The sequence below is a fragment of the Bradyrhizobium sp. HKCCYLS20291 genome (assembly GCF_051167715.1).
Classification (GTDB): domain Bacteria; phylum Pseudomonadota; class Alphaproteobacteria; order Rhizobiales; family Xanthobacteraceae; genus Bradyrhizobium.
The window spans coordinates 1-115343 of record NZ_JBNPTO010000012.1; the positions used below are offsets into that span (position 1 = coordinate 1).

Below are 115343 nucleotides of genomic sequence, written 5' to 3' on the forward strand. Positions count from 1 at the left end.
ACCACGGCGCTGGCCTCGACCGCAAGCGGGGCCAACTTCGTCTCCGCCGCCGCCGGCGGGTCGACGCTTGCGACGGTCTCGACCGGCGCCAACGGCTACTACTACGTCGCGCTACCGGGGGGCACGCTCGGCAACAATCAGGGCGTCGTCACCTATACGCGGGCTGGCGGCGGCCCCGGTGCCATCGACGCCGTCAGCTTCACCACCACCGCCGCCTCGGGCACCGTCACCACGCTGCCCAATCTCGATCTCCATGGCGGCTGGCGGATCGACCGCGCCGGCGCGGGCACCAGCGCGCTGTCCACTCTCGAAACGGCCTTCGCGGCGGCGGCCGGCAGCGGCTCGCCGGTCACGGGTCTCATCCTCCCCAACCGGCAGATCAGCTTCGCCAGCCCGACCTTCGCGCTCGACCAGGCGCTGTCCGTCACCGGCACGCTCGTGCTCGATGGCAGCGGCAGCCTGACCCAGACCGCGGGCTTGACTGTCGGCACGCTGGTGCTGCGCCAGGGCAGCTTCGATCTCGGCGGGGCCAACCAGGCCGCCACCATCGCTGCCGACGCCGCGAACGTGAGCCTCAACGACACGGCCAGCCTCACCGTCGGCAACAGCGGCCAGTTGCCGGGTGGCAGTGCGATCGTCGGCGTGACCACGTCTGCTGCGGTGACGCTGACGACCTCGGGCGACCTCACCATCGCGAGCGGCGCCAGCATCACCGGCGCGAGCCCGGTGCTGTCGGCGGCGGGCGCCTTCATCAACGAGCAGGGCAGCGGCGCGGTCACCGCCAGCTCCGGCCGGTGGCTGATCTATTCCAGCGCGCCGGCGCAGGACACGTTCGGCGGCCTGAACAGCGCCAATGACGCGATCTTTGGCCAGACCATCCAGTCGCTCTCTCCCGGCAGCGTCGGCCAGAGCGGCAATCGCTACGTCTTCGCCAACCATCCCGTGCTGACCGTGACCTCGCTCGATTTCGCCGACAAGACCTATGGCGACGTGGTGACGCTGGCCAATCCGGTCCTGGGGACGAATTACAGCATTTCGGGCTTTCCGGCCGCCGTCGCCGGAGCATTCACGGTCGATACCAGCGCCGCTACGGTCACTGGCGCGCCGGTGCTGACATCGGCCGGATTCGCGGCCACGGCCAACGCCGCGAGCTCGCCCTACACCATCCAGGTCGACGTGACCGGCATGAGCTCGGCGGCCGGCTACGCCTTCACGGTGTCGAACAACGGCACCATCAAGGTGGTTCCCCGCGCGATCACGGTGTCGGCCGACGCGCAGAGCCGGACCTATGGCAATGCCAATCCGACACTGACCTACGCCGTTGGTGGCGGAGGCCTCGTCAATGGCGATGTGCTGACCGGAGCGCTGGCCACGGCAGCGAACGCGACGAGCAATGTGGGCGGCTATGCCATCACCCAGGGCAGCCTCGGGGCGTCCTCCAATTACGCGGTGACCTATGTCGGCGCGAATCTTCAGGTCACGCCGCGGTCGATCACGGTCGCCGCCGATCCGACGTCGCGGGCTTATGGCGATGCCAATCCCGCGCTGAGCTATACGGTCGGGGGCGCCGGCCTGGTCAATGGCGATACGCTGAGCGGCGCGCTGGCGACCGCAGCCAGCACGGCGAGCAACGTCGGCAGCTACGCCATCACGCAAGGCAGCCTCGCCGCGTCATCGAACTACGCGCTGACCTATGTCGGCGCCAACCTTCAGGTTACGCCGCGATCGATCACGGTCGCCGCGGATGCGACGTCGCGGGCCTATGGCGACGCCAATCCCGCGCTGAGCTATACGGTCGGGGGCGCCGGCCTGGTCAATGGCGACACCTTGAGCGGCGCGCTCACGGCCGCAGCCAATACCACGAGCAACGTTGGCAGTTACGCCATCACGCAGGGCAGCCTCGCCGCGTCCTCGAACTACGCGGTGAGCTTTTCCGGCGCCAGTCTGCAGGTGACGCCGCGCCTGCTCAACGGCACCGCCGTGATCTCGGGCATCGACAAGATCTACGACGCAAGTACGGCCGCCGGCGGCGGTTCTGCAGCGCTGACCGCCGCCAACAACCTCGTCAACGGCGACAGCGTCAGCTTCTCCTACACGTCCGGCAGCTATGACAGCGTCAATGCCGGCGCGCGGAGCGTGGCAACGCTCACCGGCATGACGCTGAGCAGCGCCAATTACGCGATCGGCTCGCTGTCGGTCGCCGTGTCCGGCACCATCAGCCCGCGACCGATCACGGTCACGGCAAATGATCTGGGCAAGCTGGCCGGAGCGGTCGATCCGCCGCTCACCTACACGATCAGCTCGGGTGGTCTGCTCGGCAACGACGCGCTGGGCGGTCAGCTCGCCCGGGCGCCGGGCGAGCAGCCGGGCGTCTACGCCATCGGCCAGGGGACGCTGTCGGCGTCCTCGAACTACACGCTCACCTACCGCGGCGGCACCTTTACTGTTGTGCTGCCGCGCGACTTTCCGACCACTTTCGGCTCGTACGCGCGGCCGATGCAGACGCGGCCAGCCTGGACCACCGCCGGCCTGACGCGAGGCTCGAACCAGGGGCGTTCCGGCCAGGCAAGGAGCACATGCATCTCCGGCCAGGGCCGCTGCCTCTGGCTGCCGCATGCGGACAACCGCGACCTCGGCCCCTACGTCAGGTTCGCGGCGCCATGATCATGCAAAGGACGTTCTGGAATGACAGCGGAAGCGAATGCGTGACGGTGACGACCTTGAATCTTGATAGCCGGCCGGGACGGAAAGCCGATCGTGGCCGATCGCAACTCCGCCGGATCGCTCTGATCATGGTGAGTTGCCTGCTCCCTCAGATGGCCGCGGCTCAGCCCCCGAGTGACAAGACCGAGGCTCCACCGCCTCCGCCCGCGACCTTGCCGAGTGGCGCCAATGCGCTTCAGGAGACGTTTCAGGACTGGCAGGTCGCCTGCGCGCCGCAGGGCGGCGTGTCGCGCTGCGCGCTCTCGCAGCAACAATCCGATCCGCAAAGCAAACAGCGCGTGCTGCTGCTCACGCTGAGCGCGTCCGCGACGGACAGGGCGGAGGGCATCCTGGTCCTGCCGTTCGGGCTCGCGCTCGACCCCGGCGTGACGCTGCAGGTCGATGACGGAGCGCTGCTGCCGACGCTCCGATTCCGCACCTGTCTGCCCGCAGGCTGCATCGTGCCGTTGAGCTTCGATGGCAAGGCGGTCGCCGCCTTGCGCAAGGGCACGACGCTCAAGCTCAAGGTGACCGCGGCCGAGACCAGCAAGGAGATGATCTTGCCGATCTCGTTGAAAGGTTTTCCCGGCGCATTCGACCGCACCCTGGCGTTGTCACGGTGAATCCAGAGGTGAGAAGCGCAGGCCTGCCGAGGGGCATCTGCTACCTGGCGGACGCAATCGTCGCGTTATTACAATTCATGCGCGCAGACTTTGTATCAGGAACGCCACACAGGCCACGAAAGCACGCGCCGCAAGGTTCGGTTAACCGGAAGCTTCTCGACCTGGCTCATCCTGCATCACTAACGTTGATTCGGATACTTGGCGCGAGGCAGATGATGGCCGCATGTGGAGCCGGCAGCTTATCGCGGACAGTGGAGTGCAGTCGTGCCCCGGCCATGATCACGATCGCGATCCTGCTGGCCGGGTCGATGACGTGCTCGGTCGCGCATGCGCAGACGGCCGTCCCCACGCTGCCGGTCGAACGCTATCTACCGCCCGAGCCGCCGCATCGCTCGCCGATCATCTGGATCGATCAGGATCTGCAGCGATCCGATGATGCGAGCCCCCTCGGGGTCGACCTCCGGGGCATCGCCGTGACCGGCTCAGGCGCGATCGCGAAGAAGCGCAGCGCGTCTGGAATAACCGTCGAGGCGATCGAAGGCATCGACGCGGCTTTGGTCGCCAGCAGGCTCGATCGCTACATAGGCCAGTCGCTGACGCGCAAGCTCATGTCCGAGATCCAGGCCGCCGTTGCAGCCGCCTATCGCGAGGCGGGTCGTCCATTCGTTTCGATCATCGTGCCGCCCCAGGAGGTGACGACCGGCGTTCTTCAGCTCCGCGTCATTGCGTTCAAGGTCGGCAAGGTGGCCGTGAGCGGCGCGCCGGCTGCGGATTTCCCGCCGCAGCGCATCCGCACGTCGCCGGGCGAGCTCGTCGATGCGCGCCGGCTCGAGACCGACCTCGATTGGGCCAATCGCAACCCGTTCAGGCAGATCGAAGCGGTGTTCGGCCCCGGCAAGGATCTGGCCCAGACCAATCTCACCTTGCAGCAGACAGCCAGGCTGCCGTGGCAGGTGTTCGGCGGCTATGCCAACAGCGGCACGCGATCGACCGATCGCGATCGCGTCTTCGTCGGTGCTGCTGCTGCGCCATTCACTATGCTCCCGGCCCCGTATCACGACATCTACGCATCGTTTCAACTGACGACTTCCAAGGATGTCTGGTTGGCCAATGGCCAGGCCTTCGGCGACATTGGGGAAGCGAAGTATCTCAGTCCGGCGGCCCGGCTGGTGATCCCTATAAGCTGGCGATCGAGCCTGGAGCTCACCGGTGACTTGGTGCAGACCAACGAGCGCCCGTCCGATCCTTTTCGCATCAGGACACTCACCACGGAAGGGGCCGCGGTCTACCACCAGGCCCTATCCGATATCGTGCCGTTGGCACGCGGCGATCTGCTCGGCGGCATCGAGCTGAAGCGGCAGAACCGGACGACGTTCTTCACCGGGATCGATGTCGCCGACGGCCGAGCCGAAGTGGCGCAATGGCTGATAGGGTGGAACGGGCGCTGGAGCGACGGTCTCGGCAGCAACAGCCTCGATATCAGGCTTAAGAGCAATCCCGGCGGCGTGCTGGGGCACAATACGGCGGCGGACTGGAGCTTGTTCACCAACGGCCGCATCAACGACGTGCGTACAACCTTCGTGACGATCGGCTTCAACCGAGTGACGCCGATCGCCGATTGGTCGCTGAAGACAGACGTCCTGGCGCTCGTCGCGACCAAGCCGCTCCCCGACACCGAGCGTATTGGCCTGGGCGGCAGTGACCTGGTGCGCGGCTACGTGACGGAGGACGGCACCGTCGATAAAGGGGTTGTGATGCGCAATTCGTTGTACCTGCCGTCGTTCAGCCCGTCACGACAGCCCAAATTCAGCGACACGATGTCTCCCTTCCTGCTCGCCGACTTCGGTTGCGGTCGCGATGTCTTTTTCAACCGCAGCACCACTTTGTCCTCGGTCGGCCTCGGCTTCGATTATCGGATAGGTTCGAACTTCTCATCGACAGTCTCGGTTGCCGCAGCGCTCAGGCCAGGACCCGACACGGCATCTGGCGCTTGGCGCCTCCAACTGCGCGCAGTGCTGAACTTTTGAGACACAGTCGGATTTGGCTGTCTATTTCACCAAGCCGTTGAGTCTTGCGTCCGGTGCTTCGGTATGATGTGCTAGGCCCTAATTTGCGTCAGGTCGAAATGGCTATTGCCCTCGACCGCTGTGCGCCCGACTTATGAGCATGAGGCTGAGTCGGAGAAGCTAGTCATGCCGATGGCCTGCACAAGGTCGCCTGCCGAGCGGGTCGAGACGCCAAGGTCGAGCTGCATATCCATGGTGCTACAGCCCGGCGATAATCGCATGCTTGAGCGCAACGGCAGAGACCTCGGCGTCTGGTAGCTCGGTTTCGTTGGCAATCGCGAGCTTCTCCCGGTCGCTGAAGAAGCGCAGCGCCGGTGCCGGATCGCTAATTTCTGCGATGGTCAAGTGGTGTTCGGCTGAGAGTTCCTAATTAGCACCAGTGCTAACGGGCGCGGGGATTAAGATGCGCGCGCCAGTCGATCAGTAAGCCCCCGGTGACGGCCGCCTTGCGTCGGCAGTGAGGCTTCGCGAAGCCATAGGACTAGTCCTGGAGCTAGTCCTATGGCCAAAGCGGAAGTGGAAGTGATCACGTCGGAGCGGCGACGGCGGCATTGGTCACGGGTGGACAAGGAGCGCGTCGTCGCTGCAGCGTTGCAGCCAGGGGCGACGATCCTGGGTGTGGCGCGTGCGTTCGGGGGGCATTCCAGCCAGGTGTTCCGCTGGCGCCAGCAGCTCTGCTGGAAAGAGACGCCATCGCCCGGCTTTGCCGCGGTCACGATCGCCGCCGATCCGCACGTGGCAACAGCCCGCACGCAAGGGCTGATCGAGGTCGAGATCGGGGCCGAGACGAAGATCCGGATCAGCGGCTCGGCGGATCCCGCGATAGTGACGGCGGTGATCGCGGCACTCCCGGCGGGCTCTTGATGACGATCCCGATGCCCTCCGGCACCCAGGTCTGGCTGGCGACCGGCCATACCGATATGCGCAAGGGCTTCGATGGTCTGGCGTTGGCCGAAGAGAGCGAGGGCACATGCCCATCGAACCTCGACAGGTCTGGCGAAGCTTACCGGAAGCGCTCCGGCAAGCGATCGCGGAAGATCTCGGCCAAGTCATGCGGGAGGTGAGCGATGGGCATGTGCCCTCGCTCTCTTCGGCCAACGCGATGAGATCCTGCAGCGCGTCCAGGTCCAGCTTGGTCGGCGCGGCGCGCGACAAGGTATTCCGCTCAAGATTTGTCACCCCGAGCGGCAAAAGAAGCGTGAGACCGAATCGATAATGTACACGCGCAAAAGGCTCCTTGCACGCTCCGCGCGTGGTCGATTCCTTGCCGACCGAGATCAGGCGATAGCGTCGTCCGTAGAGCGGATGGCGAGGGTCGACGACCTCGACCTCATCGCAAACGGCCACGTCATCGTGGCTCCTATGGGTATCTTTAATTGCCCTCAAGCAGCATCGCGAGCTGCGCAGGCGTGAGCGTGATCGCGCCATTATAGCCTGCCATCACCGGCCACACGAAGCCGCCCTGGTCGATGCGTTTGGTGAACAGACAAAGGCCGTTTCCGTCCAAGAAGAGTACCTTGAGGATCGATGCCTTCTTGCCGCGGAAGGCGAACAGATTACCGGAGAACGGATCCTTCTTGAGCGTGTCCTGGACCAGATTGCGAGCCCATCCATACCTTTGCGCATGTCGGTGTAGCCGAGCGCCGGGTGCACTTTCACGCCTGCAGGAACGAACATTATTGTGCGGTCTATTTGCTCTCGATCTGCGCTCGCACGGCGTCCGGATCGCTGCCGGCGGCAGCGAAGGCACGCCGTCCACCGACGAGGTCGACGGCCACCATGCCCTCCGGTGGACGCACGAGATCGCGCAGGGCGCGCGCGGCGGGCATGTCGTCGGGCAACACGACACGGGCGAGCTTGGAGCGCTTCTTTTGCGCGATGCCGAACTGCGCGCGCCAGCAGAACAGCAGCCCGGTGACGATGCCGTGCTTGCGTGCGACGGCAGAGACCTTGGCGCCTGGTAGCTCGGTTTCCTCGGCGATCGCGAGCTTTTCCTCGTCGCTGAAGAAGCGGCGAACCGGTGCCGGCGGCGCCGCCGGATCGCCGATTTCGGCGGCTGTCAAGCGCCGTTCGGGCTGTGAGTTCCTAGCACTAGTGCTAACGGCCGGACGGGCGGAGGGGTGAAGATGGGCGCGCCAGTCGATCGTGACCTCCCCGGTGGCCAGTCGGTCGCGCCATTTGCGCAGCGAATGCGGCGACAGCTGCATTGCGACAGCGTAGGCGCGGAGACCCATTCCGCTCCAGTTCAGCGCCTCGACATGCATTGCCCAGAACGCCTGAGACGCCCGATTGCGTACATCCGAGGTGATCGTGAACCTGTGCTGCTTCTGCTTTCGGAGCGCCTGTTGCCGCTCCTCCCGGGCGCGCTCGCCGCGCGATTCCGTCTGTTGTTTCTCGAGCTTGAGCGCAGCTTCTTCGCCGGCCAGCCGCTTAAGCCAAGGCCGGAATGTGTTCTCGGTCAGACGGTGTTGCTGGCAGTATTTGCGGATCCCGAGGCCGCTTCGGCGCCACGCTTCCGCGTGCAGCGACCACCATTCGCGGCGGGCCTTGTTCTCGAAATGTTTGGGTCCCACCGGAGATTCTCCACAGCAGCAGAGAACCCGAAATGGAGCGACAATGTACTACCGAAAAGACGAGCAAGGTCCGGACGCTTACCCGCAACGTCGGACTCACGCACGATCTCGAGCTTCTCCTCGCCCGTGAACCGGCGCCGGTTCGCGCGCCCATCACGTACCTCATCTGTCAAGCTCGTTTCGCAGTCGGGCGCGTTAGCAGCGCTGCTTACGACGCTGCTAACGATGGGCCGGGCGGAGGGATGAAGATGGGCGCGCCAGTCGGTCGTGACCTCGCCAGCGTCCAGCCGGTCACGCCATTTGCGCAGCGAGTGCGGCGACAACTGCATTGCGACAGCGTAGGCGCGGAGACCCATTCCGCTCCAGTTCAGCGCCTCGACATGCATCGCCCAGAACGCTTGGGACGCCCGATTATGCACATCCGAGATGACCGTGAATCTGCGTTGCTTCTGCTTCCGGAGCGCCTGTTGCCGCTCCTCCCGGGCGCGCTCGCGGCGCGATTCCGTCTGTTGTTTCTCGAGTTTGAGCGCGGCCTCTTCGCCGGCCAGCCGCTTGAGCCAACGCCGGAACGTGTTCTCGGTCAGACGGTGTCGTTGGCAGTATTTGCGGATCCCGAGGCCGCTTCGGCGCCACGCTTCAATGTGCAGCGACCACCATTCGCGGCGGGCCTTGTTCTCGAAATGTTTGGGTCCCACCGGAGATTCTCCACAGCAGCAGAGAACCCGAAATGGAGCGACAATGTACTACCGAAAAGACGTGCAAGGTCCGGACGCTTACCGGACGCTTACCGGGCGACGTTCTAGGGCAAGATAAAAAGGGCTCGCCGGTTGAACTGCAAGCCATTGACATGGCTTGCGTTCAACCGTGCCGGTCGGTCGGTGGGCGTGCCGCTATTGAGAGTTTTGCTAGCAAATTCAAAGATCATTTCAGCACTGATCGTACTGTAGCGAACTCCAGCGAAAGATTCGGATCATTCCGCGCTAAGCCCGGTATTCGCTTCTCAGTTTGCACGGGCAGAAGAAGTCCTGTCGCTGTCGTCGTGCCTCAGGGTCTGCGCTGACGCATTCCGCCGCGGGGCTGGGGGAAGGCTGTCTTTGACGATGACTCGGATCGCGCATCAGGCGGTGTCTTTGTTGCCGCCTTCGGCCTGCTGTGTGGTCGCATCGACCTCCGATCCCTGTCGCTCCAGCCAGAAGCCACGTGCCTGATACCAGACCCGTTCGGACTCGGCTGATGACGGAATGCCACGGTGGAGCGTTTGGACCGGGACATTCATGATCGGCGAGTTCTCAAGGGCGCTCCTCAGCCGGCGGCTGGCGTCCTCATCGCGGCCGTTTGTGCAGGGATAGATGCTGACCCCGCCGATCGAGGAGGCATCGAAAGAAGCACCGCGGCGGACCACGCGCAGCAGGAAGCCGGACCAATCTTCGCTAGTCAACGGGAGCAGCAGCCGACCGTTGTCGGCGAGGCCATCCAGCCATTGCGGAGCCGGATGCGTGCAGCCCGCGAACACGATCACGACGTCATGGTCGCTCGCGTCGGCATGGACATCTTGGCCGTCGCCCGAGATCACTTGGACCTGCGGCCTGCCCTTCAGGTTGGCGTGAGCTCGAGCGGCGAGAGCCGGGTCGACTTCGACCGCAGTTACCCGCCCGGAGGGCCCGACGATTTCGGCGAGCACGGCTGAATAGTAGCCGCTGCCCGCTCCGATCTGCAGCACCCGTTCACCTCGGGCGATATCGAGGTGCTCGAAATTGCGAGCCCAAAAGCTCGGCATCCCATTGTTGAGCTTCCGGCTTGGATCAATCGAGACCAGGACGTCGTGATAGAGCCAACGCGGATCGTCGTCCGGGGTGATCAACGGCTCCCGGTAGGGGTATGGGATGATCCACCAAGGACCGGCGCCGACGAACGCCTCTCGCGGGACGGCGCCGAAGGCCTCGACGATGTGTGGGTTGCGCAGGATTGGCGTCTTGCAGCGTAGGTCTTCGGCATACCAGCGGCGTGCATTTGCGATCTGATCCACGGTTCTCTCCTCTCAACATGGAGAGGATGCGGATCTCGGATCGGTACCGCGGACACGGCGCAAAATTTTTCCTGAGGCTGTCCGCAACGTATCTGCTCGGCCGCATAATAGGGGTGATGGAACGATCGATTGGCACTCCTGGAGTTGGCTCGAACGCCGGTCGCACCGTCGCCGATGCGGCGGCGGCGATCGAGGCCTTGTCCGAGACCGATCTGGTGCGGCTGAAGGCTCTGGCGCAATTGTGGAGCCGCGGGCTGCCCGGAGGGATCGGCTGGACCGACGTGCTGCATGAGGCCATCCTCCGCGTTCTCGACGGATCGCGGGTCTGGCCGCTGGGCGTGCCGATCCTGGCTTTCTTGTCCGGCGTCATGCGCAGCCTCTGCGACGACTATTGGCGGCGCGTTCGGAGCGAGCAACGGCTACTGGTCAGCCGCGATGATCCCGGCCAGCACGGCGTCCCGAGCGATCCCGTTGACGAATTGGCCGATCCCGAACGCGTCGCTGTGGCGGTCGCAGGGCTCGCCGAGGTGTTCCGGCTGTTTGCGGGAGATCCGGTCGTGTTGCAGATCATTGACGGGCTGGCCAACGGCCTGACGGCGAGGGACATCTGCCGGGCGTATGGCATCTCGGCTATCGCTTACGATACTGCGCGGCGGCGAATGCGGCGCGCGCTGCTCCGGCACCAACGGAATTGGAGCACGCCATGACACGCTGGCACCCCCGTCTTGAACTCGCGCGCCTGCTCCAGGCGCTCAGCGATAACGTCATTGCGGCGACTGACGAGGAACTCCGGGAGATTCAGGGACATGCCCTGGCTGGCACGGCACGGCAGGTCAGGCGTCTCGTCAAGGCGGCGCAAGCTGCCGAGGGCGGCGAGCCCCGCATTGTCAGCTCTAGCGATACAGAACGCGGGCTGGAGTCTGTCCTATCACATCACAATCGGCACTGATCGGGTGGGAGAAGGCCTGGAAGAGGAGGGGAGCCGGTCTCTCTGAGGGACGGTCGGATGAGAAGGGGCGGCCGGTTTGGGGGACAGCATGCGGCCCACGGCGAGCCTCGCACTGGCGACGCTCATTGCGGTTGACGCCTCTCGCATCTCTCAGAACCCCGCGACCTGTCGATCGCATAGCGGCGTAGCACAGCGAAGACTCGGCGATGTGCGAGCCCGGAGTTGCTGTGGCACAATCGACCTATGTCGCCGTGCGGCCGTTGCCAGAGTGAGTTGGGCACACCGACGAATGCGAGGTCCTGCAAGCTCCTGAACGAGGCGAATACTCAGGTGGACCTCGCACGCCGTTCCGTGGGAGCAGGGTGCCGTCGGCCGGCTGAAGTTCGCGCCAATTTGCGGGGGCTTACCTGGACGGTCACCCGCCGGTGACCATTGTCCGTCGCGAGCACAAGGCGCAGTTCACCATCGTCCCGAACGCGGTCTTCGCGGACTCCCGCCTTTCGGTCGAGGCCAAGGGCGTTCTCGGCTATCTCTTGTCACGCCCTCACAAGTGGCACGTCCGCCTCGATCATATCGGGCGAACCCTCCTCGTCGGCCGCAAGAAGCTGCAGCGCATCTTCCGAGTGTTGATCGCCGCCGGCTACGTCACCCGCGAAGCGCAACGAATTGTCGACGGACATCGGTTCGGCGAGATTGATTACGTCGTCCGTGACGTGCCGGCACCTGTGGACAAGTCGGCGCGTCCGCGGGGTCGAAAGGGACCTGCGGCTCCGCGGGTCCAAAAGGGACCTGCGTATAAAGACTCACCGCGGGGCCCTGAGGGACCTGCCTATAAAGAACTATATAAAAACAGATCTGATCAAGCGCGGGCCTGGTCTACCGAGTGGCGGGCCAACCCTGTGAAAACGGCGCAGGATCGGCTGCAGGATGACGACGCTCGTCTGGATCCGGGAATCGTGCAGCTATTCGACGACGTTGCTGAGGGGGGGAAATGCTTGCCGAGCTTCCGGACCAAGAACGAGCTGACTTGCGGGAACGCTATAGACGAGGTGAACTCGACCGATTGGCGATCATTGAGCTCGGCAAACGGTATCGGCGTTTGCTGGGGAGCCCTAATGGCAGGGGCAAGTGACCGCTGTTGTGGAGCACGAATGCCGTGAAAAAGGTCGCACTCGGAGCAGCCACGCGAGAAAGCTCGACGTCGCAGAGCGCATTAGGCCGTCTAGCGTGGAACCGAGAGTTCTGCCGCGACGAGGCCTCAGTTTCTTCCAATCCAGAAACTATAGGCGGCAGGCCCGAGCGCGGGCTCAGGAGATTGGCACAACTAGCATTGGCTCAGGCACCGGTTTCCTTTGAAGCGCATCAGGGCGCACGCAAAGGCCAGGTGGCGGCGGTCCGAGAGCGTTACCGAGCTGCAGCAGTCTGCCGGTACTCGCATCTCCGAAGACAGCCGGCCTTTGGGCGGCTTGCGGGAGGTGGGGGGAGACGACCACATCTGTGGCGGTTATCGTGGCTCAGCGCGGCAGTAACGCTGCCCTATGGGGCAGATAGAACAAGGCGTTGTGGCGAGGAAGTCTGCTTGAGGCCTGGTAATAGACCAGGCGATGCCCGCCTAGGGTCAGATTTATTGAGGCCTCAGGCTCAACCGCCAAGCTTGTCACCTGTAAACGGAGGTGCGGCGTGCCCTGGAAGTCAAATACGCTTAGTGAAGCCCGTAACGAATTCGTGCAGCTGGCGCGTGCCCCGGACGCCAACATTCAGAGCCTTTGCAGGCAGTTCAACATCAGTCGGCAGACAGGTTATGAAACCCTCAAGCGGTTTCGAGACGCTGGTGCAGAAGGTTTGAAAAGCCGGTCACACCGACCACATCACACCCCGAACCGTTGTTCGGATCTCATCGAAACGGCGGTGCTTACCGTGCGTGCTGCTCACCCGACGTGGGGTGCGCGAAAGATTGCCTCTCATCTTCGATCGACCGGGTGCGTCTCGGCGCCCGCGCCATCGACTATCACAGCAATCTTAGTCCGTCGTCAGCAGTTGCATGCCTCTCCCGATCAAGGCAGGTTCCTCCGACTGCTCGAACAGTTACACAAACCCATAAGTCAGGAGGACCTTCCGGCCTCCCTTCGATGCCATTCGGATATCAAGCTTCTAATCGACAAGCTTAAAATGGGATCGACTAGTGAGCGTCGTCGCGCTCTTGCAGTTGTCGCCGCGCACAGCAGCTTGCGGACTAGCTTGGCATGCCGCATTCTGAAGCAATGTCGATCAAGCTACTTAAGATCGGTTCGTCTGTTTGAGAGTGGGGGGATCGAAGCTCTCTTTGCCCATCGCGTCAATTCGTACCGCAAGTTCGACGATCAAAAAGTGAAAGAGGCTCTGTTCAATATCCTGCACCAGCCGCCCCGCAATTTCGACATCAACCGCACGACATGGAAGATGGTTGACTTGGTGCGCGTCATGTCCAAGACGGGACAGCCCGCTTGCGAAGACGTCATCCGGACGATCGTGAAACGAGCTGGCTATCGCTGGCGCAAAGCACGGACCGTGCTGACCTCGAATGATCCGGAATTTTCGCAAAAGCTGCAGCACATCCGTTCTATTCTTGCCGACCTCAAGACAGATGAAGCCTTTTTCTCGATCGACGAATTCGGGCCTTTTGCTGTCAAAGCTCAGCCCGGACGCATGCTGGTCGGCCCTGGAGAGCAAAAAATTGTGTCACAATGGCAGAGATCAAAGGGCTCGATCATCGTGACGGCGGCTATTGAATTGTCGTCTAACCAGATTACGCATTTCTACAGCCAAAAGAAGAACACCGACGAGATGATCAGAATGATGGAAGCTCTCGTCGCAAAGTATAAGCACTGCAAGAAGCTGTATCTTTCTTGGGACGCCGCATCCTGGCACGTCTCAAAGAAGCTGCTTGAGCGTATCGACATACACAACGTCGGTGCCGGCAATAAAGGCCCGCAGGTCGCAATCGCCTCGCTTCCCGCGCGGGCACAGTTCCTCAATGTGATCGAATCGGTGTTCAGCGGCATGGCTCGCGCCATCATTCACAACAGCGACTACGAATCGATTGAAGAAGCCAAGCGGGCTATCGATCGGTACTTCTGTGAGCGTAACGTGCACTTTGAGCGCAACCCTGGGCGCGCCGGTGGCAAGCTTTGGGGCAAGGAGAGAGTGTCGCCCGAATTCTCTTCTTCCAATAATTGTAAAGATCCGCGGTTTGGATGATTGCACGGCCTTACCCGCAGAGCGAAGTCCGTAAGACGCTCAGTGCATGTAGCCGCGGAGGGACGGGACCTTTCCCCTAATGGAATCTGTCGCCGGACCGGACCTCCTACAGGGGCGATGCTGTCGGCTGCCTTTGGAGCTGCACCTGCGCTCCGTTGCCCGTTCGCGTTCTGAAGCGGACCGTAACCTATTGGGATCTCTGGTGTAGCTTTCCGCTCATTTTTCAGAATATGCGTTGATTCGTTTAGCGGACCGCGCGGATTTTGATTCCGCCATTCGGAGGTTCGATCCCTCCCGCCCCAGCCAGGTTTCTGAAGCCCAGTCGGTATTTTACATTTTCACCATTTCGCCGGGCGCGCTGCCAATCGCCGGATCTCCAAAAGAAGCTTGGCTGCTGGCGCCGGCAAGATGCCAAGTCGGCGCTTGAAGGCGGTCAGCGTCCTCACGCTGGTTGCTCCGGGGATGTCCAAGACATTGACGAGCCGCGCGCGACGCTCGGCATCATAGACCGACTCCGGCATCCATCCGAGAAAGCCCGAGCGAGTCACGAGGCTCTTGAGGACGATGATCGACCGCGTCTCGACCACGATGTTTGGCAGTCCGAGGCCGCTGTCGCGAAACACCTGTTGGAGTTGCTGGTAAGGCGCGGTGCCGCGCGGCGTGATTGCCCAGCGCTCGTTCATCGTGTCTTCGAGCGTCAGCTTCCGCTTCCGGCGCAGCGGATGACCGGTCGCCGCGACGATATTGCTGCGGTCCTGCCAGCGGCAGTCGGGAATGGCCTCGATCTCATCGGGCGTTTCGGCGGTGGCGCTCAGGGCAAGGTCGATTTCATGCTTGACCAGTCCCTCGGCAAGCCGATCCCAGACACCTTCCATGACCGAGACGGTGAGCTGAGGCCAGGCCTTCAGAACACCTTCGATCGCCAGCGGCAGAATGAGGCTCGCGATCGCGCCCACTGCGCCGACGCGTATCGTCCCCTTCGCCAATCCGCGCATCGCGTTGATCTCTTCGGTCGCGTTCTCCGCCTCGCGCAACAGCAGCGTTGCATGCGGAAGCAGCGCGCTGCCGATCGCCGTCAGTTGCATGCCCTTCGAATGGCGTTCGAACAGCGGCGAGCCGATCTGCTGCTCGAGCCGCTGCACCGTGCGGCTGAGTGCCGGCTGCGTCACGTTCAGCGCCTCGGCAGCCCGGCCGAGACTGCCGACCGAGACGATGGTGACGAAGGCGTTGAGCTGCCGGAGATCGAAAGTCATGCAAAATGGTAATGACTTTTCCGCAAAAAGGCAATTTTCAAACAAGTCGTGGATTTTCATTGTGATCGCCGGCCGGACGAGGCCGCAAAGAACACACCGCGCCGAACACGGCCGGGATCACGGGAAACGTCCAGATGCAGGAAGCCGTACGCTCCGCAATACATGGAGCGCATTCGGGCGCGACGGAGGTGACGGTGCGTGATGCCGTCTGCGACCTCATGCGCCGTTTCGGAATGACGACGGTGTTCGGCAATCCGGGCTCGACCGAGTTGCCTTTGTTTCGCAATTTCCCGGACGACTTCCGCTACGTGCTCGGCCTCCAGGAAGCCGTGGTGGTCGGGATGGCGGATGGCTATGCGCAGGCAACCCGCAACGCTGCCTTCGTCAATCTGCATTCCGCCGCAGGCGTCGGCAACGCCATGGGCAACATCTTCACCGCATGCAAGAACCGCACGCCGCTGGTGATCACGGCCGGGCAGCAGGCGCGCTCGATCCTTCCGTTCGACCCCGTTTCTTGCCTCGCGCGAGGCAGCGGAGCTTCCGAAGCCCTATGTGAAATGGAGCGTCGAGCCAGCGCGCGGCGAGGACGTGCCGCACGCGATCGCGCGCGCCTACTACCTTGCGATGATGCCGCCGCGCGGCCCCGTGCTGGTCTCGGTCCCCGTCGACGATTGGGACCGGCCCGCGCAGTTTCTCCCTGTGCGCGTGGTCGGCCAGCGGGTTCGACCGGATCCGATCGTGCTCGACCACATCGCGCAGGCGCTCGATTCCGCGGCGCAGCCGGTCTTCGTTGTCGGCGGTGCCGTGGACCGGGACGAGGCTTTTGACGACGTCGTCCGCCTCGCCGAATTGCACAATGCCCGCGTGTTCGTCGCGCCGATGACCGGCCGCTGCAGCTTTCCGGAGGGCCATCGGCTGTTCGCGGGCTTCCTGCCGGCGATGCGCGAAAGGATCGTCAGCCTGCTTGCTGGCTCCGATCTCGTGTTCGCGATCGGCGCGCCGGCGTTCACCTACCATGTCGAGGGATTCGGGCCGCACGTGCCGCCCGGTGCGAAGCTCGTGCAGTTGACCGACGATCCCAACACGGCATCGTGGACGCCCGAAGGAAACGCCGCAGTCGGCAGCATCAAGCTTGGTCTCATCGATCTTCTCGCGCGCACGAAGCCGCCCGCCCGCGCGCTTCCAAAGGGACGCCTCGCCGCTCCACGGGTAGGGCCGACGGCGCCGCTGTCGACGGCCTATGTCATGCAATCGCTCGCGGAGATGAGACCGGCCGAGAGCATTGTCGTCGAGGAAGCGCCGAGCGCCCGGCCGGTGATGCAGGCCCGCCTGCCGATTCTCGGCAGCGAAGGGTTCTACACCATGGACAGCGGCGGCCTCGGATACGGCATGCCGGCGGCGGTGGGAGTGGCACTCGGCAAGCCGGGCAGGCGGGGGGATACGACGTGCGTACATGGGCGGCCCTTCTCGCTCCCAAGGGCACCCCGCCTGCGGTTGTCGCCGCACTCAACGCGGCGACGCTCGAGATCCTCAAGAACCCCGAGATCAAGCAGCGTCTGGAAACAGCCGTGGGAGGCGAAGTCCGCGGCAGCTCCCCGGAAGAGATGAAGAAGCTGATCCAGTCCGAAATCGCGAAGTGGTCGGGCGTGGTGGAGCGGGCGAAGATTCCGAAGATCTGATCCGGGTTTCAGTCGGGCGCCATCCAAGAACTGCTCAGCCGGAAGATCACCATGACTGAAGCCACATCGAAGGTCGAGTCCTCGCTGCAATCACGTCCGAACCTCAGTCACGTCGGCATCTATGTCTGGGATATCCAGAAGATCGAGGACTTCTACTGCAAGACCCTCGACCTTGTGGTGACGGATCGTGGCGTCGGCAGGCGCTTCCAGAACCAGCTCGTTTTCATGAGCTCGCAACCGAACATGCATCATCAGCTGGCGCTTGCCTCGGGCAGAGCGCAAAATGCTCCCAGCACCGTGATGCAGCTGTCGTTCAAGGTCGCGAAGTTGGATCAGCTTCGTTCCGCGCGCACCAAAGCCCTGGCCAACGGCGCAACCGAGCTGTTCGGTCTGAACCACGGCAACGCCTGGTCGATCTACTTCAATGACCCCGAGGGTAACCTGGTCGAGATCTATGTGGATACGCCGTTCTACGTGCCGCAACCGCACGGCGATCCGCTTGACCTCGAAAAGACCGATGAGCAGCTCTTGCGTGAAACCGAGGACGCCTGCCGAAAGGACCCTGGCTTCATGCTGGTTTCCGAGTGGGAGCGGCTCATGTCGCAGCGTTTGGAGAAGGAATGAGGTTCATTGATCCGACCATTGGAAGGCGGTCGATGGCTTCTGCCAAATGCGCGTCGAGATTCTTGGTTGTTCAAACCGATTTTGATTCCGCGATTTGGAGGTTCGGTCCCTCCTGCCCAAGCCAGCTCGCTCTCTCCCCGGAGATATCTCGCGGGGTTAGCCGGCAGGCTCGTGCTGTTTTCAACTCACGTCTGCGCCGGCTTGGTCGCCGCGGCTTCCCAGCCGGGCTCGACCGGAACCATGTACCAAGTCGTCAGTACGACTTTTGAGAACAGCCAACGGCCGTGTTCTCTGACATATTCATCATCGAAGCGGCCGCCGACCATGAGGCTCTTGCCGTTGAGAACGGGGCGACCGTCGAGATGGCTGTAGCCCCTGCCGCGGTCGCCATCGATCTCGACGACATGCGCGTGGATGAACTGGCGCGCCCATTTGATCGGGAAATTGAGAAAGAAGTCCCGGATCGCCTCGCGGCCGGTGACCGACGGCCGACCGCCGTAGGACACCGTGGCATTCTCCGCAAACAGATCGGCCAGATCGGCGACACGCTCCTGGTTGACATATTCATGGTACGTGCAGCGCAGTGTCCGGATCGCCTCGCGATCGTCATGTTCGGCAACGCGCTTCTCGAGCGCCTCGAGCCTGGCTCTGAGGTCGGCGGTCTCGTCTGAATTGCTCATGGTCCATCCGTCGGCACAACGAGGCCGTCTGGTGAGGGGGGGCTGGTGATCACTGATGATGTTGCGGAGTCGCTCCTCGACGCGGAGCCGGACCGCTGGGTGCGGAAGAATGTAGAATTGGTCGTCGTGGATGGCCTGCATCGTCATCCTGGCCACATCGGCGGCGCTGACCTCGGAGGCTTCCATTCCCATCCTGACGCGATGGTCATACGCAGCAGTGTCGGGGTTTGTTGCAGCCAGATGTGCGGGGCGATGCCGGCCGGAGTCGGCGATGGCCGTCTTGACGAGCGAGGGGCACAGCACGTTGACCTTGAGAGCAGAGCCGGCGAGCTGAAGGTCCTTCAGGAGGCATTCGGACAAGGCGACGACCGCGTGCTTGCTGGCGCAGTAGACGCCAGAGCCGGCGACGGCGGTCAACCCCGCGGCTGACGCCGTGTTGACGATGTGGCCTTGATCGCCCGCGGCCATCATGCGCGGGACGAAGCTGCGAATGCCGTGGGCGACGCCGAGGAGGTTGACTCCGAGCACCCAGGTCCAGTCCTCGGGCGTTGCCGACCAGACCGGGCCGAGCGCCGCGACGCCGGCATTGTTGAAGAGCAGGTGAACGTTGCCGAACGCGTCAAATGCGAGATCGGCAAGGCGCTGGACCGCCTCGCCGTTGGACACGTCGCACAGCGCCGCGTGCACGGTGATCCCGTTCGGCATCAGGTCTTTCGTGGCCGATAGTCCGTCGCCATCGACGTCGGCGAGAACGAGCTTCATTCCGTGCGCGGCGCAGGCCGCAGCCAGCGCGCGGCCAATGCCGCTCGCAGCCCCCGTGATCACCGCGACCTTGCCCTCGAGCTGCTTCATGCCGCGCTGATTCCGCCGTCGACGGTGAACACCGATCCGGTGATGTAGCTCGCGGCGGGCGAGGCCAGCAGCAGGCTGAGGCCGGCAATCTCGTCGGGCAGCCCAAGCCGGTTCATCGGCACCATGGCCTGGAGGGGCGCTGTCGCGGCCTCGTCGAGCAGGCGGCCACCGCCGAGCCCGGTCCGGAAGAAGCCGGGCGCGATGGCATTGACCTTGACGTCGAAGGTGGCGAGCTCGAGCGCGGCTTGCCTGACCAGGTTCACTACTGCTGCCTTGGCGGCCGCATAAGCATAGGCGGTCGCCGGCGAGCCTCGCAGTCCTCCGACCGAGGCCGTGACCACGATCCGGCCGCTGCGCTGCGCCTTCATGTGGCGCGCCGCAGCCTGCATGGTCGCGAATGCGCCGGTCTGGTTGATGGCGAGAACCTCGTTCCACGCCGCGAGATCGACGTTCTCGATGTGGCCCTGCGGCAAGCGAATTCCTGCGCCGCCGCTGATGCCGGCATTCGCGAACATCACGTCGAGCCTCCCCTTGCGCGCGACGACGTCATCGACCGTCCGCCGGATCGCGTCCGGGTCTGCGACATCGACTATCGCGACCTCGGCGCCCGGGATGATCTCCTCGCCGATCCGCCTCAGGTCGTTCTCGTTCCTGTCAACCAGGACGACGTCGGCACCGTTGGCGGCCATGGTCCGGGCAATGGCCAGGCCAAGCCCGCTCGCGGCGCCGGTCACGATGGTGACGAGGCCCTTGACCGCGAAGAGCTGCTCGGCCGTCAGCGACATGGGGTCTCCTCGTTTTGGCATGGCCGGCGCCGCGTCGTGACGCCGCCAGGAGACAAGCGCAGTTCATGGCCGAGACTGTCGCAATCGCGACAATCGATCCTCAAAATCACGCTAGCTTGAGCTCGGAGCCCGGAAGATGATGCTGCGCATCATGTTCGCATGGCGTCGTGGCTGCAGCGATGGCCTTCGTCCAGACGCCCGCCGAATTTTATACCGAGTGGATCTTGCGCGACTTCTTCGAAGCTCGCTTTCTCCACGGGGTGGTCTTCCATCTGAGGTATCAGTATTCCTCGGCGAAGGACGGCCAGGTGATGGCAACCTTCATGTCGGCAAGGCGATGAGGGAGCCGTTTGGGGAAAGCGAACATCGGCGTCTGACGAAGAACACAAAAGGAAAGGATGAAAGTCGATGATTATCGTCGTGGGATCCGTGGAGGGGATTGGCGAAAGCTTTGACCGTCTGTTGAAGGTCAGCCTGGAGCACGTGCATCGCTCACGTGCGGAAGACGGCTGCGTCGAGCACGTCGTGCAGGTTGATTGCGAAGATCCCCATCGCTTGCGGTTCTTCGAGCGCTGGCGCGATGCCGCGGCGCTGAAGGCGCATTTTGCCCGGCCGGAGTCGCGGACGTTCGTGAAGGAGGTCGGCAAACTGTGCGCGAAGCCGCCCGTCATGACCATCTATGAGGCCGAGGAGACATCGATCTAGCACCGGCCGGCCAACGAGGGGGACGCGCACCGGTGTACCGCGCCGGCCGCTCGCGTCGGGCTGGTGCGGGCACTGCCGTAGGGGCGGCCGCCTCGATTGATCTGCGCGACACTGATATGGGATCATAAGGTCGCGACAGCGGCAAATCCCGTCTTCATGTGGCGACGAATGAACAAAGCGGTCCTCAAGGCTGTCCTGCGCAAGAACAAGTGGTTTGCCGGCCTTACCCCCGCATTGGCCGACAGCATCCTGCGGCTGGGTCGCATCCGAACCGTGGACAACTCCCTGGTCTACTCGGCAAGCGACGCCCGCGACGGATTGATCGCCCTGGTGTCGGGCCAGGTGCGATTGACCAGCTTTTCGCTGTCCGGCAATCCGTCGTTCCTGCTGATCTCCTCGCCGGGGTCGTGGATCGGCGTCACCTCGGCCCTGGACGGGCGTCCCTATGGCTATGACGCGTTCACGATCGGGAAGGCCGTTCTGTTTCACCTCAGCCAGGAGCGGTTCGAAGCCCTCATCAACGAGAACCACGAATACTACTCTGCGTTCGTGAGAATGGTTTGCGATCACCTGCGCGTCTCGATGCAGAACCTGATCATCGTCCGCAACCGGCGTCCCCTTCATCGGCTTGCGCAGGAATTGCAGCGGCTCGCAGAGCGTCACGGGCGGCAAGCCAAGAACGGGCTGGTCATCGACCTGCGCTTGTCGCAGGAGGACCTTGCCGTGATGATCGGCGTTGGACGCCAGACGATCAATCGTCTGCTCAAGAGTCTTGAGCAGGATGGGATCGCGACTGCGAAGTACGCCTCGGTCACGATCCACGATCTCGATGCGATCGAACGTCTCAGCCTCGGCGATGACGCGGAAGGTTAGGCCCGAACCGGGCCGCACTCGAAGCGCTTTGTCATGACTACGTCTGCAGCGCCGCCCGCTTGGACAGCAGATAGGTCGCGTGGCTTGCCGCGAGCAGCGTCGTGAACGTTCCACCGGGATCGGGCAGTGACGGAAACAGCGCGGCGCTCATGTCCAGGGCTCGCACGATCGTTGTCGGCGCAATGTCGCGTGCGAAGCCGAACAACAGGGTCGCATAGCTGGAAATCAGAATGAACGTGATCACGACATTCTGTAGACGTGCCACGTCGACGCGATTCTTGTCGTTCTCGGTCTCTCCGGTGAACAGATCAACCAGTGAGGCCTGAGCGGCAAGCGGGCGTACCTCGAGATTGCCGTCGCCGCTTCGGTCCGCAAACCGGCCGATGCCGCTCGCGTCAGTGGACATCGATCCGTCCTGCACGTCGACACTCGGGCCGTTGGAGTAGGTCTTGATCAGCGAGGAGATCATCGGGGAAGCGACCGAGATACCGAGCGCGGCCAGTATCATGGCTGGAATGTCCGGAAACGCCTGGGGCAGAGTCTCGGCTCCGTTGCTGGCCTTGATGTAGAACTCACGAATCGAGTCGGCGAGCTCGCCGATATTGAGCAGGGCCAATGCTGCGTAGCCGCCGAGCACGGTGATCGTCCAGAGCGAGACCTGCATGCGTGCCAGCGAGATCCGGTTCTGCGCGTTGATCCAGATGCCGAAGATCGAGCCCTTCGTTCCCCAGCCGAGCGCCCCACCGAGAAGAGCAATCGACAGCCAGAAACCGATCAGCGGAAGCACGATCGAGATCGAAGCTGTCGCGCCGCTCGGTTTGGCCGCCCAGCCCGAAACCGTGAGCAGCAAGCCGCCGAATGGCCAGGGCAGCGTGGTCATTTCGGGCGAGTTGGCCCTCTCCGCCGCGGCCCGCCACGCGATGCGGCAGAACAGCGAGGTACTCAGCAGCGCCGGCGTGTTCTTTGGCGGAACGAGGCAGTTCCTCAGCGCTTGCGCTACGCCATCCTCGTTGCGCGACTGTGGGTCGGGCGCTCCGGGACCGGTGCAGGCCGGGACGAAGGTGAGTTGGGCCTCATTGGAGCCGGGCTGCTGCGGCTGCGACGAATCCGTGCAGGTCTTCAGGACGGATTTGACGACAGTGGCGGCATATTCCGGCGGGCTCCCGTTCATGAGATCGCGCGCCTGTGCGACTGTGCGTCCGGTCCATCCCAGAGTGATGATCATCCAAAAGAACAGGATCGTCGCCAACCCGCCGACGAGCCAAGGCCCGGAAACTCCGCTCGTCTTCTGATTCAGGCGCGGAATTCCTGACTGGGTGAAGCCAGAGACGAAGGAGATTGCGTCGACGCCCGCTTCGGCATCGCTTTCATACAATCGGAATACGCGTCCGGTGCTGTCACCATCGACCTTGAAGTCGAAGGTGCGCGCGACCGGACCGAGCTTGATCCATTCGGCCCATCTGGGAAGCCTTGCATCGGTCTCGCGCGGCTCGCCGGTTGCAGTGACTTCCCATAATACCGCTCGCTTCGGCAGATCGAGTCCATTGAATTTGCCGGTGGCGATGCCGCTGCTGACGGCCTGACGCATCGCTTCCGCGCGCTCGCCGCCGGGCGCAGGCGCAATTCCAGGCAATGCTGCAGGTCGTGCAAAATTTGCCGTCGATCCAAGCGATCGCGCCTGGTCTACCAGTCGGCCGACCACAGCCTGCAGGCGCTGGCGCGTGGTATCGGAGCCATCGAACGGGACTAAACGTGCGGTTTCGGCCCACACAATGCCCAGCGTCTGCTCATCGGCAGCCATGGCAAATCCCCCCTCGAACGCGCAATCACTAGGCGCCTAGTTCATCTTGCGGGTTGGTCCATTTTGCAGGAACTGCCTGGTCAGTGTGCTGAAACCAAGCTGCTCTGCGAGAGGCCCAACGTAATCACCGCACCCGTATGCACCGGCCAGATCGGCTCGACTGAAAATTGTTTGAATAGGAATAGTCGACTTCAGGACGATAGGCTAGGATCAATACGAACTTTGTGAAGCACGTCATACTCACGACCGGTGTCGACGACTTATTTGTCGATCCAGGATCATACGCTCTTGTTGTTGCTATGCGTGATGCGGCAAGTCCGGCGTTTCCTCAAACGCGTGCTGCAGCGTTTGAGACGTCGCAGCGATCGCATCCGGAGTTGCAAGGATCGGCCATCGCTGCCGTAATTATCAATTTTGACGCCGCAGCAGGCTGGCGTGAACTTCGCAGGTGGACTTTGCATCTGAGCCGACGTGGTGTTTTGGTACAGTTCGGATCATGTAGATGGACACTAGACATTGGCAATCACCTGACTCCAATGCCAGCGCGCTCCCGCGCGTGAACCTCCTCGGTCAGTCGCCGATATTCATCGAGACCATGCGTCTGATCAAGAAGATGGCGGCTTGTGACGCCACGGTGCTGGTTCAAGGCGAGACTGGCACCGGAAAGGAACTAGCAGCGAGGGCACTGCACTATCTGAGCGACCGCCGTGACTTTCCCTTCATCCCCGTGAACTGCGGCGCGCTTCCCGACAATCTGCTTGAAAGCGAGCTGTTCGGCCACGAACGCGGCGCGTTCACCGATGCGAAGCGGTCGTCGCCGGGACTCGTCGCTCAGGCGGAACGCGGCACGCTCTTCCTCGACGAAGTGGAGGCGATGACGGTGCGGGCGCAGGTGGTCCTGCTGCGCTTTCTCGAGGACCGGCAATATCGACCGGTCGGAGGGCACCGGATCAGCAGCGGCGACGTTCGCATCATCGCATCGAGCAACGTCGATCTTAACGATATGGTGCGTATGGGCCAGTTCCGCCGTGATCTCCTGTTTCGCTTCAGCATCTTGTCGCTCACGATGCCACCGTTGCGTCAGCGCGACAACGATGCGGTGCTTCTCGCGGAGCATTTCGTGCGACGCTTCGCTACGCAATACAAGAAGCCTATCAAGCGGTTGCACCCTGAAACGGTTGACTGGATGCGGCTCTATTCGTGGCCCGGCAATGTGCGTGAGCTCCAGAATTTGATGCTGCGCGAGTGCCTGCTGGTCGATCGCGATACGATCCAGCTTTCCGGCGGCGCCGACGTCGATGCCCAGCAGCCTGCATCGTCCGGCGATTACTCCGCGCAGACGTTCAAGTCGGCGAAGGCGCAGGCGATGATTCAGTTCGAGCGAACCTATCTGAGCCGGCTTCTCACCCAGACCGGCGGCAACATCACGCGTGCCGCGCGTATCGCTGGAACAGACCGCAGCGCATTGAACAAGCTCGTCAAGAAACATGGGCTGATCGGCGCCCAGTTTCGTGCGTCCGCGACCAGCGTGTGACGACGCCGTCGTCGTCCCTGGGTTAATCGTTACACCCCCGGCGCAAAATTAGCTCACCTCATCAAGCCGCTGAAACTGCCGTCTTTCGCCGTGCCGAACTCCGCTCTCGCGTGGATGCCGGCTGAGGCGAGATTGACCCATCTGTGCGTTGGGCTTGCGAACGGCCCGCGGAAATCACTCATGAAATTGTCTTGGCACATCGTGTGCAATCATCTGCTCGTGACTGATGCAGTGCTGGGATCCGCGCTGAGGCATCATCTGTGGCCACCGAGAGCGAAGAGACGATTGTGATCGCCCGCATGATTGAGAGTTACCTCGAACGTCATCCGCGAGCGGCGGACACCCCGGAGGGTATTCGTGATTGGTGGCTCGCCGTCGAGCAACGCGAGGCGTCGCTCCCCGCCGTCCTCGCAGCCGCGGAATATCTGGTCGCTCTGAAGCGGCTTGCACGCATCGTCCTGATCGATGGAACGGTGGTCTATGCCTGTGCCCAAAGTGGAGGAGGAGCGTCGTGATTGGCCGGCAGCGCGCCAATGACCGAGTGAGCAACGCGGCACAACTTGCGGCGGGTGGCAGCGCATGAGCATCGGCGACACCCATACGAGCCAACTCTCTCTTTTCGGGCGACTGGCCGACGAGCTGACGCGGCAGGTGATCGGGCCATCCAACTTCAGTGCATCGCTCGACTCCGATGGCCGACCGTCCCTCAAGAAGAGTGACGGTTTCTTCGCGTTCGTAGGTCTCGCGCCATCTCCGTCGGAGTACCGTGTCCGGATCGACGCTCCGACGTTCCAGCAACGGATCGTCGCGAAGGTGCGTCCGTCCGAGGCTCCGGTCGAGCTCAGCTTTCCTGGCGAAGACGAACTCTATCTCACGATCGTCGATGTGTCGGCGCCGCAGTCGCGGGTGACGTTCGATCCGATCGCATTCGTGCCGCCGATCGAGCCGGGTGCGGCCGTGATCGGGCAGGGCGGATTTGCGGCGACCCTCGTCGAGGGGCTCGAGGGGGCAAAGGTGAGCTTCGCGACGCTGAGCAGCGTGGCTGGGCTGGCGCCCAACCAGGTGCTTCGGATCGTTCGCAGCCGGAATTTGCTCGTTCGTCCGGGTTCAACCTATCCGTTCCCCGCCGCGACTACCGTGGTGGTGGTTAAGCTGGCCGCAGGCGACCAGGGTGGCCCGCCGGTCATCGATGGCCGCATCGAAATCCGCAAGATCAATGGAAACGCGCCGAGCACGGTCAACGTCGGCGAGTTGACGCTGAGCGTGTTCGATCTCGGCGGCGGTCCGCGCGGCGTGCTCTTGCTCGATGAGCAACATCGATCGGCACTGAGTAGCAAGCGCGGCGACGTCGTGTTCCATTTTGCGGGACGCCTCGCAATCACCAGCATCGACGTATCGATCGCGGCTCCCGGCTTCCAGGCGAAAACGCAGTTGATCGATCTGGTCGCGAAGTCGCGGACGACCGCGATCGTCGTGTTGTCAAAAGTCTAGTTTCGAGAGCACGGGAATGTAGCGCATGGCAGAGAACAGCGAACAGGCTCCGCAGGCAGGCAGATCTGCGAGTGTCACGGTGACAAACACCTATCGAAACCAGCCGCTACTATTTCATGTCGCGGGGGGGAGCGTACGGCTGGGTCCTTGCGAAACACAGCAGATGAGCCGCGACGTCCTTTCCTCGCCGGAGCTTGCGCATCTGGTGCTCACGGGCGTCGTTCAGGTCCGAGATCACGCACCGGCTGAGGCGCAAGGCGAAGCGGCGCCGCAACCATCCGAGTCACCAGACAAGGATCGGTGAGCAGTTCGCGCCGCGCTGGATCAGCGCAGTCGTTGCGCCCAGGTCCGACCGGCCGAGTGAAAACGTTTGCAGATGGGGAGAGCTGAACGTGGCAACCTACCGGGCACCAGGCGTTTATGTCGAAGAGATATCATCCGGCAGCCGTCCGATTCCATCGTCTGCGACGTCAACCGCCGCCTTCATCGGCGCGGCACGCAAGGGCCCGGTCAACCGCGCGACGCTGATCACGGGCTTCGCCGAATTTGAGCAGACCTTCGGCGGTCCCTACCGGATTCTCAAGGGGACTCAGGAACACTACCTCTACTATGCCGTCCGGCACTTCTTCGAGCAGGGCGGCAGCCGCTGCTATATCGTTCGCGTTGCGCACTATCTGGACCCCGGATCGGCGGCCACGTTGCAGGCATCGCCTGCCTCGGTGCAATTCGCCGGAGCCGCATCGGACGGTACGGCGATCTCGCCTGCGTTGACGGTGAGCGCGAACAGTCCGGGGGAATGGGGGCAGGATCTCGAAGCCCTTGTGGTGAACACCAGCGCTGCATCGCTGCGACTCGCCGGGGACATGACCGCCGGCAACCAGGATAGGCTTGCGCTGGTACTCAACGACTCCGTCGCGGTCGGGGCATTGCTCTGGATCGTCGAAGAGGTGAGTGGCCGGATCGCGCAGGTGAATGCCGCGACCAAGGCCGTCAGCTTCACCGCCGACAGTCCGCTGCTGGCTGGGAGTGCCAAATTTGCCGGTCCAATCCCGAGCAAGGTGCCGGTCTACGGTCCTCGCCTCAACTACTTTGGCGCGACGGTCCTGGCGCAACCCGTGCAAGTCGCTGCCGGTGTCGCCGACGGGATCATTCTGTCGTCGTTGACCAAGCCCGACGGCAGTCTGTTGCGGTCGGGCGATCAACTGACCTTCGCCATCACCCAGGCCTACGCAGTCGTGACTCGGGTGAGCGTCCAGCCTGGATCACCTGCCGTGACGTTGGCACAGTTCACGACGCAGGCCATGCCGGCGTTCGCTGCCGCGAGAAGCCGTGTCTATCTGCGCGGATTCTCGCTGATCATCAGGCGGAAAAGTGAGCCCAGAAAAGATAAGGCAGTGCTGGAGGTTCACGAAAATCTTTCGCTCGTCAACACCGATCGGACCAATCATGTGAATGTCCGGCTCGGCGCTGGAAGCGGAGGCTCCAGATACGTCGTTGCCAATGACGAGACCGGCACGAACGACCTCGCAACTCTCAACAACGCGGACGCGACGGCCCTGACGGGCGGCAGTGACGGATTGAACAACACCGTCACAAACACGAACAATCTCCCCGACAGTGACTTCATCGGGCAGGAGCCGTCGAAAACCGGCCTCTACGCACTGACCGCCGTGACGGACGCATCGATCCTCGCGATACCCAATGCCAGCGAGACCGTGACGAAGGAGGCCATCGCTTTTTGCGAACGGCGGGGCAATCTGTTTCTGGTCGCCGAGAAGCCCCGCAGCTTCCCGGACGGCATCGCCGCCTACCGTGCGAAGTTTGGGACGAGTTATGCGGCGCTCTATGAACCGTGGATCACCATCACGGATCAAGTGACGAACAGGCCGGCATTGGTGCCGCCGTCGGGCGCCGTCGCCGGCATCTACGCACTCACCGACAGCCGCCGCGGCGTTCACAAGGCGCCAGCCGGAATGGACACGGGACGCGTCGCTGTTGCCACAGGCCTCGAGCGGAACATCACGAGGGGTGAGTACGATACGCTCTATCCACACGGCGTGAATGCAATCCTCAAGTCGCGTGACGGCATTTTCGTGTGGGGGTCACGTACGCTCTCTAGCGATTCGCAGTGGCTGCAGATCAACGTGCGTCGGCTGTTCATCATGCTGGAGCAGTCGATCCTCGACGGCACCCAATGGGCCACGTTCGAGCCGAATGACCTGACGCTGTGGAAGAGCATCGAACGCAACGTCAGCGCCTTTCTCCGGATCCAATGGCTCGAAGGCAAGCTCGTCGGACAGACCGAGAAGCAGGCCTTCTTCGTCAACTGCAATGCTGCGACCAACCCGCCGGAAGTGGTGAACAGCGGTCAGGTCGTGACCGTCATCGGCGTCGCGCCGTCCAGGCCGGCAGAGTTCGTGATCTTCCGTATCAGGCAAAGCGTCGGGCAGAGCGCCCGATAACCGCTCGAGGACAGTCGACATGGCGGAGTATCTTTCACCTGCGGTCTACTTCGAGGAACTCTCTTCGGGGATCAAGCCCTTGGAGGGCGCCGGGACATCCACGGCGGGTTTCGTCGGGCTCGCTGCGCGCGGGCCGATCGGCACGGCGGTGCCGATCAACAACTTCACCGAGTTCCAGAAGAATTTCGGCGATTTTTCCAGTGATGCGCTGCTGCCATTCTCGGTCAACGCATTCTTCAACGAAGGCGGCGGCACCTGCTACGTGGTGCGCACCTGTCACTACGACAACGCCGACAGGCCGACGGCGATATCGGCCAATCGCGTCTACAAGGCAGTTGGGGACGCCGCCGCCGACGCGCTGAAGGTCGAGGCCAGTTCGGCTGGTGCTTGGGCGAACGGCCTCGCCATCATCGCTCGCAATCCTGACGCGGCGACTTTCGAGCTTGAAGTCTTCCAGAACGGTCGCTCGGTCGAGACCATCTCTGCGCTGTCGATGGATCGCTCCAGCCGAGACTATGCCGAAACTCGGATCAATGGCATATCGCCCTTCATCAAGGTCACCGACGTCATAGCTGCCGGTTCCGCGCTCAACATTGCTGGTCGCAGGCCGGCACCGACCGCTGGTGCCGTTCCGGACCCTTTGCAGAGCGGCGACGACGGCCTCAGTGGACTGTCCGCCGACGATTACATCGGCAAGCCCAGCATCGGTAACGGACTGAATGCGTTCAACGCGGTGGATGGCCTCAGCATCATCGCCGTGCCCGAGGCGGTGGACCGCAACGTGCACGTCCGCGCGACGGCCTATTGTGAATCGCGACAGGACTGCTTCTATATCGCAGATTGCCAGCCGATCATTACCGCTGCTGACGACGTTCTCAACTACAAGACGGCGGATGGCCTGTTCGCCGGGGGCAATGCCGCGAGCTCCAAGTTCTCAGCACTCTATGCCCCCTGGATCGAGGTCTTCGATCCGCGCACGAACGGCAGGATCGCCATTCCCCCCTCCGGTGCGATCGCTGGCCGCTATGCCGACGTTGATCGCAAGCGCGGGGTCCACAAGGCACCGGCGGGGATTGTCGACGGCAAGCTCAAATCCGCGCTGGGTCTGACATTCGGCTTCGTACAGGCCGATCAGGAGAAGCTGAATCCCGCCGGCATCAATCTGATCCGAAGCCTCCCTGGCGCCGGGCCCGTCATCTGGGGCGCGCGCACCACGAGCAGCGATCCGGAGCAGCGCTACGTCAATGTCCGGCGACTGCTCATCTTCCTGCGCGAGAGCATTCTCGACGGTACCAGCTGGGCGATCTTCGAGCCCAATGACCGCAGCTTGTGGAAGAGCCTGGAGCGAAACATCGCGGCGTTCCTGCGGCTGCAATGGCTGAACGGCGCACTTGTCGGCGCCACCGCCGACCAGGCCTTCTACGTCAAGTGCGACGACGAGACCAATCCGCCGGAGTCGGTTCTCCTGGGGCGCGTCATCACCGAGATCGGAGTGGCGCCCTCGAAGCCGGCCGAGTTCGTCATTTTCCGCATCGCCCAGAGCGTCGACGGCGGCGCCTGATCCGACCAACACCATGGAGGAGGATTTTACATGGTTCATCGCGAGTCCGATCCGTTCGCCAGCTGCCACTTCCTGATGGAGAGCAATGGCCTGATCCAAGCCGGATTTTCCGAATGCACCGGGCTGAACTCCGAGACCAACATCATCGAATATCGCGAGGGCAATGACGACAATTCGTCTCGCAAGCTGATCGGACTCAACAAATTCGGCAACATCACCCTGAAGCGCGGGGTTGGCCTCGGGCATCAGATCTTCGAGTGGCGCCGCATGGTCACGGAGCCGTCCGACGACCCGACCCGCGAGCCGCGCCGCAACATCTCGATCATCCTGCTCGACGAGAAACGCAGCGAGAAGGTCCGCTTCAATCTCAAGAACGCCTGGCCGTCGAAATGGGTCGGCCCGGATTTCAAGGCCGCCGCAAACGAGATCGCGATCGAGCAGCTCGAAATCTGTCATGAGGGAGTGAGCATCGCATGACCTTGCAAACGGAATTCGAGTTCAGGCTGCCCAAGGGATACATCGACAGCGAGGGTAGCCTCCATCGTGACGGCATCATGCGGCTTGCCAATGCGCGCGACGAAATTCTGCCGCTCGAGGATCCCCGGGTTCGACGCAATGAGGCCTATCTGCTGGTCATCCTGCTTGCGCGCGTCATCACGCGACTGGGCGATCTGCGCGACATCAATCCCGGCGTGATCGAGAAGCTGTTCGCGTCGGACCTCAACTACCTGCAGGGACTCTACAACAGGATCAATGGCAACGGCTCCAGCAAGCTTCCCGTCGTATGTCCGCATTGCGACGAGAAGTTCGAGCTGGAGCTCGAACCTGCGGGGGAATCGTAGGCTACCCTCTGGACCAGATCGTCCAGGAGGTAGCCTTCGTCGCCTATCATTTTCATTGGTCGCGCACGGAGATCTACGACATGGCTCATCCCGAACGTCGCCAGTGGGTCGAGCAGATCAGTCGTCTGAACCAGGCCGCCCAGGACGAGGCGTAGAATGAGCAAGTCGATCGGCGGCGCACCCGGTTTGTATCTGCAGGGCATTCCGTCAACCCGTGCCCCGCAGCTCAGCGCCATCGCCGGCTTCGTCGGCATTGCGGAGCGTGGTCCGCTGCACCGACCGCAGCCTGTCGGGAGCTGGGACGAGTTCGAGATGGTGTTCGGACGTCCTGTCGGCTACGGCTGGCTCGGCGATGAAGTGTTCGGGTTTTTCCGCAACGGAGGCGCGAAATGCTACGTCGTGAGGGTCGCCGATCTCGCCGATCATTCCGCGGACAATATCGATGGGCGGCGTCCCCGGGTCGATCCGCTACGGGCGGCACAATTTGAGCTCAATGACAGCAATGGCGATGCGACGCTGGCAATCGAAGCCATCAACGAAGGTCGCTGGGGCAATCGGATCGTCCTCACGCTGGGCGAAGGCACACGTCCCAACCTGTCATTGACCACGCTCACGGCGGACGCGACCGCGTCGGCAACCCGGATCTCGGTGGCTGAGGTCTGTGATCTCGCGCCCAACATGAGCGTTAGCCTTGCGGATCCACGCGATCCGTTCAAGGTGACGGGCGCGACGATCGTATCTATCGACAGTCTCAGCCATGTGGTGACCTTGTCGGCGCCGCTGCAGGCCGCTCTGCCGGCGGGATCGCGGCTGTCCGGGCGGGGGCTGAAGCTGGTCGTTCGCCTCGACGATCGATACGAGGTGTTCGATGATCTCTCGATGTCGGCGGCGAGCCCACGCTATGCGCCTGCGCTGATCAATGGCGCCGACGATACGCAGAGCTACATCGACCGGCAGGCGCTCGGCTACTCGATCCTGATCCGCGCGAGCCAGGTGCTGGATCAGGACGGCCGGGCACGGCTCCGTCCGGTCAGCGTGCCGGCGCAGCCGGTGGTCGCAGGCGGCGAAGGTCATCGCTTCAGTGAAGGTACGCTGCAGGCTGCCGATGGCAGCCGTTCGCTCACGCTGGTCTGTCGGTCGGACGGGCCGCACGCCGTCAACATCGGCAGCAGCGGCAATTCGCTGCGGGTGCGAGCGACGGCATTTGCCACGTCGGCTGCCGTGCCCGTCAATCCGGGCGACGACCGGATCGTGGTTCAGAATGCCGAGGGACTGATCGCAAAGGACGTCATCACCATTGCCGATCCCGCGAATGGGGCGGTGATGGAGGACTGCTCCATCGCGCTGGTCCAGCCGGACAACGTTCTGGTGCTCGATGCGGCGGTTCGCAACAAATATCCGCTCAATGCCGCCGTCTCGATCAAGGGCCGCTTCACGCTCACGATCTGGGCCGCCGACAATCCCGAACCAGTCGAAGTCCATCGCAATCTGAGTGGCGAGCCGGCGAGCCCGCGTTATGTGCCGAAGGTGTTGGCCGTAGATCCGGCGACACGCCTTGGCGTCGATGGTCCCACAGTGGCAGGCGCGTCCTTTGCGCTGCCGAGTGGCGAAATCAATCTGGCGGGTGGCCGTGATCCCGGCACGATCCTGTCGGGCTGGTACACCGGCTATCGCGGCGCCGATCTTTTTGCGCCGGCGGGGGGGCCGCCCGGTGCACGATATGGACTGGCGACACTTGAGGAGCTGGAGGAGGTCGACCTTGTCGCGGTGCCCGACCTCGCCGCGCAGCGGCTGCTGGCCACCTCGGACGGAGACGATCCTGAGACGACTTATCTGCAGGCCGCTCGCGAGGTGCTGACGCACGCGACGAGGTGCGGCGAACGCCTGGCCCTGCTCGACACGCCGTTCGGCACGACGCCGGCGCAGGCAACTCTGCTTCCTGGAAAACTGGCGGATGCGCAGGCGGCCAAGTTCGGCGCGCTGTATTACCCTTGGTTGATGACGTCGGTGAACGGCATCACGAGATTGGTGCCGCCGTCCGGCTTCGTGGCCGGCGTCATGGCGCGTTCGGACGCCGCAGCCGGGGTGGGGCAGGCGCCTGCCAATGAGCCCATCAAGGATGTCGTTGATCTCGAGGTCCAGCTCGAGGCCGTGGACCAGAGCGATCTCAACCTTGTCGGCGTGAACTGCGCGCGCAAGGTCGGCGCGTTGGCGATCGAGCTATGGGGCGCACGCACGCTCAGCACCGAGCCCGCATCCCGCTACGTCAATGTCCGCCGGCTGCTCATCGCGGTCAAGAAGCAGCTCGGTCGTGCGTTGCGATGGGTCGCGTTCGAGCCCCACGACGCTGCGCTGCGCCGGCGCGTCGAAGCCAGTCTGACGAGCCTGGTCCGCGGGCTGGTTGCGGGCGGCGCGACCGCTTCGAGCGCTGCCGATCAGGCCTTCTTTGTTGCCTGCAATGATGAGACCAACCCGCCTGAGGTCGTCGCGGCCGGGCAACTGGTTGCCGATATCGGCATCGCGCTGGCCGCACCGGCAGAGTTCATCGTGCTCAACGTCCGGCGTACGCCCGACAGCATCAGTGTCACGGAGGACGGCGGATGATGGGGAGGGTGAAAAGTCATGCGCAGGGCTAGCGATCCGGTCGCCAACTTCCGCTTCGTGCTGGAACTCGGGTTTCTGCAGGCGGCGAGCTTCAGCGAGTGCACGGGGCTGCAGCTCGAAACCAAGGTCTATGAATATCGCGAAGGCGGACGCAATTCGCACGCGCTGAAATTTCCCGACGCCGGCAGCGTCGGCTCGATCACGCTCAAACGCGGCGTGACGTCCGGCGCCAACTCCGATCTGCTCTATCGCTGGCAACAGGACGTCATGTCCGGCAGCTTCAACGCGGCGAGCAACCTCAACCGCAGGCCCAGTAATCCGGATCAGGACATCGACAACAAGGTGGCGGTCATCCTGCTGGACGAAATGGGACGGCCGTTGAAGCGTTGGCAGCTGTTTCGACCGTTTCCCGTGAAGTGGACCGGACCCGACCTGAAGGCGGGCGCCAGCGAGGTCGCCATCGAAGCGATCGAGCTCGCCTGCGAAGGAATCGAGCTGGCTTGAACCATCGACGACGAACCTGGATGTGGATTGAACATGGCGCTGGGCGACACCAACATCATCGGTGATGTGACGCAGACCCTGAAGGATCTGCTGACCGGTCTCGACGTGACGCTCGATTCACCGGCGACGCTGCCAACCGGCGGCGAAGCGGACTTCAAGAAGCTCAATCTGTTCCTCTATCAGGTTCTCGAGAACCCTCATGCGAAGAACCAGGCGTGGTCGTCTCCGTCGGCAACGACGCAGGAATATCCGCCGCTGGCGGTCAACCTGTACTATCTGCTGACGCCCTACGCCAAGGACACCATCAGCGCTCATCAGGTCCTCAGCCACGCCATGAGCCTGCTCCACGACAACTCCATCGTCGACGGCGAACGGCTCTCAGGTGCATTGCCGACCGCAGTCGAGCAGCTCGTGCTGCTGCTTTGCCCGACGACGCTCGAGGAGCTTACCCGGATCTGGAACGCGTTGCAGAGCCCGTATCGGCTGTCCGTCTGCTACGAAGTCAGGATCGCAATGCTGCGCTCGAGTATCAGCCAGCGCGTGAATCGTGTGAGTCAGAAGATCGATGTTTTTGCGCAGCTCTGAACAACGTGCCCTCGAACCGGCTGTTGTCGGCTTTGCCGACAACAGCGCGCATCTGCGCGCCGAGTTTTGGTGGCTGCGCCAGCTGATCCGGGCCGAGATTCGCGTCAGCGACCGCCGCTCGGCCCAGAGGTCCGCCGATGAATTCGCAGGCCTGTATATTTCTCGCGAGGAGGTTGACCGCTACGTCGAATGGCCGGCTGCGCCGGTCGAGCCGCGTTCCGACGAATGGCTGCATGAGCGCCGCGATATCGCCGACCAACGCCGCTCGCTCGACCGCCAGGCGGCGGTAGCGGCCGCGGAAGGCGTGGACCTCAGACTCGAGCGGCTGACGCGTATCTTCGCGCTCGATGAGGTTGCGCGAGGCGCGATCCTGTGCTGCGTCGCCGCCGAGCTCGACGGCCAGATCTCGCGGCTGTTTGCGTATCTTCAGGACGATGCCACCAAGCGACGGCCGACATTTGCGGTTTTGGCCCGGCTGCTGGCACCAGGCTCCGCCGATCCCGTCAGCGTCCGAAGCCTGTTTGGGCCCGCCTGTCCCCTCCACATTCATGGCCTGCTGGAGTGGACGGCCGGTACGGCGGACGGTCCGTTCTCCGCGGTCGAAGCCAGGCTGGCTCCTGGCGTGGTCGATTTCCTGATCGGGAGCGATCGACTGCCACCCTTGCTCGCCGACGCGGTGCGCTCGATCGTTCCCGGCAAAGCCATGGACGATCTGTCCTACTACGCCCAGCACGCGCGTTGTCTCGAACAGCTGCTGCGGATGCGGCGCGCCGAGGGGCGATTGCCGCTGTGCTACATCGGCGGTCCTCGCGGCGCCGGTGAGCAGCTGATCGCGGAAGGCCTCGCCAGAGCCCTTTCGAAGGGACTGCTGCTGGTGGACGCGGCCAAGTTGCCGCTGGTGGGCGGCCGGCTCGAAGAGTTCGGTCTGATGCTCGGGCGCGAGGCGCGGCTCCGCGATTGCGTCGTCCTGTTGCAGGATGTCGACGACATTCTGCGCGACGTCGATCGCGACGCGATCCGCGCGTTGCCGATCGAAGGGCTGCTGCGCGGCCTGACCGGCTGCGATGTCATCGTCAGTGGCGTCATGCCGACGATCGAGTTCCGCCAGAAGGTCCGAACCCGTCCGCTCGGCTTCGATCTGACGTTCCCGACGTTGACTGAGCGGGTCGAGATCTGGGAGCGCTGCCTGAAGCCGCGTGCCGTGGCCCGGCTCGGGTCCGAGATCCGGCTGCTCGCGTCAAAATTCCATTTCACGCCTGGTCAGATCGCGCGCGCGGTCGCGCTTGCGGAGATGACCGCCGGCCGGGATGTCGAAGGCGAGCCCAGCATCGAAGGCTCGGAGCTTCACGCGCGGTGTCGCGATGAAGCCGAGTCGGGACTTCATCAATTCTGCCAGAAGATCACGGCCCGCTACGGCTGGGACGACATCGTGCTGCCGGCCGACGCGCAGGCGCAGCTCAAGGAGATCTGCCGGTGGGTCAAGCACCGCGGGCAGGTCTACGACGGCTGGGGGTTTGGCGCGAAATTCTCTTACGGAAAGGGGCTCGCGATCCTGCTTTCCGGCGCATCGGGGACCGGCAAGACGATGAGTGTCGAGATCATCGCGCGCGACCTGCAACTCGATCTGTTCCGCGTCGACCTGTCCCGGATCGTCAGCAAATACATCGGCGAAACCGAACGCAATCTGAGCCGGATCTTCTCGCAGAGCGCCAGCGGCAATTGCGTGCTGTTCTTCGACGAGGCGGATGCGCTGTTCGGGAAACGGACGGAGGTCAAGGATGCCCATGACCGCTACGCCAATATCGAGGTCAACTACCTCCTGGCCGAGATGGACCGCTACGAAGGGATCATCATCATCGCCACGAACATGAAGGGCAACCTGGATCAGGCGTTCCTTCGCAGGTTCAGTCACGTCATCGAGTATCCGCTGCCCGACGAGCGCCTGCGCGAGATGATCTGGCGCAAGTCGTTTCCGAGCGAGGCGCCGATCCGCAGCGATGTCGATTTCGATTTCCTGGCGCAGAAGATTGGCGTTCCCGGCGGCAGCATCCGCAACATCGCCTTGAGCAGCGCATTCCTCGCCCTGGCGGATGGCACGGAGATCGCGATGGAGCATGTCATCCGCGCCACCAAGCGCGAGTATCAGAAGATCGGGCGGATCTGTTCCAAGTCGGATTTCGGCCAGTACTACGCCATGATCCGGGAAGGTGAGCGGGTATGAGAGATCTCACGAAACGGTTGGACGAGGACCTTGTTGTCCATAAGCCCACTGTCGCTGGTGCGGGTGGCGGAGCGTTGGACCTGGCCAACCTGCCGTTCGATGCCGATCGTCTCGCGGCTCGGCTGCGCGCGGCCGGCAATGCGGCCGAGCGCGCGCAATTGCTGGCTGCCATTCAGGGCCGCTTCGGCAACGCGTTCGCCGCGCGCGTCGTCGACGCTGCCCGCTCGCCCGGCGCTCCGGCGCCGGCTGCGCCTGGGGACGTGTAGCCATGAGCCGCATCATACGATCGATCGCACGACCCGCTGCACAAACGCGCGCCGCGCATGCCGGCGTCCTGCCGCGATCGGTGATCGATTTCGCCGCGATTGCGATGCAAATCCCCATCAGGCGGCGGTGGCGCCGCGAACGCCTGCTGGCAGGCCTCGTCCTCCAACCTCCCGCCAAGCGGCGTTCGCCGCGTGGCGGTGTTGTGCGAGATATCAGGCCGACATCGCTGGCGATGCATCTGCTGGTGACCGCCAGGTTTCAATTGAAGCGGACCGGCGATCCTTTGTCGCTTGTGCCGTCGTCGCGGCAGGATGGCGTTGGCGAGCGGCAACCGCGCGGCGCGGAGTCGCAGACGAGAGTTCCCGTTCCGGGGATCGCGCACCGGCTGCCAACGGGCCGGATCGGACGATCGAGCACGCCCGTCGTTCAAGGACCAAAGCAGTTCGGACAATCGGCCGCGGAGCAGTGGCGTCGCAATGTGATGCGGCCGGGCAGGGCCGAGGCTGTGCAGCGGCCGTCGTCGACGGAGAGTGTCCGCCGGGGGGCGGAGCTTGATCGTAGGCCGGCGTTCAAATCCGACAAGTCGAGGATGATCCAGCAGCAACGGCTCGCACCGCTCACTCCGTGGAGCCGAGCGGAAACGGCCACCCGAGCGACAGAGCCGCGGACACGGCAGAACATGGAACGTCCGTTGATCTTGCCTCGCGTTGTACGTGTCCAGCCAACGGTCGAGCGATCTGCGACGCCGGTCCGGCGCGCGCCGGCCGCATGGTCCGGTCGGCATGCTGATGATCGGCAGCTCGCTGGTCGCGCGACGAAGAGCGAGCTGCGCGTCGCAGCGCCGCCCGTCGTGACCCGGCGGGTTCGATCCGAGCAGGCGCCGCGACAGCCCACATTGACGATCAGACCCGCTGGCTCGGTGGCTGCTCAGAGCGGGCGGGATCAGTCGCATCCGATGGTCGCGCGCACGCCGGCCTCGCGCGCACAAGGCAGCCCTCGTCACGACGCAGTGCTGCTGAGCGCCGTCGAGCAATCCTTGACGGAAAAGCTGCAGCAGCGCGTCGAACAGCAGGTCGCGGTTACCATCACGCAAAAGCTCGCGCTGGAGGCTGAATATCCGCGCGCGCTCGCCCAGCAGATCCAGGACACGCTCTACGATCGTCTGCTGCTGGAAAAAGAGCGACTGGGATGAGGGGCAGTCATGGTTGAACGCATGGAACGGCTGCGGATCCACAATCTCGATACAGGCGAGCAGTTCTTCGTCCTGTTCAATCCGACCGAATACGTCCTGGAAGACGCGTCGCACTGGGCGGACCAGGACAAGATGGGGCAGAAGCCCGAGCTCCACTACACCGGTGGCGATCGCAAGAAGCTGACCATGGAGCTGTTCTTCGACAGCTACGAGGCGCGATCGGACGTGCGCGAACATACGCAGAAGATCGCCGGGCTGCTGGTGTTCAACAAGGAGAAGCACCGGCCGCCCAAGATCGAGCTGAGCTGGGGGCCGACCGCTCCCGGCGGGCCCTATGCCGAGTTTCCCTTTGTCTGCGTTCTGGAAACGCTGAAGCAGCAGTTCATCATGTTCCTGGGCGACGGAACGCCAGTGCGCGCCAAGCTGTCGGTCGCATTCCTCGAATTCACGCTGCCCGAGGAAGAGCTGCAGAAGAATGAGCCGCACTCGCCCGACCTCACGAAGCTCTACGTGGCCAAGGTCAAGGATACGCTGAGCGACATCGCCGCACAGTTCTACGAAGATCCGAGAAAGTGGCGGCCGATCGCGATCGCCAACAACATCGAGAACCCGCGCCGGCTGACGCCTGGTCAGGTCCTGCGTATTCCCAAGATCGTCTGACGACCTTCAAGGAAGCTCTGATGCCTGATGCAAATGCCTCTCCTGAGAGTCGGGTCCTGATCAACGATGTTGCGATCGCGCCGGAGCTGCGTGTCGACATTCTCGAGATCATGGTGGCGCAGCATGTCGAAGGTGGTGACCTGTTCGACATCAAGATCAATGCCGTCAACTCCGAAAACCAGCAGATCAAGTGGATCGACTCGGACGATCTGTCGCCCGGAAACAGGATCGAGATCCAGTGCGGCTATCGCGGCGAGCTGACGACGCTGCTGAAGGGAGAGATTACCGCGTTGAAGGTGGACTACGGCAGCGATCAGCCGACGGTCATGAGGCTTCAGGGATTCGACCGGCTGCATCGGCTGCGACGCGGCCGCAAGACCCGGGCGTTCAACGAGATCAAGGACAGCCAGCTCGCCGAGCGGATTGCACGCGAGATGAACCTGACGCCGGAGGTGCAGGACAGCGGCATCGTTCATCCCTATCTGCTGCAGAACAATCTTAGCGATATCGATTTCCTGCTGATGCGGGCGCGGCGCATCCGCTACGAGGTGCTCGTGACCGGCAGCAAACTGATTTTCCGCGAAGCCAAGAACAATCTCGGCGAAAGCGTCTCGCTTGAGTATCCCAAGGACCTGAAATGGTTCCGCCCGCGCATGAGCACTGCCAATGTCGTCAGCGAGCTGACGGTGCGCGGCTGGAATCCGGCGACCAAGGCCGCCATCCTCGGTGTGGCGCGCGGCGGCGATCAGACCAGCCTGATGGGCGGACACAAGGCCGCACCGGCGTTGACCGAGACCGCGTTCGGCAAGACGGCCGACGTGATCGTCGAGATGCCGGTCGCCACCCAGGCGGAGGCCGACCAGATCGCAAAGGCGCTGTACAACGAGATGGCGCTCGGCCTGATCTCCGGGGATGGCGAAGCCGTCGGCAATGCCAGCCTGATGCCGGGAACGACGGCGCGGTTGAATGGGCTCGGGACGCGCTTCAGCGGGGTCTACTACATTCGTCGCGCCGAGCATCGGATCGCGCCGAAGACCGGTTATGTGACCGCCTTTCAGGTCGTGAGGAATGCGTCATGAGCCTGCTCGAACTCCTGTCGGAAAAATCGGACAGCGACCTCACGACGGGCTGTGTGTTCGGGGCCGTGATCGGCATCGTCTCGAACGTTGCAGACCCGGACGGCCTCGGTCGCGTCAAGGTTCGTTATCCCTGGCTGAAGGATGACAGCGAAAGCCCTTGGGCCCGCGTGGTCTCGTTCATGGCCGGCGCCGGCCGCGGCGCGGTGTTCCGGCCCGACGTGGACGACGAGGTCCTGGTCGTTTTCGACCATGGCGACATGCGCTTCCCCTACGTGCTCGGGGCGGTCTGGAACGGCAAGGACGCGATGCCGAAGGAGCGTGGATCCGACAAGGATAATGCGGTCCGGATGATCAAGTCGCGCAGCGGTCATCAGATCCTGTTTGACGACACCGCCGGCGCCGAGAAGGTCACCGTCATCGACAAGTCCGGCAACTCGATCGAGATGTCGAGCACCGGCGTCGTGGTGAAGGCGAGCAGCATCAAGATCGGCAGCAGCGCCGCCTCCGAAGCGATGGTACTCGGCAACGCACTGATGCAGCTGTTCAACAGCCACACCCATCCGACCGGCGTCGGACCCTCCGGTCCGCCCGTCCAGCCGATGATGGCCGGCAACCATGTCAGCACCAAGCACAAGACGGAATAGCGCGATGCCGCTCGCCAAATCCACTCTCGCCCAGTCGCTGGAGCAGCTGTTCAACAGCAAGCCGGCAACCGCGGCCGATGCTGCGGCGGCTTGGGCGAACGCCTATCTCGGCTACGCCGGTTCGGCGTTGTCGTCGGCCGCGTCGTTGCCGACCAATGCCTCTGCAAATTTTCCGATCCTTCTCGGTGGATTTCAGGGCGGACTGTCGGCTTTGGCCCCCGCCGCTGCTGGAGCTCTGGTGGCGCAGGGCGTGAGCGGGTTCTGGCAGGCCATCGCCTGGGTCGGGCCGACGGCGGCGGGCACCACGGCGTTTCCCGGCAATGCGGCGCTCGCGGCCGCGCTGTCGGGAATCTTTGCTGATCTCGGAAAATCATCTCCGGCGGAGAAGGCCAACAGGCTTGCCGATGCATTCGATGCCGGGGCGCGAACGGTGATCGTCGCGGATATTCCTTTCGTGCAACCGGCGCCGCCCATCGTGGGGCCGATCCAATGATGGAGGGCGAGTGATGGCCATTGCACATCTCGGAAGCGGCTGGAGTTTCCCGGTCGAGCCCGACCGGAACGGCGCGCTGAGCTATCAGCATGACGAGGCCAAGATCCAGCAGTCGATCCTCATCATCCTGGGGACGGCGCAGGGCGAACGAATGATGCGTCCGGAGTTCGGCAGCCGGCTGCGTGATCTGGTGTTCGCGCCGCTCAGCAGTTCGACCAAGAGCCTGGTCGCGAAAGCCATCACCGACGCGCTGATCAAGTGGGAGCCGCGCGTCGACCTTCTCAGCGTCCGGTCCGACGACAAACTGTCGGATCCGGCGACGCTGGTGGTCAATATCGAGTATCGCGTCCGCGCCACCAACAGCGTCTTCAATCTCGTCTATCCGTTCTATCTGCGGGAAGGCAACAATGCAGCCGCCCAAACTCTATGATCGTGCGATCCGTGATCCGGTCGCCGAGGCGGTGGCCCTCGCCAGGCAATATTGCGTGGCCGAGGCACCTGACGGTTATGCCTGGACCACGTTCGAGGACAGCAGCGATCCAGGGCACGGATTGATCGAGCTGAACGCGCGGCTGATCGAGCTGGTGGCTGAGCGCCTCAACCGCGTTCCGGAAAAGAACCTGCTGGCGTTTCTGGATCTGGTCGGGGTCGAGCGTGCACCGGGCATGGCGGCCGAAGCGCCCGTCACATTCCTGTTGTCGCCGCGTCTGGACACGGGGCAGCTCGTGCCGGCTGGAACGCGGGTCGCCACCACGCAGTCCGAAGCGGCGGACGCTCAAGTGTTCGAGACACAGACTGCGTTCTTTGCGACACCGGCCAAGCTCGTTCGTACCGTCAGCGTGTTTCCTGCCGCCGGTCGCTTCGCCGTGCAGGTTCCAATCGACCTGCCGCCGTCACCCGAAAAGCTTGCGGCTGCAGCGGCGATCCCGGTGCTGGACGAACGCGGCGATGGCCACGCCGCCATCGAGCACACGCTCTTTCTGGCCAGCGCTGCGTTGTTCTCGCGCGGCGAGCCGGCCGATATCACGCTCCGATTCACCTTCGAGGTCGGAAGTGCCACCTTCAGTGACAGATATCTCAGCTGGCAGAGGTTCGACGGTGGCAGCAAGTCTTGGGTCGGGATCGACGATGTCGCGTATCGCGCGGCAGCATCCGAACAGGTCGACGTCATCTTCCCGTCATTTCCTGGCACCGCCAAGGCTGAGGTTGCCGGTGACATCGACAGCTGGGTTGCATGCCGTCTGACCGTCCCGCCGGAGACAGTGAAGGTGTTGCCGCGCCTGGTATCGGTCTCAGGAAGGGCAGAGACGGCAGCGCCGCCGAACGTCCAGGCTGACGTGGCGCTGTTCAACGATGCCAGGCTGGATCTGACCAAGCCGGCTCGGCCCTTCGGCGAACGGCCGCGCTACGGCGACGCATTCTATCTTGGCAGCATGCAAGCCTTCGCGCCGGATGTCGGCGTCGTCAATCTCCGCTTCACGCTGCATCCTTACGACACCGCCGCGCTGAGCAGCATCTTTGGCAACCTCGGCGACGAGTCCACGACCGTCGTGACCAGGCTCGAATGGCAATATCTGGCGGCTGGCGGCCTCTGGACGACGATCACGAAAGTCGGTCACGTTCTCAAGGTCACGCGCGGCAACCCGATTGCGTTCGAGCAGCTGGCCGAAGACCAGCGCGGGTCCGCGACCGTCGACCAGAAGAACTGGACGCTGTTCGGAACGATCGGAGGCGACGCCACCATCAATATCAGGTTCTCCCCGGAAAAGGACGCCGTGCTCGGCAAGCTCGGCGGCGTTGAAGCGTACTGGATTCGGGCGGTTGTCAGGAGCGAGCATGCCTATGGCCGCGATGGCTTCGTCAGGATCACGACATCTGCGGCGGGCGTTCCGTCGATCCGGGCCGTCGATCCCAGCTTCATCGCGCCGGTGATCGAGAAGATCGAACTGGAGTACGACGTCGCGACCCCTCCGATCAGGCCGGATCGCCTGACAACCCTGAACAATTTCGAGTTCGTCCGACGGGACTCGTCGGCCTTGTCCAGCAGAGGGCTCGTGCCGTTCGTCGGGTTCGCTTCGCAGCGGACTGGAGGCATTGCGCTGGGCAGCGCCCCAGCCTGCTACCTGGGCTTCGACCGCGCTTTCGGCAATGCATTCATCAGTCTCTTCATCGCACTCCGTGAGGCCAAGGACGCCGCTCATCTGCTTCCGGATCTCGATAATCCGCGGCTGGTGTTCGAATATCTTGGACCGGATCTTCGGTGGAAGTCGCTCGACGTCGAAGATGGCACGGGAAATCTGACGTCCAGTGGTGTGGTCGGCTTTCTGGCCGCGGCGACGAGCCCCCGCTTGTTGTTTCCGGAGTTGACCGACGGCACGGCGCTGCACTGGTATCGCATCCGGCAAGCAGGAGGTTCCTACGCGACGCCGCCGTTGCTCGAGATGGTGCTGCCGAACAGCGTCATGGCGTTCAATCAGGAGACCTCGGCAACTGACACGCCGTTGGCGTCGGGTTCGGGCGAGCCCAATCAGAGCGTTACCATTCTGCAACGGCCCGTGCTGGCCGGCGACATCTGGGTTCGCGAGAACGAGGTGCCGAACGCGCTCGAACTCGCTGCGCTGCTCGACGAATCCGCTGATCAAGCGCCCGGCGGTGAGGTGTCGCTCGCGGATGTTCTTGACGTCCGGGAGCCTGGCGACGTCGGCGAGGACAGGCAGGTCTGGGTGCGTTGGAATCGGGTGCCCAACTTTCGGATCTCCGGTCCGCGCAGCCGCCACTATACGCTCGAAGCCCCGACCGGTCTGGTGACCTTCGGAGGTGCCGGCGGCGGTCTGATCCCGCCGATCGGCAAGGACAACATCATCGTACGCGGGCTCAGGTCCGGCGGCGGCAACGCGGCCAATCGCCTTGCGACGCCGCTCGCGATCAAGGAGATGAAGTCGTCGCTCCCGTTCATCGACAAGGTGTTCAACCTGCGCGGCGCCGTGGGTGGCTCGGATCCGTGGACCTTGCAGCAAACCTATGAGCTCGGGCCGCAGGCGCTCAAGAATCGCGGCCGGGCCGTCTCCAGCGAGGACTTCAGCTGGCTGACGATCTCGAACTTCAGCGAGGTTGCGCGGGCCAAATGTCTGGCGACGCGGGCGCCAGGCGCGGATGGAACGCTCCTGTTCAAGCCCGGCGCCGTCTCGATCATCATCGTGCCGAATGACACGAGCCCGATGCCGCAGCCGACCAAGGGGCTGTTGCGCCGGATCGAAGAGTTTCTTCGGCTCAACGCGCTTGGTGCGATCGGCGCCGACATTCACGCTTTGGCCGTGGTCTATCGGTCGGTGTCGATCGCGGCGCGGGTGCATCCCAGGCGGCCCGACGAGGCGAGCGCGGTGGCGCGGAGAGTCGTGTTGGCGTTGGACGACTTCTTTCACCCGTTGACCGGCGGGGAGCAGCACCGGGGCTGGCCGTTCGGCCGCCACGTCTATCTATCCGAGGTCTATGCGGTGATCGAGCGAACCGAGGGCGTCGATCACGTCGTCGAGGCAGGCTTTGTCGGCGAGGAGCCGGTCATTGCAGAAAACATGCTCGTCGCCTCAGGCGTCCACCAGATCACGATGGTCTGATCATGACACTTCCGAACATCACATTGGACGACCGCAACTTCGATCAGCTGTTCGCCTTCATGCGCAAGCAGATCGGCGCAGCTCATACCGATCACAACTATTCCGATCCGGGCATCGCGATGCTCGATTTGCTGTGTTGGATCTCCGAAGGCATCATCTTCCGGACCGACCGCGTACCCGATGCGCATATCGAGAAGTTTGCCGACCTGATATTGGATCCGCCGGAACCGGTCACCATTCCGCTGGTTCTGAGAGCCTCGCTCGATCCTGCACGCACGGCGCCATTGACGGTGAAAGCGGGAACGCGATTTGCGACCGTTTTTGCCAGGCTCGATGCCACAGGCCCCGCGCGGCGCTTCGTTTTCGAGACTCTGACGCCGGTGACGTTCCAGCCGCAGCCCGCGGCGCAATCCGTTGCCGTCACGGCGCGCGAGCATCTCATGGTCTCGCAGCAGACGCTCGGCATCAGCAACGGCCGTCCGAACCAGGTGTTCGCGCTGTCGCCTGTGCATGGCGATATCGGCCTGCCGATCGGCGTGCCCGCGCCCGTGCTGCTCGATCTTGCCCGCACCGGTGAGGGCTACAATCCCAATCCGCGCGTCAGCGTCGACGGACAGCCTTGGCAGCTGAAGCAGTCGCTCCTGACCGAAGCGTCCTGGGTCCGGAACAACCCGGAAGCCATCCACTTCGCCGTCGACGCCAACGCCGGCACGATCCGGTTCGGCGACGGCCAGTTCGGGCTGGTGCCGCGCGAGGGGGCGAGCATCGTCTGCAGCTATCAAGTCCTGCAGGGCCCCGCCGCGCTGCGCCCGCCGCCCGGAAATCTTCACCGGCTCGATGCCATCGCCGACCTCCAGCCTGGCGAGAAGATCGACGTGGAAAGGGGAGAGCCCGAGGGCGCGGCCTTCTTCTTTCCTCCCGATGCGCGCCTGCGCGAGGGTCTCAAGCGGTTTCGGCGGCCGTACCGGCTGATCACCGCCGATGATTTCGAGCATGTGATGCTCAACGACTTCAATGACTATCTGAATGGCTATCAGGACGGCACGGCGCCCGGCGGGACCGGAACGGCGGAGAAGGTGCTGCGTGCGACGGCGCTGATGAACTATCAGCCGCAGGCCCGGCAGCAGCAATCGTTCGGCTGCGTGACGTTGCTCGTCCTGGCCCAGAAGGGCAAGGACCTCGACAGCGCCCTGACCGATCCGGACCTGCCAGACCAGCAGAAGGCCGACCTGATCGCGCTGCGACCCGGGCTGGCAGACAAGGTCCAGCGGTTTCTCGACAAGCGCCGGCTGATCGGCACGCGCATCTTCGTGCAGGCGCCGGCGCTGACGCTGCTGACGATTCGCATCCAGGTCGCCGTGTTCGGCGATCGCAACACTGAGGACATGGAGCGGATCGTCGTCAAGACCATTCGGGCATTTCTCGGCGTCCTGACCGGCGGTGTCGATGGCAGGGGCTGGCCGATGAGCCCGACCGGAGGCGGCGTATACCGCTCGAAGCTGTACAGGCTGCTCGAAGATATCGAAGGCGTCGACCACGTCGCCGATCTGTCTCTGACGCCTGCGAACGAGAGCGGCGACGTACTGCTGCCGCCATTGTCGTTGCCGGCGCTTGCGAGGGACGGCCTCGCGGTCAACGTGGTGCGTGTGTGAGGAAATAGTATGGCAAACCAGAATCCGGGCAACACGCAAAGCGATTACCTGCAATATCTGCCGGAGTTGTTCCGGATGCCGTCGACGCCGGGGGCCGCGCCGTTCCTCGGCCGATTCCTGAAGATCTTCGAAGCGCTGCTGACTGGACGCGAGGATGCACAGCCTCTGCCGACAGGCCGGAAGATCACCGGGCTCGAAGGCATCCTCGAGCGCTACACCGATGAGCTGGATCCGGTGCTGGCGTCAGTCGAACCGTCCGCCGACGGACGCCGGATCAGCTCCGATTTCTTGACCTATCTCGCGAGCTGGCTCGCGCTCACGCTCGACCAGAACTGGCCGCTCGCCAAGCGCCGGCAATGGGTGCAGCGCATCGTGCCGCTCTATCAGCGGCGCGGCACGCGTGCGGCGCTCGACGAATATCTGGCGATGTTCGTCGGCGCACAAGCGAGGGTCGACGAGCCGCGTGGCTTCGTGCTCGGCAGGACCGACGATGTCAAGCGGGCCTCCACGCTCGGTGTGGATACCTTTCTCGGTGTGCCCGCCTATTATTTCCGCGTCTGCATCAACTACGGGTTTCCCGACAACCTCGCGCAGCGCGCGGGGATTGCCGCCGAGCCGTTCGACATCAATGTCTGGCGCATCATCCGCAGGAGCACGCGCGCGATCATCGATCTCGAGAAGCCGGCTCACACCTACTACCAGCTCGACGCGCGAACGCCCGGCATCATCCTCGGCTTTCGGCAAGTCAACGGGCAGCCGGTGAAGCAGCGGGCGACGCTCGGCGTCGATACGCTGATCTGGAAGAATTCGAAGCCAATCTAACGCGCGCGGGGAGCAGGGCCGATGGAGATGGAGATCAAGCGCGTCAACTTCTTTGATGGACAATATCTGCAGAAGGAGGAGTTCAACGACCTCTCGGACTACATCGTGCACATGCGCAGGCGGCTGCTGTTCGTCATGTTCAGGCGGAGCGGCGTGGTTCAGTCCAAGGACGAAGACCTCAGGATCGTGACGGATCCCGATCCGGCGCAGAAGCGGTTCCATGTCAACGCCGGCATGGCGATCGGCTGCGTGCCCGACGAGGCCGAAGCGAGGGAGATCGTGCTTCGCGAGCCAACGTCGATGATCGATCTCACCACGCAGCAGACCGCCTTCCAGCCCGGAGACAAGGTGATTGTCACCATCCGCTACCATGAGCAGAAGGTCACAGATCCGCCGTCGGCCGGCGATGTGTTCGAACCCACGCGGATTCTCGAACAGGCCCTGGTCGAGGTCCATCGCGCTGCGCCGCCGCAGCCGTCGGATGCCAACCCGTATGTCGTGCTCGGCGAGATCGACTTCAACACGATGAAGGCCACCGAGGCCCAACGGCAGACGGCCGCGATCCAGTCGGCCTTGTTCGCGGCCATTCCGTCCATCAGGTTGCAGCCGAACCAGATCACGGCGACCGGGCAGGCCGTCACGCTGACCGTGACCTCGGCCGGCGGCCTGAGCCTCGCAGGCATGACACCGGCGCAGCTTACGGTGACGCCGCAGGCGGGCCTCTCCAATCTCGTGGTGAGCAATCAACAGCCGACGAGCTTCAATCTCTCCTTCACGATCGACAGCGCGGCGGCCGCTGGTAACCGCACGCTGGCGGTGACCGTGAATGGTGTGACTGCGCAGGACACCTTCACGGTGCAAGCGGGCTTGACCATCTCCGGGTTCAGCAAGGTCGACGTTCCGAACGGCAACAACCTGTTCAAGATCACAGGGACGGGCTTCACCACCCCCACGATCGTGCAGTTCTCGAAGGCTGGCGGGAGCTTCGCCACTCCGGTGATCGTTCTCAATGTCAGTCCGACCGAACTCGGAATTCCGGTCGACCAGATTCCGTCGGACGCGACGAGAGGCCCGGTGCAGGTCCAGAGCAATGGCCAGGTGGTCAAGAGCACGGCGGCGATCACGCCGCCGGCGCGGATCACCGATTTCGCTCCGGCTCAGGTCAGGCCGAACGCCCTTCTGACCATCAACGGCGCGGGTTTTCTCGACCTCGCGGCGGTCGGCTTCAAGGGGGGAGAGCACCGGCAACCGTTCACGGGTCCGGGTGAATCGGTGACGGACGGCAAGATTACCGTGAGCGTTCCGGGAACGGCGACGTCGGGACAAATCACAGTCACGACGGCAGCTGGCACCGTGCAATCGTCGCAGACACTGATCGTGGTTCCCTGAAGGAGTGAAGCCAATGACGGTCAAGTTCTGGAAGGCCTCTCGCAACCTCGTGATGGGAGCTGTACTCGCCTGCGCGCTCATCAACGCCGCCTCGTCTCAGCAATCCGGCACCGTGCTGCGCGCGAGCTCGACGCTGTTGGGCGGCACGACGGCAACGATCGAAATCGATATCGCCGGACCGAAGACGGCGAATACCGAGACCAATTTGCTGCTCGAATTCGGCCCTGACGGCAACAGCCGGACCAACCCGGTCCCCGATCCGGCTCTGCCGGCCACGACGACGTTCACCGTCAGCTCCAGCAGCGGCGGCTCGCACGTCTTCCCGCTGTTCGGCGGCTTCGAATCGCAAGCCTTCCCCGGCAAGAATGTCGCCTTCAACCTGCTCGATCCGCCGACGTCGCCTGGTCTGTACTCGCTCTCGATCGTCCATCTGCAGGAGGTTCCCGCGGGCGTCACCGAGATTTGGAAGGTCCAGATCAATGGCTTGCCGCGCGCAGGCGTGCGGACCATCGCTTCGGTTCGGCAAGGCGCGTTCAGGAGTCTGGTGCCGACAGGGGTCTCGCAAGGCCCGCCCGCGATCACGATCGTGCCGCCGCCGGTCACGGTCGGATCCGCGCCCGCGCTCACCGTCAGGTCCTCCGGCGGGCTCGACCTCTCGAACGTCGCTCTGTCCCAGGTGGCGATCACCCCGGAGCTTGGCATTTCCGGCCTCGGCATCGGCAACGCGACGCCGAACAGCATCGTCGTGTCCTTCAATGTCGCCAATTGCACGCCGGGCGGCGAGCGGACGCTCACGATTAGGGACCAGAACGTCGCGGCGTCAGCGATCTTCGCACTGGCTGCCGTGCGTCAGACGCCTGCGATCAGCGTGTCGCCGACCCGCGTGGTGATCGCGAGCACCGCGACGCTCAACGTGATGTCGACCGGATGCTTTGATCTGTCGGGCGTCAGGCCTTCGCAGGTCAGCATCGTCCCCTCGACCGGCATCTCGGGAATTACGGTTGCAGCGACCTCGGCGACGAGCCTCAGCCTGTCATTCGCGGTCGCCGGCGATGCGCCGCTGGTCAGCCGCCGGCTCGTCATCGAGAACGGTGACAGCAATTCCTCGGCTGCGTTCGAGGTTGCCGCCCCGTTCCACCCGCCGCCACCGCCCATCCATCATTGTACGCCGTCGCAGCGCTGCTGCGAGGAAGACGAAAACGGCTCATGCACGCTGTGCATCAATCGCCCGCGCCAGTGCCCTTAAGAGCTCAGAGAGGTCCCGGGACCATGGCCGCAATACGTAGCAGATCTCGCGTCGTGGCGGCCGTCGTCCTGCTTTGCGTGTGCGGCAGTGGCGTCCGGTCGCAACAGTCGGGCACGCTTCTGCGAGAAAACCTGACCATGCTGGGCGGCCCGGCGGCGAGCATGCAGATCGATGTCGCCGGGCCGAAGACTGCAAATTCCGAAACCAGCCTGCTGCTCGAATTCGGACCGGACGGCAACGGCCGGTCGGATCCAGCACCTGATCCGGGGCTGTCGCCCGCGGCGACGTTCACCGTCAGCGCGAGCTTCGGCGGTTCGCGTGTATTCTCGCTCGGCGGTGGCAGCGAAGAGCGCGTCTTCGCCGGCAAGCTCGTGGCCTTCCAGCATCTCGATCCGCCGAACGCGCCCGGGCTCTACGCCCTGTCGATCGTCCATCTGCAGGACGTGCCGGTGGGCGCCGTCGAGACCTGGACGGTTCGGATCGAGGGATTGCCGGCCAGAGGAGGGCGCGTCATCGCCTCGATCAGGCAGGGCAATTTCAGAAGTCTGTCGCCGACCGGGCCGGTGCCGCGCCCGCCGAGCATCGGCCTGCTGCCGCCGCCGCTTGCCGCCGGAGCGGTGTCGTCGCTCGTCGTCAGGTCGTTCGACGGGCTCGACTTGTCGCATCTGTCGTCCGAGATGCTTGAGATCGTCCCACCCAATGATGTCTCGGTCCGTAGTGTCGGCAATGCCTCGCCGAACACGGCAATCGTTTCAGTCGACATTGGAAGATGTGCAGCAGGCGGCGAGCGCACGCTCGTGATTCACGGACAGGATACATCGGCTTCGACGATCTTCGCCGTGACCGCCGCTCAGGACGCTTCGATCAGCGTGGTGCCCAATGGAGTCATCAACTTCAGTTCGGCGATGCTCAACGTCGCAGCGTCCGGCTGCCTCAATCTCAGTGACCTGACGCCTGCTCAAGTCTTGATCGAGCCGTCGGATGGGATCTCGGACATCGCGGTGACGGTCCTGTCGGCAACCAGCGCGAACGTCGCCTTCGAGGTCGCTGAGAATGTGCAGATGGGCACCCACACGCTCTCGATCGTCAAGGGGGGCCTGCGTGCCACCGACAAGTTCCTGGTTGCGCGCCATCCGCCGCCGCATTCCGGCGCGTGTGGTGCCGGGCAGAAATGCTGCGGCCAGACAGATCACGGTTCATGCGCCGGCAGTTGCATCCCGCGGAGTCAACACTGTTAGTGAGCCCGCCGCGTCGTCATTATTTCATGGATCAGGGGTTTTCAGCATGGTCGCCGGTCTCGCTTATCGATTTCGAAGCATGGCGCTCGCGGTCGCACTCGCCGCGCTGCCAAGCGGCCCCGCTCTGTCTCAGCAATCCGGCACGGTGCTGCGGGAGAGTTTGACGCTGCTGGGCGGCACGGCCGCGACGATCAAGGTCGACATCGCCGGACCGAAGACCGCCACGTCGGAAACCAACATCCTGCTCGAATTCGGCCCCGACGGAAACAGCCGGACCGACCCGGCGCCCGATCCGGTTCTACCGGCAACCGTGACATTCTCCGTCGCAGCCAGCATCGGCGGCTCACGTCTGTTTTCGCCCGCCGGCGGCGTCGAGACGCAGGCGTTCAGCGACAAGATCGTTGCACTGCAGCCGTTGGATCGGACTTATGCGCCCGGTCTCTATGCGCTCTCCGTCCTTCATCAGCAGGCGATCCCGGCCGGCGTCACCGAGACCTGGACGCTTGACATCAACGGCCTGCCGCCAAGAGGGATACGTGCGATCGCATCTGTCAGGCAGGGCGTCTTCAAGAGCCTGACGCCGACCGGTGTCTCACAGGGACCGCCTGCCATCGCCATCGGGCCAGCGCCGATCGCGCGGGGCGCCGCAGCCGCGCTCGTCGTCAAATCCTCGGGCGGACTCGATCTCTCGGGCATCAATCTCTCGCGCGTCACCATCACGCCGGGCGCGGGAATTTCCAATGTCGCCGTCAGCAGTGCCGCGGCGAGTAGCGCGGTTCTGTCGTTCAACGTCGCGGACTGCGCGCCGGCGGGAGAACGAACATTGACGATCCAGGATCAGACGGCGTCCGCATCCACGGTGTTCGCAATCGCAGGCCCGCAACTGGTGCCCGCGATCAGCATCGCGCCGGCCCGGGTTCTGCGCTCCACGTCGCCGACGCTCAGTGTGACCTCGAGCGGCTGTTTCGACCTGTCTGCCGTGTCGGTCTCGCAAATCACGATCACGCCGAGCGACGGCATTTCCAACATTGCCTGGAACGTCACCTCGGCGTCGACGGCAACTCTGTCCTTCGCCGTCGCAGACGACGCGCCGGTGGGAAGCCGCAACCTCGTCCTCACCGGCAGCGGCGGCAGCGTCATGGCCGGATTCACGGTTGCGCAGAAAATCATCGTTGTTTTTCCGCCCTGCTCGCCGGGTCAGAAGTGCTGCGAATTCCGCAACGGGCGCTGCGCCCGCTGCGAGCCGATCACGTCCCTGTGCAGATTTCAGATCCCGGTGCTGCCTCGGTTTGAACCGCTCTGACGAAAGCGCGTGCCCATGTGTATCTGCATCATCCGACCATCATCTCCTTTGATCGGCATCCACCGCCGGCAGGCGCGTGGGATCGACGGCCTGCTCGGTCGATGGTGGGCAGCACTCCTCATCGCTCTGTTGGCCTTCATGTGGAGTTTGGCAGCCTTTGCACAGCCGTCGGGGACGTTGCTGCCCGAAACATTGACGTTTTCCGACACGCCCGCCGCCGTGGTCGAGTTCGATGTGCCCGGGCCCAAGACGGCCAACAGCCAGACTGTCGTGCTGCTCGAATTTGGTCCGGATGGCAACGCTGTGACGAGTCCGCCTCCCGCGTTGGAATTGCCCCCGGCCGCGCGATTGACGCTGAGCTTCAACGGCAACTCCAAGATCTACGTGCCGGGCAGCGAGGAGGCTGGTCAGCCGTTTCCGCTCAAGCAGGTTGAGCTGGCCCGGCTGCAGCCGGCAACCGCGCCGGGCCTCTACGCCCTTTCGATCGTTCACCTACAGGAGATTCCTGCTGAGACAGTCGAAACCTGGAAGTTGGAGCTGACCGGCTTGCCGGCGACCGGCGTGCGCGCTGTCGGCGGCATCACGCAAGGGTCCTTCAGGAGTCTTGCGCCCACTGGCAATGTCTACCAGTCGCCCCAGATCGACCTCGCGTCCGGTCTAGTGAGAACTGGAACGACGGCTAACCTGACGCTCACGGCGCGCGGCTTCGCGCTGTCGCAGCTCGCCGAAGTCAGCGTTTTGCCTGAGACCGATATCGAATCTGTTGGCCTGCGCGATGTCGCTGCAGTCGGAGCGACCTTGTCGCTGGTCATCGGCAACAGCGCGGCGCCTGGACCTCGATTGCTGACGGTGCGGCAGGGTGACATCAGCGTACACAAGACATTTTCGCTGACGCAGGGGCCGGCCATCAGGATCGCTAAGCCGAGATGGATCACCGGTCCTCCCGGCAAGGCGACGATCAATGTCACTGCGCTGGGCGGGGCGGACTTCTCGATGGTGAATACGACGGATATCTCGGTCTGGTCGCCGCAGTTCGCGTTGGATGTCCCGGCGCCGAAGATCGTTGCCATCAGCAACAGGGACGCAGCAAACATGACGATCAGTCTGGATGATCTTGGGCTCGGCTTGGACGTGTTCGGGCTGACGCTGAACATCCAGACCGCATCCGGTCTCCTTCATGGCCAGTTCTACGCCAGGGATCATCGCGGTCTGCAGACCTGCGAGGTGAGCTCGGAGCATTGTTGCGAGCGCCCGCCCGGCATCGTCGGCAGGCCGGACGCCATATGCATGGCCTGCATGCCGAATGACCAATTGTGCCAGTGAAAAGTGAGCTGCGACGGGCTCGCGCAACGGGCCTCACGCACGACAAGGAATCGTTCGATGGCGGAAACCGAGATCAAGCGCGTCAATTTTTTCGACGGACAGTTCCTGAAGCAGGAGGAGCTGAACGATCTCACCAACTATGCGGTCCGTATGCAGCGCAGGCTGTTGTTCGCGCTCTTTGACAAGAGCGGCGTGATCGAGACGGGGTCTGCCGATCTCGCGGTCGAGGTGCCGAACCCCGCCCAGAAGGCCATTCGCGTCAGGGCCGGGATGGCGATTGGCCGGCGTTCCGACGTCGCCGAAGCCCATGAGATCATCCTGCGGCAGGACGTGACGTCGATCAGTCTGACCGTGGCAAGCGCCAGCGTCCCCGTGCCGCTGCAGCCCGGCGACACTGGAATCGTCACGATCCACTATGACGAGCAGCCTAGCGGCGGCGATGCGGCTCATCCGACGCGGATCAAAGAGACTGCAGTGGTGACTGTTCACCGCAATGCACCGCCGGAGCCGAACCCGGCACGGCCATTGATCGTGCTCGGCAAGGTGGCGTTCGACAGCATGGTGGTGACACCGGGACAGCGGCAGCGAACCCAGATCAATGCCGGCCTCACGGGAGGCAAGCCCCTGCAGCAGAGCGCGGTGATCAGCAGCATCGATCCGCAACAGGCGCTGCAGGGCTCCAGCGTGCAGATCACCATCGCCGGGATGAAGCTCGGTGGGGCCACGGCGATCAACTTCGATAAGCCGGGCATCACCGTGCAGAACATTCAGTCCGACCTGGCCGGCGCGCGCATCACGGCGATGCTCACCGTGGCCGCCAACGCGGCTCTCGGAACGAACCACTTCACCGTGACGACATCAGGGGGCCCCGTCGACAGCCCGGCAAATGCGTTTTCCGTGTTGGCGGCCCCGCAAGTCACAGCCGTGACGCCGGCGACGAGCGGGCCCGGCGGAGAGATCAGCGTGCGCGGGGTCAACATTCGCGATCCCAGGCTCGGGGACGGCCAACCTGCGACCGGGACCGAGATCCTGTTCCTCCATGCGGACACGTCCGACGTTCTGGCCAAGAGCGCGAATGTCACCGTCGCGCCGAACATCGGAACGTCGCAGCAGGTCAAGGTCAAGCTGCCGCCCGTCGCGGAATGGCGCGTTCCGTTGCTGCTCGGCGTGCGCGTCCGGGTGCGGCTTATCTTCCAACGGGCCACGGCGGAGGCTCCGGGAGCGCCGCTACAGGTCTTCTTGCAATAGGACGATCGTATCGGCGCGATTGAGCTTGGAGAGCCCGCATGGCCGCGACAGCTGCCCGCTCCGAAGCAAAGACCGGACATCGCGACTCCGACGCCGCGCACGGAGCGAGCAAGGCGGCGCCGTCGCGCGTCGTGCGCAACGACGACCATGCGCTGTCGCCGGCCATGGATCCTCAATCCGCGGCCGCCTTGATCGCCGAACAGGCCGGGGGCGCGAGCTCCGTCGCCACACGCCGTGCGATGCTCGCCCGCATCCAGCAGACCTATGGCAACCGCTACGCAGCCAGCGTGGTTGCGGAGCTTCGCGCCCGCGACGCCGCCAAGACCGGCAAGACTCCATCCGATCCACTCGTCGCGGAGAGCGCCGGCCCGTCGCATGCTGCGGCGGCATCGCCGGCGGCCGGGGGCACGCAGGGCGCAGCGCCGGCGACCAGGCCGAGCGCGGAAGCTGCCGCCAAGCCTGCGGCGGCGGCCGCTCCGGATGGTCGTGCGCCGGCCGTCGCCCAGCAGGCGAATGCCGGCAAACCAGACGCGATGAAGCCCGGGCCGAAGGCGCCGGGGGCCGCCGCGCAATCGGCGGCGGCGACATCCGCGCCTGCCGCCTCGCCGACGGCCGGCGTAGCAGCAGCACCTGTCGCCACAGCAGCAGGCCCCGCAGCGTCCGCCGCGGCCGCGCCACCGGCGAAGGCGGACGGCAGTGCAGCCGCGTCTGCCGCAGGCCCGAAGGCTGCTGCGCCGTCACCACGTGAGGCCATCGCTTCGACCATCGCCGACATCCATCACCGCGCGGCCCGTTCGGGCGCGCATACGCCGGCGACGACGGCCGTTGCCTCCGCCCAGGCGGCCGCGATCACGCCGAAAACCGAGCAGCTGCGCTCCGCGGCGACGCAGACCGTCGGCAATCTCGGCGCCGCGACCGCCCAGACCAAGTCCGTGCCGCGTGATGAATTCAGGACAAAGCTCAAGAAAGCGATCGAAGACGCGACGCCCAAGCCAAAGACCGAAGCAGCCGCGGACAAGCTGATGAAGTCGGGCGCGGCGGACGCCAGGGCGACGATGGGAGGCCAGCTCGCCACGCAACGCGATACGGCAACCGGACCTCTGAAGTCGCAGTCGCAACCCGGCGCGGACGTGCCGCCATCGTCGCAGCCGGCACCGCCGCAGACCGCGCTGCAGCCCGAGCAGACCGGAGCCCCGCCTGCGCCGGTCTCGGCCGCGCCGGTGGCTCCGGCGCCGCTTCCCGCCGAGCGCCTCGACTATTCGAGCGACCGCGAGCCGACCGATCGCGCGATGGCCGACAACAAGGTCAGCAAGGAGCAGCTCGAGAAAGGCAACGAGCCGGCGTTCGGACAGACGCTTCAGGCGCGAGCCAACGTGGAGCAGCACGAGGCCGGTACGGAGGCGCGCTACCGGCAGTCCGAGGCCAAGGTCCAGGATCACGCCAAGCTGGCGGCGCAGGCCGAACTGGGCAAAGGGCTGGGCGGCATCCACGGGACGCGGCAGCAGCATGTCGGCCGGGTGGCCGGACACCAGGTCGGCACCGCGGCGAAGAACGCCGGCGAGCGACAGCGCATCACCGAGACCATCAACGGCATCAGGGACAAGACGCGCTCGCAGGTCGGCGAGATCCTGTCGACGATGGAGAAGGAGGCGTCGGACATTTTCGAGGCCGGCTTGTCGCGCGCCGAGCAGGCCTACAAGGACACGTTCGAGGACGCCAAGGGCGGCGTCGGCACCTGGCTCACGACCTGGGGCAGCGATTGGGAAAAGCTGATCGAGGACTCCCTGGGCAAGGCGCGCCTGCGATATCTGCAGGAAGTCGATATTGCCGTAGACCAGGTGGTGACTCTGGTCGACACCAAGCTGGCCGCGGCCAAGGCGTGTGTCGCAGACGGCCGCAAGCAGGTCGAGGACTTCCGCAACGGCCTCGACAGCTCGGTGCAGCATTTCGCCGACGACGCGATGGCCGCGGTCAGCACCGATTTCGACGCGATGGGCGAGGAGATCAATCAGCGCCGGGACGCCCTCGTCGACAAGCTCGCCCAGCAATACAAGAGCTCCTACGAACGCATGTCGGCGATGGAGCAGGAGCTGCGCGAGGCGAACAAATCGCTCTGGCAGCGGATCTACGACGCCACGGTCGGCCTGATCGAGAAGATCATCGCCTTCAAGAACATGCTGCTGGGCATCCTGGCAAAGGCGGCAGCCGTCCTCGACGACATCATCTCCGATCCCATCGGCTTCCTCGGCAACCTCGTGTCGGGGGTGATGCTGGGCCTGAAGAACTTCATGTCCAACATCGGCAAGCACCTGAAGAAGGGGCTGATGGAATGGATCTTCGGCGCCTTGGCGGGCGCGGGGTTGCAGCTTCCCGACAGCTTCGACCTCAAGGGGATCATCAGCATCGTGCTGCAGGTGCTCGGGCTCACCTACGCCAATTTCCGTTCCCGCGCGGTGGCGATCGTCGGCGAACCGATCGTGGCGGCGCTGGAACAGGCGGCGGAGGTCTTCAAGATCGTCGCCACCGAGGGCATTGCCGGCCTGTGGCGCTTCATCAAGGAGAAGGTCGAGGACCTCAAGTCGATGGTGCTCGACGCGATCTTCGATTTCATCAAGGAGCGCGTGCTGATCGCCGGCGTCACCTGGATCATCGGCCTGCTCAACCCGGCGTCGGCGTTCTTCAAGGCCTGCAAGGCGATCTACGACATCGTCATGTTCTTCGTCACCCGCGGCCAGCAGATCCTCGATCTCGTCAACGCGGTGATCGATTCGATTGCGGCGATCGCCAAGGGCTCGATCGGCGTCGCGGCCACCATGGTGGAGGACGCGCTCGCCAAGGCGATCCCGGTCGCGATCGGCTTCCTCGCCGGCCTGCTCGGGCTCGGTGACATCAGCGGCACTATCCGCAAGACCATCGAGAAGGCCCAGGCCCCGGTCAACAAGGCCATCGACTGGGTGATCGGCAAGGCGGTGACGCTGGTGAAGGCCGCCGGCGGCTTCATCAAGGGATTGTTCGGAGGAAAGGAGAAGAAGGGGAAAGACGACAAGGTCGAATCGGATGACCCGCAGCACGATGCCAGGGTCGAGGCCGGTCTCGCCGAAATCGATCGTCTCGATCAACAGCAGCTGGAAAGCGGCACAATTACCCGCGAGCATGCCGAGACCGTCGCTGCGACAGTGAAGCAGCGGCATCCAGTCTTCAAATCAGTCACCGTCGTCGAAGGCGCCGAAACCTGGGACTACACGTATGTCGCCAGTCCGCCGAAGAAGAAGACAGGGGAAAAGAAGAGCCAGGCTGACATCGTCTTGCAGATCGAGGGCAAGATCATGGAGCGGCCCAGTTTCAGACCGTCGACGAAAGAAGCTGTGCCTATCACGAAGGGCCAGGATCGGCGGCACATCGAGGCTTGGCAGGTCCTTCATGAGCGCGTGAAGCTGTCTCTGAATGGGAAGACTGTCAGGCAGGCGGCTGCTATTCTCACGCGGTTGAATCATGCTCCGGCTCGCCTCACCAGGCCCGCGGTGCTCGAAGCCGCCCAGGAATATCTTCGCGATCAATTCAATAATGAAGACAATCTATGGGCGGGCGACTCGCAAGAGAACCAGGAGAAGGGACGAACGTTTGCCAGAGCCAAGAAGAAAGCCGATGAGGCCTTGGAGCAGGGCAACGAGGCCGAGTTTGAAGCCAACCTGGCCATCCTTGAGGCGCTCTGGCGAGATCCCGATCAGTCGGGCGTGAAAGAGGGGTATATGAACGTGACCGTCATGACGGTCAGATTGATGCGGAAGAAGTTCCGCGAACGGCACAATCCGGGTGGCTGAGGAGGCGAGATGAGTGACGACCGCAACGACAGTCCGGACTACAGAAACCTTCTCAGCTATCTGGCAGGGCGCAACTGGCAGGCCGAAGAAATCGAGCCGGGATCGGCGCTGAGAGTCTTACAGGCAGCCGAGCTTTGTCCTCTGAAGTACTACTTTCAGATCAAGCACGAGCTGGACGAGTTTCTCTTCTACATCGTTCCCGAGATCACGCTGCTCGAGCAGATGCGGCCGCCGGTGGCCGAATATGTCTGCCGTGCCAATGCAGGACTCAGAATCGGCAATTTCGAGCTCGATTTCCGCGACGGTCAGGTCTGCTTCAAAAGCAGCGTCAACTTCAAGGGTATTGGCCTGTCGGAGCGGTTGATCGACAACGTCATCCGACCGGCCCTGGTGGCTTTCGACGAGTTCTTTCCAGGAATGGCGGAAGTGATCGCCGGCGTTGAAACCCCTGCGCGCGCGATCGCGAAGGCGGAATACGGTTGATAGCGCGCCATGGGGCGTCGAGTGGAGAGATCGGTCGCTGCGATCCGTCCCGAACGCAGGTCCGAGCCGTGTGAACCGCTGGCTGCCGCAGCCGCAACAGGTCAAGGACGAGACGACGCCCCGCCAGCGGGAGCAGTGGGGCGCCGACGTGCGCGCCGCGCCGCTACCGGGCACCGCGCCGGTGCTGCCGGAAGGCCTCATGCGCAAGCGGCGCGATCCGCTCAATCGCAAGACCGGCCGCCGCGACACGCAGTAGCGCCGCGACGGCCGTAGCAACTTACTTAGCCGCGATCACCATGATCTCGACGGTGTATTGCGACGCCGCGAGGCCGGCCTCGACGGTGGCGCGCGCCGGGGTGTTGCCGGCGGAGACCCAGCCGTCCCACACCGCATTCATCTCGCCGAAGGTCTTGATGTCGGTGAGATAGATCGTCGCAGACAGCAGCTTCGACTTGTCGGTGCCGGCCTTGGCGAGATGGCCGTCGATGATGGCGAGGATTTCCTCGGTCTGCTTGGTGACGCTCTCGCCGGCCGTCTTCTGCGCGACGACACCGGCCAGATAGACGGTGTTGCCATGCACGACGACCTGGCTCATGCGCGGGCCGACTTCGAAACGCTGGATGGACATCAGGACAACTCCTCAGAAGGTCAATTCGGGGCCTCTCCCTAGCGCGTGCAGCGCGGTCGCGCCAGTCGGTGCGGGCTGCTTTGTCGTCCCCGGCCGGAATGCGACCTTGCGTTGCCGATCCGGCGGCAGCACACGGCAGGCGGTATCGAGGCCGGCCGGCCGCGCGAGGACCCATCGCGCCGCGGCGAGCCGCTGCCCGGCGCTCAGGCAATCAGGGAGCGTTTTCCGCGCTTGCACGCATATTTGAGACATGAAACATTCCGCGCGAGGTTCCTTTTTGGACATAACGGAGGGGCGTGATGCGGAAGACATGGATGCTGGCGGCGCTGGCTGTGATCGCGGTGGCGACGAGCGCAGGACCGACGCTGGCGCAGCAGACGATCCGCGTCGGCTGGACCATTCCGGCGGAGGAATCGAAATACTGGATGATGAAGCGGCCGAGCGAGTTTCCGGATCTCGGCAAGACCTACAACATCGAGTGGACCCAGTTCCAGGGTACGGCACCGATGACCCAGGCGCTCGCGGCCGGCGCGCTGGATTGCGCCACCCAGGCGCCGCTGTCGCTGTCCAACGGCGTCGTCGGCGGCGGCCTCAAGGCCTACATCGTCGCCCAGCACGTCTATGAGAAGCCCGGCGGCTTCTCGGTGTATTGGGCCGTCAAGGACGATTCGCCGATCAAGACCATTGCCGACCTCAAGGGCAAGACGGTCGGCATTTCCGTGATCGGCGGCGGCACGCAGGGGCCGTTCAACATGCTGCTGAAGCAGGCCGGGCTCGATCCCGCCAAGGACATCAAGCTGGTCGAGGTCGGCTTTGCCGTGTCGGAGGATGCGCTGCGCCAGGGCCGCGTCGATGCCGTCAACATGAACCAGCCGTTCGCCGCGCGCGCCGAGGCCAAGGGCGGCACCCGCAAGCTGTTCCAGCTCTCCGAGGCGATGCCGAACATCGTCCACATCCTGGAGGCCTGCCGCGCCGATTTCGTCGACAAGAACCCGGAGCTGGTGAAGGCCTATGTCCGCGACATCACCGCCGGCATGAAGAAGGCGCTCGCCAATCGGGACGAGACGCTCAAGGTCGTGTCCGAGGTGATGAAGGCGCCGGTCGCCGTGATCGACACCTATCTGCTCAAGGACAATGATTTCGGCCGCGATCCCGTCGCTGCGCCGAACTTCCCGGCGATCCAGAAGATGCTCGACATCTATGCCGAGACCGGCATGCTGCCGAAGCTCGACGTCGCCCAGTTCAAGCATCCCACGATCGTCGCGCCGATCCAGTAACCGGCGCCACGCGGAGCACATCGTCGATGAGGAAGCTGCGCTCGCGCGTGACGGTGGAGGGGCTCGACCGCGCCCCGCACCGCGCCTTCATGCGCGCGATGGGGCTGGATGATGCCGACATCGCCAAGCCGATGATCGGCGTCGTCAGCCAGAAGGGCGAGCAGACGCCCTGCAACATGACGCACGATTTCCAGGTCGACGCGGCCAAGACGGGGGTCTCCGAGGCCGGCGGCACGCCGCGCGAGTTCGCCACCGTCTCGGTGTCCGACGGCATCAGCATGAACCATGAGGGAATGAAGTTCTCTCTGTTCTCACGCGAGCTGATCGCCGACTCGATCGAGGCCGTCGTCCACGGCCTCGCCTATGACGCCCTGATCGGCTTCGGTGGCTGCGACAAGACCCTGCCTGGCGTGATGATGGGCATGGTCCGCTGCAACGTGCCCTCGATCTTCATCTATGGCGGCAGCGCGCTGCCGGGCAAGTACCAGGGCAAGACGCTGACGGTGCTCGATTCCTATGAAGCCGTCGGCAGCTACATGACCGGCGAGATCGACGCCGCCACGCTCGAAGGCATCGAGCGGAGCTGCCTGCCGACGATCGGCGCCTGCGCCGGACAGTTCACCGCCAACACCATGGGGATGCTGTCGGAGGCGATGGGCCTGTCGATGCCCAACGTCTCGATGATCCCCGGCGTCTATGCCGAGCGCGCCCATGTCGCGCGCCAGGCCGGCCGTCTGATCATGCAGATGCTGTCGCGCGGCGGCCCGCTGCCGCGCGACATCGTCACGCGCAAATCCCTGGAGAACGGCGCCGCGATCGTCGCGGCCACCGGTGGCTCGACCAACGCGGCGCTGCATCTGCCGGCGATCGCCAACGAGGCCGGCATCCGCTTCACCCTCGACGATGTCGGCGAGGTGTTTTCGCGCACGCCGCTGATCGGCAATCTCAGGCCCGGCGGCAAGTACACGGCCAAGGACGTCTACGACATCGGCGGCGCGGCCGTCGTCATCCGCGCGCTGATCGAGAGCGGCCATATCGATGGCAGCTGCCTCACCGTCACGGGCCGCACGCTCGCCGAGGAATATGCCTCCGCGAATGCGCCCGATGGCGAGATCGTATTCAGCCCGGGAAAGCCCATCATGGCGGACGGCGGCGTCGCCGTGCTCAAGGGCAACCTCGCGCCCGACGGCGCCGTCATCAAGGTCGCCGGCCTCAAGAACTTGGCGTTCGAGGGCCGGGCGCGGGTGTTCGAGGACGAGGAAGCGTGCGTCGCCGCGGTACGCGCCCGCAACTATCAGGCCGGCGAGGTGCTGATCATCCGCAACGAGGGACCGGTCGGCGGGCCCGGCATGCGCGAGATGCTCGGCGTCACCGCGCTGATCTACGGCCAGGGCATGGGCGAGAAGGTCGCGCTGATCACCGACGGCCGCTTCTCCGGCGCCACCCGCGGCCTGTGCATCGGCTATGTCTCGCCGGAAGCGTTCGTCGGCGGTCCGCTGGCGCTGGTGCGCGACGGCGATCCGATCCGTATCGATGCCAAGGCGCGCACGCTCGACGTGCTGCTCGACGAGCGCGAGCTCGCCGCGCGTCGCGCCGATTGGACGCAACGTCCGGCGCGGCACAGGGCAGGGGCACTGGCGAAATACGCGAAACTCGTCGGCCAGGCGCCGCTTGGCGCCGTCACCCATGAAGGACCGGCGGAATGGCCCTGGTTCGATCGGGAGCAGGAATGAGCAGCGAGCAGCAACGATTGGCAAGGATCTTGCTGATTTGCAGCCGTTCGTTTGTCCGTGATCTACGGAGTGCTTGAGCGTGCTGCAGCGGAAAGAGAAGTCGACATGGGCGTGACCCCGATCCGACCTGGCCAGCTCGCGGGCGTTGCGCTCGGCCGCCGTGCGGGCACGCCGATCATCGAGATCGAACACGTCTCACAGGTGTTCACGACATCCTCGCGCCGTGATCACACCGCGCTGTCGGACATCTCGCTGACGGTGGGCGAGGGCGCCTTCGTCTCCATCCTCGGTCCGTCCGGCTGCGGCAAGTCGACCCTGCTCTACATCGTCGGCGGCTTCGTCAGCCCGACCAGCGGCATGGCGAAGATGAAGGGCAAGCCGATCACCGGACCCGGCACCGACCGCGGTCCGGTGTTCCAGGAGTTCGCGTTGTTTCCCTGGAAGAGCGTGCTCGGCAACGTCATGTACGGCCCGCTGCAGCAGGGCATGAAACCGGGCAAGGCCGAAGCCCGTGCCCGCGCGCTGCTCGCGATGGTCGGGCTCACCGGGTTCGAGAAATTCTATCCGAAGGAGCTCTCCGGCGGCATGAAGCAGCGCGTCGCGCTGGCGCGCACGCTCGCCTACGGGCCCGAGGTGCTGCTGATGGACGAGCCGTTCGGCGCGCTCGATGCGCATACGCGTACGCGGCTGCAGAACGACCTGCTCGAGATCTGGGAGCGCGACCGCAAGACCGTGCTGTTCGTGACCCACTCGGTCGAGGAGGCCGTGTTCCTGTCCGACAAGGTGGTGATGATGTCGCGTTCGCCCGGCCGCATCCGCGAGGTGATCGACATCGACCTGCCGCGGCCGCGGCGTCGCGAGGAGCTGCTGCTCGATCCGCGCTACCAGAAATACATCGTCGACATCGAGCGCATGTTCGACGACACCGGCGACAACGAGCTGCCGTCATGAACGGACTGATGAAGCCGCTGGCGCCGGTGCTGGCCTGCTGCGGGCTGCTGCTGGCATGGCAGCTCGCCTCGCTCGGACTGAAGAACGACAGCGTCCCGACGGCGCTCGAAGCGCTGCGTGCGATTCCGGCGATCCTCACCGACAAGGAATCGCTGATCAACATCCTGGCCTCGCTACGTCGGATGGCGATCGGCTTCGCGCTCGCGCTTGCCTTCTCGATCCCGCTCGGGCTGCTGATGGGCCGCAGCCGCGCCACCGCCGCGTTCTTCAATCCGCTGCTGATGCTGATCTACCCGGTGCCGAAGGCGGCGTTGATGCCGATCATCATGCTGTGGCTCGGCGTCGGCGACATCTCCAAGACGCTGGTGATCTTTCTCGGCGTCAGCCTGCCGGTGATCTATCACAGCTTCGAGGGCGCCAAGGCGGTGGAAGAGAAGATGCTGTGGTCGGGCGCGGCGATGGGCCTGTCGCCGGCCGCGCGTCTGCTCCGCATCGTGCTGCCCGCCGCGCTGCCGGAGATCCTGACCGGCTGCCGCACCGGGCTGGTGCTGGCGCTGATCACCATGGTGACGAGCGAGATGATCGCGCGGCAATCCGGCGCCGGCAACATCCTGTTCAACGCCCTCGACATGGGCCAGTACGACACGGTGTTCGCGATGATCATCATCATCGGCGCGATGGGCATCTGCCTCGATGCGGCGTTCGAGGTCGTCAGACGCTGGCTGGTGCGCTGGTCGGAGCCGCAGTTCGACATGCCCCTGAGCTTCTCATGACGCGGACCTCGAACGACATCCTGCTGGGCGCCGCGCCGATCGTGCTGGTCCTCTTGCTGTGGCAGGGGCTGGTCTCGTTTGGCTACGCGCCGCCGACCCTGCTGCCGCCGCCGGGGCAGGTGTTCCTGCGGATGAGCCAGCAGCTCAGGAGCGTCACCTTCCAGCAGGACATCGCGGCGACCTTGTTCCGGCTGTTCGCGGGCTTTGCGATCGCGGTCGTCATCGGCGTCTCGCTCGGCATTGCTGCGGCGGTGAACCCGCCGGTCAACGCCGCCATCAGGCCGATCGTGCGCGTGCTGGCGCCGCTGCCGAAGGTCGCGCTCTATCCCGCCTTCCTGCTGCTGCTCGGCTTCGGCCACGAATCCAAGATCATGCTGGTGACGGCCGACGCGTTGTTTCCGATCCTGCTGTCGACCTATTACGGCGCCACCACCGTCGAGCAGAAGCTGATCTGGTCGGCGCTCGCCGCCGGAACGCCGCCGCGCGACGTGCTGTGGAAGGTGGTGCTGCCGGCCGCCATGCCGTCGATCCTGACCGGCTGCCGCATCGGCCTCGTGATCTCCTGCATCGTGGTGTTCCTGGCCGAGATGATCACTTCCACCGATGGGCTCGGCCACGTGCTGGTCACCGCCGCGCGCACCTTCCAGGCCGTCGACATGTTCGTGCCGCTGATCACGATCTCGCTGCTGGGTCTCATTCTCAATGCCCTGCTGCAGGGCCTGCGCGCGTATCTGCTGCGCGGCTTCCCTTCGGTCTGATAAGAACATCAACGACAATCGGGAGAACGACCATGCTGGCGGATCGCATCGAGGCGAAATGGATCGACGCATTTTGTGAGATCTTCGAGCGCTGCGCCGTCAAGGCCGGTGACACCGCTGCCATTTTGTCGGAGACGCAGTCGCGTCCGCTCAACGTTCACCTTGCCGAGCTGGCGCTGCTGCGCATGGGCGCGCGTCCCTTTCATGTCGTGGTGCCGACGCCGCGCAACCCCCATCCCGTCCCGGTGCGCTCGACCGGCGCCTCTGAAGCCATCGGCAAGCTCGGGCCTGTCGTGACCGCGCTCCAGCAGGCGGGCTTCGTCGTCGACTGCACCATCGAAGGCCTGATGCATGCGGTGGAGACGCCGGAGATCCTCAAAGCCGGCGCGCGCATCCTCGTGATCTCCAACGAGCACCCGGAGGCGCTCGAGCGCATGCGGCCCGATGCGGCGCTGGAGAAGCGCGTGCGCGCTGCGGCCAAGATGCTCCGCGGCACGAAGCGGATGCGCGTGACCTCGAAGGCCGGGACCGATCTCGACGTCGTCATGGAGGGGGCCTCGACCGTCGGCGTCTGGGGCTGGACCGACCGTCCGGGCACGCTGGCGCATTGGCCGGGCGGCATCGTCGTCAGCTTCCCCAAGAGCAAATCGGTCAACGGCACCATCGTGATGGCCCCCGGCGACATCAACCTCACCTTCAAGCGCTATCTGAGCTCCCCGGTCACGATGACCATGCGCGACGACTACATCACCGACCTGGCAGGCGAGGGCGCCGACGCCGCGATGATGCGCGCGTATCTGGCCTCCTGGGGCGACCGCGAGGCCTATGCCGTCTCGCATGTCGGCTGGGGCATGAACCCCGGCGCGCGCTACGAGGCGCTGACCATGTACGACCAGCGCGACACCAACGGCACCGAGCTGCGCGCCGTCCCCGGCAACTTCCTGTTCTCCACCGGCGCCAACGAATTCGCCGGCCGCTACACGGCAGGGCATTTCGATCTGCCCATGATGGGCACGACGATCGAACTGGACGGCGTGGCCGTGATCAAGCACGGCGTGCTGCAGGACGTGTTCGGGTAGTCCTTCCTGATAGTCCACGAGCCACCGCCACGAAGTCGGTGCGCCCCCCTCCCCGCAAGGGGGAGGGGAGCGCACCGTCGCCGCGACAGGCAGGTTACCCCGGTCCACGAAGCGTCTGCCGTCGCGGTGGATCTTGGATGAATTCCGAAAAAAATAAATACCTTGCTATTTTTCGGAATTCGTGGTTCTCTCCCGCCATCCCGCCCCGAGCAGATGGGGCGTAGCGCGCGATCGTCACGACACGCGGGGCGGGGAGCGATGGCCGCGAGAGCTCGCAGCATGTCCTGATGGGATGTGCGGACGAACGGGCGCTTGCGGACGGTCAAGTCGCGTGGTCCTGGCCTCCCGACGCTGAGGTCCGCGCAATGCGCGCAAGCGCATTGTCGCGATACGGTGGCCAACAAGCCGGCGCACCGGGGAGATCGCGAAGCAGCCGTAAGCCCATCGCGCAGGGAATGCCGGCGTGTCCGGCTTTGCCTGTGGTACCTGCCGCCTGCATTTTTTTGAGCAGGCGGGCCATGGGTGGGGCCTTCACCCGGCATTCCCTGCGCCCTCTGCATGTTTGCGAGGGACAAACTGATCGCAGACCTCGGGCGCAACGCGCCGCGAGACCATGTCCCTATGTCCATCGCTGTTTGAGCCGTGAAATCCACGCCACCCACCGCCGTCGTCCCGGGCAAGCCGTGACGCGCATCGCGCGTCGCGGCGCCGACCCGGGACCCATACTCCGTGACCGATTTCGTTTGCGAGATGTCGACGAATGAGCCTGCCCCAAACTGCTCCTTGGGGTTATGGGTCCCGGCGTTCGCCGGGACGACAGTGGAGTTTGTTGATGTCGCCGCAGCTAACATCCGTGATAGGCCAAGATCGCCACAGCCGTAGGGTGGGCAAAGCGGCCGCCCGCAGGGCGGTCGTGTGCCCACCGTGCATCCGCAACAGCGGCGCCAATGGTGGGCACGGCGCGGGAGCGTTCGTTGTGATGCGGCGACGGCGTGGCGCGCCTTTGCCCACCCTACGGCTCGCCGCTCAATCCACCACCGGCGGCCGGGCGAGCTTGAAGTGGCGCAGCATCTCGACCAGGGCGCCAAGCCGCTGCTCGCGATAGGCGGCGACGTCCATGCCGGAGTAGTCGAGAAATCCGGCGCCGGTGCGCAGGCCGATGCGGCCCTCGGCCATGTTGCGCTCGATCACCTCGGGCGCGCGGTAGCGGTCGCTGCCCAGGGCGCCTTCGAGATAGCGGCTCGCGTAGTAGAGGATGTCGCCGCCGCCCCAGTCGATGAATTCGAGCAGGCCGAGCACCGCGTAGCGGAAGCCGAAGCCGTAGCGGATCGCCTTGTCGATCTCCTCGGCGCTGGCGACGCCTTCGCCGACCATGCGCGCCGCCTCGTTCATGGCGAGCGCCTGGATGCGCGGCACGATGAATCCCGGCGTCGCCGCGCACACCACCGGCACCTTGCCGATGCCTTCGAGCAGGCTCTTGATGCGTGCCGTGACATCCGGATCGGTGGCCTTGCCCGGCGAAATCTCCACCAGCGGGATCAGATAGGCCGGGTTGAGCCAATGCGCGTTGAGGAAGCGCTCGGGCTTTTCGATCGCACTGGAGAGATCATCGACCAGGATCGTCGAGGTCGTCGAGGCGATGATCACCTCGGGACCGACCGCGCGCGACGCTGCGCCGAGCACCTCGCGCTTGAGATCGACCACTTCCGGCACGCCCTCGAACACCAGCGTGGTCTGCGCCAGCACATCGTTGCTTGCGCCAGCCGGTATCACGGCGATCTTGCCCATCAGCCTGTCGGCATCGGCGGCCTCGAGCATCCCGAGCCGCGCCAGCGTCGCGAAGGTCGCGCTGATCTCGCCGAGCGCCTCGCGTTCGAGCTTTGCAAACTCCTCAGCCGTGCGTTGCTTGATGTCGATCATCGTCACCGGATGGCCGGCATAGGCGAAGGCCACGGCGATGCCACGGCCCATGCGGCCGGCGCCGAGACAGGCGATGTGACCGCGCGGGCTCATGCGGAAAATCCGTCGCGGAGCAGCGCCTGCAGCGCGGTGCGATCCAGGCCACCGAGGCCGAGGCTGGCCAGCGTGCGTCCCGTCGCCATGAAATCCTCGCCGCAGATCGCGCCGCCGATGGAAAGAAATGCGCGGGCGAGCGGCGTGGCGGTGCCGGTCAGGTCCGCGGCCGAAATCAGGAACGACAGGCCGAGCCTGAGATCCTCCCGCATGTAGCGATGCTGCGTCAGCACCAGCTGCTCGCGCCAATCGCCGGAATCGGTCAGCCGGTCATGCGAGCCGCGGCCATACATCCAGATCTCGCCGTCCTTGGCGTAGTGATGGGCCAACGGAAAATGCGGCGCGCCATAGCCGAGCGCCTCACGCACCGCAATTCTTTCAGCATCGAGCGCATCGGTGACGCGGCGGATCGACGCTTGCGTGCCTTCCTTGTGGATGTCCCAGCGCTCGAAATGCTCGATCGGCCCCGCATTCATCACGATCAGCGGCGGATGAATGATGCAGCCGGCATTCATCAGCGCGCCCGACAGTGCGTCACCGCACGGTTCGATCACGCCGGGGAAGGCGCGGCCGATGACGGCGAGCGCGTGCGCGGCAGTGTTCAGCGGAAACACGCCGACCGGCAGCCGCTTGGCGCGAATGGTGATCGCGACCTCGAACGGCCCGTGCTTGCGCGTCAGCCAGGGCAGGGTGCCGGTTTCGGCGTAGCTGACCTGAGCTTTGTTGCCCGCATCGCGCGCGGCCGCGGCGAAGATCATCGTGCCGAAGGTCGCCGGCGGCAGGAACACGACCTGGCCGTCGGCGAGATGCGGCGCCAGCTGCTTGGCGATGTCGCCTTGCGCGAACGCCGGCGCCGGGCAGAGGATCAGCTCGGCGCCACCAACGGCCTCGCCGATGTCGGTGGTGACCAGCGCCAGCCGGACCTCGTGCCGGCCGTTGACGTCCTTGACGATGATGGTCGATCCCGCGGCCCGGTGCTGCGCGACAGCGTCAGCATCACGCCGCCATAGCCGGACCTCGTGGCCGCCAAGCGCGAAGTCGCCAGCGGCTGCGAACGAACCGTTGCCGCCGCCGAGCACTGATATCTTCAAGAGCGCGCCTCCCTGTTGGTCATGTCGGGGTCTCGATCTGGCGCAGCAGATGGTGCTGCACCTTGCCGAGCGCGGTGCGCGGCAGGTCGTCGACGAAGATGATGTCGCGCGGCACCTTGAAGCGCGCGAGCTGCGCCTGCAGATGCGCACGCAACGTCTCGGCCTCGAGCGCGCTGTCCTTGCGCTTGACGACGAAGGCTACGGGGACCTCGTCCCAGCGCGGATCGGGCCGGCCGATCACGCCGCACTCGACGACGTCGGGATGCTCGCTCAGCACGCGCTCGATCTCGGCGGGGTAGACGTTCTCGCCGCCGGAGATGATCATGTTGTTCTTGCGCTCGAGCACGAAGAAGTAGCCGTCAGCATCACGTTGCGCGATGTCGCCGGTGCGGTACCAGCCGTCGTGGATCGCCTGCTGCGTGGCTTTGGCGTTGCCCCAATACTCGAAGAACACATTAGGCCCGCGCACCGCGATCTCGCCCGCCTTGCCGGACGGCAGCTCCTCGCCATCCCGGTCGATGATCTTGGCCTCGCAGCACAGGCCGGGCAGGCCAGTGGAGCCCTCACGCGAGAGGTCGCCGCCGAGCCGGGTATACACCGCGATCGGGCAGGTCTCGGTGGAGCCGTAGACCTGCAGCACCGGCACGGATCGCGCGGTGATGCGCGCGATCAGTGCCGGCGGCACGATGCTCGAGCCGGTCGAGACGGCCTTGAGCGAGGACAGGTCGGCATCGGCCCAGCCCGGATGCTCGGTGACGGCCTGGATGGTCGCGGGCACCAGCACCGTCAACGTCGGCCGCTCGTTGACGATAGCAGCCAGCGTCGTGTCCGGCGTGAAGCGCGCATGAAGCGTCACGGTCGCGCCGTGATGCAGCGCCGGCGTGGTCTGGATGTTGAGGCCGCCGACATGGAACAGCGGTAGCACCGTCAGCACGTGATCGTCCGCGGTCAGGCCATGCATGTGCTGACTCATCACCCCGTTCCACAGCAGCGCCTCCTGCCGCAGCACCGCGCCCTTCGGCCGGCCCGTGGTGCCCGAGGTGTAGACGATCAGCAGCGGGCAGGAGAGATCGATATGCGGGTTGCGATCGTCGCCGTGACCACGGGCCAGCAGATCCTCGATCGTCAAGCCGTTCGACGGCGCGAAGTCGATGCCGACGGGCACGGTCTCCGGATGGCTCTCCGCGAGCGCCGGCAGCACCGGCGCAAAGGCCTGCTCCAGCAACAGCACCTTGGCGGCGGCATCCGACAGGATGAAGACCTGTTCGGCGACCGCGAGCCGCCAGTTCAGCGGCACCAGGATCGCGCCGAGCCGGGCGCAGGCATAGAGCAGGACCAGATAGTCCGGCCGGTTCAGGCTGAGGATCGCGATGCGGTCGCCGCGTCCGACGCCGAACTCGGACTTCAGTGCCCGCGCCGTCAGCGCGATGCGCGCGCTGAATTCGGCATAGGTCAGCGTCGCGCCTTCGAAGTGGATCGCCGGCTTGTCGGGCGTGAACGCTGTGTTGCGCTCGATCAGGCTGCAGAGGTCCACGCTCAGTCGTCCGTCTCACCGGGCTCGTACAATGCTTCGCGGCCGATGCGGTCGAGGCAGAGCTCGGCCGTCCAGGGCAGCATCAGCGAGCCGCAGCGGCTGTCGCGATAGATCCGCTCCAGCGGCAGGGTCTTCAGCATCGACTGCCCGCCGCAGGTGCGGATGGCGAGCGCCGCGAGCTCGTTGGCGCCTTCCATCACCGAGTACTGCGCGGCATAGGCGCGCAGCACCTGCTCCTTGGTCGGATTGGTGCGCGCCTCGGTGACCGCCTGGAACCAGATGCCCTTGATCTGCTCCAGCTTGATCTGCATCTGCGCCACGGCGATCTGCTTGGTCGGATACATCCGCCGCTTGACCGGCGGCATGCCCGGCACCTCGCCGCGCAGATATTTCAGGGTGAAATCATAGGCGGCCTGTGCCAGGCCCATATAGGTCGGCGACAGCGTCATGAACATATGCGGCCAGCGCAGCGCTGCCTGGAAGTAGACGCCGCGCGGCATCAAGGCCGCGTCCTGCTCGACGAAGACGTCCTTGAACAGCAGCGTGCGCGACACCGTGCCGCGCATGCCCAGCGGATCCCAGTCGCCGACGACGGACACGCCTGCCGTGTTCGCCGGCACCGCGAGATAGAGCGTGTTGCGGCGGGACGCCTTCTCGCCTTCGCTGACCTCGGTGCACAGCACGCCGTAATAATCGGCATGGCCGGCGAGCGAAGCGAAGATCTTCTTGCCGTTGATCAGCCAGCCGCCTTCGACGGGCTTCGCCTCGGTGCCGAACGCGACGCCGCCCGCCGCGGCCGCGCCGCCCTCGGAGAAGGGCTGCGAATAGATCGCGCCGTCGTCGACGATGCGCTTGTAATGGATCGCGCGGCGCCGCTCATGCGCGGCCCGCATCTCCTCGTCCATGTCGAGGTCGTCGGCTAGCGGACCCGACCACAGCGTGGAGCAGACGTGCATGTTCCAGGTCAACGCGGTCGCGCCGCAATAGCGGCCGATCTCGGCGGCGGCGAGCGCATAGGTCTGGTAGCCGGCGCCGAGGCCGCCCAGCGCTTTCGGGACAGAGATCCCGAGCAGGCCGGCGCGATGCAGGTCCTTGTAGTTCTCGGTCGGAAAGCTCGCCTCGCGATCCCAGGTCGCCGCGCGCTCCGCCAGCACGCTTTGCCCGAGCTGTCGGGCGCGCGCGATGATATCGGCCTGCTCGGCCGTGAGCCGGTACGCGGCCGGATCGAACATCGGGGCATCGAGCGCCTCGCCCGACGTCGTTGCCGTCTTCTGGACCTGAATGGTCATCGTGCCTCCGCAGCGGTCAGTGACGCATGTGCGCTCAGGAACGGTTCGAGAGCGGCGTTGAATTCGGCGGGTCGTTCGAGATTGACGAGATGGCCCGCACCCTGCAGCTCGACATAGCCGGCTCCGGGGATGAAGCTCGCCATCTTCTCCATCATCGGCGCCGGCGCATTGCGGTCCCTGGAGCCCGACAGCACCAGCGTCGGCACCTTGATCTCCTTCAGGGCCTGGCGGCGATCGAAGCCGAGCAATGCCATCATGCTGGCGCGATAGCTGGCTTCGGGCACAGCGGCCATGCAGGAGGTCGCATCTGCGAGCCCCTGCGGATCCGGATCATCGCCGACGAGCTCCTTGACGAGATCCGGCGCCAGCGACGCCATCGTGGCGCCGCGATCGAGCGGCCCGAGGCGCGCTTCAATGAACGATTTCTGCCAGTCGCCGTCGGCCTTGCCGAACGCCGGACTGGTCTGCGCCAGCACGACGGCCGCGGCGTCCTGTGGGTGGGTGAGGAGCCATTCCTGCACGATCATCCCGCCGATGGAATGACCGACCAGGATGGGCCGGTGGGCGGCGATCTGCGTGAGAAAATCCTGCAGCGCGCCCGCAAGCGTGCTGATGCTGACCTCGTTGAGCCTCGACGATTGGCCATAGCCGGGCATGTCCCAGGCGACTGCGTGAAACCGTCCGCCGAAATGGTCGAGCTGTCCGCGCCAGGCCCGCGCCGCTCCGCCGATCCCGTGCAGGAAGACGACCGTCTGCGGCTGCGTTGCGCCGGCGGCCTCGTAGCCGAAGCGGCCGTCCTTCGTGGTCAGGATTTGCGAACCGGGCAAGCAGACCTCCGCATTGCGCCGCGCGCTAGCATCGCGCGCACGGGCTGGTGAACGCTAGCCGGGGAGACAAAGGTGTCAAGCCGCTTCGGCCGCGTTGTTGCAAAAATTTGAAGTTTAAAATAACTTCGCAAGCTGCGACCCTATTGCAAGAAAACACGAGGAGGCGCGCGCATGTCCGGATTGCCTGAAGCGGCGCACGCGATGGTCACGGGCGGCGGACGCGGAATCGGCCGCGAGATCGCGCGCGCCCTGAAGCTTGCCGGCGCAACCGTGACGATCGTCGGCCGCAGCCGCGCAACGCTCGATGAAGCCGTGGCCGCCGGATGTGCCGATCATGTGGCCGTTGCCGATGTCGCAGATCAGGCCGCGTTCAACGCTGCCTATGCCGACGCGGCAGCGCGTCGGCCGATCGACATCCTCGTCGCGAATGCCGGAAGCGCCGAGTCAGCGCCGTTTCACAAGTCGGACGCTGCGCTGTTCCGCCGCATGATGGATGTCAACTTCATGGGTGTCGTGCATGCCGTGCAGGCAGCGCTGCCAGCGATGAAGGCACGGCCCTATGGCCGCATCGTCGCGGTCGCGTCAACGGCGGGACTCAAGGGCTACCCGTATGTCAGCGCCTACACGGCGGCCAAACATGCCGTCGTCGGCCTGACGCGATCGCTGGCTCTGGAGCTGGCGCCGACGCGCATCACGGTGAATGCCGTGTGTCCCGGCTTCACCGATACCGACCTGGTTGCCGACAGCGTCGACAACATCATGAAGAAGACCGGCCGCAGCCGTGAGCAGGCCATAGCCGAGCTCGCCAAGCACAATCCGCAAGGGCGCCTCATCATGCCGCAGGAGGTCGCCGACACCGTGCTGTGGCTGTGCGGCACCGGTGCCGGCGCCATCACTGGTCAGGCGATCGCCGTCGCGGGCGGCGAGGTCTAGGCCGCAACTTTCGATCAGAACAGTCGACCAAAGGGAGCTCACATGTCCAGACCCGCCAACTCCGTCACCGTGCCGCTGGCGGACTACAAGCCGAGCCACTTCCTGCTCACGGTCAAGGATCGCGTCGCGACGGTGACGCTGAACCGGCCGGAACGCAAGAATCCGCTGACGTTCGAGAGCTACCGCGAGCTGACCGATTTTTTCCGCGCCTGCGCTTTCGACGATGACGTCAAGGTTGTGGTCGTGACCGGCGCGGGCGGCAACTTCTCGTCCGGCGGCGACGTGTTCGAGATCATCGGACCGCTGGTGAAGATGGATACAAAAGGCCTGACTGCCTTCACGCGGATGACGGGCGATCTCGTCAAGGCGATGCGGGCTTGTCCGCAGCCGATCGTGGCCGCCGTCGAGGGCATCTGCGCCGGCGCCGGTGCGATCGTCGCAATGGCTTCCGATATCCGGCTCGCCGCCACCGGTGCCAAGGTCGCGTTCCTGTTCAACAAGGTCGGCCTCGCCGGCTGCGACATGGGCGCCTGCGCGATCCTGCCACGCATCATCGGCCAGTCGCGCGCGTCCGAGCTGCTCTACACCGGCCGCTTCATGAGCGCCGACGAGGGCGAGCGCTGGGGCTTCTTCAGCCGGATCGTCGCGCCGGCCGAGGTGCTGTCCCAGGCGGTGTCGCTGGCAACCGAGATCGCGAACGGCCCGACCTTCGCCAACACCATGACCAAGCGCATGCTGGCGATGGAATGGGCGATGTCGGTCGAGGAGGCGATCGAGGCCGAGGCAGTTGCCCAGGCGTTGTGCATGACAACCGAGGACTTTAACCGCGCCTTCGAAGCGTTTGCAGCGAAGTCGAAGCCGGTGTTCCAAGGGAATTGAGCGGCCGCGGGAACCGAAGGGGCTTGCCAGGAGATATTTTAGGGTTAAAATAATTTTCGTTGGCTCGGCTCTCCAGTGGAGGCGCTCATGAAGATCGCGATCATCGGCGGCGGACCTGCCGGTCTCTATGCGGCGATATTGCTCAAGAAGCAGCGGCCCAAGGCCGACATCGCGGTCTACGAACGCAACCGCGCCGACGACACGTTCGGCTTCGGCGTGGTGTTCTCCGACGCCACGCTCGACAATTTCGAGAAGCACGACCTGCCGAGCTACCAGCGTATCACCCAGGAGTTCGCCTACTGGGACGACATCGCCGTGCATTTCCGCGGCACCGTGCACCGTGTCGGCGGCAACGGCTTCTGCGGCTGCTCGCGCCGCACGCTATTGCGGATCCTGCAGGAGCGGGCGCGCGAGCTCGGCGTGACCCTGCAGTTCGAGGTCGATCTCGAAGACGAGACGCAGTTTGCGGATGCCGATCTGCTGATCCTGTCCGACGGCATCAACAGCCGCTTCCGTCAGAAATATGTCGATCACTTCCAGCCCGAGGTCGATCTGCGCGCGAATAAATTTGCGTGGATGGGCTCGACCAAGCCGCTCGACGCCTTCACCTTCATCTTCCAGGAGACCGAGTGGGGCCCGTTCATCGCGCACGCCTATCAGTACGAGGCGGGACACTCGACCTGGATCTTCGAGACCGACCCCGAGACCTTCGAGCGCGCAGGCCTGACCGGGCTCGACGAGCGGCAATCCGCCGACCGCATGAAGGAGATCTTCGGCTGGTTCCTTGGCGACCATCCGCTGCTGATCAACCGCTCGATGTGGCGCAATTTCCCGATGATCCGCAACAAGCGCTGGGTCAAGGACAACATGGTGCTGCTCGGCGACGCCAAGTCGACCGCGCATTTCTCGATCGGCTCGGGCACCAAGCTCGCGATGGAGGATGCGATCGCGCTGGCCGAGGCCATGCAGCGCGCGCCGAACATTCCGGCGGCGCTCGATCTCTACGAGCACGGCCGGCGCGAGGAGGTCGAGAAGACCCAGCATGCGGCTGACGTGTCGCTGGTCTGGTTCGAGCATGTCGACCGCTTCTGGGATTTCGATCCCGTGCAGTTCGCCTTCGGCGTGATGACGCGCTCCAAGGCGATCACCTACGACAATCTCACCTTGCGCGCGCCGGACTTCGTCGCCGAAGTCGACAAGGCGTTCGCCCGCCAGGTGCGCGCCAAGGGCTTCGACGTCGATATCGAGAAACCCCTGGCTCCGATGTTCCAGCCGCTGAAGCTGCGCGAGATGACGCTCGCCAATCGCGCGGTGCTGTCACCGATGTGCATGTATTCGGCCGAGGAGGGCGTGCCCGGCGACTTCCATCTCGTGCATTACGGCTCGCGCGCCATCGGCGGCGCTGGCCTGCTGTTTACCGAGATGACCTGTGTCAGCCGCAACGCGCGCATCACGCCCGGCTGTGCGGGATTGTGGAATGATGCGCAGGAGGCTGCCTGGAAGCGCATCGTCGACTTCGTTCATGCGAACTCGGGAGCCAAGTTCGCGCTGCAACTGGGACATGCCGGGCGAAAGGGGGCGACCAAGCTGATGTGGGACGGCATGGACCGCCCGCTGGAGCAGGGCGGCTGGGATGTCGTGTCAGCGTCGCCGCTGCCCTATTTCCCCGACAGCCAGGTGCCGCGGCAGCTCGATCGTGCCGCGATGGATGCAATCAAGGCTGAATTCGTCGCGGCCGCCGAACGCGGCGATCGCTGCGGTTTCGACATGCTCGAGCTGCACTGCGCCCACGGCTATCTTTTGGCGAGCTTTATCTCGCCGCTGACCAACAAGCGCACCGACGACTACGGCGGCTCGCTCGAGAACCGGCTGCGCTTCCCGCTCGAAGTGTTCGCGGCGATGCGCGCGGCGTGGCCAGCGCACAAGCCAATGTCGGTGCGCATCTCCGCGACCGACTGGGCCGAGGGCGGCATCACCGGCGATGACGCGGTGCAGATCGCCCGCGCCTTCGGCGAGGCCGGCGTCGATCTCGTCGACGTCTCGACCGGGCAGACCGTGCGCGAGTCGCGGCCGATCTATGGCCGCATGTTCCAGACGCCGTTCTCCGATCAGGTCCGCAACGAGGCTCATGTTGCGACCATGTGCGTCGGCAACATCACCACGGCCGATCAGGTCAACACCATCCTCGCCGCCGGCCGCGCCGATCTCGTCGCGCTCGGCCGCCAGCATCTGGTCGACCCCGCCTTCACCATGAGGGCCGCGGCCTGGTATGGCGCCGACATGTTCTGCCCGCCGCAATATCTGCCGGGCAAGGAGCAGATCTTCCGTAACAGCGTCCGCGAGCGGCAGGATTTCGAGGAGCTGAAGATTAAGGCTAAGCCGAAAACGCGGGCGGAGCTGAAGGCCGAGGCGACGAAGCCGCTTGCGGCGGAGTAAGGCTCCATGCCACGCTGCCGCCCGGTACGTCCAATCTAGGTGGAGTAGGGGACGATGAAGGCGATCGTCGTTGGCGGTGGTATCGGCGGATTGACGACGGCCCTGATGCTGCGGGCGCGCGGCATCGATTGTGAGCTGTTCGAGCAGGCGGATGCGATCCGCGAGCTCGGTGTCGGCATCAACACCTTGCCGCATGCGATCCGCGAACTCGCCCAGCTCGGGCTGCTCGACCGGCTCGATGAGGTCGCGATCCGGACCTACGAGCTGTTCTATCTGACGCGGCGGGGCCAGGAGGTCTGGCACGAGACCCGCGGCGTCGACGGCGGCCATGACGTGCCGCAATTCTCGATCCATCGCGGCCGGCTGCAAAGCGTGATCCATCAGGCCGTGATCGAGCGGCTTGGGCCCGAGAAGGTCCATACCGGCTGCCGGCTAGGATCGTTCACTCAGGACGAGGGTGGGGTCACCGCCTATTTCTTCGACCGCACCGGGTCTCATGTTCACACGGTCCGCGGCGACGTGCTGATCGGCGCCGACGGCATCCATTCCAAGGTCCGGCAGACGCTGTTCCCGAACGAGGGACCGCCGTGCTGGAACGGCCTGATGCTGTGGCGCGGCGCCACCGACTGGCCGGTGTTCCTGACCGGGCGGTCGATGATCATCGCTGGCGGCCTCAACGCCAAGGCGGTGATCTATCCGATTGCGGAAGGCTCCAGCCCCGCGACCCGGCTCACCAACTGGGCCGTGCTGGTGCGCATCGGCGATGCCAATACCGCGCCACCGCGGCGAGAGGACTGGTCAAGGCTCGGTAAGGCGGACGAGCTGATGCCGCACGTCAACGGCTTCTCCATTCCCCAGGTCGACTTCGCCGCCATGGTGCGCGCGACGCCTGAGTTCTGGGAATATCCCTGCTGCGACCGCGATCCGCTACCGTACTGGTCGAGCGGCCGCGTCACCTTGCTCGGCGACGCCGCGCATCCGATGTATCCGGTCGGCTCGAACGGCGCCTCGCAGGCGATCCTCGATGCCCGCGCGCTGGCCGATGCCTTGGCTCGTTCCGAACATCCGCGCCAGGCGCTGATGGCCTATGAGCAGAAGCGGCTGCCGATGACGGCCGACATCGTCGCGTCGAACCGCCGCGGCGGCCCCGAGGGCGTCATCGATGCCGTCGAGCAGCTTGCGCCGCAGGGGTTCACGGACATCAACACGATCCTCAACTACGAGGCCCGCGAGGGCATCGTGCGCGGCTATGCGAGCCGGGCCGGCTTTGCCGCGCGGATGGTGACGCGGCAGGCGTCGTAACAGTAGTTCGTCAGGACCGTTTTCCGGGCTGCCCCTCACCCCAGCCCTCTCCCCGTGAAGAACGGAGTGAAGAACGGGGAGAGGGAGCGCGCCGCTTGCTGCGCGATGACTCTTACGCCAAGGCTCGGAGGGCTCACGCCCCCGGAGGCGGGGGCAGGAAGTGGATGTTGTGCTCGGCGGCGAGCTTCACCACGTCGTCGGGGTTCTGCTCGCGCATGTTGTGGATCGCCCAGAACAGATCGTAGAGCCTGCGCGTCGGCGACACCCAGAACAGCGTCTTTGCGGTCTGCTGCGACTTGTTGAAGATGCCGTGCGGCTTGCCCATCGGCAGCCGCACCGTGTCGCCGGCGGTGGCGTATTCCTCGGCGCCGTCGAGGAAGAAGTCGAGCCGGCCTTCGAGGATGTAGAGATACTCGTCCTGGTCGGGATGGATGTGCGGCGGCACGAAGGTGCCGACCGGGAACGTCGCATGCCAGGAAAAGCTGTGCTCGGTGCGGTTCTTCGGCACGTAGATCTGGCCGAGGATGTTCCAGGAGATGCCCTGGATGCCCTCATTGGCCCGGGTGATGCCGGCGATTTCCGGATAGCTCATGTGGTTTCGCTCCCTGTTATTACTTGGCCGCGCAATCCTTGGCGTAGCGGTCGGCGTAGTTTTCGAACACCTTCTGCACGATCTCGGTCTGGAACTTGCCGTCCGCGCGCTTGGCGACCTTGGTCAGGTAGAAGTCCTGGATCGGATAGCCGTTGGTGTTGAACTTGAAGTTGCCGCGCAGCGAGGCGAAGTCGGCCTTCTTCAGGGCGGCGGACACCTTGTCCTTGTCGGCGAGATCGCCGCCGACCGCCTTCACGGCGCTGTCGATCAGGAGCGCGGCGTCATAGGCCTGCATGGCATAGGTGCCGGGCACGGTGTTGTAGGCGGCCTCGTAGCCGGCGACGAACTTCTTGCTCTGCGCATTGTCGAAATTGGGTGCCCAGTTGGCGCCGCCGAACATGCCGACGGCCGCATCCTGCTGCGCCGGCAAAGTGGATTCGTCGACGGTGAAGGCCGACAGCACCGGGACGCTGTCGGCAAGGCCGGCCTGCTTGAACTGCTTGACGAGGTTCACGCCCATGCCGCCGGGCATGAAGGTGAATACGGCGTCCGGCTTCTGCGAGGAGATCTTGGACAGCTCGGGCTGGAAGTCGAGCGTGTTGAGCGGAACGTAGGATTCCTCGACGATCTCGCCCTTGTAGTCGAGCTTGAAGCCGGCGACGGAGTCGCGTCCGGCCTGATAGTTCGGTACCAGCAGGTACATCTTCTTGTAGCCGCGGTCCTGTGCGACCTTGCCGAGAACGGCGTGGACCTGGTCGTTCTGATAGGACGTCACATAGAAATAGGGGCTGCACTCCTTGCCGGCGTAGCTGGACGGGCCGGCATTCGGGCTGATCAGGAAGGTCTTGTTCTCGGTGATCGGGCGGTGGATCGCCTGCAGCATGTTGGAGAAGATCGGGCCGACGACGAAATCGACCTTGTCGCGCTCGAGCAGGCCCTTGGCCTTGGTGATCGCGGCGTCCGGCTTCAGCTCGTCGTCGGCGACGACCACCTCGACCTCCTTGCCGCCCATCTTGCCGCCGAGGTCCTTGATGGCGAGATTGAACCCGTCGCGGACCTGCCCGCCGAGCGCGGCGGCCGGTCCGGACAGGGTGACGATGACGCCGATCTTGATCTTGTCGGCGGCCAGCGCCGGCTGGGCGAACAGGCTCGCAATAAGGCCAACGGCCAGCTTCGAACTCACTTTCATGACAACTCCCCCGGGATGCGGAATTTCAGGCTTATGTTTTTTGCACCTGACCGAATGATGGGTCAGACCGCAGCTTGGCTTCAAGCCTAGTCTGATGACGCCCCCAGCCGCAAGCGAGCTGCTTGCGGAACGGGCAGTTTCGGCACGCATGCAAGCGCCGCGCCAATTGCTTGAAGGTTAAAGGAGTTTCGCCTCTGACCAACCGGCGCAAATGCCGGTACGTTTTTCCTTGCTCCCAGGAGGTCCGGAAGGTCACACTCACGGGCCTCGCCCAATGAGGCTGAACCTGCTCGAATGATTCCGTCCCAAGTGATTCCGTCATGACGCTTGATTCCGAGACCAAGGCCGTCGAGCTGCCCGAGGACCATGCCGAGGAGCTGCGGCTGTGGCTGCGGCTGCTGACCTGCACGACCCTGATCGAGGGCGAGATCCGCAGCCGCCTGCGCGAGCGCTTCGACGTGACCTTGCCGCGTTTCGACCTGATGGCGCAGCTCGACAAGGCGCCTGACGGGATGACGTTGTCCGACGTCTCCAAGCGCATGATGGTGTCGAACGGCAATGTCACCGGGCTGGTCGAACGCCTGGTCGAATCCGGCCATCTCGACCGCCGCACCTCGGACACCGACCGGCGCGTCCAGGTGATCCGGCTGACCAAGCTTGGCCGCGCCGAATTCCGCAAGATGGCGGCCGAGCACGAGACCTGGATCGCCGATATTTTCGGCGATCTCGCGGAGAAGGATGTGCGCGAGCTGATGCGGCTGCTCGCCAAGACCAAGGGATCCGCGCAGAAGGCCGTGCAGCGCCGGCAGGACTGATACGGCCTGACAAGACGCCGCAGGCTCGCCGCCGCGCACGGCAAACGCTCAAACAATTTGCGGGCAGTGCACAATCTTCGGCTCTTCTCCGCTCTTGCGTCCAGATGTTTTAAGTCTAAAATGTTTAGGACTGAAACGTGCCGGGCGTCCTTCCCTTTGAGACAGGAGCGTGTGATGGCCACTGCCGCCAAGGTTCAGCAGCCGGAGAGCGCCAGCGCGCATGCGCACAGCGCCCACGTCGACACTTTCGCTCAGGACAATCTGCCACCGCATGAGCTGTGGCCCGACTTCGTGTTCAGCCGGCCCGAGTTCCAGTATCCGCCGCGGCTGAACTGCGTGACGAATTTCCTCGACCGCTGGGTCGAGGAGGGGCGGGGAGACACGCCCTGCATCATCAGCACCGACGTGAGCTACACGTATCGTGAGCTGCAGGCGCTGGTGAACAAGATCGCCAATGTGCTGGTCGGCAAGCTCGGTCTCGTCCCCGGCGGCCGCGTGCTGCTGCGCTCGGCCAACAATCCGATGATGGTCGCGACCTATCTCGCGGCGATCAAAGCCGGCGGCATCGTGGTCGCCACCATGCCGCTGCTGCGTGCGAAAGAGCTGTCCTATCCGATCCAGAAGGCGCAGATCGCGCTGGCGCTGTGCGACGGCAAGCTCGCCGACGAGATGGAAAAGACCCGCGCGGTCGCGCCCGCACTGAAGCAGGTGGTGTATTGGGGCAACGGACAGCCCGACGCGCTCGAGGCGCTGATCGCCGATGCGAGCTCTGAGTTCACCGCGGTCGACACCGCCTCCGACGATCTCTGCCTGATCGCGTTCACGTCGGGCACGACCGGCGATCCCAAAGGCACCATGCATTTCCACCGCGACATGCTGGCGGTGTGCGACGGCTATGCCCGCAACGTGCTGCGTGCCAGCCAGAGTGACCGCTTCATCGGCACCGCGCCGCTCGCCTTCACCTTCGGCTTCGGCGGCGTGCTGTTTCCAATGCATATCGGCGCGTCCTACGTCGTGTTGGAGAAGACGTCGCCGGACGATCTGCTCGCCGCGATCGAGCGCGACAAGGCCACGATCTGCTTCACCGCGCCGACCGCGTACCGTGCCATGCTGAGCAAGCTCGCAGGCCGCGACATCTCCTCGTTGCGCAAATGCGTCTCCGCCGGCGAGACCCTGCCGAAGCCGACCTACGATGCTTGGCTCAAGGCCACCGGGTTGAAGCTGATGGACGGTATCGGCTCGACCGAGATGCTGCACATCTTCATCAGCGCCGTGGAGGAGGAGATCCGTCCCGGCGCGACCGGCAAGCCGGTGCCGGGCTACGAGGCCAAGATCGTCGACGACGAGGGCCGCGATGTGCCGCCGGGCACGATGGGCCGGCTCGCGGTGCGCGGGCCCACCGGCTGCCGCTATTTCGCCGACGAGCGTCAGCGCAGATACGTCCAGAACGGCTGGAACGTCACCGGCGACACCTATGTGATGGATGAGGACGGCTACTTCTGGTACCAGTCGCGTTCCGACGACATGATCGTGTCGTCGGGCTACAACATCGCCGGCACCGACGTCGAGGCGTCGCTGCTGACCCATCCAGCGGTCGCCGAATGCGGCGTGGTCGGCGCCCCGGACGAAGCCCGCGGCATGGTCGTGAAGGCCTATGTCGTGCTGGCGCCCGGCGCGGAGGGCACGCCGGCGCTGGTGACGGAGTTGCAGGAACATGTCAAACGCGAGATCGCGCCGTACAAATATCCGCGCGCGATCGAGTTCGTGACGCAGCTGCCCAAGACCGAGACCGGCAAGCTGAAGCGGTTTGCCTTGCGGCAGATCGCCCAGTCTGCTGCCGCGTCTGCGGCGGGCACGACCGCGTAGCAGAGACAGGGAGAGACGTTCGTGAGCACGACCAAAGCGCCCACGCTCGCCGTGGTGAAGCAGGATGAGAGCGCGAGCCCGCGCGTGCTGCAGCCGAGCGGCTGGCCGATGCCGAAGGGCTACGCCAACGGCATCAGCGCCGAGGGCCGCATCGTCGTCACCGGCGGAGTGATCGGCTGGGATGCGAGCGAAAAGCTCGCCGATGGCTTCATCGCACAGGTCCGGCAGGCGCTGCAGAACATCGCCGCGATCCTGGCCGAAGGCCAGGCGCGGCCGGAGCATCTGGTGCGGTTGACCTGGTACGTTGTCGACATGGACGAGTATCTCGGCAACCTCAAGGATCTCGGCCGGATCTATCGCGAGATCTTCGGCAGCCATTATCCGGCGATGGCGCTGGTGCAGGTGGTCCGGCTGGTCGAAAAGGCCGCGCGCGTCGAGATCGAAGCCACGGCGGTGGTGCCGCGCTGAAGGTGGCGTCGGCCGGGAGGCGCGCGATCATCTCCCGCTTTGTCGACGTTCACGACCGAGGTCGGGCACGGGCTGACCGGGCCCGGCGACGCATCCGTTTCTCTCTTTGAGCTCGCCATAGCGATCGCCCGTCCTCCGAACAAATGTGGTGGCCGAATGACGTGTCTGCCGGAGAGCGGACGCGGGCTCGCCATGTCGCAGACACGAACCTGTTCGAGCGTGGCGGCCCAGTGGCGGGTGAAAGCAGGGGGCCAAGTTGGACTGGAAACTCTTCGTGACGACGGCGCTGGCCGCCGGCATCGGCGCTGCGGCCGGTGCTTTGGCACTGGCGAGTGCTGGAGGCGGCGGCATCGAGCATCAGGCCGACGCCAAGATGCTGGAGATCGGCGTCGCCATCCTGCGCGAGCCGGCGCGGATGGACGATGATCCGATGCGGTCGTGGGCGGTGCGCGTGGTCGAGAAGAAGTCAGGCGTGAGCTTTACCGACCAGCAGCGCGCGGCGTTGCTGAAGCGGGCGCCGGGCGGAAGATAGCTCCGCGGACGTTGCGTAGGGTGGGCAAAGGCGCGCCCGCAATGCAATTGTTTGTTCGTGTTATATGTTCGCGCCGTGCCCACCGTCCTGCGCGGATGGACTATCGGTGGGCACGCCATCGTGCGGCTTGCGCCGCGCGATGGTTTTGCCCACCCTACGTATTCGAACTCTCGTCATTGCGAGGAGCGTAGCGACGAAGCAATCCAGAGGCGTGGGCGGGACCCTGGATTGCTTCGCTTCGCTCGCAATGACGGGGATAGAGCGGCGGCCTACTGATACGCCGAGACGATGTCGCTCACCGCGCGCTCCAATTGCTGCGCCGTCGCACACGGGCGCACGACGTTGCAGAAGGTCTGGTAGCGCGGCATTTCGGAGTCGCCCCAGCCCCAGGTCATGCGGCCCTCGGGATTGAGCCAGACGACGCGCTTGGCGCGCTCCGAGATGGCTTTCAGGATATCGGCGCGCGGGTCGAGCTTGTTGCTGCGGGCGTCGCCGAGCACGATCACGGTGGTCTGCGGGGTCACCGAGGCCATGAACTGCTTTTCGAAATCGACCAGCGACGAGCCGTAATCGGACGAACCGAAGCCGACCTTTTGCATGATCTCGGCCATCGCCTCCTCGGCGGATTTCTGCTCCAGGATCTCGCTGACCTCGATCAGATGGCCTGAGAAGGCGAACGAGCGGACATCGCTGACGACGTCGTGCAGGCTGTGGATCAGGAGCAGGAAGAAGTCCGAGACCCGGGCGACCGAGCCGGAGACGTCGCACAGCGCCACGATCTTCGGCCGGTCGCGATGTCGCCGCTTCCACGCGGTGAGGAAGGGCACGCTGCCCCACGCGGCGTTCCGCCTGATCGTGCGGCGGACGTCGAGATGGCCGCGGCGCTGCCGCTTGCGCGGTTTGCTGTAGCGCTCCCGCAGGCGGCGCGCGATCTGCCGGATCAGCGCGCGCAACTCGGCGACCTGGCGCGGCTCGATCCGCGACAGCTGGGCGTTGCGCAGGATCTCGTGACGCAGGTTCTCGGTCTCCTCGCGGCCGTACAGCGCCAGGGCCTGCGCGACCGCATCGCGCACGGTGTCGCGCAGGCCGTCGAGCCCGGCCTGCAGCCGCTCGGCCAGCGCCGGATTGGTCTCCGTGAGCGCATCCAGATCGTCGCGTAGCCGCTGGATGCCCATCGTCTCCAGCATGCGGCTGGAGAACAGGCCGCGCTGGGTGAAGTAGCGGATCTCGGACAGCCCGACGGCGCTGGAGGCGTTCGCGATCGCCGCCGAGATGTCGGCGGTGTTCTGCGCGAGCAGCATCTGGGCGAGGGGGCCAAGCTCGGCGTTCGCGTCGCCGCCGGCCGGCTGTCCGGATGGCGGCGTTCCCTGGGCCTCGTTTGATGCCATGTCCTGCGATGCGTCGTCCTTTGCCTCGGCCTGCGCCGGATCGACATGGGCGAAGAACAGGTCGAAGCAGGCGCCGAGCGCCTTCTTCTCGTCCTCGCTCTTGGCGAGCGTCAGCAGCAGGCTGTCGCGGAGCACCGTGCGATCGGCAAAGCCGACGCTGGCCACCGCGCGCATCGCATCGATGCTCTCGGCCGGCGAGACGTGCACGCCCGCGCCGCGCGCCGCTCGGAAGAACCGATGCAGGTTCTCCTGCATGACGCCTACCCGAAGATGTTCTGGCGCTGCGCCTTGGCGACGAAGGTCGTCACCTGCGGCAGCGCCACCTCGATGTCGGACTCGTATTTCAAGAGCACGTTGAGCGTGTCCTTGACCAGCTCTTGGCCGAGCTCGGCTGCCTGCAGCAGCACCAGCACGCGCGCCCAATCGATGGTCTCGCTCACCGATGGCTGCTTCTTCAGGTCCAGTGATCGGATGTCATGGATGAAGGCGACGAGCTGCCGCCGCAGGGTCTGCGAGATGCCGGGGACGCGGCTCGCCACGATGCGCTCCTCCAGCTTCTGCTCGGGGAAGCCGATGTGCAGATGCAGGCAGCGCCGCTTCAACGCATCGCCGAGATTGCGCTCGGAGTTGGAGGTCAGGATCACGGTCGGCGGCTTGGCGGCGGCGATGCTGCCGAGCTCGGGAATCGTGACCTGGAAATCGGAGAGGATTTCCAGCAGCAGCGATTCGAACTCGGCGTCGGACTTATCGATCTCGTCGATCAGCAGCACGCAGCCATTGGGCTCGAGCAGCGCCTGCAGCAGCGGCCGCGGTTCGACGAATTCCTTGGAGAAGAACACGTCGCCGAAATCATGCAGCTGGTCGAGCGCCGCGTGCAAAGTCTGAGCGCCGCCGAGCACCTCGCCGAGCTTGTCCTTCAGGATCTGGGTATAGAGCAGCTGCTTGGCGTATTTCCACTCGTACAGCGCCTTGGCCTCGTCGAGCCCCTCATAGCATTGCAGCCGGATCATCTTCAGGCCGCGCCAGGCGGCGATCGCCTTGGCGAGCTCGGTCTTGCCGACGCCGGCGGGACCCTCGACCAGGATCGGCTTGTCGATCGCCTGTGACAGATAGACGGCGGTCGCGATCTGGCGGCTGGCGATATAGCCCTGCGCGGCGAGGCCAGTTTCGACGGCCGCGATCGAGGCGATGGCTGAAGAGGGGGCCGGGGAATCAGCCACTGACGAAGCTCCGTTTCCTGGTATCAGGACCCGGCGCAGATGTGATCGGCGTTCCGGTCCCTGGACGTTGGCATCAGGGCGAAAACCCTGACTTTTCCTCGCATTGTGTTATGTCCTGGCTACGCGCACCCGGCAGCCCTGTCCAGTGCGCGCGTGGGTGTCTCGGCCGCATGGCTGCCGGTCGCCAGCGGCCGGACCCCTAGAAATCACGCCGAGCGGAATATGAACCGATCCATCCTGCATCTCATCGTCCTCCTGGTCCTCGTGGTCGGAGGCGGCTGGATCATCGGCGCCTCGAACATGCCCGGCGCCTGGTACGGCTCGCTCAACAAGCCCTGGTTCACCCCGCCAGGCTGGCTGTTTCCGATCGCCTGGACGGTGCTCTACATCATGGTCGCGGTGGCCGGCTGGCGGACCTATGAGCGCGTCGTGAGCGGCGCCGTCATGCAGGTGTGGTGGGGCCAACTGGCGCTGAACTTCGCCTGGTCGCCGGTGTTCTTCACCGCGCACCTGATGTGGGCGGCCTTCGCGATCATCGCCAGCATGTTCGTGCTGATCGTGACGTTCATCGTGATGCAGTGGCGCGAGGATCGCACCGCGGCGCTGCTGTTCGTGCCCTATGCGTGTTGGGTGGGGTTTGCGTCGGTGCTGAATTTTTCGGTGAATGTGCTGAACTGAGATGAGGCGGCTGGTGGGGCGGGGCTTGTTCGAGATGCAGCTTCAAACTCCGCCGTCGTCCCGGCGAACGCCGGGACCCATAACCACCGGCTTTCGTTGTCGAAGAAGAAAGACGACGCACAGCCTTTTCCGACAATCAGCCGTCCGCGGTATGGGTCCCGGCGTTCGCCGGGACGACATCGATGGGTGTGGTAAGCGGCTGGGCTTGTCCTCGACTGACATTCGCGGCCTCCTCCCATGAACCTCAAACAGCTCGAATATTTCGTGCAGGTCGCCGAGCTCGGCTCGTTCAGCAAGGCCGCCTCCGTGCTCGACGTCGCGCAGCCGGCGCTGTCACGGCAGGTGCGGGCGCTGGAGTCCGAATTGAAGCAGCAGCTGTTCGCGCGCAACGGCCGCGGCGTGGCGCTGACGGAGGCCGGCAAGCGGCTGCTCGATCACAGCGTCGGCGTGCTGCAGCTGGTGGCGCATGCGCGCGAGGATCTCGGCGCCAGCCGCGATGCGCCGGTCGGCCGCGTCACCATCGGACTGCCGCCGAGCATCGCGCGGCAACTCACGTTGCCGCTGATCGATCGCTTCCGCAAAGAGTACCCGGCGGCGCGGCTGGCCGTGGTCGAGGGCCTGTCGACGCATGTCGTCGAGTGGGTCACCACGGGACGCATCGATGTCGGAATGGTCTACAATCCGGAAGCACAGGCCGGCATCGAGATCACGCCAGTGCTGCAGGAGCCGCTGGCGCTGGTCAGCCATGCGCCGAAAGGCAAGCGCCGCGTCACCGCGCCGCTGCCAATGGCCGAGTTGTCACGTTACCAGCTGATCATGCCGGAGCGGGTGCACGCGATGCGGCGGCTGCTGGAGACGCAGGCCGCGCTCGCCGGCATCAAGCTCGACATCGCCTGGGAGGTGTCGAGCGTGCCCTCGATCATCGATCTGGTCTGCGCCGGCTACGGTCACGCCGTGCTGACGCCGAGCGGCGTCGCGGCCTCGGGACGCGCCGGCGAGCTGGCCATCCGGCCGCTGACAGAGCCTGCCCCGACCAGCGTGCTGTGCTTCGTGACGTCTGCCCACAAGCGACCGACGCCGCTGGCGCAGCAGACGATGAAGTTGGCGACGGCGCTGATCAAGAAACTGCCGCGGTAGCTTCGGCGTCGCTCAGAGAGCTTCTAGGCGCGTTTGTTTGGGGCGACACATTGGGGCGCGGACGGTGCGCTCCCTCTCCCCGTTCTTCACGGGGAGAGGGTTGGGGTGAGGGGCAGCCGCGCGGGGAGTGCGTGCCGTTAGACCTGTACCCCCTCACCCGGATGGCATCTGGCGATGCCATCCGATCTCTCCCCGCAAGCGGGGCGAGGTGCACGAACAAGCCGCACGAGGCTACGTTCCACTTCTTCCAGACCCATTCTAAATTCAGCATGGCTCATCTGATATCCTATTCCGTTTCGGAATAGCTGATAGAAGCCCCCCGGCGCTGGCGCGGGTCGGCGCGCTCGTTCACATACCCAGCCAAGCCGCCGAAGCAGCAGGAACCTATCGCGCGAGGAACGTGCGCCTGCCGACCTCGGTCACTGCGCCAGAACAGCACCCAAGGAAAGCAGAAGCGATGCCAACGACCGGCCGTGTCGACGTCCAGGCCTTTCTCGACGATCACCCGTTTTCCGCCCTGCAATGGCTGATTTTCGCGCTGGGCTTTGCAATCTTGCTGCTCGACGGCTTCGACACGGCCGCGATCGGCTTCATCGCGCCATCGCTGCTCAAGGAGTGGGGCATCGAGAAATCGGCGCTGGGGCCGGTGCTGAGTGCGGCGCTGTTCGGGCTTGCCGCCGGCGCGCTGCTCGCCGGTCCCGTGGCCGACCGTCTCGGCCGCAAGCTGGTGCTGGTCGGCTCTGTGCTGATCTTCGGCATCGCCTGCCTCGCCTCGGCCTTCGCGACCAACCTGACCGAGCTCACCGTGCTCCGCTGCGTGACCGGCATCGGCCTCGGCGCGGCCATGCCCAATGCGGTGACGCTGTTCAGCGAATATTGCCCGGGCCGGATGCGCGCCACGATGACCAATCTGATGTTCTGCGGCTTCCCGCTCGGCGCGGCCTGCGGCGGCTTCCTGGCCGCGTGGATGATCCCGCAATGGGGCTGGCGCAGCGTGCTGGTGCTCGGTGGCGCCGCGCCGCTGGTGCTGACCGTGCTGCTGATCGCGATCCTGCCGGAGTCCGTCCACTATCTGCTGTCGCGCGGCGCCAGCGTGGAGCGCGTCCGCAAGGTGATGCGCCGGATCTCGGCCGCGGCCTCCGAGGTCGGCCAGTTCGTGATGCTCGAGCCGGAGCACGCCGAGACCACCCGCCGCGTCAACGCCACCGGCATCGGCATGGTGCTGTCGCCGGTGCTGCGCATCGGCACGCTGATGCTGTGGGTCACCTATTTCATGGGGCTCGTGATCTTCTACTCGCTGATCAACTGGATGCCGGTCCTGTTCAAGGACGTCGGGCTCAACCCGCAGACCGCGACCTTGATCTCGGCGCTGTTCCCGCTCGGCGGCGTCGGCGCGGTGTTCTTCGGCGTGCTGATGGACCGGTTCAACGCCAACCGGATCGTCGCGGTCGGCTATGCGCTGACGGCGGTGACGATCTTCCTGATCGGGCAGGCGGCCGGCAACATGGGCTTCCTGGTGGTGATCGTGTTCGTGGCCGGCGTCGTCATGAACACGGCGCAATCGTCGCTGCCGGCGCTGGCCGCCGCCTTCTACCCGACCCAGGGCCGGGCCACCGGCGTTGCCTGGATGATGGGCATCGGCCGGTTCGGCGGTATTGCCGGCTCGTTCCTGGTCGCCGAGCTGACCGCGCGGCACCTGACCTTCAGCGCAATTTTCACCGTGATCGCAGTTCCCGGCTTGATCGCGGCGCTCGCCCTTGTGGTAAAGCAGATCGTGGGACCGGGCGGCCGCGCCAGCGGCAAGGATGTCGGCAGCCCCGTGGTCGCGCATTGAGCGGCGCCCCGGAAGACAGAGAATCTTGAGGGAGAGACTGACGTGATCATCGACGTGCACGGCCATTACACGACGGCTCCGAAGGCGCTCGAAGAGTGGCGCAACCGGCAGATCGCGGGCATCAAGGATCCCTCCGTCATGCCCAAGGCGTCGGAGCTTTCGATCAGCGACGACGAGCTGCGCGAGAGCATCGAGAGCAACCAGCTCAAGAAGATGAAGGAGCGCGGCAGCGACCTCACCGTGTTCTCGCCGCGCGCGAGCTTCATGGCTCACCACATCGGCGACTTCCAGGTGTCCTCGACCTGGGCCGGCATCTGCAACGAGCTGTGCTACCGCGTCAGCAAGCTGTTCCCGGACTATTTCATCGGCGTCGCAATGCTGCCGCAGTCGCCGGGCGTCGACCCCAAGACCTGCATTCCCGAGCTGGAGAAATGCATCAACGAGTACGGCTTCGTCGGCATCAATCTGAATCCGGATCCCTCTGGCGGTCACTGGACCTCGCCACCGCTGTCGGATCGGCACTGGTATCCGATCTACGAGAAGATGGTCGAGCTCGACATCCCCGCGATGATCCACGTCTCGACCAGCTGCAACGCCTGTTTCCACACCACGGGCGCGCATTACCTCAATGCCGACACCACGGCATTCATGCAGTGCCTGACGTCGGACCTGTTCAAGGACTTCCCGACCCTGAAGTTCCTGATCCCGCATGGCGGCGGCGCGGTGCCGTATCATTGGGGCCGGTTCCGCGGCCTCGCCCAGGAAATGAAGAAGCCGTTGTTGAAGGATCACCTGCTCAACAACATCTTCTTCGATACCTGCGTGTATCACCAGCCGGGCATCGACCTGCTGACCGGCGTGATCCCGATCGACAACATCCTGTTCGCGTCGGAAATGATCGGCGCCGTCCGCGGCATCGATCCGGAGACCGGCTTCTACTACGACGACACCAAGCGCTACATCGAGGCCGCCAAGCTGACCCCCGAGCAGCGCCACCAGATCTATGAGGGCAATGCCCGGCGCGTGTTCCCGCGGCTCGACGCCGCGTTGAAGGCCCAGGGCAAGTGAACTAGGACATCGCGATGAGCACCCCCATGAACAATCTCGGCATCGTCAAGAAGAGCATCACCCGCGCTGACAAGGCCGCGGTCGAGAAGCTGTCCAAGTTCGGCGTCGCCACCATCCACGAGGCGATGGGCCGGGTCGGCCTGATGCAGTGCTACATGCGGCCGATCTATCCGACCGCGAAGATGTGCGGCACGGCGGTGACCGTGCTGCTGCAGCCCGGTGACAACTGGATGCTGCACGTTGCAGCCGAGCAGATCCAGCCCGGCGACGTCGTCGTGGCGGCTTGCACGGTCGAGAACACCGACGGCTTCTTCGGCGATCTGCTGGCGACGAGCTTCCGCGCCCGCGGCGCCCAGGGCCTCGTCATCGATGGTGGCGTCCGTGACGTCACCGATCTCACCGAGATGCAGTTCCCGGTGTTCTCGCGCGCGATCTCGGCGCGCGGCACGGTCAAGGCGACGCTCGGCTCGGTCAACATTCCGGTGGTCTGCGCCGGCGTCGCGGTCAATCCGGGTGACGTGATCGTTGCCGATGTGGACGGCATTGTCGTGGTGCCGGCTGCGGTCGCACATCAGGCAGCGGACGCTGCCGCTGCGCGCGAGGCCAACGAAGCCGACAAGCGCGAGAAGCTCGCGTCCGGCGTGCTCGGCCTCGACATGTACAAGATGCGCGAGCCGCTGGCGAAGGCCGGGCTCAAATACATCGATTGAGCCGAGATGACGGCGGCGTCGAACTCAAATCCCTCGAACCGGTGGCATGTCGGGCTGATCGGCTACGGCGAGGTCGGCAAGATCCTCGCCGAGGATCTGCGCAAGGACGGCGTGCGCGTCTCCGCCTATGACTTGAAGCTGGCGGACAGCCGCGGCGACGCGATGCGCAGCCATGCCGACAGCATCGGCGTGACGCTCGCGGCCTCGCATGCCGAGCTGGCGGCGCAGGCCGACTTCATCGTCTCCGCCGTGACCGCCAGCCAGGACGTGTCGGTGGCGGAAGCCTGCGCGCCGACGATCAAGCCCGGCGCCTGGTTCCTCGACTTCAACTCGGCCTCGCCCGGCGCCAAGCAGCGCGCGGCCGCGTTGATCGACGGGGTAGGCGGCCGCTACGTCGAAGGCGCGGTCATGACCTCGGTGCCGCCGTATCGCATCAAGGTGCCGCTGCTGCTCGGCGGCGCCGGCGCGCGCGAGCTGGCGCCGCTGCTCAACGATCTCGGCTTTGCCGCCAAGCCCGCCAGCGACAAGCTCGGTGTGGCCTCGGCGACCAAGATGTGCCGCAGCATCATGATCAAGGGTCTCGAGGCGATGGTGATCGAGAGCTTCACCACCGCGCGCGCCTATGGCGTCGAGGATGCGGTTCTCGCCTCGCTGAAGGAGACGTTCCCCGGCATCGACTGGGAGAAGCAAGGCGCCTATTTCTTCCAGCGCGTGATCGAGCATGGCCGCCGCCGCGCCGAGGAGGTACGGGAGGTCGCCGAGACCGTGCGCGACATCGGCCTGACGCCGTGGTCGGCGGACGGCACGGCCGAGCGCCAGGCCTGGGTCGCCGATCTCGCCGATGACGGCCTGTTCGGCACGCGCGGCACCAAGGAATTCGCGCGCAGCGCGGACTGGCGCACCGAGGCCGATCGCATTCTCAATAAGATCAAATCCAAGGAGTAGGGAACCTCATGGAGTTCCAGAAGACCCCGGGATGGCTCGACTGGTACGACGGTCCGTCGAAGCCGCGCTTCAAGGTGCCGGCCGGCAGCGTCGACGCGCATTGCCACGTGTTCGGTCCCGGCGCCGAATTCCCCTATGCGCCCGAGCGCAAGTACACGCCGTGCGATGCCTCCAAGCACCAGCTCTATGCGCTGCGCGACCATCTCGGCTTCGCCCGCAACGTCGTCGTGCAGGCGACCTGCCACGGCGCCGACAACCGCGCGATGGTCGATGCGCTCGTGCATTCCAACGGCAAGGCCCGTGGCGTCGCCACTGTCAAGCGCAGCGTCACCGACGCCGAGCTGAAGGCGATGCACGATGCCGGCGTGCGCGGCGTCCGCTTCAACTTCGTCAAGCGCCTGGTCGACTTCACGCCGAAGGACGAGCTCGTCGAGATCGCCAACCGCATCAACAAGCTCGGCTGGCATGTGGTGATCTATTTCGAGGCCGTCGACCTGCCGGAGCTGTGGGACTTCTTCACGTCACTGCCGACAACAGTGGTCGTCGACCACATGGGCAGGCCCGACGTGACCAAGCCGGTCGATGGTCCCGAGTTCGAGCTGTTCGTGAAGTTCATGCGCGAGCATTCCAACGTCTGGTCCAAGGTGAGTTGCCCGGAGCGGTTGTCGGTCGCAGGACCGCGGGCGTTGAACGGCGAGCAGAACGCCTATCGCGACGTGGTGCCGTTCGCCAAGCGCATCGTCGAGACCTTTCCGGATCGCGTGCTGTGGGGCACCGACTGGCCGCACCCGAACCTGAAGGACCACATGCCGGACGACGGCCTGCTGGTCGATTTCATTCCCCACATCGCCGTCACCGCGGAGCTGCAGCGAAAACTCCTGGTCGACAATCCGATGCGGCTGTACTGGCCCGAAGAATCCTAAGAGGAGGGAAGCGATGTCGCTCGACAAACCCTATACCGACGTTCCCGGCACGACCATCTTCGACGCGGACATGTCGCGGATGGGCTATCACCTCAACCAGTTCTGCATGTCCTTGATGAAGGCCGAGAACCGCGCCCGCTTCAAGGCCAATGAGCGCGCCTATCTCGACGAATGGCCGATGAGCGAGGAGCAGAAGCAGGCGGTGCTCGACCGCGACCTCAACCGCTGCATCGCGCTCGGCGGCAACATCTACTTCCTGGCCAAGATCGGCGCGACCGACGGCAAGAGCTTCCAGCAGATGGCTGGCAGCATGACCGGCATGACCGAAGAGCAGTATCGCGACATGATGGTGAAGGGCGGCCGCTCGATCGAGGGCAACCGCTACACCGGGGAGAAGAAGTAAATGGCAAAAATCTCCGCAAGCGTTTTCACCTCGCACGTTCCGGCGATCGGCGCCGCACTCGACCTCGGCAAGACCGGCGAGGACTATTGGAAGCCGGTGTTCGCCGGGTATGATTTCGCCAAGCAGTGGGAGAAGGAGCAGAAGCCGGACGTCGTGTTCCTGGTCTTCAACGACCACGCGACCGCCTTCAGCCTGGACATGATTCCGACGTTCGCGATCGGCACTGCGGCCGAGTATCAGCCGGCCGACGAGGGCTGGGGCCCGCGCCCCGTGCCGAAGGTGATCGGGCATCCGAAGCTCGCCGCGCACATCGCGCAATCGGTGATCCAGGACGATTTCGATCTCACCATCGTCAACAAGATGGACGTCGATCACGGCCTGACTGTGCCGCTCAGCCTGGTGTTCGGCCAGGTCGATGCCTGGCCGTGCCCGGTGATCCCGTTCGCCGTCAACGTGGTGCAGTATCCGGTGCCGTCCGGCCGCCGCTGCTTCATGCTGGGCAAGGCGATCCGCAAAGCGATCGAGAGCTATGACGAGCCGCTCAACGTGCAGATCTGGGGCACCGGCGGCATGAGCCACCAGTTGCAGGGCCCGCGCGCCGGCCTGATCAACCGCGAATGGGACAACGCCTTCCTGGACAAGCTCATCAACGATCCCGAAGGCCTGTCCAAGGTGCCGCATATCGACTACGTGCGCGAGGCCGGCAGCGAGGGCATCGAGCTCGTGATGTGGCTGATCGCGCGCGGCGCCATGAGCGACGTCAACGAGGCCAAGAAGGGCAACGCGCCGACCGTGCGTCATCGCTTCTATCATGTGCCGGCCAGCAACACCGCCGTCGGCCATGTGATTCTGGAGAACAACTAAATGGCTAAGACGATCAAGGTCGCGCTCGCCGGCGCCGGCGCCTTCGGCATCAAGCATCTCGACGGCATCAAGAACATCGACGGCGTCGAGGTGGTGTCGCTGGTCGGCCGCCGCTTCGACCAGACCAAGGAAGTCGCCGACAAATACGGTATCAAGCACGTCTCGACCGAACTCGCCGACAGCCTCAAGCTGCCGGAGGTCGACGCGGTCATTCTCTGCACCCCGACGCAGATGCATGCGGCGCAGGCGATCGACTGCCTCAAGGCTGGCAAGCATGTCCAGGTCGAGATTCCGCTCGCCGACTCCCTGAAGGACGCGCAGCAGGTCGTCGAGCTGCAGAAGCAGTCCGGGCTGGTCGCGATGTGCGGCCACACAAGGCGCTTCAATCCCAGCCATCAGTACGTGCACAAGAAGATCAAGGCGGGCGAATTCCACGTCCAGCAGATGGATGTGCAGACCTACTTCTTCCGCCGCACCAACATGAACGCGCTGGGCCAGCCGCGCAGCTGGACAGATCACCTGCTGTGGCACCACGCCGCGCATACCGTCGACCTGTTCGCCTACCAGGCGGGCTCGCCGATCGTGAAGGCCAATGCGGTGCAGGGACCGATCCATCCCAATCTCGGCATCGCGATGGACATGTCGATCCAGCTCAAGGCCGCCAATGGCGCGATCTGCACCTTGTCGCTGTCGTTCAACAATGACGGCCCGCTCGGCACCTTCTTCCGCTACATCGGCGACACCGGCACCTACATTGCCCGCTACGACGATCTGGTGAACGGCAAGGAGGAGAAGATTGACGTCTCCAAGGTCGACGTCTCCATGAACGGCATCGAGCTGCAGGACCGCGAGTTCTTCGCCGCGATCCGCGAGGGCCGCGAGCCGAACGCCTCCGTCGCCCAGGTGCTGCCCTGCTACCAGGTGCTGCACGATCTCGACGAGCAGCTCGCCAAGGGCTGATACGTCCTCCTCCTCGCGCGTTCGGCGCGCGGGGAGGGTCTCTTCAGGCGGCAGCCGCCGCTGCGCCGATCTACGGCGCCTTGGACGGCTTCAGCTTCGGCAAGGTCGCGACGATCTTCTGCTTGCCGTCGACGATCTCGGCCAGGAAGCTCTCGCGATCGATGTCGCCGTTCTTGTCCCAGCTGGCTTCCATCAGCATCCCCGGTGCCTTGTCGGGCGTCAGCGTGAGGCCCTTCATGGTGGCGCCGAAAGCCTGGCGGTCGAACTTGCCGATCGTCTCGGTCACATACTTGATCAGATACACGGCCGTGTAGCCCTTGATGCCGTTGTGGTCGGGCCAATAGCGGTAACGATCGTTGAACTTCTTTGCGAAGGCCTGGATCGCCGGAACAGGCGCATCGGCGCTGAGGCCGACATGGCCGCGCACGCCGTTGGCGGCGGGGCCCGCCAGCTCGACGACCTTCTGGCTCAGCAGCGTGGTCTCGCCGAACAGCGGCACGGTCAATCCCTGGCGTTTGGCCTCGATGAGGAAGCGCGCGCTTTCCTCCTCGTTGGTGTAGACGAAGACGGCGTCGGTCTTGACGTTCTTCAGCTTGATCACGTCGGAGCCGAAATCGACCTGGCCCTGCTCGGTCGACAGGTCCGAGACGACCTCGATCCCGCGCGTCTTCATCTCCTTGACGAAACTGTCGCGGCCGCCCTTACCGAAATCGTTGTTGACCCAGACGACAGCGACCGACTTCACCTTCAACTGGTCGTGCAGATAGTTGGCGATCTTCGGCATGCTGAACTGCTGGCCGAAGGCGGTGCGGAAGATCCAGGGATTGCCCTGCGTGGTGATGTCGGCCGCCTCCGCGCCGACGATCTGCGGCACCTCGGCCTGCTGGGTCAGCGCCATGTTGACCTTGACCGAGCCGGAGTAGATCGGGCCCAACACGACGTAGGGCTCGCGGTCGAGCACCTTCTGCACCTGCGCGCGCGAGACACCCGGATTGCTCTGCGTGTCCAGATGCTCGGTGGTGATCTTGCGGCCAAGAATGCCGCCGGCGGCGTTGATCTCGTCGATGGCAAGGGCGACACCGTCGCGCCAGTTGGTGCCCGACACGGCGCCCGGACCCGAGAGCTCCACGACATCGGGAATGTACACGGTGTCTTCGGCGCGGGCGAAGCCCGTACAGAGCGACATGGCCAGCGCCACACCGCCGAGTAATTTGAGATCCATCATGACGTCCTCCCGATGTTCTTTTGTTTATGCTGATTCAGTCGAAGTCTCTGTCAAGCCCAGCAGCCGCAACGGCGTGCGCCAGAGCAGGCGGTGCTGATCGGCTGGATCTGGAAAGATCTCGCTCACTCCCGCGAGCAGTGGTCCGTAGTCGAGGCGTTCGGGTGCGCGCAGGAACGGCCAGTCGGAGCCCCAGACGCAACGGTCGAGGGTGAAGGCATCGACCAGCGCGCTGATGAACGGCCATGTGTCGGCGTAAGGGTAGGGCTGGCGCGCGAATTTGTAGTAGCCCGACAGCTTCACGACGGCATCGCGCTCCCGGCCGAGCGCAAGCAGCGCCTGGAATGACGGGCGCTTCAGGCCGTCCTCGACGACCGGCCGGCCGCAATGGTCGAACACGAGGCGGGCCTTCGACCGTTCGATCAGCGGCAGCAGGTCGAGCAGTTGATCGCCCTCGATCTGGACCTGCAGGAACAGGTCCAGATCGGTGAGCTTCTCCAGCAGCGGTGCCGCGTCGCGGTAGTAGTCGCTGCCGTGAAACGGCACGTTGAAGGCGATGCCGATGACGCCGGCCGCCTTGAGGCGTTCCAGCTCTTTGATGTCGACGTCCTTCTCGACCACAGCGACGCCCTTGAACCGTCCATTGCCATGCCTGAGCGTGTCGAGCAGGATACGGCTGTCGGAGCCATAGCCCGAATTCGTCGCGACGATCAGCGCGTGCCTGACGTCGAAGACGTCGAGCACGCGGATGAGATGTGCTGCGGGGGCGATCTCCTGGCCGGTCGGACGGTAGGGCGTGTCGGGCGCGTAGGGGAAGCGCGCGGGATCGATCGCGTGGATGTGGCAGTCGATCCTGGGACCCGTCGGCAGTGTCATCATCAAGCGCTTTGTCGCATGCTCAGAACGTCGCCCGAATGGCCTTGATCAGCTCCGGTGTCACGTCCGGCAGCACGCCGAACCAGGCCTGGAATGCGAGCCGGGCCTGGTTGAGCAGCAGGCCGAGCCCGTTGACCGTCGTGCAGCCGCGCGCCCGCGCCTCCGCCAGGAACGGTGTTTCCAGCGGCGTGTAGATCAGGTCGGCCACGAGCGTCTTCGCCGAGAGCCGCGCCAGATCGATCTCCAGCGCCGGCTTGCCGATCATGCCGCGATCGGTGCTGTTGATCAGCAGCGCGACGTCGGCAATGGCGGCGGAGCGATCGTCCCAGGCCACCGTGCTGATGGCCGATCCAAATTCGGCGGCGATGGCCTGCGCTTTCTCGGCGGTTCGGTTGCTGATGCGGATGTCGCGGGCGCCGTTCTCGAGCAGCGCGACCACCACCGCGCGTGCGGCGCCGCCGGCGCCGAGCAGCAGGATCGGGCCTTCGTCGGCGCGCCAGCCCGGCCGGACATCGCGCAGGCTCTGGACGAAGCCGTTGCCGTCATTGTTGAAGCCGCTCAGCGTGCCGTCCTGCTCGACGACGATGGTGTTGACGGCGCCAATCCGTCGCGCCGTGTCGTTGACCCGGGCGAGCAGCGGCATCGCCGTCTGCTTGTGCGGCATGGTGACGTTGCAGCCGCGGAAACCGAGGGCCACCAGGCCGGCAAGCGCCTCCTTGAGCCGCTCCGGCTGAACCGCCAGCGGCACATAGGCGCCGCGCAGGCCGTGCGCATTGAGCCAGAAATTGTGGATCGTCGGGGAGCGCGAGTGAGCGACGGGCATGCCGATGACACCAGCCAATCCGAATCCGTTCGCTTGCGACATGCTGCGCCATGACCTCCCGGTTCGATGTCGGCCTGTTCCGGCCGATGCTGAAACCGTCTTATGGGCAATGATCCAGCCAGGCAATTGAAACATTCCGTCACAGTGTCCTTCGCAATGCACGCATCGTTTCATGGTGTGGACTGGATGCAGCATCGCGATACCCTGCCTCTGGGCAAAGCGGCGGCTGGTTTCTATGATCGCGAACCACGGTCGCGCCGAGCCTCCAGGCCGCGTCCGACCGGCTACGAGGGATCTCGATTGACCATTCAGTCTCCGCTCTCCATCGCGACCGAAAGCTTCACCGACGCCGCTGCTGCAGTGGCGCGGCTCGAAGAGATCTACGAGCGCAACACCGCCTTCCTGCGCTCTCATTTCGAGGCCTATGCGAATGGCGTGGTGCCACCGACCCGCATCCGCGCGACCTATCCGTTCGTGCGCCTCACCACCGCGAGCCACGCCCGGCTGGACTCGCGCCTCGCCTACGGTTTCGTCGCGGGACCCGGCGTGCACGAGACCAGCGTGACGCGGCCCGACCTGTTCCGCTCCTATTTGACCGAGCAGATCCGGCTCCTGATCGAGAACCACGGCGTGCCCGTCGAGATCGGCGAATCCGCCGAGCCGATTCCGGTGCATTTCGCCTATCGCCGCGACATCAATATCGAGACGGCGTTGCCGCATCACGAGAGCCCGCTCATGACGCGCTCGCTGCGCGACGTGTTCGATGCGCCCGATCTCGCGACCATGGACGATGCCATCGCCGACGGCACGCTGGAGCTGCAGCCGGGCATGCCCGAGCCGCTGTCGCTGTTTCGCGCGGCGCGCGTCGACTACTCGCTGCGCCGGCTCTATCACTACACCGGGACCGATCCCGACCATTTCCAGAACTTCGTCATCTTCACCAACTATCAGTTCTACGTCGATGCCTTTGCCGATTGGGGCAGGCAGCAGCTGACGGCCGGGCCGGGCACTGCCGAAGCCTTCGTGGAGCCGGGCAACGTGGTCACGCGCAGCGCGCGGCTCGGCGGCGGCACCACAGGCTCTGCGCCGGCTCGCACGCCGCAGATGCCGGCGCTCCATCTGGTCGAGCCGGGCCATCAAGGCATCACGCTGATCAACATCGGCACCGGCCCCTCGAATGCGCGCAACGTCACCGACCACATCGCGGTGCTGCGCCCGCACGCCTGGCTGATGGTCGGGCACTGCGCGGGTCTGCGCAACACCCAGCGGCTCGGCGACTATGTGCTCGCGCACGGCTACGTCCGCGAGGACCATGTGCTCGACCAGGAGCTGCCGCCGTGGGTGCCGATCCCGGCGCTGGCCGAGGTGCAGGTCGCGCTCGAAGAGGCCGTGGAGGCGGTCACCGGCTATTCCGGCTTCGAGCTGAAGCGGGTGATGCGCACCGGCACGGTGGCCAGCGTCGACAACCGCAATTGGGAGATCTCCGGCCCCGCCGTGATCCGCCGGCTGTCGCAGTCGCGGGCCGTCGCGCTCGACATGGAGTCGGCTGCGATCGCCGCCAATGGTTATCGCTTCCGCGTGCCCTACGGCACCTTGCTCTGCGTCTCCGACAAGCCGCTGCATGGCGAGATCAAGCTCGCCGGCATGGCCAGCGACTTCTACCGCCAGCGCGTCGGCCAGCATCTGCAGATCGGCCTGAAGGCGCTGGAGCTGTTGAAGCATCAGGAGTCCGAGCGGCTGCATTCGCGCAAGTTGCGCAGCTTCGCGGAAGTGGCCTTCCAGTAGCGGCCGCGGTCGGCGTGAAGGCCGCCTCATTGACATCGGAGCCAGGACGTCTACTGGAGCGGTTCCGACCGTCATGGAGCCCACCGAATGTCCGATCTCGATACCAGCGTGCTGTTTCGTCCGTTTCGCCTGAAGACGCTGGAGCTGAAGAACCGCATCGTCATGGCGCCGATGACGCGCAACGCGGCACCGGACGGAATTCCGGGCGAGGCCAACGCCGCCTATTATCGCCGCCGCGCCGAGGGCGGCGTGGGCCTGATCCTGACCGAGGGCACGGTGATCAACCGTCCCGCCTCGCGCAATGAGCCTCACATTCCCTTCTTTCACGGTGACGCGGCGCTGGCCGGCTGGCAGAGCGTCGCCAGCGCCGTGCACGCCGCCGGCGGCCGCATCGCGCCGCAGATCTGGCACACCGGCTCGACCAAGGGCATGAGCCGCTGGGAGCCCGGCGCGCCGGTCGAGAGCCCGTCGGGCCTGGTCGCGCCGGACAAGCCGCGCGGCAACGCGATGACCGAGAACGACATCGCCGACACCGTCGCCGCGTTCGCGCAGGCTGCCGCCGACGCCAAGCGCACCGGCTTCGACACGGTCGAGGTCCACGGCGCGCATGGCTACCTGGTCGACGAGTTCTTTTGGTCCGGCACCAACAAGCGCGACGACCGTTATGGCGGCCCGACGATCAAGGAGCGCTCGCGCTTCGCCGGCGAGATCGTCGCCGCGATCCGCAAGGCGGTCGGTCCGGATTTCCCGATCATCCTGCGCGTCAGCCAGTGGAAGCAGCAGGACTACGCGGCGCGCCTCGCCGAGACGCCGGCGCTGATGGGCGATTGGCTGCAGCCGCTGGTCGATGCCGGCGTCGACATCCTGCACTGCTCGCAGCGCCGCTTCTGGGAGCCGGAATTCCCCGAGATCGACGGCGAGAAGGGGCTGAACTTCGCCGGCTGGGCGAAGAAGATCACGGGCGCCGCGACCATCAGCGTCGGCTCCGTTGGTCTCGCCGGCGACTTCTTCTCGGCGTTCGCCGGCAAGCCGTCGACGACGGCGGATCTCGATGCGTTGCTGGAACGCATGGCGAAGGACGAGTTCGACCTCATCGCCGTGGGACGTGCGCTGATCAGCGATCCCGACTGGGTCGCCAAGATCAAGTCCGGCGACAAGGCGGGCCTCAAGGGCTTCAACGCGGCAGACCTCGGCGCGCTGGTGTGAGTTGGAGCGCGGCTTACTCGCCGCGTTCAGTCGCGCGCTCCTCTCGTGGCGTGAGCCAACCGCGCTTTTAGTTGGGTGCGAGTCGAAGCCACGAACTCGGTGCACCCTCTCCCCTTGTGGGAGAGGGTGGTTCGCAAGAGCGGAGCGAATGCGAACCGGGTGAGGGGTCTCTCTCCACGAACTCCCGTGCGGAGAGAGACCCCTCACCCGCCTCCGATGCTTCGCATCTCCGGCACCCTCTCCCACAAGGGGAGAGGGTGCACCGTCGTTGGCGCTCGATCGTGGCTCCTCTCGTCGACCCGATGAGGAGAATGGACTTGTTCGACCCCGCCCTGTCATCTTCGTCCCGGCTTGTTCGGTCGAGCCTCCCGCTCCCGCAACTACTGCACCGTCAGCTCCAGATAGAGCGGGCTGCGGAACGTTGACGACGGCATCCACGGCAGTTGCTCCTGCGTTCGGCGATACTCGGGCACGACCTTGTGCAGCTCGTCGAACGCGATCTTGATGGCCATGCGGGCGATCGCTGATCCGAGACACGCATGCACGCCGCCGCCGAAGCCGAGATGGCCGCGCGGCTTGCGGGTGATGTCGTAGACATCGGGATTGGGGAACTGCCGCTCGTCACGATTGGCGGAGCCGTAGGCGAGGCAGACGAAATCGCCCTCGCGCATGGTCTGGCCGTGCAGGGTCAGGTCCTTCTGCAGGCAGCGGCGGAAGCGCTGGGCCGAGGTGTTGAAGCGCAGCGACTCCTCGACCGCATCCGCCATCAGGTCGGGGTTGGCGACCACTGCGCGGCGCGCGTCGGCGTGGTCGGCGAGGTTGTAGGCCAGCATGCTCATGAAGCCGCCGAGCGACTCGATGCCGGCCATGATCAGGGTCGTCGTGGTCAGCAGCACCTCGCGCTCGTCGAGCTTGTCGCCGTCGATCTCGGCCATGCTGAAATGCGAGATCAGGTCGTTCTGCGGCCGCGCGCGGCGCTCGGCGATCACGCCGGCCGCGTAGTCCTGCATCCAGTTGTAGGCGGCGATGTGCTGCGGGCCCTTGGCGCGGCTCACCGGATCGCTCTGCACCATCAGCACCGCCTTGTCGCGCACCGTCTGCTCGTCGCCGAGCGGCAGGCCGAGGGCGGCGAACAGCACGCGCACGGTGAACTTCGACGAGAACGCCTCGATGAAGTCGAAGCGGTCCTGGCCGCGCAGCGCCTCGGCGCTGTCGCGCGCGATGTCGCGGATCGGACCGGACAGGCTCTCGAGATTGCGCTTCATGAAGGCGTGCTGGACGAGGCCGCGCAGGCGGTCATGGCGCGGCGGATCGGTCGTGCCGAGCGTCGCACCGGCGCGGTTCGGCAGCTCGGTCATCAGGTTGCCCTTGGCCGACGAATAGGTCTGCCAGTTGGTGCCGGCCGCCGCGACGTCGGCGTAGCGCGACAGGATCCAGACCTGGGCCTGCGGGCTCCAGAAGCAGGGATGCTCGTCGCGCAGGGTCTTGTAGAACGGGAACGGGTCGGCATCGACCGCAGGCGAATACGGGTCGAACGTGAACATGTCGGGCCTCCTCTCCATTGAGTGTGGTCGTTGTTGTTCTTTTCACTGATGTAACCGAGCCTTTGCTGCGGCGTGAGACACGAACGCCGGTCAAGACTTGCACTTTTTCGACATTCCGGCTTAGCTCCTGCACATGCCGCGCTTTCGCACCAAGCCGTCGATCCCCGCATTTGCGCTGTATGGCGAAGCCTTGGCGGCGCAGCCCGACATGCTGCACGTCGAGCCGATCCAGGTGCGCAGCAAGCTTTATCGCTGGGAGATCGAGGCCCACACGCACCAGGGCCTGCACCAGATCCTCTGGGTCGCGTCCGGTCCGGCCGAGATCGCCTTGGACGAACGCCGCGGGCGTTGCGCCGGCCCGGTGGCGGTCATCATCCCGCCCGGAGTGGTTCATGCCTTCCGCTTCTCGCGCGACACCGACGGCTATGTGCTCACCTTCAATCCGCGCGCGGTGGTCGAGGGCGACGTGCCGGCGACCGGCGAGGCGTTGCGTGATCTGTTCGCGACCGCGCAGATCCTGCATCTCGAGCCGCAGGCGGTTGCGACCGGCCGCATCGCCGCGCTGTTCGTCGACCTCGCCGACGAGTTCGCCGCAGCGGATGCCGCGGCCTCGCCGGTGCCGCACTGGCTCGGTCGCTCGATCGTGTGGCGGCTGGCACAGCAGAGCGCGCGGCAGTCGCAGGGGGCGCGGCGCGGCAGCGGGCAGGCGGCACTGTTCACGCGCTTCATCGTGCTGGTCGAGGCGCGCCATCGCGATCACTGGTCGGTGGCGCGCTATGCCGACGAACTCGGCATGACCCCGGAACGGCTGAACCGGCTGACGCGGGCGGAGACCGGCCAATCCGCGCTCGACATCGTGCATGCGCGGCTCGCCCGCGAGGCCTGCCGCCGCCTCACTTATGTTGCAGCGCCGGTGTCGAAGCTGGCGTTCGAACTCGGCTTCAAGGATCCCGCCTATTTCTGCCGCTTCTTCAAGCGCCACACCGGCGCCAGCCCGCGTGACTATCGCCGCGCCATGGGCATCGCGGACGAGGCGACCGGCGCTCGCCGCTGATCCGGAGAGGGTCCTGATACCGTCATGCCATCTCGCGCAGCGGTGTCGGAAAAGTGCAAGAGAATGCAGCGTCCATGCAAGTCGACCGGGGCATTCCTTGGTAGAATTCGCGACTGACAAGCAAAGCCAACAAGGCTTTCGTCGTGAATCCGGGAGAACTTGCCCATGAAAGTCCAAGTCTGCATCATCGGCGGCGGCCCCTCGGGCCTGATGCTGTCGCAGCTGCTGCATCTGCAGGGCATCGATACGATCATCCTGGAAAAGTCGAGCCGCGACTACGTGCTGTCGCGCATCCGTGCGGGCGTGCTGGAGCACGGCTTTGCCGAGCTGATGCGCGAAGCGAAGTGCGGCGAGCGCATGGACCGCGAGGGTGAGATCCATCACGGCTTCTACATCGCCCATGACGGCAAGCTCGATCGCCTCGACCTGCACAAATATTCCGGCGGAAATTCGGTCATGGTCTACGGCCAGACCGAGCTGACGCGCGATCTCTACGAGGCGCGCGACAAGCTCGGCGGCAAGGTCGTGCACAACGCGGCCGACGTGACGCCGCACGACATCGCCTCCGACAAGCCCTACGTCACCTATCGCAGCGGCGAAGAGGTGATCCGCGTCGACTGCGACTACGTCATCGGCGCCGACGGCTTCCATGGCGTCAGCCGCAGGTCGATCCCGCAGGACAAGTTGACCGAGTTCGAGCGGGTCTATCCGTTCGGCTGGCTCGGCGTGCTCTCCCGCACCAAGCCGGTGTCGCCGGAGCTGATCTATGCCAAGCACGAGCGCGGCTTCGCGCTGTGCTCGCTGCGCTCGCAGGTGCTGAGCCGCTATTACGTCCAGGTGCCGCTCACCGACAAGGTCGAGGATTGGAGCGACGATGCGTTCTGGGAGGAGCTGAAGCGCCGCCTGCCGGCCGAGGTCGCCGCCAAACTCACGACGGGTCCCTCGATCGAGAAGAGCATTGCGCCGCTGCGCAGCTTCGTCGCCGAGCCGATGCGTTACGGCCGCTTGTTCCTGGCCGGCGACGCCGCCCACATCGTGCCGCCGACCGGCGCGCGCGGGCTGAACTCGGCGGCCTCTGACATCTACTATCTCTATCATGCGCTGCTCGATCACTACAAAAAGGGTGACGACCGCGGCATCGACGGCTACTCGCAGCGGGCGCTGGCGCGGATCTGGAAGGCGCAGCGCTTCTCCTGGTGGATGACGACCCTGTTGCATCGCTTCCCCGACCGGCTGTCTTACGACGACAGACTGCAGGATACCGAGCTTGCCTATCTGTTCTCGTCCGACGCGGCGCAGCGGTCGCTGGCGGAGAACTATGTCGGGCTGCCGTTCTAGCCGGCGGTCTGCTACAAGCGCGGATGCGAGATCCCGGATCAACGGGACCGACAAGGTGAGGAAATGACCATGACGAGCTGGCCTCGTGCGAGTGCGATCGCATTTTTGACGTCGCTGGCGGCGGTGTCTTCGGCGGCCGCCGTGCCGATCAGCGGCGATGCCGCCGCGACCTGCGGCGGACTGGCCGGCACATCCGATGGTGCCGTGCGGATCGACACGGTCGCGATGCAGGCGCCGGCGCCGTTGTCGGTGGCGGAAAAGGCCGGCTCCCCGGCCGCACGCGTCGTTCCGGCCACGCCGGCTTTCTGCAAGGTGCTCGGTCATATCGACCCGAAAGACCCGCAGGCGCCGCCGATCAAGTTCGAGGTCAATCTTCCCGCTGATTGGAACGGCCGCTCGCTGCAATATGGCGGCGGCGGCTTCAACGGCGTGCTCATCACCGGGCTCGGCCTGCCGCCGGCCTATCCGTTCGACAAGGCCTCGCCGCTGGCGCGCGGCTTCGTCACCTACGGCACCGATTCCGGCCACGAGTCCAAGCCGGGCGAGCCGCCGCAGACCTTTGCGCTCAATGACGAGGCGTTCGAGAATTTTTCGCACGTCGCCTACAAGAAGGTGCGTGACGCCGCCGTCGCCATCATCGCGCGCGCCTATGGCAGCAAGCCGGCCAAGATGTACTTCATGGGCTCGTCCGAGGGCGGCCGTGAGGCGCTGACCATGGCGCAGCGCTATCCCGACGATTTCGACGGCATTTTCGCCCGTGTCCCCGTCATCAACTGGGTCGGGCTGCAGCATGCCGGCACGCGCGGAGGGCTGGTGACGATGGGCGAGGGCTGGATCAGCCCGGCGCAGGTCAAGCTGGTCGGAGACGCCGTGCGCAAGAGCTGCGACAAGGCTGACGGCGTCGAGGACGGCTTGATCGCGAACGCCGTCGGCTGCAAGGCGAGCTTCAAACCGGAGGCCTTGCGCTGTCCCGACGGCAAGAGCGGCGAGGCCTGCCTGAGCGATGCGCAGGTCAAGGCGATCGCGACGCTGCACGCACCGTACAAGTTCTCGTTCCCGCTTGCCAACGGGCTCGACGACTATCCGGGCTGGGGCATCTCGGGCGAGGATACGGAGGGCTTTGCCTCCGCTGGCGGCTGGATCTCGTGGTGGCTCGGCAAGGCCGCACCGACGCAGCCGCCGACGCCGGCCAACGGCATCGCCTGGGTGTTCGGCGCTGGCGGCACGCAATATGTGTTCGCGCGCGATCCCAAGCTCGACGTCACCAAATATCGTCCTGATGATTACAAGGACCGGCTGCTGCAGGTGTCGCAGCTGATGGACTCCACCAACCCCGATCTCAGCCGCTTCCGCGCCCATGGCGGCCGGCTCGTCATGCTCGAGCACATGGCCGACTACGCGCAGAGTCCCTATGCCGGCATCCGCTATTTCGAGTCGGTCGAGCGCAAGCTCGGCAAGGCCGAGACGGCGGAGTTCGCGCGCCTCTACACCGCGCCCGGCGTCGACCATGTCGGCAACGGCGCGCCAGCCAACGTCGACATGCTGAGCGTCTTGGTCGACTGGGTCGAGACCGGCAAGGCGCCGGGTGATCTCGAAGTGGTCGAGCAGAAGATCGAGGCCCCGGCGTTTGCGGTCACCCGCAGCCTGCCGCTGTGCCGCTGGCCGGCCTGGCCGCGCTACAAGGCAGGACCGATGGAGCAGGCCGGAAGCTTTGTGTGTGCTGAGTAGGGCGCGTAGCTGACAGCAGGCGTTGGCGCCGCGCACACGCTGCGTAGGGTGGGCAAAGCAGCCGCCCGCAGGGCGGTCGCGTGCCCACCATGCATCCGCACGAGCGGAGACAATGGTGGGCACGGCGCGCGCGAGAGCGTTGCTCGTGGCGTGTAGCGTCGCATGCGCCTTTGCCCACCCTACGGCAGCTCGCAATGACGTTGCGAGTTGTCGTTCCCAGCCGCAACTACAAACTCCGCCGTCGTCCCGCCCTCGAGCCGGGACCTGCCCTCGGCGACGTAGGGTGGGCAAAGCAGCCGCCCGCAGGGCGGTTGCGTGCCCACCATGCATCCTCACGAGCGGAGATAATGGTGGGCACGGCGCGCGAGAGAACGTAGCTCGTCGCGTGTAGCGTCGCATGCGCCTTTGCCCACCCTACGGTAGCTCGCAATGACGTTGCGAGTTGTCGTTCCCGGCCGCAACTACAAACTCCGCCGTCGTCCCGGCGAACGCCGGGACCCATACCCCCAGGGAGCGGTTTGAGGCAGGCTGGTGATTGGCATTTTGCCCATCACGACGGCCGCGGCGTATGGGTCCCGGGTCGGCGCCACGTTGCGCTGCGCGCGTCGCGGCTTGCCCGGGACGACGCGTGGAAAGAGACTGCTTCACATCTCAAACAGCAACCGACATGGAGACGTATTCTCGCGGCGCATCGCGCCCGAGGCTGATGTTCGTTGTCGCCCTCCGAAATGAGAGGGCGCAGGGAATGCCGGGTGAGGGCCTCACCCATGGCCCGCCTGCGAAAAAAATGCAGGCGGCAGGTACCACAGGCAAAGCCGGTCATCCGGCATTCCCTGCGCGGTGTCTTCACGCTTATACGCAGTCGCCCTGGTGCGCCGGGCTTGTTGGCCACCATTCGCGGCAATGCTTGCGCACTGCGCGGGACACCAGCGTCGGGGTGTCAGGCCGCTGCGACTTCACGTCCGCAAGCGATCGTTCGTCCGCACCCTCGTTGGAAGAGAATGCTGCGATCTCCCGCGGCCACCGCATCCCCGCCTCGCGTGTCGTGACGATCGCGCGCTACGCCCCTCTCGTTGAGGCGGGATGGCCGGGAGATAAGCATAGTTTCCGATAAAGCGAAAGAAAAATCTTCTGGAAAGCGGAAATTATTCCAACGGCGCGGGCTGGCCGAGATGATTGGCGCACAAGATCGCCAAGTGATGGATTGGCGGAAGCCTTCGCGTGTAATGGCGGGGGACGACGCCAATGAGCGCACCGCCGTTTGACAAGCCCTCGCGAGGTCAGTTTACTTGATCGCGAAGGTTGAGTGGCTGTCGCTGTGCAGCTTCGCGACCCGATGCCGTCAACTGGCACGGGCTGCGAGCGGCGCGGCGCTGCTGAAGACGTCGTGCCGCATCCGCGAGCGGCCCTATCGGCGGCACCTCAAAAATGAGTTGCGCACCTCAAAAATCGCGCTAAGTTCCTCAGCTCGAAAGGGAGGAGCATGAACGCGCCGCTGACATTGCGGGATATCGCGCGGCAGGCAGGGGTCAGCCTCGCCACCGTCGACCGCGTGCTGCACAACCGCCCGGGCGTGCGCCCGGATACGGTGCGGCGCGTGAAGGACGCGATGGCGCGCAGCGCGTTCCAGCCGCATGCGGCAGCCTCCGAGCTGGCGCGGGCGCGATCCCGGCGGTTCGCGTTTGTGATGCCCGCGGGCGTCAACCTGTTCATGCAGCAGATCGAGACGCATCTCGGCGAATTGGCCAACTGGATGGCCGCGCGCCGGCTCACGGTCGACGTCGTCACCACCGACGTGTTCGATTCAGCCGTGCTGGCCGCGAAGCTGGATGATCTTGTCGGCAGGGTCGATGGCGTGGCGGTGGTCGCGCTCGACCATCCGAACGTGCGGGCCGCCATCAACGATCTCGTCGAGTCCGGGGCCAAGGTCGTGACCCTGGTGTCCGACGTGCCGTCCTCGCGCCGGCAGCATTACGTCGGCATCGACAACATCGCGGCCGGTCGTACCGCCGCCGGGCTGGTCGGACGTTTCGCCGGCGGCCGGGCCGGACGCGTGGCGATCGTCGCCGGCTCGCAGGGCCTGCGCGACCACGCCGAGCGCATCTTCGGCTTCACCCAGGTGATGACGTCGGAATATCGGCAACTTGAAGTCCTGCCGGTGGCCGAGGGGCATGACGCCGACGACCGCTCGGAGCAGCTGATGAGCAAGCTGCTCGCCGAGCATCGCGACATCGTTGGCCTGTACAATGTCGGCGCCGGCACCGCCGGCGTCGCCAAGGCGCTCGCCGAATCCGGGCGCGCCGAGGACATCGTGTTCGTCGGTCACGACGTCACGGCGGTGACGCGCAAGCTGCTGCTGAACGGCGTGATGGATGCCGTCATCTCGCAGAACCCGGGTCACGAAGCGCGTTCGGCGGTGCGCGTGCTGCTCGCGCTGGCGCGCGGCGAGCCGCTTCTGAGCGAACAGGAAGCCATCCGCATCGACATCGTGATGCGGGACAATTTGCCGTGAGCCGGACGGCCGCCGCAGCGGCCGGACTGATCATGGGGTACAGAATGAGTAGGCTGCTGGTGCGAGGCGACACAGATCGCCGCATCCCGGTGGCCGGCGTGGGAGGAATGAGGTCGTGTTTCTCGGACTGGATGTCGGCACATCCGGCGTGAAGGCCGTGCTGGAGGACGAGACGGGTGCGCTGGTCGCAAGCGCCTCGCGTCCGCTGTCGCTGTCGCACCCGCAGCCGCTGTGGTCCGAGCAGAATCCGGATCACTGGGTCGAGGCTGCGATCGGTGCCGTCGATGACCTCGCCCGCGATCACCAGCGCGAAACGGCCGCTGTCAGCGGCATCGGCCTGTCCGGCCAGATGCATGGCGCGACCTTGCTCGGCCGTGACGGCCGGCCGCTGCGGCCGGCGATCCTGTGGAACGACGGCCGCTCGCAGGACGAATGCGCCGAGCTCGAGCGGCGCTGTCCCGAGCTGCATGCGATCGCCGGCAATCTGGCGATGCCCGGCTTCACCGCGCCGAAGCTCGCCTGGGTCGCGAAGCACGAGCCGGACATCTTCGCCCAGGTGGCAAAGGTGCTGCTGCCGAAGGCCTATGTGCGCTATCGGCTGTCCGGCGAGATGGTCGAGGACATGTCGGACGCCGCCGGCACCTTGTGGCTCGACGTCGGCGCGCGGCGCTGGTCGGAGACGCTGCTGGAGGCGACCGGCCTTGGTCTTGGTCACATGCCGTGGCTGGTCGAAGGCAATGCGCCGAGCGCGGTGCTCTCTCCAGAGCTGGCGCGGCGCTGGGGCATGGGCGGCAAGGTGGTGATCGCCGGCGGCGCCGGCGACAATGCGGCGAGCGCGATCGGGCTCGGTGCGATCACGCCGGGCGATGCCTTTCTGTCGCTGGGCACGTCGGGCGTGCTGTTTCGCGTCACCGACCGGTTCGCGCCGGCGCCGGAATCCGCCGTGCACGCGTTCTGTCATGCGCTCGGCGGCCTCTGGCATCAGATGGGCGTGATGCTGTCGGCGGCGGCCTCGCTGTCGTGGCTGGCGCGCATTCTGCAGACGCCGGAAGCCGCGCTGCTCGCGCCGCTCGGAGCAAGTGTCGATCGTCCAAGCCCGGTGCAGTTCCTGCCCTATCTCGATGGTGAGCGCACGCCGCACAATGATGCGCATGCCGACGGCGCCTTCGTCGGGCTGCGCAGTGCCGCGTCGCGCGACGATCTCGTGCAGGCCGTGCTGGAAGGCGTCGCGTTCGCCGCGCGCGATATGCTCCGTGCGCTTGGCCGCAGTCCGCATGAGATCACCGAGCTCGATCTCGTCGGCGGCGGCTCGCGCTCGGCCTTGTGGGCGCAGATCATGGCCGACGTGCTCGGCGTGATCGTGCATCGCGTCGAAGAGGGGGAGGTCGGCGCCGCGATCGGCGCTGCACGGCTCGGCCGCCTCGCCGCGACCGGCGCATCACCCGAAGATGTCTGCCGCAAGCCGCAACGGCTCAAGAGTTTCGAACCGCGCACCGCGCAGCGCGCCGGCTATGACGCAGCCTATGCGCATTGGCGCAAGCTCTATCCTGCTCTCAAGGAGTGACCATCGTGAACGTCCAGGCTTCCTTCTTCCAGACCGGCGCAACCGTCAGCTATGGCGGCCCCGAGTCGCGCAGCCCGCTGTCGTTCCGCTGGTACGACAAGGACCGGGTCATCAGGGGCAAGCGCATGGAAGATCATCTGCGCTTCGCGGTCTGCTATTGGCATTCGTTCTGCTGGCCGGGCTCCGATCCGTTCGGCGGTGAGACCTTCCTGCGGCCCTGGCAGCATGGCGACGACGCGCTCGCGATGGCGCGCGCCAAGGCCGATGTGGCGTTCGAACTGTTCCGCCTGCTCGACGTGCCGTTCTTCACCTTCCATGACGTCGACGCCGCGCCGGAGGGCGCGACGCTGAAGGAGTCCGTCGCCAACCTCAACGCCATCGGCGACCTGTTCGAGCAGAAGATGGCCTCCGCCAAGGTGCGGCTGTTGTGGGGCACCGCCAACCTGTTCTCGCATCGCCGCTACATGGCTGGCGCCGCGACCAATCCCGATCCGGACGTCTTCACCTATGCCGCGGGGCAGGTGCGCGCCGCGCTCGAAGTGACGCATCGTCTGGGCGGCGCCAACTACGTGCTGTGGGGCGGCCGCGAGGGTTACGAGACCCTGCTCAATACCGACATGAAGCGCGAGCTCGACCAGCTCGGCCGCTTCGTCTCGCTGGTGGTCGAGCACAAGCACAAGATCGGCTTCAAGGGCCCGCTGCTGATCGAGCCGAAGCCGAAGGAGCCGACCAAGCACCAGTATGATTTCGACGTCGCGACCTGCTACGGCTTCCTGAAGCGCTACGACCTGCTGGACGACGTCAAGCTCAACATCGAGCAGAATCATGCGATCCTCGCCGGGCATTCGTTCCAGCACGAGATCATGCTGGCGCAGGCGCTCGGCGTGTTCGGCTCTCTCGACATCAATCGCGGCGACGATCTGCTCGGTTGGGACACGGATCAGTTCGCGATGAACGTGCCGGAGCTGGCGCTGGCGTTCCATGATATGCTGAGGGGCGGCGGCTTCACCACCGGCGGGCTGAACTTCGACGCCAAGATCCGGCGGCAGTCGATCGATCCGGACGATCTGCTGCACGCCCATGTCGGCTCGATGGATGCGTGCGCACGGGCGCTGATCGCCGCCGATGCCATGCTGGAGGAGGGCGCGCTGACCGCGCCGCTCGCACAACGTTACGCCGGCTGGGATGGCCAGGAAGGGCAGGCGATCCTCGCCGGCCGCCGCTCGCTCGCCGAGCTCGCCGACCGCGCCGTCAGCACCGGCCTCGATCCGCAGCCGCGCTCCGGCCGGCAGGAATATCTGGAAAGCGTGGTAAACCGTTATGTCTGACGACAGCAGCCTGCGCCTATCGACCAACGAGAGTGGGGGAGCAGCCATGAGCACGGCGGCGGCCGGTGAGCCGGTTCTCGAATTGAAAGGCCTCGGCAAGCAGTTCGGCGCGATCCGCGCGCTGCACGGCGTGGACCTGTCGATCGGTGCCGGCGAGGTCGTCGGCCTGATGGGCGACAACGGCGCCGGCAAGTCGACCTTGGTGAGGATTATCGCCGGCAACTTTCCGCCGAGCCAGGGATCGATCCATTTCTGCGGTCGTGAGGTGCATTTCCATCGCCCGATGGATTCGCGCAGCGTCGGCATCGAGGTCGTCTATCAGGACCTCGCGCTGGCCAACAATCTCACCGCCGCCGCCAACGTGTTTCTCGGTCGCGAGCTCAGGCGCAATTTCGGGCCGCTCAGGCTGCTCGACCACAAGGGCATGGAGGCGCGGGCGCTGGAACTGTTCCGCGAGCTGCGCTCGGAGACGCGGCCGCACGATCTCGTCAAGGACATGTCGGGCGGCCAGCGCCAGGCGGTCGCGATCGCGCGCACCCGTCTCTCCAACGCCAAGCTCGTGATGATGGACGAGCCGACGGCCGCCATCTCGGTCCGCCAGGTCGAGCAGGTCCTGAGCCTGATCCATCGCCTGAAGGAGCAGGGCATCGCCGTGATCTTGATCTCGCACCGCATGCCGGACATCTTTGCGGTGTGTGATCGCGTCGTGGTCATGCGGCGCGGCGAGAAGAAGGCGGACAAGCCGGTCAACGACACCAACCCGGACGAGGTCACCGCCCTGATCACCGGCGCCAAGGAGGCTGCGTAATGTCTGTTCCGTCGGAGACCCCCGTCCCGGGCAGCGAGGTGACCTTCACCAACGTCGGTGCCATCCGATGGTGGCATCGCGGCGTGTTCGCCTCGCAGACGGCCTATGTGACCCTGGCGCTGGTTGCGCTCATCATCCTGATGAGCTTCGCCAGCCCCTATTTCCTGACCGAAGGCAATCTGCAGAACGTCGCCAAGAACTTCTCCTTCATCGCCATCGCCACGCTCGGCATCACCTTCGTGATCATCACCGGCGGCATCGACCTCTCGGTCGGCTCGCTGATGTGCTTCGCGGCGATGATCACCTCGATGGTGATGGTGGCGCTGTCGACCCCCGGTACGCCGCTGTCGTCGCTGTTCGTGCATCTCGCGGCCGACGGCAAGACCGTGGTCGCCAACGTGCCCGGCCTGATCCTGCTCGTCTCGGTGCTGGCGGGGCTCGCCGTGTCCGTGCTCGTCGGGCTCGTCAACGGCATGTGCATCGCGCTGCTCGGCCTGTCGCCGTTCGTGACCACGCTCGGCATGCTGTCGATCGTGCGCGGCCTCGCTTACGTGATCTCCAACGGCCGGGGCAGCTTTCCCGGCGGTCCGGACGCCGACTACTTCTACGCGCTCACCTCGGGCGACGTTTATGGCGTGCCTGCGCCGTTCATCTATCTGATCGCGCTGGCGCTGGTGATGGCCTTGGTCCTGCATCACACCGCGTTCGGCCGCCATGTGTTCGCAATGGGCGGCAACGAGAAGGCCGCGGAAC

General features: G+C 64.9%; 103 protein-coding genes and 1 pseudogene (1 of these 104 running past the window's edge). 81 read left to right on the forward strand and 23 right to left on the reverse strand.

Features of this window, described 5'->3' with window-relative positions; all coding sequences use genetic code 11:
• The 3 genes from ACQR07_RS23995 to ACQR07_RS24005 form a co-directional block, all read left to right on the forward strand.
• On the forward strand, positions 1-2664 hold a 2664-nt coding region (locus ACQR07_RS23995), incomplete at its 5' end, for a beta strand repeat-containing protein (protein WP_434904596.1).
• A 128-nt stretch (positions 2665-2792) separates the two neighbouring features.
• On the forward strand, positions 2793-3326 hold the full coding sequence (locus tag ACQR07_RS24000; RefSeq protein ID WP_434904597.1) for an invasion associated locus B family protein: 534 nt from the start codon (positions 2793-2795) through the stop codon (positions 3324-3326).
• Positions 3327-3601: 275 nt separating this feature from the next.
• On the forward strand, positions 3602-5353 hold the full coding sequence (locus ACQR07_RS24005) for a ShlB/FhaC/HecB family hemolysin secretion/activation protein (RefSeq protein ID WP_434904598.1): 1752 nt from the start codon (positions 3602-3604) through the stop codon (positions 5351-5353).
• Positions 5354-5590: 237 nt separating this feature from the next.
• Here ACQR07_RS24005 and ACQR07_RS24010 read toward each other — a convergent pair whose 3' ends face one another.
• Positions 5591-5737, reverse strand: coding sequence for a hypothetical protein (locus ACQR07_RS24010; protein ID WP_434904599.1), 147 nt, complete (start codon positions 5735-5737; stop codon positions 5591-5593).
• Between the two features lie 156 nt (positions 5738-5893).
• Here ACQR07_RS24010 and tnpA (ACQR07_RS24015) point away from each other — a divergent pair, with 156 nt between their 5' ends.
• Entirely contained in the window at positions 5894-6256 is a 363-nt protein-coding gene (gene tnpA, locus ACQR07_RS24015) for an IS66-like element accessory protein TnpA (protein WP_434904600.1), read from the forward strand.
• A complete protein-coding gene (locus ACQR07_RS24020) occupies positions 6256-6456 on the forward strand; it encodes a hypothetical protein (RefSeq protein WP_434904601.1) in 201 nt (66 codons plus the stop codon). Before tnpA (ACQR07_RS24015) ends, ACQR07_RS24020 begins: the two co-directional genes overlap by 1 nt.
• 308 nt (positions 6457-6764) lie before the next feature.
• Here the strand turns inward: ACQR07_RS24020 and tnpB are convergent, their stop codons facing one another.
• The 4 genes from tnpB to ACQR07_RS24040 form a co-directional block, all read right to left on the reverse strand.
• Positions 6765-7151, reverse strand: coding sequence for an IS66 family insertion sequence element accessory protein TnpB (gene tnpB / locus ACQR07_RS24025; protein ID WP_434904602.1), 387 nt, complete (start codon positions 7149-7151; stop codon positions 6765-6767).
• A complete protein-coding gene (tnpA, locus tag ACQR07_RS24030; protein ID WP_434904603.1) occupies positions 7081-7965 on the reverse strand; it encodes an IS66 family insertion sequence element accessory protein TnpA in 885 nt (294 codons plus the stop codon). Before tnpA (ACQR07_RS24030) ends, tnpB begins: the two co-directional genes overlap by 71 nt.
• A complete protein-coding gene (gene tnpA / locus ACQR07_RS24035) occupies positions 7851-8660 on the reverse strand; it encodes an IS66 family insertion sequence element accessory protein TnpA (protein ID WP_434904604.1) in 810 nt (269 codons plus the stop codon). Before tnpA (ACQR07_RS24035) ends, tnpA (ACQR07_RS24030) begins: the two co-directional genes overlap by 115 nt.
• 422 nt (positions 8661-9082) lie before the next feature.
• The gene (locus tag ACQR07_RS24040) at positions 9083-9991 is read right to left on the reverse strand and encodes a protein-L-isoaspartate O-methyltransferase family protein (protein WP_434904605.1); all 909 of its coding nucleotides are present in this window, start codon (positions 9989-9991) and stop codon (positions 9083-9085) included.
• 116 nt (positions 9992-10107) lie between these two features.
• Here ACQR07_RS24040 and ACQR07_RS24045 point away from each other — a divergent pair, with 116 nt between their 5' ends.
• The 4 genes from ACQR07_RS24045 to ACQR07_RS24060 all read left to right on the forward strand — a co-directional run bounded on the left by ACQR07_RS24045 (position 10108) and on the right by ACQR07_RS24060 (position 14177).
• A complete protein-coding gene (locus ACQR07_RS24045; protein ID WP_434904606.1) occupies positions 10108-10698 on the forward strand; it encodes an RNA polymerase sigma factor in 591 nt (196 codons plus the stop codon).
• A complete protein-coding gene (locus tag ACQR07_RS24050) occupies positions 10695-10940 on the forward strand; it encodes a hypothetical protein (RefSeq protein WP_434904607.1) in 246 nt (81 codons plus the stop codon). Before ACQR07_RS24045 ends, ACQR07_RS24050 begins: the two co-directional genes overlap by 4 nt.
• A gap of 425 nt (positions 10941-11365) precedes the next feature.
• On the forward strand, positions 11366-12100 hold the full coding sequence (locus tag ACQR07_RS24055; protein ID WP_434904608.1) for a hypothetical protein: 735 nt from the start codon (positions 11366-11368) through the stop codon (positions 12098-12100).
• 520 nt (positions 12101-12620) lie between these two features.
• Positions 12621-14177: an IS630 family transposase gene (locus tag ACQR07_RS24060; RefSeq protein ID WP_434904609.1), complete on the forward strand. Its 1557-nt coding sequence runs from the start codon at positions 12621-12623 to the stop codon at positions 14175-14177.
• 338 nt (positions 14178-14515) lie between these two features.
• Here ACQR07_RS24060 and ACQR07_RS24065 read toward each other — a convergent pair whose 3' ends face one another.
• Positions 14516-15430, reverse strand: a complete 915-nt coding sequence (locus ACQR07_RS24065) for a LysR family transcriptional regulator (protein ID WP_434904610.1) — start codon at positions 15428-15430, stop codon at positions 14516-14518.
• A 233-nt stretch (positions 15431-15663) separates the two neighbouring features.
• On the opposite strand from ACQR07_RS24065, the gene ACQR07_RS24070 reads away from it, so the two are divergent.
• The 4 genes and pseudogenes from ACQR07_RS24070 (at position 15664) to ACQR07_RS24085 (ending at position 17733) form a co-directional block, all read left to right on the forward strand.
• Positions 15664-16257: a thiamine pyrophosphate-binding protein gene (locus tag ACQR07_RS24070; RefSeq protein WP_434904779.1), complete on the forward strand. Its 594-nt coding sequence runs from the start codon at positions 15664-15666 to the stop codon at positions 16255-16257.
• Positions 16235-16495: pseudogene (locus tag ACQR07_RS24075) on the forward strand (benzoylformate decarboxylase); the annotation flags it as partial. The gene ACQR07_RS24070 and the pseudogene ACQR07_RS24075, both read left to right, overlap by 23 nt.
• A 380-nt stretch (positions 16496-16875) precedes the next feature.
• Positions 16876-17109, forward strand: a complete 234-nt coding sequence (locus tag ACQR07_RS24080) for a tripartite tricarboxylate transporter substrate-binding protein (protein ID WP_434904611.1) — start codon at positions 16876-16878, stop codon at positions 17107-17109.
• A gap of 51 nt (positions 17110-17160) precedes the next feature.
• A complete protein-coding gene (locus ACQR07_RS24085; RefSeq protein ID WP_434904612.1) occupies positions 17161-17733 on the forward strand; it encodes a VOC family protein in 573 nt (190 codons plus the stop codon).
• Between the two features lie 185 nt (positions 17734-17918).
• Here ACQR07_RS24085 and ACQR07_RS24090 read toward each other — a convergent pair whose 3' ends face one another.
• Positions 17919-19265: an SDR family NAD(P)-dependent oxidoreductase gene (locus ACQR07_RS24090; protein ID WP_434904613.1), complete on the reverse strand. Its 1347-nt coding sequence runs from the start codon at positions 19263-19265 to the stop codon at positions 17919-17921.
• Positions 19262-20050: an SDR family NAD(P)-dependent oxidoreductase gene (locus ACQR07_RS24095; RefSeq protein ID WP_434904614.1), complete on the reverse strand. Its 789-nt coding sequence runs from the start codon at positions 20048-20050 to the stop codon at positions 19262-19264. The genes ACQR07_RS24090 and ACQR07_RS24095 overlap by 4 nt, the downstream gene beginning before the upstream one ends.
• Before the next feature lie 167 nt (positions 20051-20217).
• On the opposite strand from ACQR07_RS24095, the gene ACQR07_RS24100 reads away from it, so the two are divergent.
• The 3 genes from ACQR07_RS24100 (at position 20218) to ACQR07_RS24110 (ending at position 21628) form a co-directional block, all read left to right on the forward strand.
• A complete protein-coding gene (locus tag ACQR07_RS24100) occupies positions 20218-20391 on the forward strand; it encodes a hypothetical protein (protein ID WP_434904615.1) in 174 nt (57 codons plus the stop codon).
• Positions 20392-20458: 67 nt separating this feature from the next.
• Positions 20459-20755, forward strand: a complete 297-nt coding sequence (locus ACQR07_RS24105) for a putative quinol monooxygenase (protein ID WP_434904616.1) — start codon at positions 20459-20461, stop codon at positions 20753-20755.
• Between the two features lie 168 nt (positions 20756-20923).
• Positions 20924-21628 (forward strand): Crp/Fnr family transcriptional regulator, encoded by a 705-nt coding sequence (locus ACQR07_RS24110; RefSeq protein WP_434904617.1) that lies wholly within the window; start codon positions 20924-20926, stop codon positions 21626-21628.
• Between the two features lie 37 nt (positions 21629-21665).
• Here ACQR07_RS24110 and ACQR07_RS24115 read toward each other — a convergent pair whose 3' ends face one another.
• Complete coding sequence (locus ACQR07_RS24115) at positions 21666-23429, reverse strand: hypothetical protein (protein WP_434904618.1); 1764 nt, start codon at positions 23427-23429, stop codon at positions 21666-21668.
• Between the two features lie 502 nt (positions 23430-23931).
• On the opposite strand from ACQR07_RS24115, the gene ACQR07_RS24120 reads away from it, so the two are divergent.
• The 31 genes from ACQR07_RS24120 (at position 23932) to ACQR07_RS24270 (ending at position 59963) form a co-directional block, all read left to right on the forward strand.
• The gene (locus tag ACQR07_RS24120; protein WP_434904619.1) at positions 23932-24963 is read left to right on the forward strand and encodes a sigma-54 interaction domain-containing protein; all 1032 of its coding nucleotides are present in this window, start codon (positions 23932-23934) and stop codon (positions 24961-24963) included.
• Between the two features lie 260 nt (positions 24964-25223).
• The gene (locus tag ACQR07_RS24125; RefSeq protein WP_434904620.1) at positions 25224-25478 is read left to right on the forward strand and encodes a hypothetical protein; all 255 of its coding nucleotides are present in this window, start codon (positions 25224-25226) and stop codon (positions 25476-25478) included.
• Between the two features lie 64 nt (positions 25479-25542).
• Positions 25543-26454, forward strand: coding sequence for a hypothetical protein (locus ACQR07_RS24130; protein ID WP_434904621.1), 912 nt, complete (start codon positions 25543-25545; stop codon positions 26452-26454).
• A gap of 392 nt (positions 26455-26846) precedes the next feature.
• On the forward strand, positions 26847-28916 hold the full coding sequence (locus ACQR07_RS24135; protein WP_434904622.1) for a phage tail sheath family protein: 2070 nt from the start codon (positions 26847-26849) through the stop codon (positions 28914-28916).
• Positions 28917-28935: 19 nt separating this feature from the next.
• Positions 28936-30477, forward strand: coding sequence for a phage tail sheath family protein (locus tag ACQR07_RS24140; RefSeq protein ID WP_434904623.1), 1542 nt, complete (start codon positions 28936-28938; stop codon positions 30475-30477).
• 30 nt (positions 30478-30507) lie between these two features.
• Complete coding sequence (locus ACQR07_RS24145; RefSeq protein ID WP_434904624.1) at positions 30508-30954, forward strand: phage tail protein; 447 nt, start codon at positions 30508-30510, stop codon at positions 30952-30954.
• Entirely contained in the window at positions 30951-31319 is a 369-nt protein-coding gene (locus tag ACQR07_RS24150; RefSeq protein WP_434904625.1) for a hypothetical protein, read from the forward strand. The genes ACQR07_RS24145 and ACQR07_RS24150 overlap by 4 nt, the downstream gene beginning before the upstream one ends.
• Entirely contained in the window at positions 31262-31474 is a 213-nt protein-coding gene (locus ACQR07_RS24155; protein ID WP_434904626.1) for a DUF6760 family protein, read from the forward strand. The genes ACQR07_RS24150 and ACQR07_RS24155 overlap by 58 nt, the downstream gene beginning before the upstream one ends.
• Position 31475: 1 nt before the next feature.
• A complete protein-coding gene (locus ACQR07_RS24160) occupies positions 31476-33923 on the forward strand; it encodes a phage tail sheath subtilisin-like domain-containing protein (protein WP_434904627.1) in 2448 nt (815 codons plus the stop codon).
• An 18-nt stretch (positions 33924-33941) separates the two neighbouring features.
• Positions 33942-34427 (forward strand): phage tail protein, encoded by a 486-nt coding sequence (locus ACQR07_RS24165; RefSeq protein WP_434904628.1) that lies wholly within the window; start codon positions 33942-33944, stop codon positions 34425-34427.
• Positions 34428-34460: 33 nt separating this feature from the next.
• Positions 34461-35012 carry a DUF4255 domain-containing protein gene (locus ACQR07_RS24170; protein WP_434904629.1) on the forward strand — a complete coding sequence of 184 codons (552 nt, stop codon included), beginning with the start codon at positions 34461-34463 and terminating at the stop codon, positions 35010-35012.
• Complete coding sequence (locus tag ACQR07_RS24175) at positions 34999-37233, forward strand: AAA family ATPase (RefSeq protein WP_434904630.1); 2235 nt, start codon at positions 34999-35001, stop codon at positions 37231-37233. Before ACQR07_RS24170 ends, ACQR07_RS24175 begins: the two co-directional genes overlap by 14 nt.
• A 74-nt stretch (positions 37234-37307) precedes the next feature.
• Positions 37308-37499: a hypothetical protein gene (locus ACQR07_RS24180; protein WP_434904631.1), complete on the forward strand. Its 192-nt coding sequence runs from the start codon at positions 37308-37310 to the stop codon at positions 37497-37499.
• A 2-nt stretch (positions 37500-37501) separates the two neighbouring features.
• Positions 37502-38692: a hypothetical protein gene (locus ACQR07_RS24185; protein ID WP_434904632.1), complete on the forward strand. Its 1191-nt coding sequence runs from the start codon at positions 37502-37504 to the stop codon at positions 38690-38692.
• 9 nt (positions 38693-38701) lie between these two features.
• A complete protein-coding gene (locus tag ACQR07_RS24190) occupies positions 38702-39352 on the forward strand; it encodes a LysM peptidoglycan-binding domain-containing protein (RefSeq protein WP_434904633.1) in 651 nt (216 codons plus the stop codon).
• A 20-nt stretch (positions 39353-39372) separates the two neighbouring features.
• Positions 39373-40431 (forward strand): phage late control D family protein, encoded by a 1059-nt coding sequence (locus tag ACQR07_RS24195; RefSeq protein WP_434904634.1) that lies wholly within the window; start codon positions 39373-39375, stop codon positions 40429-40431.
• Positions 40428-41075, forward strand: coding sequence for a phage baseplate assembly protein V (locus tag ACQR07_RS24200; RefSeq protein ID WP_434904635.1), 648 nt, complete (start codon positions 40428-40430; stop codon positions 41073-41075). The genes ACQR07_RS24195 and ACQR07_RS24200 overlap by 4 nt, the downstream gene beginning before the upstream one ends.
• A 4-nt stretch (positions 41076-41079) precedes the next feature.
• On the forward strand, positions 41080-41568 hold the full coding sequence (locus ACQR07_RS24205; protein WP_434904636.1) for a hypothetical protein: 489 nt from the start codon (positions 41080-41082) through the stop codon (positions 41566-41568).
• A 13-nt stretch (positions 41569-41581) separates the two neighbouring features.
• Positions 41582-41998, forward strand: a complete 417-nt coding sequence (locus ACQR07_RS24210; protein ID WP_434904637.1) for a GPW/gp25 family protein — start codon at positions 41582-41584, stop codon at positions 41996-41998.
• Entirely contained in the window at positions 41976-45182 is a 3207-nt protein-coding gene (locus ACQR07_RS24215) for a putative baseplate assembly protein (protein WP_434904638.1), read from the forward strand. Before ACQR07_RS24210 ends, ACQR07_RS24215 begins: the two co-directional genes overlap by 23 nt.
• 2 nt (positions 45183-45184) lie before the next feature.
• Positions 45185-46834 carry a hypothetical protein gene (locus tag ACQR07_RS24220; protein ID WP_434904639.1) on the forward strand — a complete coding sequence of 550 codons (1650 nt, stop codon included), beginning with the start codon at positions 45185-45187 and terminating at the stop codon, positions 46832-46834.
• Between the two features lie 9 nt (positions 46835-46843).
• Positions 46844-47656, forward strand: a complete 813-nt coding sequence (locus ACQR07_RS24225; protein WP_434904640.1) for a phage tail protein — start codon at positions 46844-46846, stop codon at positions 47654-47656.
• Between the two features lie 21 nt (positions 47657-47677).
• Positions 47678-49045: a hypothetical protein gene (locus ACQR07_RS24230; protein ID WP_434904641.1), complete on the forward strand. Its 1368-nt coding sequence runs from the start codon at positions 47678-47680 to the stop codon at positions 49043-49045.
• Positions 49046-49058: 13 nt separating this feature from the next.
• Complete coding sequence (locus ACQR07_RS24235) at positions 49059-50291, forward strand: hypothetical protein (protein WP_434904642.1); 1233 nt, start codon at positions 49059-49061, stop codon at positions 50289-50291.
• A 137-nt stretch (positions 50292-50428) separates the two neighbouring features.
• Positions 50429-51529: a hypothetical protein gene (locus tag ACQR07_RS24240; protein ID WP_434904643.1), complete on the forward strand. Its 1101-nt coding sequence runs from the start codon at positions 50429-50431 to the stop codon at positions 51527-51529.
• The gene (locus ACQR07_RS24245) at positions 51414-52832 is read left to right on the forward strand and encodes a hypothetical protein (RefSeq protein WP_434904644.1); all 1419 of its coding nucleotides are present in this window, start codon (positions 51414-51416) and stop codon (positions 52830-52832) included. Before ACQR07_RS24240 ends, ACQR07_RS24245 begins: the two co-directional genes overlap by 116 nt.
• Before the next feature lie 48 nt (positions 52833-52880).
• The gene (locus tag ACQR07_RS24250; protein WP_434904645.1) at positions 52881-54155 is read left to right on the forward strand and encodes a hypothetical protein; all 1275 of its coding nucleotides are present in this window, start codon (positions 52881-52883) and stop codon (positions 54153-54155) included.
• Positions 54156-54212: 57 nt separating this feature from the next.
• Positions 54213-55403: a hypothetical protein gene (locus ACQR07_RS24255; protein WP_434904646.1), complete on the forward strand. Its 1191-nt coding sequence runs from the start codon at positions 54213-54215 to the stop codon at positions 55401-55403.
• A gap of 38 nt (positions 55404-55441) precedes the next feature.
• Positions 55442-59224, forward strand: coding sequence for a phage tail protein (locus ACQR07_RS24260; RefSeq protein ID WP_434904647.1), 3783 nt, complete (start codon positions 55442-55444; stop codon positions 59222-59224).
• Between the two features lie 9 nt (positions 59225-59233).
• Complete coding sequence (locus tag ACQR07_RS24265; RefSeq protein WP_434904648.1) at positions 59234-59707, forward strand: YbjN domain-containing protein; 474 nt, start codon at positions 59234-59236, stop codon at positions 59705-59707.
• 70 nt (positions 59708-59777) lie between these two features.
• Entirely contained in the window at positions 59778-59963 is a 186-nt protein-coding gene (locus tag ACQR07_RS24270) for a hypothetical protein (protein WP_434904649.1), read from the forward strand.
• Positions 59964-59984: 21 nt separating this feature from the next.
• On the opposite strand, the gene ACQR07_RS24275 is transcribed toward ACQR07_RS24270, so the two are convergent.
• Positions 59985-60335, reverse strand: coding sequence for a RidA family protein (locus ACQR07_RS24275; protein WP_434904650.1), 351 nt, complete (start codon positions 60333-60335; stop codon positions 59985-59987).
• A gap of 299 nt (positions 60336-60634) precedes the next feature.
• On the opposite strand from ACQR07_RS24275, the gene ACQR07_RS24280 reads away from it, so the two are divergent.
• The 6 genes from ACQR07_RS24280 to ACQR07_RS24305 all read left to right on the forward strand — a co-directional run bounded on the left by ACQR07_RS24280 (position 60635) and on the right by ACQR07_RS24305 (position 66906).
• Entirely contained in the window at positions 60635-61612 is a 978-nt protein-coding gene (locus tag ACQR07_RS24280) for an ABC transporter substrate-binding protein (RefSeq protein WP_434904651.1), read from the forward strand.
• 26 nt (positions 61613-61638) lie between these two features.
• A complete protein-coding gene (ilvD, locus tag ACQR07_RS24285; RefSeq protein WP_434904652.1) occupies positions 61639-63345 on the forward strand; it encodes a dihydroxy-acid dehydratase in 1707 nt (568 codons plus the stop codon).
• Between the two features lie 105 nt (positions 63346-63450).
• Complete coding sequence (locus tag ACQR07_RS24290; protein WP_434904653.1) at positions 63451-64296, forward strand: ABC transporter ATP-binding protein; 846 nt, start codon at positions 63451-63453, stop codon at positions 64294-64296.
• A complete protein-coding gene (locus ACQR07_RS24295; protein ID WP_434904654.1) occupies positions 64293-65069 on the forward strand; it encodes an ABC transporter permease in 777 nt (258 codons plus the stop codon). The genes ACQR07_RS24290 and ACQR07_RS24295 overlap by 4 nt, the downstream gene beginning before the upstream one ends.
• Entirely contained in the window at positions 65066-65827 is a 762-nt protein-coding gene (locus tag ACQR07_RS24300) for an ABC transporter permease (RefSeq protein ID WP_434904655.1), read from the forward strand. The genes ACQR07_RS24295 and ACQR07_RS24300 overlap by 4 nt, the downstream gene beginning before the upstream one ends.
• Positions 65828-65859: 32 nt before the next feature.
• The gene (locus ACQR07_RS24305) at positions 65860-66906 is read left to right on the forward strand and encodes a peptidase M29 (protein ID WP_434904656.1); all 1047 of its coding nucleotides are present in this window, start codon (positions 65860-65862) and stop codon (positions 66904-66906) included.
• Between the two features lie 1026 nt (positions 66907-67932).
• Here the strand turns inward: ACQR07_RS24305 and ACQR07_RS24310 are convergent.
• The 5 genes from ACQR07_RS24310 to ACQR07_RS24330 are packed head-to-tail and all read right to left on the reverse strand — an operon-like array spanning position 67933 to position 73660.
• Positions 67933-68919, reverse strand: coding sequence for a 3-hydroxybutyryl-CoA dehydrogenase (locus tag ACQR07_RS24310; RefSeq protein ID WP_434904657.1), 987 nt, complete (start codon positions 68917-68919; stop codon positions 67933-67935).
• Complete coding sequence (locus ACQR07_RS24315) at positions 68916-70010, reverse strand: NAD/NADP octopine/nopaline dehydrogenase family protein (protein ID WP_434904658.1); 1095 nt, start codon at positions 70008-70010, stop codon at positions 68916-68918. The genes ACQR07_RS24310 and ACQR07_RS24315 overlap by 4 nt, the downstream gene beginning before the upstream one ends.
• Positions 70011-70029: 19 nt before the next feature.
• Complete coding sequence (locus tag ACQR07_RS24320) at positions 70030-71544, reverse strand: class I adenylate-forming enzyme family protein (protein WP_434904659.1); 1515 nt, start codon at positions 71542-71544, stop codon at positions 70030-70032.
• Between the two features lie 2 nt (positions 71545-71546).
• Positions 71547-72833, reverse strand: coding sequence for an acyl-CoA dehydrogenase family protein (locus ACQR07_RS24325; RefSeq protein WP_434904660.1), 1287 nt, complete (start codon positions 72831-72833; stop codon positions 71547-71549).
• Positions 72830-73660 (reverse strand): alpha/beta fold hydrolase, encoded by an 831-nt coding sequence (locus ACQR07_RS24330; protein ID WP_434904661.1) that lies wholly within the window; start codon positions 73658-73660, stop codon positions 72830-72832. Before ACQR07_RS24330 ends, ACQR07_RS24325 begins: the two co-directional genes overlap by 4 nt.
• Before the next feature lie 171 nt (positions 73661-73831).
• On the opposite strand from ACQR07_RS24330, the gene ACQR07_RS24335 reads away from it, so the two are divergent.
• From ACQR07_RS24335 to ACQR07_RS24350, 4 genes are all read left to right on the forward strand, one after another.
• Entirely contained in the window at positions 73832-74593 is a 762-nt protein-coding gene (locus tag ACQR07_RS24335) for an SDR family NAD(P)-dependent oxidoreductase (protein ID WP_434904662.1), read from the forward strand.
• A 42-nt stretch (positions 74594-74635) separates the two neighbouring features.
• A complete protein-coding gene (locus tag ACQR07_RS24340; RefSeq protein ID WP_434904663.1) occupies positions 74636-75472 on the forward strand; it encodes an enoyl-CoA hydratase family protein in 837 nt (278 codons plus the stop codon).
• A gap of 87 nt (positions 75473-75559) precedes the next feature.
• The gene (locus ACQR07_RS24345; protein WP_434904664.1) at positions 75560-77908 is read left to right on the forward strand and encodes a bifunctional salicylyl-CoA 5-hydroxylase/oxidoreductase; all 2349 of its coding nucleotides are present in this window, start codon (positions 75560-75562) and stop codon (positions 77906-77908) included.
• A 54-nt stretch (positions 77909-77962) separates the two neighbouring features.
• Positions 77963-79210, forward strand: a complete 1248-nt coding sequence (locus ACQR07_RS24350; RefSeq protein WP_434904665.1) for a flavin-dependent oxidoreductase — start codon at positions 77963-77965, stop codon at positions 79208-79210.
• A gap of 133 nt (positions 79211-79343) precedes the next feature.
• On the opposite strand, the gene ACQR07_RS24355 is transcribed toward ACQR07_RS24350, so the two are convergent.
• Together ACQR07_RS24355 and ACQR07_RS24360 are read right to left on the reverse strand one after the other, a co-directional pair.
• A complete protein-coding gene (locus ACQR07_RS24355) occupies positions 79344-79802 on the reverse strand; it encodes a cupin domain-containing protein (protein ID WP_434904666.1) in 459 nt (152 codons plus the stop codon).
• Between the two features lie 19 nt (positions 79803-79821).
• Positions 79822-80991, reverse strand: coding sequence for an ABC transporter substrate-binding protein (locus ACQR07_RS24360; RefSeq protein WP_434904667.1), 1170 nt, complete (start codon positions 80989-80991; stop codon positions 79822-79824).
• 320 nt (positions 80992-81311) lie between these two features.
• On the opposite strand from ACQR07_RS24360, the gene ACQR07_RS24365 reads away from it, so the two are divergent.
• From ACQR07_RS24365 to ACQR07_RS24380, 4 genes are all read left to right on the forward strand, one after another.
• On the forward strand, positions 81312-81806 hold the full coding sequence (locus ACQR07_RS24365; RefSeq protein WP_434868083.1) for a MarR family winged helix-turn-helix transcriptional regulator: 495 nt from the start codon (positions 81312-81314) through the stop codon (positions 81804-81806).
• A gap of 174 nt (positions 81807-81980) precedes the next feature.
• Positions 81981-83672, forward strand: coding sequence for a benzoate-CoA ligase family protein (locus ACQR07_RS24370; RefSeq protein ID WP_434904668.1), 1692 nt, complete (start codon positions 81981-81983; stop codon positions 83670-83672).
• 21 nt (positions 83673-83693) lie between these two features.
• Positions 83694-84140, forward strand: coding sequence for a RidA family protein (locus tag ACQR07_RS24375; protein WP_434904669.1), 447 nt, complete (start codon positions 83694-83696; stop codon positions 84138-84140).
• Positions 84141-84396: 256 nt separating this feature from the next.
• The gene (locus ACQR07_RS24380) at positions 84397-84672 is read left to right on the forward strand and encodes a hypothetical protein (RefSeq protein ID WP_434868086.1); all 276 of its coding nucleotides are present in this window, start codon (positions 84397-84399) and stop codon (positions 84670-84672) included.
• Between the two features lie 269 nt (positions 84673-84941).
• Here ACQR07_RS24380 and ACQR07_RS24385 read toward each other — a convergent pair whose 3' ends face one another.
• Both ACQR07_RS24385 and ACQR07_RS24390 read right to left on the reverse strand, forming a co-directional pair.
• Entirely contained in the window at positions 84942-86315 is a 1374-nt protein-coding gene (locus ACQR07_RS24385) for a vWA domain-containing protein (protein WP_434904670.1), read from the reverse strand.
• Between the two features lie 5 nt (positions 86316-86320).
• Positions 86321-87280 carry an AAA family ATPase gene (locus ACQR07_RS24390; RefSeq protein WP_434904671.1) on the reverse strand — a complete coding sequence of 320 codons (960 nt, stop codon included), beginning with the start codon at positions 87278-87280 and terminating at the stop codon, positions 86321-86323.
• Between the two features lie 264 nt (positions 87281-87544).
• Between ACQR07_RS24390 and ACQR07_RS24395 the strand changes: the two genes are divergently transcribed.
• From ACQR07_RS24395 to ACQR07_RS24440, 10 genes are all read left to right on the forward strand, one after another.
• Complete coding sequence (locus ACQR07_RS24395; RefSeq protein ID WP_434904780.1) at positions 87545-87958, forward strand: TspO/MBR family protein; 414 nt, start codon at positions 87545-87547, stop codon at positions 87956-87958.
• 237 nt (positions 87959-88195) lie between these two features.
• Positions 88196-89095, forward strand: coding sequence for a LysR family transcriptional regulator (locus ACQR07_RS24400; RefSeq protein WP_434868091.1), 900 nt, complete (start codon positions 88196-88198; stop codon positions 89093-89095).
• Between the two features lie 457 nt (positions 89096-89552).
• Positions 89553-90929 (forward strand): MFS transporter, encoded by a 1377-nt coding sequence (locus ACQR07_RS24405; RefSeq protein WP_434904672.1) that lies wholly within the window; start codon positions 89553-89555, stop codon positions 90927-90929.
• A 42-nt stretch (positions 90930-90971) separates the two neighbouring features.
• Positions 90972-91997, forward strand: coding sequence for an amidohydrolase family protein (locus tag ACQR07_RS24410; protein WP_434904673.1), 1026 nt, complete (start codon positions 90972-90974; stop codon positions 91995-91997).
• Between the two features lie 14 nt (positions 91998-92011).
• Positions 92012-92707: a 4-carboxy-4-hydroxy-2-oxoadipate aldolase/oxaloacetate decarboxylase gene (gene ligK, locus ACQR07_RS24415; RefSeq protein WP_434904674.1), complete on the forward strand. Its 696-nt coding sequence runs from the start codon at positions 92012-92014 to the stop codon at positions 92705-92707.
• A 6-nt stretch (positions 92708-92713) separates the two neighbouring features.
• Positions 92714-93652, forward strand: coding sequence for a DUF1932 domain-containing protein (locus ACQR07_RS24420; protein WP_434904675.1), 939 nt, complete (start codon positions 92714-92716; stop codon positions 93650-93652).
• Between the two features lie 8 nt (positions 93653-93660).
• Positions 93661-94575: an amidohydrolase family protein gene (locus ACQR07_RS24425; RefSeq protein WP_434904676.1), complete on the forward strand. Its 915-nt coding sequence runs from the start codon at positions 93661-93663 to the stop codon at positions 94573-94575.
• Between the two features lie 13 nt (positions 94576-94588).
• Positions 94589-94978 carry a protocatechuate 4,5-dioxygenase subunit alpha gene (ligA, locus tag ACQR07_RS24430; RefSeq protein WP_434904677.1) on the forward strand — a complete coding sequence of 130 codons (390 nt, stop codon included), beginning with the start codon at positions 94589-94591 and terminating at the stop codon, positions 94976-94978.
• Complete coding sequence (locus ACQR07_RS24435; RefSeq protein WP_434904678.1) at positions 94979-95842, forward strand: class III extradiol dioxygenase subunit beta; 864 nt, start codon at positions 94979-94981, stop codon at positions 95840-95842. It abuts the gene before it with no gap.
• On the forward strand, positions 95843-96802 hold the full coding sequence (locus ACQR07_RS24440; protein WP_434904679.1) for a Gfo/Idh/MocA family oxidoreductase: 960 nt from the start codon (positions 95843-95845) through the stop codon (positions 96800-96802).
• Between the two features lie 70 nt (positions 96803-96872).
• Here the strand turns inward: ACQR07_RS24440 and ACQR07_RS24445 are convergent, their stop codons facing one another.
• The 3 genes from ACQR07_RS24445 to ACQR07_RS24455 are packed head-to-tail and all read right to left on the reverse strand — an operon-like array spanning position 96873 to position 99765.
• A complete protein-coding gene (locus ACQR07_RS24445; RefSeq protein WP_434904781.1) occupies positions 96873-98024 on the reverse strand; it encodes an ABC transporter substrate-binding protein in 1152 nt (383 codons plus the stop codon).
• 27 nt (positions 98025-98051) lie between these two features.
• Positions 98052-98900: an amidohydrolase family protein gene (locus tag ACQR07_RS24450; RefSeq protein ID WP_434904680.1), complete on the reverse strand. Its 849-nt coding sequence runs from the start codon at positions 98898-98900 to the stop codon at positions 98052-98054.
• A gap of 22 nt (positions 98901-98922) precedes the next feature.
• Entirely contained in the window at positions 98923-99765 is an 843-nt protein-coding gene (locus ACQR07_RS24455; RefSeq protein ID WP_434904681.1) for a shikimate dehydrogenase, read from the reverse strand.
• Between the two features lie 258 nt (positions 99766-100023).
• On the opposite strand from ACQR07_RS24455, the gene ACQR07_RS24460 reads away from it, so the two are divergent.
• Positions 100024-101508 (forward strand): AMP nucleosidase, encoded by a 1485-nt coding sequence (locus ACQR07_RS24460; protein WP_434904682.1) that lies wholly within the window; start codon positions 100024-100026, stop codon positions 101506-101508.
• Positions 101509-101595: 87 nt separating this feature from the next.
• Positions 101596-102714 (forward strand): NADH:flavin oxidoreductase, encoded by a 1119-nt coding sequence (locus ACQR07_RS24465; RefSeq protein WP_434904683.1) that lies wholly within the window; start codon positions 101596-101598, stop codon positions 102712-102714.
• 380 nt (positions 102715-103094) lie between these two features.
• Here the strand turns inward: ACQR07_RS24465 and ACQR07_RS24470 are convergent, their stop codons facing one another.
• Entirely contained in the window at positions 103095-104258 is a 1164-nt protein-coding gene (locus ACQR07_RS24470) for a cytochrome P450 (RefSeq protein WP_434904684.1), read from the reverse strand.
• Positions 104259-104391: 133 nt separating this feature from the next.
• On the opposite strand from ACQR07_RS24470, the gene ACQR07_RS24475 reads away from it, so the two are divergent.
• The 8 genes from ACQR07_RS24475 to ACQR07_RS24510 all read left to right on the forward strand — a co-directional run.
• Positions 104392-105312, forward strand: coding sequence for a helix-turn-helix domain-containing protein (locus tag ACQR07_RS24475; protein WP_434904685.1), 921 nt, complete (start codon positions 104392-104394; stop codon positions 105310-105312).
• A 165-nt stretch (positions 105313-105477) separates the two neighbouring features.
• The gene (gene pobA / locus ACQR07_RS24480; protein ID WP_434904686.1) at positions 105478-106650 is read left to right on the forward strand and encodes a 4-hydroxybenzoate 3-monooxygenase; all 1173 of its coding nucleotides are present in this window, start codon (positions 105478-105480) and stop codon (positions 106648-106650) included.
• 69 nt (positions 106651-106719) lie between these two features.
• Positions 106720-108378 carry a tannase/feruloyl esterase family alpha/beta hydrolase gene (locus ACQR07_RS24485; protein ID WP_434904687.1) on the forward strand — a complete coding sequence of 553 codons (1659 nt, stop codon included), beginning with the start codon at positions 106720-106722 and terminating at the stop codon, positions 108376-108378.
• 1483 nt (positions 108379-109861) lie between these two features.
• Positions 109862-110890, forward strand: coding sequence for a LacI family DNA-binding transcriptional regulator (locus ACQR07_RS24490; RefSeq protein ID WP_434868108.1), 1029 nt, complete (start codon positions 109862-109864; stop codon positions 110888-110890).
• A gap of 115 nt (positions 110891-111005) precedes the next feature.
• The gene (xylB, locus tag ACQR07_RS24495; RefSeq protein WP_434904688.1) at positions 111006-112454 is read left to right on the forward strand and encodes a xylulokinase; all 1449 of its coding nucleotides are present in this window, start codon (positions 111006-111008) and stop codon (positions 112452-112454) included.
• Between the two features lie 5 nt (positions 112455-112459).
• On the forward strand, positions 112460-113782 hold the full coding sequence (xylA, locus tag ACQR07_RS24500; RefSeq protein WP_434904689.1) for a xylose isomerase: 1323 nt from the start codon (positions 112460-112462) through the stop codon (positions 113780-113782).
• Positions 113783-113828: 46 nt separating this feature from the next.
• Positions 113829-114590, forward strand: coding sequence for an ATP-binding cassette domain-containing protein (locus tag ACQR07_RS24505; RefSeq protein ID WP_434904690.1), 762 nt, complete (start codon positions 113829-113831; stop codon positions 114588-114590).
• Positions 114590-115343 carry the 5' portion of an ABC transporter permease gene (locus ACQR07_RS24510; RefSeq protein ID WP_434868112.1) on the forward strand. It continues 344 nt past the right edge of the window, so 754 of the gene's 1098 nt are visible here — the first part of the coding sequence; the start codon lies at positions 114590-114592; its stop codon lies beyond the right edge, outside the window. Before ACQR07_RS24505 ends, ACQR07_RS24510 begins: the two co-directional genes overlap by 1 nt.

What these genes read in the sequence shown, in the direction of transcription:
- ACQR07_RS24090 (WP_434904613.1), bottom strand. Translation starts at nt 19,265, where the DNA reads ATGAAGCAGCTCGAGGGCAAGGTCGCGGTGATCACGGGGGCTGCGAGC.
- ACQR07_RS24235 (WP_434904642.1), top strand. Translation starts at nt 49,059, where the DNA reads ATGACGGTCAAGTTCTGGAAGGCCTCTCGCAACCTCGTGATGGGAGCT.
- ACQR07_RS24085 (WP_434904612.1), top strand. Translation starts at nt 17,161, where the DNA reads ATGACTGAAGCCACATCGAAGGTCGAGTCCTCGCTGCAATCACGTCCG.
- ACQR07_RS24450 (WP_434904680.1), bottom strand. Translation starts at nt 98,900, where the DNA reads ATGACACTGCCGACGGGTCCCAGGATCGACTGCCACATCCACGCGATC.
- ligA (WP_434904677.1), top strand. Translation starts at nt 94,589, where the DNA reads ATGTCGCTCGACAAACCCTATACCGACGTTCCCGGCACGACCATCTTC.
- ACQR07_RS24265 (WP_434904648.1), top strand. Translation starts at nt 59,234, where the DNA reads ATGAGTGACGACCGCAACGACAGTCCGGACTACAGAAACCTTCTCAGC.
- ACQR07_RS24445 (WP_434904781.1), bottom strand. Translation starts at nt 98,024, where the DNA reads ATGGATCTCAAATTACTCGGCGGTGTGGCGCTGGCCATGTCGCTCTGT.
- ACQR07_RS24000 (WP_434904597.1), top strand. Translation starts at nt 2,793, where the DNA reads ATGGTGAGTTGCCTGCTCCCTCAGATGGCCGCGGCTCAGCCCCCGAGT.
- ACQR07_RS24115 (WP_434904618.1), bottom strand. Translation starts at nt 23,429, where the DNA reads ATGGCTGCCGATGAGCAGACGCTGGGCATTGTGTGGGCCGAAACCGCA.
- ACQR07_RS24005 (WP_434904598.1), top strand. Translation starts at nt 3,602, where the DNA reads ATGATCACGATCGCGATCCTGCTGGCCGGGTCGATGACGTGCTCGGTC.
- pobA (WP_434904686.1), top strand. Translation starts at nt 105,478, where the DNA reads ATGAAAGTCCAAGTCTGCATCATCGGCGGCGGCCCCTCGGGCCTGATG.
- ACQR07_RS24220 (WP_434904639.1), top strand. Translation starts at nt 45,185, where the DNA reads ATGACACTTCCGAACATCACATTGGACGACCGCAACTTCGATCAGCTG.
- ACQR07_RS24150 (WP_434904625.1), top strand. Translation starts at nt 30,951, where the DNA reads ATGACCTTGCAAACGGAATTCGAGTTCAGGCTGCCCAAGGGATACATC.
- ACQR07_RS24145 (WP_434904624.1), top strand. Translation starts at nt 30,508, where the DNA reads ATGGTTCATCGCGAGTCCGATCCGTTCGCCAGCTGCCACTTCCTGATG.
- ACQR07_RS24485 (WP_434904687.1), top strand. Translation starts at nt 106,720, where the DNA reads ATGACGAGCTGGCCTCGTGCGAGTGCGATCGCATTTTTGACGTCGCTG.
- ACQR07_RS24195 (WP_434904634.1), top strand. Translation starts at nt 39,373, where the DNA reads ATGCCTGATGCAAATGCCTCTCCTGAGAGTCGGGTCCTGATCAACGAT.
- ACQR07_RS24475 (WP_434904685.1), top strand. Translation starts at nt 104,392, where the DNA reads ATGCCGCGCTTTCGCACCAAGCCGTCGATCCCCGCATTTGCGCTGTAT.
- ACQR07_RS24400 (WP_434868091.1), top strand. Translation starts at nt 88,196, where the DNA reads ATGAACCTCAAACAGCTCGAATATTTCGTGCAGGTCGCCGAGCTCGGC.
- ACQR07_RS24365 (WP_434868083.1), top strand. Translation starts at nt 81,312, where the DNA reads ATGACGCTTGATTCCGAGACCAAGGCCGTCGAGCTGCCCGAGGACCAT.
- ACQR07_RS24425 (WP_434904676.1), top strand. Translation starts at nt 93,661, where the DNA reads ATGGAGTTCCAGAAGACCCCGGGATGGCTCGACTGGTACGACGGTCCG.
- ACQR07_RS24120 (WP_434904619.1), top strand. Translation starts at nt 23,932, where the DNA reads ATGGACACTAGACATTGGCAATCACCTGACTCCAATGCCAGCGCGCTC.
- ACQR07_RS24240 (WP_434904643.1), top strand. Translation starts at nt 50,429, where the DNA reads ATGCTGGGCGGCCCGGCGGCGAGCATGCAGATCGATGTCGCCGGGCCG.
- ACQR07_RS24155 (WP_434904626.1), top strand. Translation starts at nt 31,262, where the DNA reads ATGTCCGCATTGCGACGAGAAGTTCGAGCTGGAGCTCGAACCTGCGGG.
- ACQR07_RS24295 (WP_434904654.1), top strand. Translation starts at nt 64,293, where the DNA reads ATGAACGGACTGATGAAGCCGCTGGCGCCGGTGCTGGCCTGCTGCGGG.
- ACQR07_RS24160 (WP_434904627.1), top strand. Translation starts at nt 31,476, where the DNA reads ATGAGCAAGTCGATCGGCGGCGCACCCGGTTTGTATCTGCAGGGCATT.
- ACQR07_RS24350 (WP_434904665.1), top strand. Translation starts at nt 77,963, where the DNA reads ATGAAGGCGATCGTCGTTGGCGGTGGTATCGGCGGATTGACGACGGCC.
- ilvD (WP_434904652.1), top strand. Translation starts at nt 61,639, where the DNA reads ATGAGGAAGCTGCGCTCGCGCGTGACGGTGGAGGGGCTCGACCGCGCC.
- ACQR07_RS24255 (WP_434904646.1), top strand. Translation starts at nt 54,213, where the DNA reads ATGGCGGAAACCGAGATCAAGCGCGTCAATTTTTTCGACGGACAGTTC.
- ACQR07_RS24280 (WP_434904651.1), top strand. Translation starts at nt 60,635, where the DNA reads ATGCGGAAGACATGGATGCTGGCGGCGCTGGCTGTGATCGCGGTGGCG.
- ACQR07_RS24305 (WP_434904656.1), top strand. Translation starts at nt 65,860, where the DNA reads ATGCTGGCGGATCGCATCGAGGCGAAATGGATCGACGCATTTTGTGAG.
- ACQR07_RS24070 (WP_434904779.1), top strand. Translation starts at nt 15,664, where the DNA reads ATGACGACGGTGTTCGGCAATCCGGGCTCGACCGAGTTGCCTTTGTTT.
- ACQR07_RS24405 (WP_434904672.1), top strand. Translation starts at nt 89,553, where the DNA reads ATGCCAACGACCGGCCGTGTCGACGTCCAGGCCTTTCTCGACGATCAC.
- ACQR07_RS24050 (WP_434904607.1), top strand. Translation starts at nt 10,695, where the DNA reads ATGACACGCTGGCACCCCCGTCTTGAACTCGCGCGCCTGCTCCAGGCG.
- ACQR07_RS24420 (WP_434904675.1), top strand. Translation starts at nt 92,714, where the DNA reads ATGACGGCGGCGTCGAACTCAAATCCCTCGAACCGGTGGCATGTCGGG.
- ACQR07_RS24200 (WP_434904635.1), top strand. Translation starts at nt 40,428, where the DNA reads ATGAGCCTGCTCGAACTCCTGTCGGAAAAATCGGACAGCGACCTCACG.
- ACQR07_RS24345 (WP_434904664.1), top strand. Translation starts at nt 75,560, where the DNA reads ATGAAGATCGCGATCATCGGCGGCGGACCTGCCGGTCTCTATGCGGCG.
- ACQR07_RS24105 (WP_434904616.1), top strand. Translation starts at nt 20,459, where the DNA reads ATGATTATCGTCGTGGGATCCGTGGAGGGGATTGGCGAAAGCTTTGAC.
- ACQR07_RS24465 (WP_434904683.1), top strand. Translation starts at nt 101,596, where the DNA reads ATGTCCGATCTCGATACCAGCGTGCTGTTTCGTCCGTTTCGCCTGAAG.
- ACQR07_RS24170 (WP_434904629.1), top strand. Translation starts at nt 34,461, where the DNA reads ATGGCGCTGGGCGACACCAACATCATCGGTGATGTGACGCAGACCCTG.
- ACQR07_RS24065 (WP_434904610.1), bottom strand. Translation starts at nt 15,430, where the DNA reads ATGACTTTCGATCTCCGGCAGCTCAACGCCTTCGTCACCATCGTCTCG.
- ACQR07_RS24095 (WP_434904614.1), bottom strand. Translation starts at nt 20,050, where the DNA reads ATGTCGCTGACGGCCGAGCAGCTCTTCGCGGTCAAGGGCCTCGTCACC.
- ACQR07_RS24225 (WP_434904640.1), top strand. Translation starts at nt 46,844, where the DNA reads ATGGCAAACCAGAATCCGGGCAACACGCAAAGCGATTACCTGCAATAT.
- ACQR07_RS24215 (WP_434904638.1), top strand. Translation starts at nt 41,976, where the DNA reads ATGCAGCCGCCCAAACTCTATGATCGTGCGATCCGTGATCCGGTCGCC.
- ACQR07_RS24435 (WP_434904678.1), top strand. Translation starts at nt 94,979, where the DNA reads ATGGCAAAAATCTCCGCAAGCGTTTTCACCTCGCACGTTCCGGCGATC.
- ACQR07_RS24360 (WP_434904667.1), bottom strand. Translation starts at nt 80,991, where the DNA reads ATGAAAGTGAGTTCGAAGCTGGCCGTTGGCCTTATTGCGAGCCTGTTC.
- ACQR07_RS24020 (WP_434904601.1), top strand. Translation starts at nt 6,256, where the DNA reads ATGACGATCCCGATGCCCTCCGGCACCCAGGTCTGGCTGGCGACCGGC.
- ACQR07_RS24290 (WP_434904653.1), top strand. Translation starts at nt 63,451, where the DNA reads ATGGGCGTGACCCCGATCCGACCTGGCCAGCTCGCGGGCGTTGCGCTC.
- ACQR07_RS24385 (WP_434904670.1), bottom strand. Translation starts at nt 86,315, where the DNA reads ATGCAGGAGAACCTGCATCGGTTCTTCCGAGCGGCGCGCGGCGCGGGC.
- ACQR07_RS24490 (WP_434868108.1), top strand. Translation starts at nt 109,862, where the DNA reads ATGAACGCGCCGCTGACATTGCGGGATATCGCGCGGCAGGCAGGGGTC.
- ACQR07_RS24185 (WP_434904632.1), top strand. Translation starts at nt 37,502, where the DNA reads ATGAGCCGCATCATACGATCGATCGCACGACCCGCTGCACAAACGCGC.
- ACQR07_RS24190 (WP_434904633.1), top strand. Translation starts at nt 38,702, where the DNA reads ATGGTTGAACGCATGGAACGGCTGCGGATCCACAATCTCGATACAGGC.
- ligK (WP_434904674.1), top strand. Translation starts at nt 92,012, where the DNA reads ATGAGCACCCCCATGAACAATCTCGGCATCGTCAAGAAGAGCATCACC.
- ACQR07_RS24140 (WP_434904623.1), top strand. Translation starts at nt 28,936, where the DNA reads ATGGCGGAGTATCTTTCACCTGCGGTCTACTTCGAGGAACTCTCTTCG.
- ACQR07_RS24205 (WP_434904636.1), top strand. Translation starts at nt 41,080, where the DNA reads ATGCCGCTCGCCAAATCCACTCTCGCCCAGTCGCTGGAGCAGCTGTTC.
- ACQR07_RS24470 (WP_434904684.1), bottom strand. Translation starts at nt 104,258, where the DNA reads ATGTTCACGTTCGACCCGTATTCGCCTGCGGTCGATGCCGACCCGTTC.
- ACQR07_RS24210 (WP_434904637.1), top strand. Translation starts at nt 41,582, where the DNA reads ATGGCCATTGCACATCTCGGAAGCGGCTGGAGTTTCCCGGTCGAGCCC.
- ACQR07_RS24310 (WP_434904657.1), bottom strand. Translation starts at nt 68,919, where the DNA reads ATGAGCCCGCGCGGTCACATCGCCTGTCTCGGCGCCGGCCGCATGGGC.
- ACQR07_RS24230 (WP_434904641.1), top strand. Translation starts at nt 47,678, where the DNA reads ATGGAGATGGAGATCAAGCGCGTCAACTTCTTTGATGGACAATATCTG.
- ACQR07_RS24455 (WP_434904681.1), bottom strand. Translation starts at nt 99,765, where the DNA reads ATGTCGCAAGCGAACGGATTCGGATTGGCTGGTGTCATCGGCATGCCC.
- ACQR07_RS24130 (WP_434904621.1), top strand. Translation starts at nt 25,543, where the DNA reads ATGAGCATCGGCGACACCCATACGAGCCAACTCTCTCTTTTCGGGCGA.
- ACQR07_RS24260 (WP_434904647.1), top strand. Translation starts at nt 55,442, where the DNA reads ATGGCCGCGACAGCTGCCCGCTCCGAAGCAAAGACCGGACATCGCGAC.
- ACQR07_RS24275 (WP_434904650.1), bottom strand. Translation starts at nt 60,335, where the DNA reads ATGTCCATCCAGCGTTTCGAAGTCGGCCCGCGCATGAGCCAGGTCGTC.
- ACQR07_RS24355 (WP_434904666.1), bottom strand. Translation starts at nt 79,802, where the DNA reads ATGAGCTATCCGGAAATCGCCGGCATCACCCGGGCCAATGAGGGCATC.
- tnpA (WP_434904600.1), top strand. Translation starts at nt 5,894, where the DNA reads ATGGCCAAAGCGGAAGTGGAAGTGATCACGTCGGAGCGGCGACGGCGG.
- ACQR07_RS24325 (WP_434904660.1), bottom strand. Translation starts at nt 72,833, where the DNA reads ATGACCATTCAGGTCCAGAAGACGGCAACGACGTCGGGCGAGGCGCTC.
- ACQR07_RS24370 (WP_434904668.1), top strand. Translation starts at nt 81,981, where the DNA reads ATGGCCACTGCCGCCAAGGTTCAGCAGCCGGAGAGCGCCAGCGCGCAT.
- ACQR07_RS24440 (WP_434904679.1), top strand. Translation starts at nt 95,843, where the DNA reads ATGGCTAAGACGATCAAGGTCGCGCTCGCCGGCGCCGGCGCCTTCGGC.
- ACQR07_RS24165 (WP_434904628.1), top strand. Translation starts at nt 33,942, where the DNA reads ATGCGCAGGGCTAGCGATCCGGTCGCCAACTTCCGCTTCGTGCTGGAA.
- ACQR07_RS24340 (WP_434904663.1), top strand. Translation starts at nt 74,636, where the DNA reads ATGTCCAGACCCGCCAACTCCGTCACCGTGCCGCTGGCGGACTACAAG.
- ACQR07_RS24110 (WP_434904617.1), top strand. Translation starts at nt 20,924, where the DNA reads ATGAACAAAGCGGTCCTCAAGGCTGTCCTGCGCAAGAACAAGTGGTTT.
- ACQR07_RS24335 (WP_434904662.1), top strand. Translation starts at nt 73,832, where the DNA reads ATGTCCGGATTGCCTGAAGCGGCGCACGCGATGGTCACGGGCGGCGGA.
- ACQR07_RS24300 (WP_434904655.1), top strand. Translation starts at nt 65,066, where the DNA reads ATGACGCGGACCTCGAACGACATCCTGCTGGGCGCCGCGCCGATCGTG.
- ACQR07_RS24505 (WP_434904690.1), top strand. Translation starts at nt 113,829, where the DNA reads ATGAGCACGGCGGCGGCCGGTGAGCCGGTTCTCGAATTGAAAGGCCTC.
- ACQR07_RS24045 (WP_434904606.1), top strand. Translation starts at nt 10,108, where the DNA reads ATGGAACGATCGATTGGCACTCCTGGAGTTGGCTCGAACGCCGGTCGC.